The organism is Epibacterium sp. ABV4_022, from assembly GCF_056159345.1.
Genome location: NZ_JBSWVA010000001.1, coordinates 3,434,153 through 3,549,495 on the forward strand (window position 1 = coordinate 3,434,153; position 115,343 = coordinate 3,549,495).

At 63.9% G+C, this 115,343-nt stretch carries 88 protein-coding genes, 1 tRNA gene and 1 riboswitch (2 of these 90 running past the window's edge); of the genes, 51 read left to right on the forward strand and 38 right to left on the reverse strand.

What is annotated here, in order from left to right; genetic code table 11:
- A protein-coding gene (locus tag ACXAF5_RS16170; RefSeq protein WP_239323192.1) for an HlyD family type I secretion periplasmic adaptor subunit crosses the window boundary here: on the forward strand, positions 1-972 show its 3' portion. It extends 201 nt beyond the left edge of the window; only the last 972 of its 1,173 coding nucleotides appear in the window; its start codon lies off the left edge, out of view; it ends in the stop codon at positions 970-972.
- Between the two features lie 192 nt (positions 973-1,164).
- Here ACXAF5_RS16170 and ACXAF5_RS16175 read toward each other — a convergent pair whose 3' ends face one another.
- From ACXAF5_RS16175 to ACXAF5_RS16200, 6 genes are all read right to left on the reverse strand, one after another.
- Positions 1,165-1,872 carry a trypsin-like serine peptidase gene (locus ACXAF5_RS16175; RefSeq protein WP_474947382.1) on the reverse strand — a complete coding sequence of 236 codons (708 nt, stop codon included), beginning with the start codon at positions 1,870-1,872 and terminating at the stop codon, positions 1,165-1,167.
- 457 nt (positions 1,873-2,329) lie between these two features.
- Complete coding sequence (locus ACXAF5_RS16180) at positions 2,330-3,421, reverse strand: ABC transporter ATP-binding protein (RefSeq protein WP_239323194.1); 1,092 nt, start codon at positions 3,419-3,421, stop codon at positions 2,330-2,332.
- A gap of 22 nt (positions 3,422-3,443) precedes the next feature.
- Positions 3,444-5,102, reverse strand: a complete 1,659-nt coding sequence (gene bglA, locus ACXAF5_RS16185) for a beta-galactosidase BglA (protein ID WP_474947383.1) — start codon at positions 5,100-5,102, stop codon at positions 3,444-3,446.
- A 52-nt stretch (positions 5,103-5,154) separates the two neighbouring features.
- On the reverse strand, positions 5,155-6,303 hold the full coding sequence (locus ACXAF5_RS16190) for a carbohydrate ABC transporter permease (RefSeq protein ID WP_239323196.1): 1,149 nt from the start codon (positions 6,301-6,303) through the stop codon (positions 5,155-5,157).
- Positions 6,304-6,317: 14 nt separating this feature from the next.
- Entirely contained in the window at positions 6,318-7,325 is a 1,008-nt protein-coding gene (locus ACXAF5_RS16195; protein ID WP_474947384.1) for a carbohydrate ABC transporter permease, read from the reverse strand.
- Positions 7,326-7,437: 112 nt separating this feature from the next.
- On the reverse strand, positions 7,438-8,787 hold the full coding sequence (locus ACXAF5_RS16200; RefSeq protein WP_474947385.1) for an ABC transporter substrate-binding protein: 1,350 nt from the start codon (positions 8,785-8,787) through the stop codon (positions 7,438-7,440).
- 267 nt (positions 8,788-9,054) lie between these two features.
- Between ACXAF5_RS16200 and ACXAF5_RS16205 the strand changes: the two genes are divergently transcribed.
- From ACXAF5_RS16205 to ACXAF5_RS16215, 3 genes are all read left to right on the forward strand, one after another.
- Complete coding sequence (locus ACXAF5_RS16205; protein WP_474947386.1) at positions 9,055-10,086, forward strand: substrate-binding domain-containing protein; 1,032 nt, start codon at positions 9,055-9,057, stop codon at positions 10,084-10,086.
- Between the two features lie 4 nt (positions 10,087-10,090).
- The gene (locus ACXAF5_RS16210; protein WP_474947387.1) at positions 10,091-11,431 is read left to right on the forward strand and encodes a GH1 family beta-glucosidase; all 1,341 of its coding nucleotides are present in this window, start codon (positions 10,091-10,093) and stop codon (positions 11,429-11,431) included.
- Positions 11,432-11,791: 360 nt separating this feature from the next.
- A tRNA-Thr gene (locus tag ACXAF5_RS16215) sits at positions 11,792-11,867 on the forward strand.
- A gap of 252 nt (positions 11,868-12,119) precedes the next feature.
- On the opposite strand, the gene ileS is transcribed toward ACXAF5_RS16215, so the two are convergent.
- Complete coding sequence (gene ileS, locus ACXAF5_RS16220; RefSeq protein WP_474947846.1) at positions 12,120-15,044, reverse strand: isoleucine--tRNA ligase; 2,925 nt, start codon at positions 15,042-15,044, stop codon at positions 12,120-12,122.
- Positions 15,045-15,336: 292 nt separating this feature from the next.
- Between ileS and ACXAF5_RS16225 the strand changes: the two genes are divergently transcribed.
- Complete coding sequence (locus tag ACXAF5_RS16225) at positions 15,337-15,750, forward strand: group III truncated hemoglobin (protein WP_474947388.1); 414 nt, start codon at positions 15,337-15,339, stop codon at positions 15,748-15,750.
- A gap of 146 nt (positions 15,751-15,896) precedes the next feature.
- Here the strand turns inward: ACXAF5_RS16225 and ACXAF5_RS16230 are convergent, their stop codons facing one another.
- From ACXAF5_RS16230 to ACXAF5_RS16245, 4 genes are all read right to left on the reverse strand, one after another.
- Positions 15,897-16,088 (reverse strand): hypothetical protein, encoded by a 192-nt coding sequence (locus ACXAF5_RS16230; RefSeq protein ID WP_474947389.1) that lies wholly within the window; start codon positions 16,086-16,088, stop codon positions 15,897-15,899.
- A gap of 157 nt (positions 16,089-16,245) precedes the next feature.
- A complete protein-coding gene (locus tag ACXAF5_RS16235; RefSeq protein ID WP_474947390.1) occupies positions 16,246-17,226 on the reverse strand; it encodes a YcjF family protein in 981 nt (326 codons plus the stop codon).
- Positions 17,223-17,687 (reverse strand): N-acetyltransferase family protein, encoded by a 465-nt coding sequence (locus ACXAF5_RS16240; protein ID WP_474947391.1) that lies wholly within the window; start codon positions 17,685-17,687, stop codon positions 17,223-17,225. Before ACXAF5_RS16240 ends, ACXAF5_RS16235 begins: the two co-directional genes overlap by 4 nt.
- Positions 17,684-19,120, reverse strand: a complete 1,437-nt coding sequence (locus tag ACXAF5_RS16245; protein WP_474947392.1) for a YcjX family GTP-binding protein — start codon at positions 19,118-19,120, stop codon at positions 17,684-17,686. Before ACXAF5_RS16245 ends, ACXAF5_RS16240 begins: the two co-directional genes overlap by 4 nt.
- A gap of 195 nt (positions 19,121-19,315) precedes the next feature.
- On the opposite strand from ACXAF5_RS16245, the gene truA reads away from it, so the two are divergent.
- On the forward strand, positions 19,316-20,095 hold the full coding sequence (gene truA, locus ACXAF5_RS16250; RefSeq protein ID WP_474947393.1) for a tRNA pseudouridine(38-40) synthase TruA: 780 nt from the start codon (positions 19,316-19,318) through the stop codon (positions 20,093-20,095).
- Between the two features lie 43 nt (positions 20,096-20,138).
- Here truA and ACXAF5_RS16255 read toward each other — a convergent pair whose 3' ends face one another.
- Positions 20,139-20,933 (reverse strand): thioesterase family protein, encoded by a 795-nt coding sequence (locus ACXAF5_RS16255; RefSeq protein WP_239366320.1) that lies wholly within the window; start codon positions 20,931-20,933, stop codon positions 20,139-20,141.
- A 241-nt stretch (positions 20,934-21,174) separates the two neighbouring features.
- Between ACXAF5_RS16255 and ACXAF5_RS16260 the strand changes: the two genes are divergently transcribed.
- Positions 21,175-22,110 carry a 2-hydroxyacid dehydrogenase gene (locus ACXAF5_RS16260; protein WP_474947394.1) on the forward strand — a complete coding sequence of 312 codons (936 nt, stop codon included), beginning with the start codon at positions 21,175-21,177 and terminating at the stop codon, positions 22,108-22,110.
- Between the two features lie 189 nt (positions 22,111-22,299).
- On the opposite strand, the gene gcvP is transcribed toward ACXAF5_RS16260, so the two are convergent.
- The 3 genes from gcvP to gcvT form a co-directional block, all read right to left on the reverse strand.
- A complete protein-coding gene (gcvP, locus tag ACXAF5_RS16265) occupies positions 22,300-25,149 on the reverse strand; it encodes an aminomethyl-transferring glycine dehydrogenase (RefSeq protein ID WP_474947395.1) in 2,850 nt (949 codons plus the stop codon).
- Positions 25,150-25,317: 168 nt separating this feature from the next.
- Positions 25,318-25,677, reverse strand: coding sequence for a glycine cleavage system protein GcvH (gcvH, locus tag ACXAF5_RS16270; protein ID WP_110362483.1), 360 nt, complete (start codon positions 25,675-25,677; stop codon positions 25,318-25,320).
- Positions 25,678-25,720: 43 nt separating this feature from the next.
- On the reverse strand, positions 25,721-26,845 hold the full coding sequence (gene gcvT, locus ACXAF5_RS16275; RefSeq protein ID WP_474947396.1) for a glycine cleavage system aminomethyltransferase GcvT: 1,125 nt from the start codon (positions 26,843-26,845) through the stop codon (positions 25,721-25,723).
- A 185-nt stretch (positions 26,846-27,030) separates the two neighbouring features.
- Positions 27,031-27,135: riboswitch (glycine riboswitch) on the reverse strand.
- A gap of 171 nt (positions 27,136-27,306) precedes the next feature.
- On the opposite strand from gcvT, the gene ACXAF5_RS16280 reads away from it, so the two are divergent.
- The 4 genes from ACXAF5_RS16280 (at position 27,307) to ACXAF5_RS16295 (ending at position 35,379) form a co-directional block, all read left to right on the forward strand.
- A complete protein-coding gene (locus ACXAF5_RS16280; protein WP_474947397.1) occupies positions 27,307-28,296 on the forward strand; it encodes a type I glyceraldehyde-3-phosphate dehydrogenase in 990 nt (329 codons plus the stop codon).
- Positions 28,297-28,460: 164 nt separating this feature from the next.
- Positions 28,461-30,299, forward strand: a complete 1,839-nt coding sequence (locus ACXAF5_RS16285) for an autotransporter assembly complex protein TamA (RefSeq protein WP_474947398.1) — start codon at positions 28,461-28,463, stop codon at positions 30,297-30,299.
- A gap of 23 nt (positions 30,300-30,322) precedes the next feature.
- Positions 30,323-34,309, forward strand: a complete 3,987-nt coding sequence (locus ACXAF5_RS16290; protein WP_474947399.1) for a translocation/assembly module TamB domain-containing protein — start codon at positions 30,323-30,325, stop codon at positions 34,307-34,309.
- 80 nt (positions 34,310-34,389) lie between these two features.
- On the forward strand, positions 34,390-35,379 hold the full coding sequence (locus ACXAF5_RS16295; protein ID WP_474947400.1) for a glycosyltransferase family 2 protein: 990 nt from the start codon (positions 34,390-34,392) through the stop codon (positions 35,377-35,379).
- Between the two features lies 1 nt (position 35,380).
- Here ACXAF5_RS16295 and ACXAF5_RS16300 read toward each other — a convergent pair whose 3' ends face one another.
- Complete coding sequence (locus ACXAF5_RS16300) at positions 35,381-36,151, reverse strand: WecB/TagA/CpsF family glycosyltransferase (protein ID WP_474947401.1); 771 nt, start codon at positions 36,149-36,151, stop codon at positions 35,381-35,383.
- A 120-nt stretch (positions 36,152-36,271) separates the two neighbouring features.
- Between ACXAF5_RS16300 and ACXAF5_RS16305 the strand changes: the two genes are divergently transcribed.
- The 8 genes from ACXAF5_RS16305 to ACXAF5_RS16340 all read left to right on the forward strand — a co-directional run bounded on the left by ACXAF5_RS16305 (position 36,272) and on the right by ACXAF5_RS16340 (position 55,099).
- Entirely contained in the window at positions 36,272-37,738 is a 1,467-nt protein-coding gene (locus tag ACXAF5_RS16305) for a hypothetical protein (RefSeq protein ID WP_474947402.1), read from the forward strand.
- 236 nt (positions 37,739-37,974) lie between these two features.
- The gene (locus tag ACXAF5_RS16310; RefSeq protein WP_474947403.1) at positions 37,975-44,439 is read left to right on the forward strand and encodes a type I polyketide synthase; all 6,465 of its coding nucleotides are present in this window, start codon (positions 37,975-37,977) and stop codon (positions 44,437-44,439) included.
- A 3-nt stretch (positions 44,440-44,442) separates the two neighbouring features.
- Positions 44,443-45,465 (forward strand): glycosyltransferase family 2 protein, encoded by a 1,023-nt coding sequence (locus ACXAF5_RS16315; protein ID WP_474947404.1) that lies wholly within the window; start codon positions 44,443-44,445, stop codon positions 45,463-45,465.
- On the forward strand, positions 45,462-50,030 hold the full coding sequence (locus ACXAF5_RS16320; protein WP_474947405.1) for a MupA/Atu3671 family FMN-dependent luciferase-like monooxygenase: 4,569 nt from the start codon (positions 45,462-45,464) through the stop codon (positions 50,028-50,030). The genes ACXAF5_RS16315 and ACXAF5_RS16320 overlap by 4 nt, the downstream gene beginning before the upstream one ends.
- Positions 50,027-50,746, forward strand: coding sequence for a 4'-phosphopantetheinyl transferase family protein (locus ACXAF5_RS16325; RefSeq protein WP_474947406.1), 720 nt, complete (start codon positions 50,027-50,029; stop codon positions 50,744-50,746). Before ACXAF5_RS16320 ends, ACXAF5_RS16325 begins: the two co-directional genes overlap by 4 nt.
- Positions 50,743-51,729: a hypothetical protein gene (locus ACXAF5_RS16330; protein ID WP_474947407.1), complete on the forward strand. Its 987-nt coding sequence runs from the start codon at positions 50,743-50,745 to the stop codon at positions 51,727-51,729. Before ACXAF5_RS16325 ends, ACXAF5_RS16330 begins: the two co-directional genes overlap by 4 nt.
- Positions 51,726-54,263 (forward strand): hypothetical protein, encoded by a 2,538-nt coding sequence (locus ACXAF5_RS16335; protein ID WP_474947408.1) that lies wholly within the window; start codon positions 51,726-51,728, stop codon positions 54,261-54,263. Before ACXAF5_RS16330 ends, ACXAF5_RS16335 begins: the two co-directional genes overlap by 4 nt.
- Positions 54,260-55,099 carry a glycosyltransferase family 2 protein gene (locus ACXAF5_RS16340; RefSeq protein WP_474947409.1) on the forward strand — a complete coding sequence of 280 codons (840 nt, stop codon included), beginning with the start codon at positions 54,260-54,262 and terminating at the stop codon, positions 55,097-55,099. The genes ACXAF5_RS16335 and ACXAF5_RS16340 overlap by 4 nt, the downstream gene beginning before the upstream one ends.
- Before the next feature lie 42 nt (positions 55,100-55,141).
- On the opposite strand, the gene ACXAF5_RS16345 is transcribed toward ACXAF5_RS16340, so the two are convergent.
- On the reverse strand, positions 55,142-56,353 hold the full coding sequence (locus ACXAF5_RS16345) for a glycosyltransferase family 4 protein (protein WP_474947410.1): 1,212 nt from the start codon (positions 56,351-56,353) through the stop codon (positions 55,142-55,144).
- Positions 56,354-56,560: 207 nt separating this feature from the next.
- Between ACXAF5_RS16345 and ACXAF5_RS16350 the strand changes: the two genes are divergently transcribed.
- Positions 56,561-57,913 (forward strand): oligosaccharide flippase family protein, encoded by a 1,353-nt coding sequence (locus ACXAF5_RS16350; protein WP_474947411.1) that lies wholly within the window; start codon positions 56,561-56,563, stop codon positions 57,911-57,913.
- A 93-nt stretch (positions 57,914-58,006) separates the two neighbouring features.
- Here the strand turns inward: ACXAF5_RS16350 and ACXAF5_RS16355 are convergent, their stop codons facing one another.
- The 4 genes from ACXAF5_RS16355 to ACXAF5_RS16370 all read right to left on the reverse strand — a co-directional run bounded on the left by ACXAF5_RS16355 (position 58,007) and on the right by ACXAF5_RS16370 (position 62,697).
- A complete protein-coding gene (locus ACXAF5_RS16355) occupies positions 58,007-59,281 on the reverse strand; it encodes a GumC domain-containing protein (protein WP_239323225.1) in 1,275 nt (424 codons plus the stop codon).
- A gap of 69 nt (positions 59,282-59,350) precedes the next feature.
- A complete protein-coding gene (locus tag ACXAF5_RS16360; protein ID WP_474947412.1) occupies positions 59,351-60,451 on the reverse strand; it encodes a CpsD/CapB family tyrosine-protein kinase in 1,101 nt (366 codons plus the stop codon).
- Positions 60,452-60,593: 142 nt separating this feature from the next.
- Positions 60,594-61,307 (reverse strand): sugar transferase, encoded by a 714-nt coding sequence (locus ACXAF5_RS16365; RefSeq protein WP_239323227.1) that lies wholly within the window; start codon positions 61,305-61,307, stop codon positions 60,594-60,596.
- Between the two features lie 361 nt (positions 61,308-61,668).
- The gene (locus ACXAF5_RS16370) at positions 61,669-62,697 is read right to left on the reverse strand and encodes an AraC family transcriptional regulator (protein WP_474947413.1); all 1,029 of its coding nucleotides are present in this window, start codon (positions 62,695-62,697) and stop codon (positions 61,669-61,671) included.
- A gap of 456 nt (positions 62,698-63,153) precedes the next feature.
- Here ACXAF5_RS16370 and ACXAF5_RS16375 point away from each other — a divergent pair, with 456 nt between their 5' ends.
- On the forward strand, positions 63,154-63,972 hold the full coding sequence (locus ACXAF5_RS16375; RefSeq protein WP_474947414.1) for a 2-dehydro-3-deoxygalactonokinase: 819 nt from the start codon (positions 63,154-63,156) through the stop codon (positions 63,970-63,972).
- A gap of 96 nt (positions 63,973-64,068) precedes the next feature.
- Here ACXAF5_RS16375 and ACXAF5_RS16380 read toward each other — a convergent pair whose 3' ends face one another.
- A complete protein-coding gene (locus ACXAF5_RS16380) occupies positions 64,069-64,887 on the reverse strand; it encodes a TIGR03084 family metal-binding protein (protein ID WP_474947415.1) in 819 nt (272 codons plus the stop codon).
- A gap of 307 nt (positions 64,888-65,194) precedes the next feature.
- On the opposite strand from ACXAF5_RS16380, the gene ACXAF5_RS16385 reads away from it, so the two are divergent.
- Positions 65,195-66,334 (forward strand): hypothetical protein, encoded by a 1,140-nt coding sequence (locus tag ACXAF5_RS16385; protein WP_474947416.1) that lies wholly within the window; start codon positions 65,195-65,197, stop codon positions 66,332-66,334.
- Positions 66,335-66,436: 102 nt separating this feature from the next.
- Here the strand turns inward: ACXAF5_RS16385 and ACXAF5_RS16390 are convergent, their stop codons facing one another.
- Positions 66,437-67,570: a THUMP domain-containing class I SAM-dependent RNA methyltransferase gene (locus ACXAF5_RS16390; protein WP_474947417.1), complete on the reverse strand. Its 1,134-nt coding sequence runs from the start codon at positions 67,568-67,570 to the stop codon at positions 66,437-66,439.
- Between the two features lie 275 nt (positions 67,571-67,845).
- Between ACXAF5_RS16390 and ACXAF5_RS16395 the strand changes: the two genes are divergently transcribed.
- The 9 genes from ACXAF5_RS16395 to ACXAF5_RS16435 all read left to right on the forward strand — a co-directional run bounded on the left by ACXAF5_RS16395 (position 67,846) and on the right by ACXAF5_RS16435 (position 76,528).
- Positions 67,846-69,579, forward strand: a complete 1,734-nt coding sequence (locus ACXAF5_RS16395) for an ABC transporter substrate-binding protein (protein ID WP_474947418.1) — start codon at positions 67,846-67,848, stop codon at positions 69,577-69,579.
- Between the two features lie 187 nt (positions 69,580-69,766).
- Complete coding sequence (locus ACXAF5_RS16400) at positions 69,767-70,843, forward strand: ABC transporter ATP-binding protein (protein ID WP_474947419.1); 1,077 nt, start codon at positions 69,767-69,769, stop codon at positions 70,841-70,843.
- 9 nt (positions 70,844-70,852) lie between these two features.
- Positions 70,853-71,926, forward strand: a complete 1,074-nt coding sequence (locus ACXAF5_RS16405; protein ID WP_474947420.1) for an ABC transporter ATP-binding protein — start codon at positions 70,853-70,855, stop codon at positions 71,924-71,926.
- A gap of 6 nt (positions 71,927-71,932) precedes the next feature.
- Positions 71,933-72,796: a carbohydrate ABC transporter permease gene (locus ACXAF5_RS16410; RefSeq protein WP_239323236.1), complete on the forward strand. Its 864-nt coding sequence runs from the start codon at positions 71,933-71,935 to the stop codon at positions 72,794-72,796.
- Between the two features lie 14 nt (positions 72,797-72,810).
- Positions 72,811-73,608 carry a carbohydrate ABC transporter permease gene (locus ACXAF5_RS16415; RefSeq protein ID WP_239323237.1) on the forward strand — a complete coding sequence of 266 codons (798 nt, stop codon included), beginning with the start codon at positions 72,811-72,813 and terminating at the stop codon, positions 73,606-73,608.
- A gap of 1 nt (position 73,609) precedes the next feature.
- Positions 73,610-73,888, forward strand: coding sequence for a DUF2160 domain-containing protein (locus tag ACXAF5_RS16420; RefSeq protein WP_239323238.1), 279 nt, complete (start codon positions 73,610-73,612; stop codon positions 73,886-73,888).
- 357 nt (positions 73,889-74,245) lie between these two features.
- Entirely contained in the window at positions 74,246-74,641 is a 396-nt protein-coding gene (locus ACXAF5_RS16425) for a BlaI/MecI/CopY family transcriptional regulator (RefSeq protein WP_239323239.1), read from the forward strand.
- Complete coding sequence (locus ACXAF5_RS16430) at positions 74,631-75,770, forward strand: M56 family metallopeptidase (RefSeq protein WP_474947421.1); 1,140 nt, start codon at positions 74,631-74,633, stop codon at positions 75,768-75,770. Before ACXAF5_RS16425 ends, ACXAF5_RS16430 begins: the two co-directional genes overlap by 11 nt.
- A 95-nt stretch (positions 75,771-75,865) precedes the next feature.
- Positions 75,866-76,528, forward strand: a complete 663-nt coding sequence (locus ACXAF5_RS16435; RefSeq protein ID WP_474947422.1) for a GntR family transcriptional regulator — start codon at positions 75,866-75,868, stop codon at positions 76,526-76,528.
- A gap of 4 nt (positions 76,529-76,532) precedes the next feature.
- Here the strand turns inward: ACXAF5_RS16435 and ACXAF5_RS16440 are convergent, their stop codons facing one another.
- Entirely contained in the window at positions 76,533-77,459 is a 927-nt protein-coding gene (locus ACXAF5_RS16440; protein WP_474947423.1) for a carbohydrate kinase family protein, read from the reverse strand.
- 295 nt (positions 77,460-77,754) lie between these two features.
- On the opposite strand from ACXAF5_RS16440, the gene ACXAF5_RS16445 reads away from it, so the two are divergent.
- The 9 genes from ACXAF5_RS16445 to ACXAF5_RS16485 all read left to right on the forward strand — a co-directional run bounded on the left by ACXAF5_RS16445 (position 77,755) and on the right by ACXAF5_RS16485 (position 89,385).
- Positions 77,755-79,167: a cytochrome ubiquinol oxidase subunit I gene (locus ACXAF5_RS16445; protein WP_474947424.1), complete on the forward strand. Its 1,413-nt coding sequence runs from the start codon at positions 77,755-77,757 to the stop codon at positions 79,165-79,167.
- Between the two features lie 11 nt (positions 79,168-79,178).
- Positions 79,179-80,183, forward strand: coding sequence for a cytochrome d ubiquinol oxidase subunit II (cydB, locus tag ACXAF5_RS16450; RefSeq protein WP_474947425.1), 1,005 nt, complete (start codon positions 79,179-79,181; stop codon positions 80,181-80,183).
- On the forward strand, positions 80,183-80,278 hold the full coding sequence (locus ACXAF5_RS16455) for a DUF2474 domain-containing protein (protein ID WP_239323245.1): 96 nt from the start codon (positions 80,183-80,185) through the stop codon (positions 80,276-80,278). Before cydB ends, ACXAF5_RS16455 begins: the two co-directional genes overlap by 1 nt.
- A gap of 293 nt (positions 80,279-80,571) precedes the next feature.
- Positions 80,572-82,188: a peptide ABC transporter substrate-binding protein gene (locus ACXAF5_RS16460; protein WP_474947426.1), complete on the forward strand. Its 1,617-nt coding sequence runs from the start codon at positions 80,572-80,574 to the stop codon at positions 82,186-82,188.
- Between the two features lie 71 nt (positions 82,189-82,259).
- Positions 82,260-83,189, forward strand: a complete 930-nt coding sequence (locus ACXAF5_RS16465; RefSeq protein WP_239366204.1) for an ABC transporter permease subunit — start codon at positions 82,260-82,262, stop codon at positions 83,187-83,189.
- Positions 83,186-84,118, forward strand: coding sequence for an ABC transporter permease (locus ACXAF5_RS16470; protein ID WP_239323248.1), 933 nt, complete (start codon positions 83,186-83,188; stop codon positions 84,116-84,118). The genes ACXAF5_RS16465 and ACXAF5_RS16470 overlap by 4 nt, the downstream gene beginning before the upstream one ends.
- Positions 84,119-84,121: 3 nt before the next feature.
- Complete coding sequence (locus ACXAF5_RS16475; RefSeq protein ID WP_474947427.1) at positions 84,122-85,084, forward strand: ABC transporter ATP-binding protein; 963 nt, start codon at positions 84,122-84,124, stop codon at positions 85,082-85,084.
- Positions 85,081-86,061, forward strand: a complete 981-nt coding sequence (locus ACXAF5_RS16480; RefSeq protein ID WP_239323250.1) for an ABC transporter ATP-binding protein — start codon at positions 85,081-85,083, stop codon at positions 86,059-86,061. Before ACXAF5_RS16475 ends, ACXAF5_RS16480 begins: the two co-directional genes overlap by 4 nt.
- Positions 86,062-86,289: 228 nt before the next feature.
- On the forward strand, positions 86,290-89,385 hold the full coding sequence (locus ACXAF5_RS16485) for a Hint domain-containing protein (RefSeq protein ID WP_474947428.1): 3,096 nt from the start codon (positions 86,290-86,292) through the stop codon (positions 89,383-89,385).
- 11 nt (positions 89,386-89,396) lie between these two features.
- On the opposite strand, the gene ACXAF5_RS16490 is transcribed toward ACXAF5_RS16485, so the two are convergent.
- The 5 genes from ACXAF5_RS16490 to ttcA all read right to left on the reverse strand — a co-directional run bounded on the left by ACXAF5_RS16490 (position 89,397) and on the right by ttcA (position 96,218).
- Positions 89,397-89,588 carry a hypothetical protein gene (locus ACXAF5_RS16490; protein ID WP_474947429.1) on the reverse strand — a complete coding sequence of 64 codons (192 nt, stop codon included), beginning with the start codon at positions 89,586-89,588 and terminating at the stop codon, positions 89,397-89,399.
- Between the two features lie 82 nt (positions 89,589-89,670).
- Positions 89,671-92,991, reverse strand: coding sequence for an error-prone DNA polymerase (locus ACXAF5_RS16495; RefSeq protein ID WP_474947847.1), 3,321 nt, complete (start codon positions 92,989-92,991; stop codon positions 89,671-89,673).
- A gap of 92 nt (positions 92,992-93,083) precedes the next feature.
- Entirely contained in the window at positions 93,084-94,562 is a 1,479-nt protein-coding gene (locus ACXAF5_RS16500; protein ID WP_474947430.1) for a Y-family DNA polymerase, read from the reverse strand.
- Positions 94,504-95,058, reverse strand: coding sequence for an ImuA family protein (locus tag ACXAF5_RS16505; RefSeq protein ID WP_474947431.1), 555 nt, complete (start codon positions 95,056-95,058; stop codon positions 94,504-94,506). The genes ACXAF5_RS16500 and ACXAF5_RS16505 overlap by 59 nt, the downstream gene beginning before the upstream one ends.
- A gap of 245 nt (positions 95,059-95,303) precedes the next feature.
- Complete coding sequence (gene ttcA, locus ACXAF5_RS16510; protein ID WP_474947432.1) at positions 95,304-96,218, reverse strand: tRNA 2-thiocytidine(32) synthetase TtcA; 915 nt, start codon at positions 96,216-96,218, stop codon at positions 95,304-95,306.
- Between the two features lie 408 nt (positions 96,219-96,626).
- On the opposite strand from ttcA, the gene ACXAF5_RS16515 reads away from it, so the two are divergent.
- The 6 genes from ACXAF5_RS16515 to ACXAF5_RS16540 all read left to right on the forward strand — a co-directional run bounded on the left by ACXAF5_RS16515 (position 96,627) and on the right by ACXAF5_RS16540 (position 103,389).
- Positions 96,627-98,171, forward strand: coding sequence for a putative bifunctional diguanylate cyclase/phosphodiesterase (locus ACXAF5_RS16515; protein WP_474947433.1), 1,545 nt, complete (start codon positions 96,627-96,629; stop codon positions 98,169-98,171).
- A gap of 153 nt (positions 98,172-98,324) precedes the next feature.
- Positions 98,325-100,157, forward strand: coding sequence for a membrane protein insertase YidC (gene yidC / locus ACXAF5_RS16520; protein ID WP_474947434.1), 1,833 nt, complete (start codon positions 98,325-98,327; stop codon positions 100,155-100,157).
- Positions 100,154-100,891, forward strand: coding sequence for an MOSC domain-containing protein (locus tag ACXAF5_RS16525; protein ID WP_474947435.1), 738 nt, complete (start codon positions 100,154-100,156; stop codon positions 100,889-100,891). Before yidC ends, ACXAF5_RS16525 begins: the two co-directional genes overlap by 4 nt.
- Positions 100,891-101,541 (forward strand): ribosome biogenesis GTP-binding protein YihA/YsxC, encoded by a 651-nt coding sequence (gene yihA / locus ACXAF5_RS16530; RefSeq protein ID WP_474947436.1) that lies wholly within the window; start codon positions 100,891-100,893, stop codon positions 101,539-101,541. Before ACXAF5_RS16525 ends, yihA begins: the two co-directional genes overlap by 1 nt.
- A gap of 16 nt (positions 101,542-101,557) precedes the next feature.
- Positions 101,558-101,908 carry a DUF2946 family protein gene (locus ACXAF5_RS16535; RefSeq protein ID WP_474947437.1) on the forward strand — a complete coding sequence of 117 codons (351 nt, stop codon included), beginning with the start codon at positions 101,558-101,560 and terminating at the stop codon, positions 101,906-101,908.
- 68 nt (positions 101,909-101,976) lie between these two features.
- Positions 101,977-103,389 (forward strand): PepSY-associated TM helix domain-containing protein, encoded by a 1,413-nt coding sequence (locus ACXAF5_RS16540; RefSeq protein ID WP_474947438.1) that lies wholly within the window; start codon positions 101,977-101,979, stop codon positions 103,387-103,389.
- Between the two features lie 46 nt (positions 103,390-103,435).
- Here the strand turns inward: ACXAF5_RS16540 and ACXAF5_RS16545 are convergent, their stop codons facing one another.
- On the reverse strand, positions 103,436-104,167 hold the full coding sequence (locus tag ACXAF5_RS16545) for an SDR family NAD(P)-dependent oxidoreductase (RefSeq protein ID WP_239323261.1): 732 nt from the start codon (positions 104,165-104,167) through the stop codon (positions 103,436-103,438).
- A 175-nt stretch (positions 104,168-104,342) separates the two neighbouring features.
- Between ACXAF5_RS16545 and argB the strand changes: the two genes are divergently transcribed.
- From argB to ACXAF5_RS16565, 4 genes are all read left to right on the forward strand, one after another.
- Complete coding sequence (gene argB, locus ACXAF5_RS16550) at positions 104,343-105,203, forward strand: acetylglutamate kinase (protein ID WP_474947439.1); 861 nt, start codon at positions 104,343-104,345, stop codon at positions 105,201-105,203.
- Between the two features lie 82 nt (positions 105,204-105,285).
- Positions 105,286-105,993 (forward strand): ferredoxin, encoded by a 708-nt coding sequence (locus tag ACXAF5_RS16555; protein WP_474947440.1) that lies wholly within the window; start codon positions 105,286-105,288, stop codon positions 105,991-105,993.
- Positions 105,990-106,487 (forward strand): SixA phosphatase family protein, encoded by a 498-nt coding sequence (locus ACXAF5_RS16560; RefSeq protein ID WP_474947441.1) that lies wholly within the window; start codon positions 105,990-105,992, stop codon positions 106,485-106,487. Before ACXAF5_RS16555 ends, ACXAF5_RS16560 begins: the two co-directional genes overlap by 4 nt.
- 224 nt (positions 106,488-106,711) lie before the next feature.
- A complete protein-coding gene (locus ACXAF5_RS16565; RefSeq protein WP_474947442.1) occupies positions 106,712-107,137 on the forward strand; it encodes a GNAT family N-acetyltransferase in 426 nt (141 codons plus the stop codon).
- Positions 107,138-107,374: 237 nt separating this feature from the next.
- On the opposite strand, the gene ACXAF5_RS16570 is transcribed toward ACXAF5_RS16565, so the two are convergent.
- The 8 genes from ACXAF5_RS16570 to crcB form a co-directional block, all read right to left on the reverse strand.
- The gene (locus tag ACXAF5_RS16570) at positions 107,375-108,166 is read right to left on the reverse strand and encodes an amino acid ABC transporter ATP-binding protein (protein WP_305037631.1); all 792 of its coding nucleotides are present in this window, start codon (positions 108,164-108,166) and stop codon (positions 107,375-107,377) included.
- 12 nt (positions 108,167-108,178) lie between these two features.
- Positions 108,179-109,477 (reverse strand): amino acid ABC transporter permease, encoded by a 1,299-nt coding sequence (locus ACXAF5_RS16575; RefSeq protein ID WP_474947443.1) that lies wholly within the window; start codon positions 109,475-109,477, stop codon positions 108,179-108,181.
- A 3-nt stretch (positions 109,478-109,480) separates the two neighbouring features.
- Positions 109,481-110,713: an amino acid ABC transporter permease gene (locus tag ACXAF5_RS16580; protein WP_239366132.1), complete on the reverse strand. Its 1,233-nt coding sequence runs from the start codon at positions 110,711-110,713 to the stop codon at positions 109,481-109,483.
- A 135-nt stretch (positions 110,714-110,848) separates the two neighbouring features.
- Positions 110,849-111,865, reverse strand: coding sequence for an amino acid ABC transporter substrate-binding protein (locus tag ACXAF5_RS16585; protein WP_474947444.1), 1,017 nt, complete (start codon positions 111,863-111,865; stop codon positions 110,849-110,851).
- A 378-nt stretch (positions 111,866-112,243) separates the two neighbouring features.
- Complete coding sequence (locus ACXAF5_RS16590) at positions 112,244-112,948, reverse strand: ATP12 family chaperone protein (protein ID WP_474947445.1); 705 nt, start codon at positions 112,946-112,948, stop codon at positions 112,244-112,246.
- 42 nt (positions 112,949-112,990) lie between these two features.
- Complete coding sequence (locus ACXAF5_RS16595) at positions 112,991-113,659, reverse strand: HAD-IA family hydrolase (protein WP_474947446.1); 669 nt, start codon at positions 113,657-113,659, stop codon at positions 112,991-112,993.
- Positions 113,656-114,702 (reverse strand): RluA family pseudouridine synthase, encoded by a 1,047-nt coding sequence (locus tag ACXAF5_RS16600; RefSeq protein WP_239366120.1) that lies wholly within the window; start codon positions 114,700-114,702, stop codon positions 113,656-113,658. The genes ACXAF5_RS16595 and ACXAF5_RS16600 overlap by 4 nt, the downstream gene beginning before the upstream one ends.
- A complete protein-coding gene (gene crcB / locus ACXAF5_RS16605; protein ID WP_009176317.1) occupies positions 114,699-115,079 on the reverse strand; it encodes a fluoride efflux transporter CrcB in 381 nt (126 codons plus the stop codon). Before crcB ends, ACXAF5_RS16600 begins: the two co-directional genes overlap by 4 nt.
- A 201-nt stretch (positions 115,080-115,280) precedes the next feature.
- Between crcB and ACXAF5_RS16610 the strand changes: the two genes are divergently transcribed.
- Positions 115,281-115,343 carry the 5' portion of a multicopper oxidase family protein gene (locus ACXAF5_RS16610; protein ID WP_474947447.1) on the forward strand. The gene runs 1,317 nt beyond the window's last position, so 63 of the gene's 1,380 nt are visible here — the first part of the coding sequence; its start codon is at positions 115,281-115,283; its stop codon lies off the right edge, out of view.

Below are 115,343 nucleotides of genomic sequence, written 5' to 3' on the forward strand. Positions count from 1 at the left end.
GAGCTGCACGTGCGCCAAGGCGATACGGTGCAGGCCGGACAGGTTCTGGCCAAGCTCCAGGACACCAAGTTCCGCGCCGCGTCCGACGACCTGCAAGACCAGATCGACGCGCTTGAGATCAAGCAATACCGGCTGGAAGCCGAGATCGAGGGCGCCTATGAGTTCACGGTGCCCGGGGCGCTGGCAAGCCGTTCGCCTTCCATCCTCGCGTCGGAGCGGGCGCTGCTCAAGGCCCGTCAGAGCGATTTCGACAGCCGCCGCAACAGCGCCGAGGACATCCTGCGCCAGTTGAAGAACGAATTGTCGAACCTGCGCTCCCTGCACGAGCAAAAGATCGTGGCGTTGCTGGAGGTGAACGAAGCCAAGAAGAAGGTCAGCGACGCACAGGCAAAGTTCGACGAGATCGGCACCCAGTCGGAACTGGAACTGGCCGAGGAGTACTCTGACACCCTGCGCGAACTGACCTCGCTGCGGCAGGAACAGCGGCTCGCCCGCGATCAGCTGGAGCGCACCGTGATTACCTCGCCGATGGCCGGCATCGTCAACAGTCTCGCGGTCACCACGATCGGTGGCGTGATCCGGCCCGGTGACGAGATCCTCGAGATCATCCCGCTGGGCGAAGAGCTGTTTGTCGAGGCGCGGGTGAAGCCCGAGGATATCGCCAACGTGCAGCGCGGTCAGGATGTGACCATCAAGCTCACCGCCTATGATTACACCATCTACGGCTCGCTCCGGGGCAAAGTGGACATCGTCTCTGCCGATACCTTCGAGGATGAGCGCGATCCGGACGCGCCGCCCTACTACCGGGTAACGGTGCGGGTCGATCGCTCCAGCCTCACCGCGCGCCAGCAGCAGATCGAGATCCGCCCCGGCATGCGCGCCACCGCGGAACTTCAGACCGGCTCCAAGACCATTCTGAGCTACCTGCTGAAACCGCTCTACAAATCCCGCGAAGCCTTCCGCGAACCCTAGGACCGGCTCCGACCGGGAGCGCGACACGGGTGCAGAACAGCAAGAAACCGGCCCTGCCAGCCAGGGTCCGGATCACCGCTGACACATCCAGCGGGCCGTCATTGCACTGTCGCGAGGGGGACAGCCGTTCTGGCCTGTCACACCTGGCATCGTTGTCTTGAAGCTGGCCCCACCGCCAGCCTGGCTGCGTCGTCAGATCGCGCTTTGCATCATCATTCGCAGCGTACTGTCGAGAGCGGTGCCGATCGACACCCGGCGATGGCCCATCGCGGCCTTTGACGAAATCACCGAGACGATCTTGGGCGCCTGCCCCGGAGTGACGTCCAGCACCGGTGCACCGGAGGCTCCGAAATCGACACGGCAGGACATCACCAGCGTGCGGGTACGGCGGGACAGCACATGGCACCCCTGCTGACGGCTGGCCCGCGTTGCATTGTGATAGCTGTAGGACAGCACATCCACACTCGCCCCCCGGTCGGCGCGGGCCGACATCGTAAACGGACGGATCTCGGTCCGGCTGATCGGCGTCGACAGGCGCAGCACCGCGATGTCATGTCCCAGTTGCGCGTCGCCGCCTGCGCGGAACTGATAGGACGGGTGTATCACGGCCTTGCTGACCATACGCGCCGCCTTGAACCGGCGCCCGTCGAGCCCCGCCTCAAAGCGGATCCCGCGCGGGTTCACCCGCCGCCCGGTCTGCGCATCATAGACGCAATGCGCCGCGGTCAGAACGAGGTTGGACGCAATCAGCGTTCCCGTGCACATGTATTTTCCGGCTATATTGAGCCGCCCGACAGCTTCCCACCCCGGCAAGCTGCTGGCCCTGCGATCCTTGGCCATGGCAGACTCGGACATGCCGAAAGACAGGCATGCCGCGATGATCGCTAGCATCAGTCTCATGGTTCCACTCCATTTTCCCACGTTCACACCCTCGTTCAGGCGTGCGGCTGGAATATGGCTGGCCCCTGTTGGCCTTGGACCAATTCATGGATTGATTGTGACAGTGTTAACAAACCTTAACCCCCCCAGGTCAGATCAGGGTCAGGATCGCAGAAAACCCATGCACTATGGGCACAAAAGTTAACAATAAAGACAAATTGACCCTAAAGTCATGGAATTTAAAACAAATTGTAGCGAATGCAGGGCCAATTTCCCCGGATTGTTCCCGTTTCGGTGGATAATACCACCGCAAAATCAGCGATGTGACGCACCAAATCTGTCACAATTGCCACATTCGAACAGGTTTCAGATCCCTTAACTGAGGCAGCAATCGTTAAAGTTTTAGGAGTCGGTGCAAAAACGCGCGCCCCGAACGGGACGCGCGCAGCTGTGGACGACAGAATGGCGGCTTGCAGGATCAGCGGTACAGAAGCGACCGCCCGTTGTGGAACAGATGTACCTTGTCCGGTCTGGCAAAGAGACGCACGCGCTGCCCTCGCAGCCCGCCGTGGATGCCCGGAAGCTTGGCAATCAGCGGCTCCCGGCCCGGGGCTGCGGTGAAATACAGCACCGTGACCTCTCCCAGCGCCTCGACGATATTGACGGTGGTGTCGATCACCGCACCGCCCTCGCCCTCTTCGAACAGGTCCTCGGGGCGCACACCCACATTCACCTGCAACCCCATATCGCTGTCGCGTGTCGGCACGGTGGAGGTGATCTCCTCGCCGTGTTCCAGCCGCAGCCGCGTCTGTTCGCCCGTTGCGATCACCTCGCCCGGGATCAGGTTCATCGCCGGAGAGCCGATGAACTGCGCCACAAACTCGTTTTCGGGGCGCTCATAGAGCTCCAGCGGCGTGCCCACTTGGGCGATGCCCTTGTTGGCCAGCACCACGATGCGGCTGGCCAGGGTCATTGCTTCCACCTGATCGTGGGTCACGTAGATCATGGTGCTGTCGGGCATCGACTCTTTCAGCTGCGCGATCTCGATCCGTGTTGCCACCCGCAGGGCCGCATCGAGGTTCGAGAGCGGCTCGTCAAAGAGATAAACCTTGGGGTCGCGCACGATGGAGCGGCCGATCGCCACCCGCTGCCGCTGCCCGCCCGACAGCGCCTTGGGCAAGCGGTCGAGGTAATCCTCCAGCTGCAGGATCTTGGCCGCGCGCTCGATGGCGGCGTCGATCTCCTCTTTGCTTTTGCCCGCAATCTTGAGCGCAAAGGCCATGTTGTCGCGCACCGTCATATGCGGGTAGAGCGCGTAGGACTGGAACACCATGGCGATGCCACGCTGCGCCGGAGGGATGTCGTTCATCACCGCGCCGTCGATCTCCAGCGTGCCGCCGGTGATCCGCTCCAGCCCCGCGATCATCCGCAACAGCGTGGACTTGCCGCAGCCCGACGGCCCCACAAAGACGATCAACTCGCCCTGCTGGATATCGAGGTTGATGTCGTTCAGGACATTGACCGCGCCGGCATAGGTCTTTTCCACTCCGGTCAGTTTCAGGTTCGCCATGGTGTCCTCCTCCCAGAGTGTTTTATACGCGCCGTGCGAGGCAAGGTTGCCACGGAGCCAGTGTCAGTGTGCCCACCGTCGCCGCCACGTCCGCAGTGCCCAGATCCGCACCCAGCTGCTCCCACGCGCCCGCGGGCAGAGTGATTTCCGCCGGTGTGTCACCGAGGTTGAAGGCGCAGAAGATCTCCTCGCCCTCTGCCGAGCGGGTGAACTGCACCACATTGCCCGTGGCCTGCACCCGGTCATGACTGCCCCGCGACAGGGCGGCATGGGCGCGGCGCAGGGCAATGGCGCGGCGATAGTGGTGCAGCAGCGCGTCCGGGTCCGCTTCCTGCATGCTTACTGCGCGGTTTGCATGCTCCAGGCTCACCGGCAACCAGGGGCGTGCCTCGGAGAAGCCGCCATAGGTGTTGCCCTGATCCCAGACCATGGGCGTGCGGCAGCCGTCGCGGCCCTTGAATTCGGGCCAGAACTCGATGCCATAGGGGTCTTGCAGATCCTCGAACGCGATGTCGGCCTCGGGCAGGCCCAATTCCTCGCCCTGATAGATGCAGACCGACCCGCGCAGGCACATCATCATGGTGGTATAAAGCCGCAGCGCCGCGTCCGACAGGTTCCAGCGGCTGACATGGCGGACAACGTCGTGGTTGGAAAACGCCCAGCAAGCCCAGCCATCGGCGGCCACCTCATCGACGGTGTCGAACACCTCTGCCACCCGCGCTGCGTTCAGCGGATCCTTGGCGAGAAATTCGAACGCGTAGCACATATGCACGCCGGTATTGCCGGCGGTGTACTGCCCGAGGATCTCCAGCCCGCGCTGCGCATCGCCCACCTCGCCCACCGCGGTCTTTGCCGGGTATTCATCCAGCAGTGCCCGGAACCGGGCCAGGAATTCAAGGTTCTCCGGCTGGTTCTTGGAATAGAGGTGCTCCTGGTGGTTATAGGGGTTCACCGACGGCGCGATATTGGCATTGCGCTGGTCCTTGGGCAGCGCCGGGTTGGAGCGCAGCTCCTTGTCGTGGATATAGAAGTTGATAGTGTCCAGACGGAAGCCATCGACGCCGCGGTCGAGCCAGAACCGGGTGGCGTCCAGCAAGGCATCCTGCACCGCGTCGCAGTGGAAGTTCAAATCCGGCTGTGAGACGAGGAAGTTGTGCAGGTAGTATTGTTCGCGCCGCGCGTCCCAGTGCCAGGCGGGGCCGCCAAAGATCGACAGCCAGTTGTTCGGCGGCGTGCCATCGGGCTGCGGGTCGGCCCAGACGTACCAGTCGGCCTTGGGGTTGTCGCGGCTCTGGCGGCTCTCGGCGAACCACGGGTGCTGGTCGGAGGTATGCGACAGCACCAGATCGATCATCACCCGCAGGCCAAGGTCATGCGCCTTGGCCACCAGCGCGTCAAAATCGGCCAATGTGCCGAACATCGGATCGACGTCACAATAATCGCTGACGTCGTAGCCGTAGTCCTTCATCGGCGAGGTGAAGAAGGGCGAAATCCAGATTGCATCCACCCCGAGCGAGGCGATGTGCTCCAGCCGCGAGGTGATGCCCGGCAGATCGCCGATGCCGTCGCCGTTGCTGTCCTGATAGCTGCGCGGATAGATCTGGTAGATCACCGCCCCGCGCCACCAGTCAGGATCGTTGGCCAGAACGGAGGCGGGGTTGATGGAGGTCTGAGCGTTCATGTCGTGAAGTCCGTCATCGGAGGTTGAAAGTTGAACACGGTGCATGGGTCGGTCACTTGACCGAACCGGCCAGAAGCCCACGCACCAGGTATTTCTGCATGGCAAAGAACACCGCCAGCGGCACCGCGATGGAGACAAAGGCGGAGGTCGCGAGGATCTCCCAATTGCCGCCGCGGGTGCCCAGAAGCTCGACGATCTGCTTGGTCATCACCGTGGTCTCGCCCGTGGCGTCGATCAGGAACACCATGGCCACCAGAAGATCGTTCCAGGTCCACAGGAACTGGAAAATCGCAAAGGAGGCCAGCGCCGGGAACGACAGCGGCAGGATGATGCGTGTGAAGATCTGGAAATCGGTTGCGCCATCGACGCGGGCGTTCTCGATGATGTCGCGCGGGATGCCCACCATGTAGTTCCGGAGCAGATAGATCGCCAGCGGCAGGCCAAACCCGGTATGCGCCATCCAGACGCCGAGGTAGCCCTTGCCGATGCCGATCTCGTTGTGGAACTTCAGCAGCGGGATCAGCGCCAGCTGCAACGGCACCACCAGCAGGCCCACGATGGCGGCGATTAGCAGGGCACGGCCCGGGAACTCCATCCACGCCAGCGCATAAGCGGCAAAGGCGGCCACCAGGATCGGAATGATCGTCGCCGGGATGGTCACCGTCAGCGTGTTGAAAAACGCCCGCGCCATATTGTCGGTCGACCCACCCGAGATCAGGATGGTCTCATAGTTCTGCAGCGTGAATTCCGGCGGCACCACAGCGGTGACAAAGACCCGGGGCCCCCGGCGTCCGCCCATTTCCTCTTCGGCCTGAAGGCGATAGCTGCCGTCGGCCTGCACCGTCAGTTGACCGCCTCGGCGCAGCTCGGCGGTGTCACCCGGCCCATAGGCAGAGATGTCGCGCGCGTTGGTGCCCCAGGCGGAGATTTCCGCCTCGCTGTCATCTTCGAACAGGTTGCCCTCGATCACCCAGACATCACCGTCCTGCACCTGGGTATCGGGCGCGGCCGTGCGCAGGGTGAGGTTCTGCTCGGTCGGGAACAGTGCCTTCCACCAGCCCGAGGTGGCAATCTGGTCGCCGGTCCGGAAGGACGACACCAAAAGCCCCACGGTCGGGAACAGCCACAGCCCCACCAGCACGATGACCGAGATACGAAGCGCCCAGATCAGCCCGGGCTTCTGTCCTGCAATGGCATTCATGGCAAAGCCCTCCCTCAGCGCATTTCACGGCGTGCGTTGTAGACGTTCCAGACCAGGATCGGCGTCACCAGCAGCATGATGATCATCGCCGAGGCCGAGCCGACGCCCCAGTCATTGGCGCGGAACAGCTTGTCGTACATGTAGTTGGCCAGAACCTGCGTTTCCCACTGGCCGTTGGTCAGCGCAAACACGATGTCGAAGATCTTCAGCACCACGATGGTAATGGTGGTCCAGACCACCACGATCGTGCCCATGATCTGCGGCACCTTGATCTTGAAGAAGATCTGGAACGGACCGGCGCCATCGACGATGGCCGCCTCGATGGTTTCCTCGGGGATGCCGCGCAGGGCAGCCGACAGGATCACCATGGCAAAGCCGGTCTGAATCCAAACCAGCACCATCATCAGGAAAAAGTTGTTCCAGAACGGAATGGTCAGCCATTGCTGCGGCTCGACACCGCCAAGCCAGATGTAGATCGCATTCAGGATGCCGATCTGTTCGGTGCCCGGCGGGCGGGCGTCATAGACCAGTTTCCAGATCACCGCCGCGCCGACAAAGGAGATCGCCATCGGCATGAAGATCAGCGATTTTGCGATATTGCCCCAGGCCAGCCGGTCGGTGAGCTGCGCGGCCAGCAGGCCAAACGCGGTCGAGGCCGCAGGCACCACCAGAAGCCAGAGGAAATTGTTGCGCAGCGCCTCCCAGAATTTATCCTCGCCCAGCATCTGGCTGTAGTTGGCAAGGCCGACAAACTCCGACCCGCCGCCGGGCTGGCGTTCGGTCAGCGACAGGCGCAGGGTCTCCACCACCGGATAGGCCAGATACAGCCCCAGCGCCAGCAGGGCCGGAAACAGGAACAGCCACGGTCGCACCATATTGGCGCGTCGGATATTGCGGGCAATCTCCTTGCCCCGCGCCGGAAAGATCAGCGTGTCGAGGACAAGGTTCGAGAGGTAGAAATAGCCGACACAGCCCCCGACGCCAAAGGCGATGGTCAGCAGCCCTTGAATGGCTGGATGCATGACTGGCTCCTGAAGAAGAATTGGGGCCGACAAGGCAGATCGCGAGTTGGCGCGGCCTCACCGGCAAGGGAAGCGGGGCCGCCCCAGAGCGACCCCGCGACAGGACGTGCGGTTACTTCAGCGCGTCCCAGGAGGATTGGATGTCGGTGGCCACTTCTGCCGCAGGCTTGCCACCCGCGTAGTCCACCATACCGGTCCAGAAGCTGCCGGCACCGACGCCGCCCGGCATCAGGTCCGACGCATCAAAGCGGAAGGTGTCGGCGGACAGAAGGATCTCACCCATCTTCTTCAGCGTGTCGGTGGCGTAAAGCTCGGTATTGACGCCCTTGTGCGGTGTCAGGAAGCCCTGCTGCGCCATCCAGACCTCATGCGCGATCGGGGATTTCAGGAATTCCACCAGCGCCCGTGCGCCATCGCTGTCATTGGTGATCGACCAGATGGTGCCGGCCCCCAGAACCGGGTTGCCCAGTTCCTTGCCCTCATAGGCGGGGAAGTAGAAGAAATCCGCGTCCAGACCCATTTCGGTGCCTTCGGGGAAGAAGGCCGGAATGAAGGATGCCTGACGGTGCATCATGCACTGCGGCGGGCTGGCGAACAGGCCCTTGGGGCTGTCGCGGAAGTCGGTGGAGGCCACGGCCCCTGCCCCGCCGGAGACATAGTCGTCGTTACGGGCGAAATAGCCGAACTCCTCGATCGCCTCGACGACGCGCGGATCGTCGAACGGGATCTCGTTGCTGACCCACTGGTCATAGACCGCCGGGTCCTGCGTGCGCAGCATCATGTCCTCGACCCAGTCGGTGGCCGGCCACCCGGTCGCACCGCCGGAGCCCAGCCCGATGCACCACGGGGTGTTGCCATCCTCGACCATCTGATCTGTGAGGGTCTTCAGCTCCTCCATCGAGGTCGGGATCTCATAGCCGAAATCCTCGAAATTTTCCGGGTTGAACCAGACAAGGGATTTCACATCGACCTTGTAGAACAGGCCAAACAGGCCGTCATCGCCCTGCGGCCCCGAGAATGTTCCCAGATCCACCCAGGACTGACCCGCGGCGTAATTGTCCTTGACCCAGTTTGCGGTGTCGTCGCCCAGCGGTGCGATGAACCCGCGCGCGGCCATGTCGGACACGAGGCCGGGCTGCGGGAAGACCGCCACATTGGGCGCGGAGCCGGCTTCGGCATCGACGACGATCTGCTGTTCAAAGCTGTCGGAGCCTGCATAGCGGACGTCGGCCCCCGTTGCCGCTGCGAAATAGGCCAGTACGTTCTCGACCAGTTCCTGGTCCGGACCAAGCCAGGGACCAAAAACCGTCACCTGCTCGCCGCCGAGGTCCATCTTTTCCAGTTCGGCGTAGCTGTCCCAGTTGAAGTCGCCTTCTCCGACCGGAAAAATCAGCTCCTGCGCGCCAGCGGTACCGGCCACCAGTGCCATCACGCCCGCGGCCGTCATCAAACTCCGTTTCATCGTATCTCCTCCCGATGTTTTCTTGCGCCATCATCCCGTGTTGGTTGTTCTTCTGAGGCTAGTATTTTGAGCACTCGAACCAAACAACCAAAGCGCTTTGACTGTCATTAAACTTCTAGATTCGGAGACAACTGTCAATGACTCGATGTTAGCGCCCAAACATATATGCTTGAAATCAGCTCTTCCCCTTTGTCATAATCACAGGCAGACAGGGGTGCCTGAAACCGATTGCAGCCCAACTTTAAAGCGCTTTGGAGAACCGTAAGCATGAACCTCAAACAGCTGTCAGCGCATCTGGGACTGTCCCAGACAACCGTGAGCCGCGCGCTGAACGGCTACCCAGAGGTCAGCGAGGCCACCCGCAAACGGGTCATGGCCGCCGCACAACAGCACAATTATCGCCCCAACACCCGTGCCAAGGCGCTGGCGACCGGACGCGCCATGGCGATCGGTCATGTGATCCCGATGTCGACCCAGCACGAGATGATGAACCCGATCTTTGGCGACTTCATCGCCGGCGCCGGAGAGCGCTACAGCAAGGCCGGCTATGACATGGTGCTGTCGCTGGTGGCGGATGAGGATCAGTCGCGCGCCTATCACGAGATGGTGGCCAAGCGGAATGTCGACGGCATCGTGCTGCACGCCCCGAAAATGCGGGACGCGCGGATCACCATGTTGCAGGACATCGGCCTGCCCTTTGCCGTGCATGGGCGCGCCACCGACATCACCGCCCCCTACAGCTGGCTCGATGTGAACAACACCAGCGCGTTTCGCCGCGCCACCGATTTCCTGCTCGACCTCGGCCACCGCCGCATCTGCCTGGTCAACGGCCAGGAAAGCATGGATTTCGCCTTTCGCCGGCGCCGGGGCTACGAAGCCGCGTTGCAGGCGCGAGACATCGGGATCGACCCGGACCTGCTGTTTGCCGGTGAGATGACCGAGGTCTATGGCTATGACACAGTGCGGCGGACGCAGCAGCTGGACCAGCCGCCCACCGCCTATCTGGTGTCCTCGATCATCGCCGCCTTTGGGGTGCGCCGCGCCATCGAGGAGGCAGGCATGGTGATGGGCCGCGAAATCTCCGTCATCACCCATGACGATGATCTGTCCTATTTGCGCAATGGCGCCGATGTGCCGGTCTTTACCGCCACCCGCTCCTCGGTGCGGGATGCCGGGCGACGCCTGGCCACGCTCCTCATCACCCAGATCGAGACCCCCGGGGCCCCGCCCCTCACCGAATTGCTCGAAGCAGAGCTGACCGTCGGTCGCTCCACCGGACCGGCGCCCAACAGGATGTAGACATATGACAGACTTCAGTTTCACACGTCAGGATTTCCCCGTCGGATTCCTGTTTGGCAGCGCGACCTCCTCCTACCAGATCGAAGGGCACGGCTTCGGCGGCGCCGGCCCCACCCATTGGGACAGCTTCGCTGCCACCCCCGGCAATGTGGTCCGCAATGAAAACGGCGATACCGCCTGCGATCACTATCACCGCTATGCCGAGGATCTGGACCTTGCCGCCGCGGCCGGGCTGGACTGCTATCGCTTTTCCACCAGCTGGGCACGGGTCCTGCCCGAGGGCACCGGCACCCCCAACCCCGAAGGCCTTGATTTCTATGACCGGCTGACCGACGCGATGCTGGAGCGGGGCCTCAAGCCCTGCGCGACGCTCTACCACTGGGAACTGCCGCAACCGCTGGCCGACCGTGGCGGCTGGCGCAATCGCGACATCGGCAACTGGTTTGCAGACTTCACCGAGGTCATCATGTCCCGCATCGGCGACCGGATGTATTCGGTGGCCCCGATCAACGAACCCTGGTGCGTCGGCTGGCTGTCGCATTTCCTTGGCCACCATGCGCCGGGCCTGCGCGACATTCGCGCCACCGCCCGCGCCATGCATCACGTCCTGCTGGCGCATGGCCGCGCCATCGAGGTGATGCGCGGGCTCGGCATGGGCAATCTCGGCGCGGTGTTCAACTTCGAATGGGCCGAGCCAGTCGACCAGAGCCCCGCGGCACTGGCGGCGGCAGAGACCTATGACGCGATCTACAACCGCTTCTTCCTCGGCGGCGTCTTCAAGGGGGCCTACCCCGAGGCGGCGCTGAAAGGGCTGGAACCACATCTGCCCGCAGGCTGGCAGGATGATTTCGCTACCATCTCGCAGCCGGTGGACTGGTGTGGCCTCAATTACTACACCCGCAAGGTCATCGGTCCCGAGGCCGGCGCCTGGCCCCACTACGCGGAGCTGGACGGCCCCCTGCCCAAGACCCAGATGGGCTGGGAAATCTACCCTGACGGCCTCTACCAGTTCCTGACCCGCACAGCCGCAGAATATACCGGCGACCTGCCCCTGATCGTGACAGAGAACGGCATGGCCAACGCCGATTTGGTGTCCGACGGAACGGTCTCGGACCCGGAGCGCATCGCCTATGTCGACGCCCACCTGGAGCGCGTCCAGCGCGCCATCGCCGCCGGCGTCCCGGTGCAGGGGTATTTCCTGTGGTCCCTGCTCGACAACTACGAATGGGCGCTCGGGTATGAAAAGCGGTTTGGCATGGTGCATGTGGACTTTGACACCCTGAAACGCACCCCCAAGGCGTCGTATCATGCGCTGCAGAAAGCCCTGACAGGCGGCGCACGATAGGCACCACGCCCCGCAGATGCCTGACCCACGCGGAGTTGCTCGGAGGGTCAGGCAAGCCAATCCCGGTGCCGCCGGGCCACGACTGACCAAATCCGAATTACGCGTCCTGCCCACATCACGCCCGTTTGGCGCAGCTGTCGAACGCAAGGCTCATGTCCGGTCTGCGAGGCTGCAAACGCACAAAAAGGGCTTGCCTCCGCAACACCTGTCGCGTATCCGCTCCTGCATCCGAAGTCGGCGAAATAAGCACTTGCAGGCGCGAGCGCTTCTGAGTAAATGACGGCACCGGATGGAGTTGAGGATTCAATCGAGGGTTCGGCGTGCCCCGCGCGGCAGAGGCCCTTCTCGAAGACCACTCCCGCCCCTATAGCTCAGCTGGTAGAGCAACTGATTTGTAATCAGTAGGTCCGCGGTTCGAGTCCGTGTGGGGGCACCATTTTCTTTCCCAAGCCGCAGATCCCGTTCACGAAACAGGGCCGACAGGTCAGCGCCCGAGGGCGGCTCCTGGACCTTTGGCCCGCCCTATTCGCGATGAACCAATCAACGCGCGCGGGTCGCCGTGCTGACCGCGTGAGCCGCCAGAGCCGCCCGCTGACGCCGCGAAGCTCTTTCTGCACCAACACTCGACAAAAAAACGCCCGGAGATGTCTCTCCGGGCGTTCTTTTAATCGTTCAAGCTGCGTCGCCCTCAGGATCCGAGCGCAGCGCTGCAGCGCCCACAGGTTCCGGTGTGCGCATGGAGGCCAACATCCGGCAGGATTTTCCAGCACCGCTGGCATTTCTGCCCATCGGCCTTTTCAAACACGACGGAGACGCCATCGACCTCCGGCAGGCGATAGCCTTCGGCCGGGCTTGGATCATTGGTCAGCTGCACATCAGAGGTGATGCAGACATCCGCGAAATTCACCGACTTCAGGGCGTTCAGAACGTCCACGTCGCGCACATGCACCACCGGCGCCGCCTCCAGCGAGGCGCCGATCACCTTGTCGGTGCGCTGCACTTCCAGGGCTGCGGTCACCACACGACGCGCCTGACGGATCTTGGCCCATTTGGCCGCCAGCGGCTCATTGATCCAGTCGCGTGGCGTCTCGGGGATATCGACCAGATGCACCGAGCTGTCATCGCCGGGGAAACGCTCCAGCCAGACCTCTTCCATGGTGAAGACGAGGATCGGCGCAAGCCAGGTGGTCAGACGATGGAACAGGATGTCCAGCACCGTGCGCGCGGCGCGGGCGTTCAGCGTGTCGCCATCGCAATAGAGCGCATCCTTGCGGATGTCGAAGTAGAAGGCCGACAGGTCCAATGTCGCAAAGGTAAAGACCGCTTGCCAGACACCATTGAAATCAAACGCCTTATAGCGTTCGCGGACCTGGTGATCCAATTCCGCCAGGCGGTGCAGCACCCATTGCTCCAGTTCGGGCATATCCGCCGGGTCAACCCGCTGATCCTCGCTGAAATCGCCCAGGCTGCCGAGCATAAAGCGCATGGTGTTGCGCAGGCGGCGATAGCTGTCGGCAACCCCCTTGAGGATCTCCGGCCCGATCCGCTGGTCGGCGGTATAGTCGGTCTGCGCCACCCAGAGCCGCAGGATATCGGCGCCATACTGCTTGATGATATCCTCGGGCGGGATGATGTTGCCCAGCGATTTCGACTGTTTGAAGCCCTTTTCATCCAGCGTCATGCCATGGGTCACAACGTTGCGATAGGGCGCTCGGCCTTTGGTGCCACAGGCCTGCAGCATCGAGGAATGGAACCATCCCCGGTGCTGGTCAGTGCCTTCCATATAAACATCCGCGATCCCGTCCTCGGCACCGTCGTCGCGGTCGCGCAGGACAAAGGCGTGCGTCGAACCGGAATCGAACCACACGTCCAGCACGTCAACGACCTGATCATAGGCGTCCGGGTCGGCAATGCCTTCGAGCATCTGCGCCTTGAAACCGTCGCTGTACCAGATGTCGGCGCCATGCTCCTCAAATGCGGCCACGATGCGCGCATTCAGGGTTTCGTCCCGCAGCAGATAGTCCGAATCCGTCGGCAGTGCGCCCTTCTTGGTGAAACAGGTGAGCGGCACGCCCCAGGCACGCTGGCGCGAGAGCACCCAGTCGGGGCGGTTCTCGATCATCGAATGGAGCCGGTTGCGGCCCGATTGCGGGGTCCATTTCACCAGCTCGTCGATGGACCGCAGGGCGCGTTCGCGGATGGTCTCGCCGTATTGATCCTGCCCGTCGTTCAGCTTGCGGTCCACGCCCACGAACCACTGCGGCGTGTTGCGGTAGATGATCGGCGCCTTGGAGCGCCAGGAATGCGGGTAGCTGTGCTTGATCTTGCCGCGCGCCATCAGGCCGCCAACCTCGACCAGCTTGTCGATGATCGCCTTGTTGGCGTCGCCTTCGCCCCCCTTGCGATTGAGGATATATTTGCCGCCAAAGAACGGCAGATCCGCGCGGAAGCCGCCATCATCCATCACGTTGTAGGTGATGACCTGCTCCAGCATACCAAGATCACGGTAGAGTTCGAATTCCTCCATGCCGTGGCTCGGCGCGCAATGCACAAAGCCGGTGCCTTCGGTGTCGGTCACAAACTCGGCGGCGCGGAAGTCGCGGATGTCGTCCCATTCACCGTTGGCACCTTCAGCCCCGGCGAGTGGGTGGGCGAGGCCAATGCCCGCAAGATCGTCGGCAGAGACGTCGGCCACGCGGGTATATTGATCCTCAGACAAGCGGGCGCGTTTGAACACATCTGCCGCGAGGTTGTCGGCGAGCAAGTATTTGTCGCCTACGTTGACCCAGCATTCGTCCGGCGTACCGGTCACCTCATAAAGGCCATAGGCAATGTCGGCGCCGTAAACGACGGCCTTGTTCGACGGCATGGTCCAGGGCGTGGTGGTCCAGATCACCACATGCGCGCCTGCCAGCTTGTGATCCGCAGGTTCGGCCACCTTGAACTTCACCCAGATGGTGAAGCTTTCCTTGTCGTGATACTCGACCTCGGCCTCGGCCAGCGCGGTTTTCTCGATCGGCGACCACATCACGGGCTTGGAGCCCTGATAGAGCGTGCCGTTCATCAGGAACTTCATGAACTCCTCGGCGATCACCGCCTCGGCATGATAATCCATGGTGATATAGGGGTTCGGCCAATTGCCGGTGATGCCCAGACGCTTGAACTCGGCCCGCTGGACGTCGATCCAGCCCTCGGCGAACTTGCGGCACTCCTGACGGAACTCGATGACCGGCACCGCATCCTTGTTCTTGCCCTTCTTGCGGTACTGCTCTTCGATCTTCCATTCGATCGGCAGGCCGTGGCAGTCCCAGCCCGGGATATAGCGGCTGTCAAAGCCCATCATCTGATGCGAGCGGACGATGATATCCTTGATGGTCTTGTTCAGCGCGTGGCCAATGTGCAGGTGACCGTTTGCGTAGGGGGGGCCATCGTGCAGAACAAAGGGCGTGCGGCCTTCCTTCTCTCGCAGGCGGTCATAGACGCCGATCTTTTCCCAGCGCTCCAGCCATGCGGGCTCGCGCTTGGGCAGGCCAGCGCGCATGGGGAAATCGGTTTTGGGAAGGTTCAGCGTGTCTTTGTAGTCGGGCGTGACTTCGGTCTTGTCGGCGCACATATCGGTGGCGTCCTTTTGCATCAACGGGTCGGTTTGGGGATATTCGGTTCGGTGCGATCACTCAAGCACCTTTGCCCGGCGTCTCGTATACTCAGAGCGCCGGGTTCATAATTCGAATAATGATGGCCACACGTCGTGTTGCAGTCGGTGTCATGAGAGCGCTTATAGGGGCTTGTGGCGCAAGGGTAAAGTCTATCCACCACACAAGACGGATGCGACGCCATGCGCCCCTTTCTGCGGGGCGGCTTCGGGCTTAGGTTGGGCGTCGCAGACCAAGTGGAGCAGAGACACCATGCAAGACGCACATCCGTTGGCCCGTTTCGACATCACCCCGGACGACATCCGGCGCGTTGTGCGTGTCTTTTACAGCGCGGTGCGGCGTCACCCGGTGCTGGGTCCGGTGTTCGCCGCTCATGTCACCAACTGGCCGGAGCATGAGACCAAGATCGCCAACTTCTGGCGCAACGCGATCCTGCGCGAACGGGTCTATGACGGCTTCCCCATGCGTGAGCACCTGGCCCGCCCGGATGTGAAGCCGGAGCATTTCCCGATCTGGCTTGGGCTGTTTCACGAGGTGCTGCACCACGAACTCAGTGCCGAACAGGCGGTGCAATGGGGGCATCTGGCAGATCGCATCGGCGAAGGGTTTCGCACCGGAATCGAATCCATGCGTCAGCCAAAGGATGAACCACCCCGGCTGATCTGAAGCGCACGGGACGCGTGGCGTTCCTGACATGACAACACCGCCGGAGGGATCCCTCTGGCGGCGTGATGTCGCGCGCTGGCTGGCAGGCGTCGCACCTGCTGTCTGGCGAGGCTGGCGGGCACTCACATCCCCGGGGCGTACTGCACTCAGGCGGCGTCCCGTTCAAAATGACCGCACCAATCATCCTGTTTCACGACCGGCCAATAGCCGCGCTCGGCCGCCTCAGGCTGGAACACGGGCGGATTGAAACGGCACAGGCCGGCATCTTTCAGGGTCTGATCATTGTTGGCTTTGTGGTCTTCGAAAAACGCACAGATGCTGCATGCGGAATGGCTCATGAAAGTCTCCTTGCGTGAAGATCCCGAGTCGGGATCGGTTCTGGCCCTGTCAACTTAGATAGATTCTAAACTGGCAGGTCGCAAGATATTTTTCATTTATTTTCAAATAGTTGACATCATTTATCAGAAATCAGATCACGAGTTTTTTGCTCGGGAATCACTTTACAAAGCCCTTGAGTGCGCGCTGCAAGATCACGCTGAGGCGCGGCTTGTCCACGCTGGCAAAGTCCATCGGACGGCAGACCTCGATCGCCGCCAGCCCGACGCGCACGGTCAATGCGCCGTTGATCAGCCCCTCGCCAAAGCGCCGGGACAACTTCGACAGCACAGAGCCACCAAGCACCGGCTCCAACAGGTCGTCCCCGACCGCCACGGCGCCGGTCGCCACCAGATGCGACAGCACCGCGCGCGTTAAACGCCAGGAGCTGAACAATCCGGAGCGCCCGCCGTAGATCTCGGCAATCCGGCGGATCATGCGCAGACTCGACACCAGCGCGGTGATCACATCCGCCAGGGCCAGCGGCACCAATGCGGTGACCCCTGCCACCTGCCGTGCCGCGGCCTGGACCTCCGCGAGGGCCTGCGCATCGAGCGGTGACAACAGCTCTGCCTCCGCCAGGTCCATCAACCCATCCGCATCAAGGATCTCGGGTTCGCGCTCGTGCAGCCTGCGCCGCGCCCATTCCAGATCCGCGCGGGTCCCATAAAATCGCGACAGACGCGCGACCTGTGCCCGCGCCGCCGCCAGATCGCCGGACCGGGCGTCGCGGCATGCCTGTCGTAATGTGTCGACCTTGTGCAGGCGGCCCAGGGCGGCAAGCTCGCGCAGACAGAACACCAGTGCCGCCAGCAACAGGCCGATCATCGCCCCCGACACCACCAGCCCCAGCACCGGCACACGATCAATCAGGCTGGTGGCGTAATCCCAGGCCGCAACCGATATGATCGTGCCCAGCAGCCCCAGAACCAGCCCCCAGAGCCATCCGCCCCAGCCCCGGCGGCGCGCGGTGCCGACCGCCTCGACCGTGGCTTGCAGCGCCGTCGGCTCGTCAAGCTCGGGCACTGGCGGCGCATCACTGACGCTTTGCGCCGGTTGATCGTCCGGTTCGAGATCAAAAACGACAGGCTTGCGAGTCATGCGGCGGCCTCCCTCTTGGTTGCGCGCCAATGATATTCGATGTCCGGCAAACGCTCCGGATTGCGGTGGCCATCGGTGCGGTGAACCTCGACAAAGCCCTCGCGCACATAGAACCGCTGTGCGCCGGTATTGGCCTGAAACGTCCAGAGTCTAAGCTCGGCAGAGGCCCGTTTTGCATGATCCAGCAACATCCGCCCCATGCCCTGCCCGCACATGTTCGGCCGCAAATACAGCGCGCAGACCTCGGCGCCATCCTGCGCCAGAAACCCGACCACATCCCCCGGCGCGCCCAGTTCAAGCACCGTGACCCAGCCGCGCGCGATCATCCGGTCGCAAAAGGCGATCGCCTCCGCTGCCGAATGCTCCTTCGGCATCCAGGGTGTGTCGCGCTCAAAGCGATGCAGGATCTCGCCGATACAACTGGCATCCAGCGGCGCAGCCGGGCGCAGGACACAGCTCACAGCCGATCCCCGAACAGGAATTCCGCCGCCCGGTCCAGACGAATATGGGGAGGACCATCGCCCGGTTTCAGGGTCAAGGGCTGCGGGGCGAAGCGCATCGACGCATAGCTGCCGTCCAGCCATTTCTCTGCCCCCTGCCGGGCAGGTGTCAACAGGTGGCGCGGATCTTCGGGCAAGCGCCCGGGATAGAGCGCGGCGGGCTTGCCGTTTTCCGCCAGAATCCCGCGCACACAGGGCAGTTCCGCCCCGTCATGCGAGCGCATTTCCTCTGTCGTGGCCCGCAGGGCCGCCATGGACAGCGCCGCGGTCTCTGCGCCGGCAAAGCGGGCCCGATCCCGGGCATCCTGTGTCAGGGCCTCGATAATCGCCGTCAGCTGCGGATGCTGTTGATGGTGCAGGTGATCTGCCTTGGTGGCGGCAAAGAGGATCTTCTCCACCCGCTTGCCGCGCAGCAACTTACTGAGAAAGCCATTCGAACCGGGACGGAAACTGGCCAGGATATCGGTCATCGCACGCCGCAGGTCTTCCATCGCGGGCGGGCCGGAATGCAGCGCCCCCAGCGCGTCCACCAGCACCACCTGCCGATCAATCCGGGCAAAGTGATCGCGAAAGAACGGACGCACCACCTGCGCCTTGTAGGCCTCGAACCGGCGCGCCATCTCGCGGGCCAGACTGCCGCGCGGCGCAGCGCCTTCCGGCAGCGGCGCAAACGTCAGCACCGGAGAGCCGGCCAGATCCCCCGGCAGCAGGAAGCGCCCGGGTGTGCAATCGTAGTAGCCCGCGGCCCGCGCGGCCTGCAGATACGCAGCAAAGGACGCGGCCAGCCCCTGTGCCTGCGCCTCATCATGCGCCGCCGAAGGATCGGCGGCCTTGACGGCGGCGCGAAATGCGCTGGCCTCTGACCGGGTCTCGATCCGGCGCAGCACATCCGCCGACCAGGTGGCAAAATCCTTGTCCATCAGGGACAGGTCGAGCAGCCATTCGCCCGGGTAGTCGATGATGTCCAGATGCAGGACGCGCGGGCCGGTCACCGCCCCGAACAGGCCCGTAGGCCGCAATCGCAGGCTGAGGCGCAGCTCGGACACGGCCCGGGTGCTCTCCGGCCAATGCGGGTCCGGCCCCGTCAGCGCCGCCAGGTGGTTCTCAAAATCAAAGCGCGGGACGGTGTCATCCGGTTGCGGTTGCAGATAGGCAGCCTCGATCCTGCCCTGCTGCGCGGCGGTCAGCTGGGACATGCGCCCCCGGTTCAGCAGATTGGCCACCAACGAGGTGATGAACACCGTCTTGCCCGCACGTGCCAGACCGGTCACCCCGAGCCGCAATGCGGGGTCTGCAAACGGGCTTGCCACCACGCCACCGAGGGTCTCCGCCCCGCGCAGCACCCCGTCGGCCACATTCGCGGCCAGCCCCGTCACCCCTGTTCCTCGCGTCACCTGCCGCTCCTCATGCGCCCTGCCGCGATTGGCGGGCCGTTTCCCTGATCCCGCCGGGATGTGCCTCCCGCACGGCCTCCCCGCAACATAGGCATCACCGCCTGCGGTTGCCAGCCCGGGCCCGCGGGGCCCTGCCCGGCCCGCTGTACCAACTTTGGCTTGTCAGCTCCGCCCCGGCACGCTACGCCGCGCCCCATGCCGCGTATAGCTCTCAAAGTCGAATACCACGGGAAGCCCTTTGCCGGATGGCAGAGACAAAAAGATCAGCCCTCGGTACAGGGCGCGATCGAGGCTGCCCTGGCGAAACTGGAACCGGGGCCACACACCATCGCCGCCGCCGGGCGCACCGACACCGGCGTGCATGGATTGGGCCAGGTCGCCCATTGCGATCTGCGCAAGGACTGGGATCCCTTTCGCCTCAGCGAAGCGTTGAATTTCCACCTGAAGCCCGCCCCGGTTGCCATCGTCGATGCCGCACGTGTCGCCGATGACTGGCACGCCCGGTTCAGCGCCATCGAGCGGCAATACCTCTTTCGCATCCTGATGCGACGCGCACCGGCCACGCATGACGCGGGTCAGGTCTGGCAGATCAATCATGACCTCGACGTGGAGGCGATGCAGACCGCGGCCAACCATCTGCTGGGAAAACATGATTTCACCACCTTCCGCTCGTCCATCTGTCAGGCCGCAAGCCCGGTAAAGACGCTGGATGAGCTGCGGATCGAGCGCGTGACGGGCTTGTCGGGGCCAGAGGTTCATTTCCATGTCCGCGCCCGCAGCTTTCTGCACAATCAGGTGCGCAGCTTTGTCGGCACGCTGGAACGCGTCGGCGCAGGAAGCTGGTCACCGGACGATGTACGCGACGCGCTCGACGCCAGGGACCGCGCAGCCTGCGGGCCGGTCTGCCCCGGGCAGGGGCTGTATCTGGCGCGGGTGGGCTACCCGGAGCCGGTCTTTGCACGCGATCCCGACTGACTGATCGGCACATCGCCCCGCGTCCCGGGGCGATCGGACAGAGCTACCGCGCCGGGAACAGGACCAGAGTCTGCAAGGCCATCCCCACCGGCCCCTCGGTATCATACAGCACCGCCTGCGACATGCCGATCCCGTTGGGCTGCCAATGGGAAACCGCCTCGGACGCATGCCAGCCCGGCTCCGGCATCCGGTGGATCTGCAACGTCAGATCGGTGTTCATGAACCCCATCTCGCTGGTCGGCAGGTTCCAGGAAATCCCGTTGCCACAGTCCGCCAATGCGCAGATCCCCTGCACCGGCGAGGTTTCCTCCCCCTGCACCAGATCCGGCGTGCGCAACCACATGGTCTTTGGCCCCGGGCCAAATCCATGGCCGGGCGGGTAGCGCGCTTCCAGCAGGCGCGCAAAATTCGCGAGCTCATGTCGCCCCTCCCCGATCGCAAAAGGCCCCGGTTCAGCCTCTTCGAACCGTGGCGCGGGCAGTGCGGGGGTCGGCACCAGCCCGATGTCGCGCTCTGCGAGATGCATGGTCGTGGCCTGCACCAGCAGCGCATCCGACAGATCATGCACGGTCACGCGCGTCGTTGCCAAAGTGCGCGTATGCCGGGTGGTTTCTGCGGCGACGCGGATGCCGGCCAGCGGCACCGGGCGCAGCACATCCATGGTCAGGCGCGTCAGTTGCTTTTCCGGGCCGATCTCGACCTCTGCGGCGCGGGCCACCAGCCCGGCAACCGGTCCGGCATGGCAATAGTCCACGGCCCAGGGGCCCCGCGCAGGATCATTGCCGACAAAGACGCCATCGTCGCGCCGATCAAAAAAGGGAACCATTGTGTCTGTCACGTCCTGTCCTGCGTATCCGAGTTGCATTCCGCCCAAGCGCACCTGCGCAGCCCTCCCGGCGCCCGCGACAGGATTGCACCGCCCACGGCGTGCCCCTGCCCTGTGCCGCGCGCCCGTCCGGCCACTGCCTGCCCACTTTGCCCCTGCAGCATGACTTGGCAAACTGCGGCCTGTCCAGCACAGTGACGCCATGCCCGCCGCTTTACCTGCGGGTCACACGACAAACCGAAGGACCAAGGACATGGCACTGCTGATCGAAATCGGACATAACGGCTGGTACAGCGAAGAGGATCTGGTGGCGCAATTCCGCGCCTTGGACCCCGCGGCCGATATTCGCACCACCGCGGCGCCCGGCAATCTCGACGAGGTCACAGTGCTGGCGGTGTCGGCGCTGAAATCCGATCTTCCGACGCAGCTGCCGAACCTGCAACTGGTTCAGAAACTGGGCGCGGGCGTGGAGACCATCGTGAACCACCCGTCCCTGGCGCCGCATGTGCGCGTGGCCCGGCTGAAACCCGAAGAACCTGCCCGCGAAATCGCACAGTATTGCCTCGCCTATGTCCTGCGCGGCACCCGAAACATGGATTATCACGAAAAGGCCCAGGCCCGCGCGCTCTGGGACCCGGTCGCGCCGCGCCGCCCCGCCGACACCACCGTGGGGGTCTTGGGTCTCGGCCATATTGGCGGGCTTACGGCCGGTCTGATGCGCGACATGGGATTTCAGACCATGGGCTGGAGCCGCACCCCCAAGGAAATCGCCGGCGTGACCTGCCTCAGCGGCGATCACGGGCTCAATGGGCTGTTGTCCAGTTCCGACTATGTCTGCGCGATCCTCCCCTCCACGGCGGAGACCCGCAACCTGCTTGATGCAGAGCGCCTGGCTCATATGAAAGAAGGGGCAACCCTCATCAACGCCGGGCGCGGCGACCTCATCGACGAGCAGGCGCTGGCCTCCGCCCTCTACCAGCGCCGCCCCGGCCATGCGGTGCTCGACGTGCTGCGCCATGAACCCCTGCCCGAGGACAATCCGCTCTGGAAACACCCTTGTGTGACCATCACCCCCCATGTGTCCGGCTGGCACCTCGGCGATGCGCTGGGAGATGTGCTCGAAAACCTGCGCCGCCTGACCGCAGGCGCCGATCTGTTGCACGAGGTCGACCGCGCAAGAGGCTACTGACGTGCACGATCCGCGCATCGCCGCCGTGTCGACCAGGCCTCGCTTTGCGCCCAGCCCTGCCGCCGCCGGGCATATCGCCTTCACGCCTGGCCCATCACGCTGGCGCCAAACGGGCAGAGCCCGCCCCGCAAGGGACGGGCTCTGCTGTACCAGCCGCGCCCCTGCGGGGCGCGTCCTTTAACTTACAGTTTACTCTGCCGCTTCGGCATAGTCCTCCATCGGCGGGCAGGTGCACACCAGATGGCGGTCGCCATAGACGTTGTCGACGCGGTTGACCGGTGGCCAGTATTTGTCGACGCGGAACGCCCCCGGAGGGAAGCAGCCCTGTTCGCGCGAATAGGGGCGATCCCAGTCTTTCACCAGATCTTCCATCGTGTGCGGGGCGTTTTTCAGCGCGTTGTTTTCGCGCGGCATCTCGCCTGCTTCGACGGCCTTGATTTCATCCCGGATCGACAGCATCGCCTCGATGAAACGGTCCAGCTCGGCTTTGGTTTCCGATTCCGTCGGCTCGACCATCAACGTGCCCGCGACAGGCCAGCTCATAGTCGGCGCATGGAAACCGCTGTCCATCAGGCGTTTGGCCACATCGTCAACGGTCACATCCGCACTGTCGGCAAAGGGACGGGTGTCCAGAATGCACTCATGCGCAACCCGGCCGGTCGGCCCCTTATAGAGGACGTCATAGGCTCCTTCGAGCCGCTTCGCGAGGTAGTTCGCCGACAGGATCGCCACCTTGGTCGCCTGCGTCAGACCCGCGCCGCCCATCATCAGGCAATAGGCCCAGGAGATGGTCAGGATCGAGGCCGACCCCAGAGGTGCCGCCGACACCGGTCCCTCAACGCCGCCGGTTTCCGGATGCCCCGGCAGATGCTCGATCAGGTGCGATTTCACCCCGATCGGACCCATGCCGGGGCCGCCGCCACCGTGCGGGATGGCAAAGGTCTTGTGCAGGTTCAGGTGGCTCACGTCACCGCCCAGATCGCCCGGACGGCTGAGGCCCACCATGGCGTTCATGTTGGCACCATCGATATAGACCTGACCGCCGGAGTCATGGGTGATCTTGCAGACCTCGTGCACGGTTTCCTCGAACACCCCATGGGTCGAGGGATAGGTGATCATGCAGCCCGCAAGATGCTCGGCATGTTTTTCCGCCTTGGCGCGGAAGTCCTCAAGGTCGATATCGCCCTTCTCGTCGGACTTTACCGGAACCACTTTCCAGCCCACCATCTGCGCCGAGGCCGGGTTGGTGCCATGGGCGCTCATCGGGATCAGACAGATGTTGCGATGCCCCTCACCGCGCGCCTTGTGGTAGGCAGCGATGGTCAGCAGTCCCGCATATTCCCCCTGCGCGCCGGAGTTCGGCTGCATGGAGATCGCATCATAGCCGGTGATATCGCAGAGCTTGGAGGACAGATCCGTGACCAACTCGCCATAGCCTTCCTGCTGATCGGCAGGTGCGAAGGGATGGATGGTCGAAAACTCCGGCCAGCTCAGCGGCATCATTTCCGCCGCTGCGTTCAGCTTCATGGTGCAGGAGCCAAGCGGGATCATCGCCCGATCCAGCGCCAGATCGCGATCCGCGAGGCGACGCATGTAGCGCATCATCTCGGTCTCGGCCCGGTTCATGTGGAAGATCGGATGCGTCAGGTAGTCCGTCTTGCGGTGCATATTCTCAGGCACCCGGTACTGGGGGCTGAAATCATCATCCGCACGCACAATGCCAAAGGCACGCCAGACCGCCTCGATGGTCTCGGGGCGCGTGGTCTCATCGACAGAGATCCCCACGCGGGTTTCACCCACGCGACGCAGGTTGATGCCCTCATCAACAGCGGATTTCATCACCGCCGCCTGCAGCGGGCCGACATCCACGGTGATGGTGTCAAAGAACGCCTGTGGGTCGACTTTGAAGCCTGCTTCCTCCAGCCCTTTGGCCAGACGCACGGCCTTGCGGTGAATACGCTGCGCGATCGCCTGCAGACCTTTGGGGCCGTGGAAGACCGCATACATCGACGCCATCACCGCCAGCAGCGCCTGCGCGGTGCAGACGTTGGAGGTCGCCTTTTCGCGGCGGATGTGCTGCTCGCGGGTCTGAAGCGACAGGCGATAGGCTTTGTTGCCATGCGCGTCGACAGACACGCCGACGATGCGGCCCGGCATGTTACGTTTATAGGCGTCCTTGGTCGCCATATAGGCCGCATGCGGCCCCCCCGCGCCCACCGGCACGCCAAAACGCTGGGTGGAGCCAACTGCAATATCCGCCCCCATCGCGCCCGGCTCTTTCAACAGGGTCAGCGACATCGGGTCCGCCGAAACAACGGCGATGCCCTTGTGTTCATGCAGCTTGGCGATGTGATCGGTGAAGTCACGCACATGGCCATAGGTGCCCGGATACTGGAACAGCGCACCAAAGACCGCCTCGGGGTCCATCTTGTCGGGGTTACCGACAATGACCTCGATCCCCAGCGGCTCGGCGCGGGTTTTCACCACTGCGATGTTCTGCGGGTGGCAGTCGCGGTCCACAAAGAAGGCCTTTGCCTTCGACTTCGACACGCGCTCCGCCATGGTCATCGCTTCGGCGCAGGCGGTGGCCTCGTCCAGCAGCGATGCATTGGCGATCTCAAGACCGGTGAGATCCGAAATCATCGTCTGGAAGTTCAACAGTGCCTCAAGGCGACCCTGCGAGATCTCGGGTTGGTAGGGCGTATAGGCCGTGTACCACGCGGGATTTTCCAGAATGTTGCGCTGGATCGCGGGCGGCGTCACGGTGCCGTGGTAGCCCTGACCGATGAGCGAAGTCATCACCTTGTTCTTGCCTGCAACCTCACGCATGTGAAACAGCAACTCGCGCTCGGACATCGGGCGACCGAAGTCCAGCGCCGCTTTCTGGCGGATGGATTTCGGCACGGTTTCGTCGATCAGCGCATCAAGGCTGTCGGCACCAACCACCTTGAGCATCTCGGCCATTTCCTCGGGCGAGGGACCGATGTGACGCCGGTTGGCAAAGTCATAGGGAAGGTAATCTGTCGGTTCGAAAGGCATCAGCGCCTCCTTCAGGATCTTAACCTTGGTCAGTTTCGCCGGCACAATAAGACACTGCTTCCGCAAGACGCGGAGGGCAGCGCCCGGCCCAGGCGGGTGCGAAGCGCCCGCCTTGGGGGCGGGGCGGGCGCTGCCCGGCCTAGCGGCCGGGCAAAATCAGGGGTCAGCTCAGCCGATGAAGTCTTTGTAGCCGGCCTCATCCATGTAGTCGTCCATCGGCGACATGTCGGAAACCTTGAGCTTGAAGAACCACGCCTCACCTTCCGGGTCGTCGTTGACCTTGGAAGGCTCGTCCACGATGGCCTCGTTCACCTCGACAACTTCACCGTCCAGCGGCGCAAGAATGTCGGAGGCCGCCTTGACGGATTCGATCACCACGATCTCATCGTCTTTGGAGACTTCGCTGCCGACTTCGGGCAGTTCAACAAAGACCACATCGCCCAGTTGCTCTGCCGCGTGCGCGGTGATGCCAACGGTCACGATCTCGCCTTCGACCTGCAGCCATTCGTGTTCTTCGGTATATTTCATGGGTTCTCTTCCTGTGTTGGCCGTTCTTTTCGGGGACGGGTGTTCAGCGTTTAAAGTTGGCTGCCACAAAGGGCAGTTTTGCGACGGTGACCGGCACGCGCTTGCCGCGCAGCTCACCGAATATCTGGGTCTCAAGGGCTGCGTGCTCTGCCGTGACATAGCCCATGGCGACAGGGCCGCCCACGGTTGGACCAAAGCCACCGGAGGTGATGGTGCCGATCGGCGCGCCCCCTTCGGCAGCGGCATAAAGCACAACGCCTTCGCGCATCGGCGCGCGACCTTCGGGCTTCAGGCCCACACGCTTGCGCGGGGCCTTCCCGCCGAGATCCGCAAAGACCGCATCCGCACCGGGAAAGCCGCCCGCGCGGTCGCCATCCGGGCGACGCACCTTCTGGATGGCCCAGCCAAGCGCGGCCTCAAACGGGCGCGTTTCGGTGTCGATGTCGTGACCATAAAGGCAAAGACCGCCCTCAAGCCGCAGCGAGTCCCGCGCACCAAGGCCGATCGCCTCAACATCGGGCTGCTCCAGCAGCGAGCTGGCAAACTGCGCCGCCACCGCCTCGGGGACGGAGATTTCATAGCCGTCTTCGCCGGTGTAGCCGGACCGCGAGATCCACAGTTCGGCCCCCGCATAGTCAAATGTCGCCACATCCATGAATTTCATCGCCGCAACACCGGGCACCAGCGCCTCCAGCGCCGCCTCGGCAGCGGGGCCTTGCAGGGCCACAAGCGCGCGGTCAGTGACCGGCTCGACGCTGATTTCAGGTTCCAGCGCGGCTTTCATACGGGCAATGTCGGCGTCTTTGCAGGCGGCGTTCACGACGACAAACAGATGGTCGCCACGGTTGGCAAACATCAGGTCATCCTCGATGCCGCCCGCATCATTGGTGAACAGACCATAGCGCTGACGGCCCTCAGAAAGCCCCAGCACATCCATCGGCACCAGTTTTTCAAAGGCGTTTGCGACGGCCTCGTAGCTCTCGCCCCGCAGGATCACCTGGCCCATGTGGCTGACATCAAAAAGCCCGGCCTTTTCGCGCGTATGGGTGTGTTCCTTCATGATCCCCAGCGGATATTGCACGGGCATGGAATAGCCTGCAAAGGGCACCATCTTGGCCCCGAGGCTCTCGTGCAATTCAGTAAGGGGGGTGGTCTTCAGATCCGACATTTCGGCCTGCCTTCCGCGTCTGCGGCCGGTGCGGTCAAATCACAACATGTCAACGCGTCGTTTGGCATCCGGCATCCAAGGTTTTGCGCAGGCTCCGCCTGCACGCTTTGATGCCCCCTCTGTCCCTTCGCCTGAGATCGTTATCCCTTCGGCGTCCCGGTCTGGCCGGGCTCTCTCCAGAGTCGTTCATGCACACGGTCCTGGTGGCCTGAGAGTTTCCGGGGCGGTTGCTCCTTCGGCACCGAACCCGCGCACCAATGCGCTGGATCCGGTTCTCCCATGTGCTTGGGCGGACGCTATCAGCGCGCCGGGAGTGGCGCAAGACGGAATCAGGACCTAATCTGTCGCAAATCGTGTGGGGCGATATCGCACAAGCCAACCACGCCGCGATTGTATCAAGCTGTTGGCTTTATTGTGCGGGTGGATTGCCGGGACCCGGAACCGCTGCCATAGCTTTGACCATGAAGATCGCGATCAATGGATTCGGCCGCATCGGCCGTACAATCTTGCGCCAGATCCTGACCAGCCAGCGCGGCTCCGGGATCGAGGTTCAGTGCATCAACGACATCGCAGATCCGGAGATGTGCGCCTACCTGTTTCAATACGACAGCACCTTTGGCCCCTACCCGGGCAGCGTCTCGCTGGAGGATGGCGCGTTGTGCATCGAGGATCGCCGTATCCCGTTGCACCAGCAGGCAAATGTCACCACGCTTGATCTGTCGGACACCGATGTTCTGCTGGATTGCACCGGCATCGCCCGCACCACCGACCTGGCCCAGCGCGGCCTGAGCGCCGGCGCCAGCAAGGTGCTGATTTCCGGCCCCTCGCCTGCGGCAGAGGTCACCGTGGTCTATGGTGTCAACGATGGCGACCTTGGGGGCGCCAAGATCGTGTCCAACGCGTCCTGCACCACCAACGCCGTGGCCGGACTGGTTCAACTGGTGGATCAGGTGGCCGGTATCGAAACCGGCCATATGACCACGATCCATTGCTACACCAATTCGCAGCCTATGGTGGATGCGCCGCGTGGCGATTTTGCCCGTTCGCGCGGTGGCGCTCTATCGATGGTGCCCACCACCACCTCCGCCATGCATCTGATCGATGTGGTGCTGCCTCACCTCAAAGGCCGTATTTCCGGCGCTGCGGTGCGCGTCCCCACCGCCAGCGTGTCCGCGGTGGATCTGGTGGCCCAGCTCAACAGCGCCTGGGAGGAAAAGGACCTGCTCGCCGCGCTGCAAGCAGCGGCAGAACAATCGCCGATCCTGGGCTGGACCGACCAGCCGCTGGTGTCGTCGGACCTGCGCGCACGTCCCGAATCCCTGATCATTGCCGCGCCCGAAACCCGCATGGTTGCTGGCCAGCAGCTGCGGATCTTTGGCTGGTACGACAACGAATGGGGCTTTTCGGCCCGCATGCTGGATGTTGCCAGCGCCATGGCGCGCGAGACCTGATCGGCAGTTTTTTGCCATCCCTGCCCCACCAAAGACCCCAGGGCACAGGCTGCCGCTGCGCCGGAGGTTTTAAGAGCGCGGTCATGCGTGTAGCGTCGACAATGCTCGCATGGGGGCTAGTTCCCCCGCATACCTTATGTTGATTGCCCGCTGCCGGAGACCCAATGACTCGCATTCGCCCCACGCGCCCGCATGCGCGCCGCCTGCTCCGAGCCTTGCGACCCGTTCTGTTCACGTCCTCCCTGAGCCTGGGCCTGATCGGCGCTGGAACGGCAGCGCATGCGCTGGAGAGCCAGCTCTCCGCCCCCAAGGCGCCTGAAGACCTGACAGAACGGCTACAGGGCGCCAGCGCGTCATTGGCACTGGGCGACGGGGCGGAACTGCAGGAAGTCCTGGCGGCGGCGCTGTCCGATTACCGCACGCTGGTGCAGGTGCTCTATGATGCCGGATATTTCGCCCCGGTGGTCAACATCCGGCTCGACGGGCGCGAAGCTGCCAATATCAACCTGCTCAACCCGCCCCGCGAGATCAATCGGGTCGCCATCACCGTGGATCCGGGGCCGAGCTTCACCTTCGGACGCGCCGAGGTCACGCCTCTGCCAGCCACCGAACCCGCTCAGCTGCCAGACGATTTCGCCCCGGGGCGCCCTGCCAGCACCGGCGTCATCCAGGAGGCCGCCACCGCCGGGCTCAGCGCATGGGATCGGGCCGGGCATGCGAAGGCGGAGCTTGCCGCGCAATCCATCACCGCAAATGCTGTGCAAAAGCGGCTTGATGCCGAACTCCGGATCGCGCCGGGACCCCGGTTGCGCCTCGGCCAGTTGCGCATCGAGGGCGAGTCGGATGTGCGGCGCGAGGCCATTCAGCGCATCGCCGGCTTTGCCACCGGCCACACGTATCACCCTGACCTTGTTTCGAAATCCGCAACCCGGCTGCGCCGCACCGGTGCCTTTTCCGCGGTCACCCTGCGACAGGCAGAAACCCCGAACCCGGACGGAACGCTCGATTTCATTGCAAAGGTCGAGGACCTGCCCAAACGCCGGTTCACCTTCGGGGTCGAAGTTTCGTCCTCCGAGGCGGTGGAACTCAGCACCAGCTGGATGCATCGCAATCTCTTTGGCGCCGCAGAGCGGCTGAAGATTGACCTCTCGGTCAGCGGTCTGGGCGGTGACGACATCGACGGCAGCATTTCCGCCCGCCTTGATCGTCCGGCGGCGCTTGGAACCGATGAAACCCTGTTCTACGTCGCATCGCTGGAACAGCTGGAAGAAGAACATTATTCCGCCTCCAGCGCCACCGGTGCGATCGGGGTGCGGCGCACCGTTTCCGATACCACCTACGTCGAAGGCGCGCTTGGGCTGCGTTACGTGCATGCCGATGATGCCTATGGGGATGACCGGGAGTTCACCTACCTCGCCGCCCGGCTGCGCGGTGAAAAGGACAAGCGCAACATCAAGACCGATGCGACCGCGGGCTACTATCTCGATGGTGAGATCGTGCCCTTTGTCGGCATCGATGGCGGCGATCCCGGCGTGCAGATCAATATCGATGCGCGTGGCTACAGATCCATTGGTGCCTCCGGGCGCATCGTGCTGGCCGGCCGGCTGCAACTAGGGTCGCTGATCGGCCCGTCGCCGGGGGATGTGTCCCCGACACTGCTGTATTTCTCTGGCGGGGCCGGATCGGTGCGGGGGCAGGAATTCCAGTCTCTCGGCATCGATGTGGGTGGGGACACCGCGGGCGGTCGCGGCTATCTGGCCATGTCGGGCGAGATCCGGGGCCGGATCACCGATACGATTTCGCTGGTCGGGTTCTACGACATCGGGTTCGTGGATGAGAGCAGCTTTGTCAGTGGTGACAGCGAATACCACGCAGGTGCCGGGATCGGTTTGCGCTATAACGTGACGGGGATCGGCCCGATCCGGCTCGACCTCGCGATGCCTGTCTCGGGCGATACCGATGACGGGCTCCAGTTTTACATCGGGATAGGACAGGCGTTTTGAAACAGTCCCCTCGCAGTTCCCTCATGATCGTGACCCTGGCAGCGGGCGTCTCCCTGACGCCAGCGCCGGTCATGGCCCAGCAGGATGCTTCCGAATCCGGGGGGCTGCTGGTGTCCTTCCTGGAGGATACGCTTTCCAACGACTCGCGCGCGATCCGGGTGCAAGGGCTCGACGGCGCGTTCTCCTCTCAGGCCCGCATCGAGCGCCTCACGGTTTCGGATGAGGACGGCATCTGGCTGACCGTCGAAGGGGCCGAACTGGACTGGAACCGGCTGGCGCTGGTGCGGGGCCGGTTTTCGGTGAACCGGCTGAAGGCCGACCGCATCATCGTGGAGCGCAGCCCCAAACCGCTCCCGGCGGATCCGGAGCTGCCAACACCGGAGGCAACGCCGGTCTCGCTGCCCGATCTGCCGGTGTCGCTCGAAATCAGTGAAATCGCCGCTGGTGAGATCCAGCTGGGTGCCGCCCTTGTCGGCCAGCAGGCGTCCCTGTCGCTCGACGGTGGGCTGACCCTTGCCGATGGCGCGCTGGATACCCGGCTGCAGGTTGCGCGTCTGGATCGGCCCGGAGACACGCTCTCCCTGACCGCCTCCTTTGCCAATTCCAGCGAACAGCTGGCGCTCGACCTGCTCCTCGACGAAGCCGCCGGGGGCCTGGTCTCGACGGCGCTCGACCTGCCCGGTCGGCCCGACCTGAGCCTTGCGGTCCAGGGCGAAGGGCCGCTGTCGGATTTCACCGCCGACATCGGGCTGGCCACAAACGGCCATGACCGGATCAATGGATCCGTGAGCCTTACCGGGCTGGCCGATGTGGCAGCAGGCGCCGACGCCGGATTGGCCTTTTCCGCCGACCTCGGCGGCAATATCGACCCGTTGCTGAAGCCCGACTACCGGCCCTTCTTTGGCCCCGGCCTGCGCGCCACGGTCAAGGGGCAGACGCTGCCCGAAGGCGGCGTGGATCTGGAAAGCCTGGCGCTGCGCACCCAGGCCCTGCGGCTGACCGGAGCGCTCTCGCTCGTCGGTGGCACGCTGGAGACCGCAAACCTCAAAGCCGGCATCACCCCGCCGGACGGGCGGACCGCGGTCATTCTGCCGGTCTCTGGCGCTGATACCACGGTGGCACGGGTGGATCTGGCCCTGCAGAAACCGGCAGGCGAAAACTGGCAGATCACTGGCGAGATCGACAGCCTGCGCACCCCGGATCTGGCGCTCTCCCGCGCGGTGATCAGCGCAGCCGGATCGCTCGATCAGAGCAGCGGCTTTGCACTGGACGGCGCCCTCGACGCACGGCTCAGCGGTTTTGTCCTGTCCGACCCCGCTCTGGCAGCCGCCACCGGCAGTGAATTGACCCTGAGCAGCAGGCTCACCACGGAGGATGGCGCCGATTTCCTGATCCGGGACCTGGATCTGCAAGGTGAAGACTACGGCGCACGCGGCGAAATCCGGTTCAACGGTGTGGAAAACGATCTGAGGATCGCCACCAGCCTGGCGCTCACAAGCGAAGACCTGGGCCGCTTTTCCAGTCTCGCGCAACTGGAGCTTGCCGGCTCTGCCAGCGCGGATGTGACCGCGCATGTTCAGCCGCTGAGCGGCGCATTTGGTGTTGATCTCACACTCAATGGACGTGATCTGCAAACCGGGATCGCGGATGTCGATCCGCTGCTTGTCGGCACAAGCACGCTTGAGCTGGTCGCCGCCCGCGACACGTCAGGCCTGCGGATCGACAGCTTCGACCTTCAGACCGCAGAAGTCTCTGCCACCGGTCAAGGCACGCTCGACAGCGGTGCCGGCGCGATCAAGCTGGACGCACGGCTGGCCCGGCTGGAGCGATTTGTTCCCGATCTGCCGGGCCCGGTGACCCTGACGGCAAATTTTGACCGCGCCGGTGATCGGCTGGACGGGACCGCGAAATTGCGCGGACCGCAGGACACCCGACTGGATCTGAACGGCACCTTTACCCTGGATGGCAGCGCCCAGTTCGGATTTGACGCCCATGTCGACCAGCCCCAGGCCTTCGCTCCACAGCTTGCGGGCGCGCCGCTCACTCTGACAGGCGACGCAAACCGGCGCGATGGCACCTGGACCGGCCAGGCCGACGTCAGCGCCACCGGCGGCACCCAGGCCCGTGTGACCGCCCGGTTCGACGAGGCCCGCGGCGACATGGATCTGGAGCTGTCCGCGCTTGTCGCCCGCATTGCACAGTTCGTGCCGTCGATCCAGGGCCAGGCAACCACCAACCTGAATGCAACCCGCCGGGACGGCAGATGGGACGGCACCGGCGCTGTCACCGGCCCCGGCGATAGCACTGCAGAGTTTGACGCAACATTTGCAGAGGCCACCGGAGATGTGGACCTGAGCCTGACCGCCGACGTCGGCCGTGTCAGCGTCTTTGCTCCGACGCTCAGCGGTACCGCCTCCGCCGAGATCAGCGGCACCCGGCGCTCCGGCACCTGGGCGGGACGCGGCCGCCTCGCCGGACCGGCTGGCGCCCGCATCGACCTGTCCGGCGACTTCGACGAAAGTGACGGCGCCGTGCAACTCAGTTTCGATGCGGCCGTCGAACGATTGCAGCAGATCATACCGGGTCTCGACGGCGTGTTGACGGCGCAGGGGGAGGCCGCCCGCAGCGATGGCATCTGGCAGATTGACTCAACGGCCCGCGGCCCGCTCGGGATCGATTCCAAAATTGCCGGTTCCTGGGATGAGGCCCAAGCCCGGGCGGATATCTCTGCCAACGGCTCCTTGCGACTGGAAGGCGCCAATGCCTTTATCAAGCCCAACCTCCTGAAGGGGCTGGCGCAGTTCGATCTGACCCTGCGGGGACCGGCGCAGCTGAGTTCGCTGAGCGGAACCGTGACCACTTCGGACGCGCAATTGGTTCTGCCACAAGCAGCACAGGCGATCGACGGCATCCGCACACGCGTCAGCCTGAACAACGGCTCCGCTTCCCTGTCGCTCGACGCCCGCCCGCGCGATGGCGGCACCATCAACGTCAGCGGCCCGGTGTCCCTGACCGCCCCCTATTCGGGAAACCTGCAGATCCGGTTGTCGGAGGTGGTCCTGACGGACAACCTGTCCTATCGTAGCTCCCTGGGCGCAAACCTCCGCCTCTCCGGCCCCCTGGCGGGCAACAGCCGCCTGAGCGGGCGTGTCGATGTCGGCGAGACCAACATCAACCTCAACACCGCCGGTGGCGCGGTCTCTGCCGCGCCCATTCCGCCCATCCGCCATCGCGGCCAGTCGCGCGCCCAGACCGCCACACGCATCCGCGCCGGGCTGGTGGATACCGGCGGCGGCGGGAGCGCGGGCAGAAACTCGGATATTGCGCTCGATGTGCAGGTCAATGCCCCGAACCGCATCTTTGCCCGGGGGCGCGGCCTCAATGCGGAGCTGGGCGGCACGATCAACGTCCGCGGCACCACGTCGAATATCGCGCCCTCCGGCCAGATCGGGCTTATCCGCGGCACCTTCGATATTCTGGGGCGCCGGCTCAATCTGGATGAGGGCCGCATCACGCTGCTCGGGGACCTGAAACCCCATCTGGAGTTCATCTCGACCGCCAATACGGAACAGGGCACCGCCACCCTGTCGATCTCCGGCCGTATCGACGGCCCTGAAATCAAGGTGACCTCAGAGCCACCGCGCCCCAGCGAAGAAGCCCTGGCACTGCTGTTGTTCGGTGACAATATCCAGGACATCTCGCCGCTGGCGCTGGCGCGGCTGGCCGGGTCCGCGATCACGCTCAGCGGGCGTGGCGGCGGGGCGCAAAAGGCACTGCGGGACACCACCGGCGCGGACAATGTCGACATCAGCGCCAACAATCTCGGTGTCGGGCAGCTTGGGCTGGGCGGGTACCTTGCAGACAATATCTATACCGATCTGAACGTCACCGCCGAGGGGGACAGCGAACTCACCATCAACCTCGACCTGACCAAATCCCTGACCGTGACCGGCAAGGCCGACAGTGTAGGCGAAACCGGCCTCGGCCTCTATTTCAAACGGGACTACTGACCCTTTGAACCAGTTGCATTGCCGGGCAGGTCACGTAGGGTCAAACCATGGCTCGCCAGGAGCCGTAATGCGCGAGACCCATGACTGACGTTTCCTGTTCCGCCACTGCCGCCCGTTTTGCAGATGTCGATGCCGTGGTGATCGGCCGCAACGAGGGCATGCGGCTGGTCGCGTGCCTCCAGAGCCTGTCCGGGCAGGTCAATCGCATCATCTATGTGGACAGCGGTTCCACCGATGGATCGCTTGAGGCGGCAGAGGCGCTTGGGGCGGAGATCGTGTCGCTGGACATGTCCCTGCCCTTTACCGCCGCGCGCGCCCGCAATGCCGGATTGGAGCGCCTGAACGCGGGTCACGCGGGGGCCTTGGTCCAGTTTCTGGATGGCGATTGCAGCCTGGTGTCCGACTGGCTGCCTGCGGCGGTTGCGTTCCTTGCCGAACATCCGGATGTGGCGGTGGTCTGCGGGCGGCGACGCGAAGACGCGCCCGATGTCAGCATCTACAACCACCTGTGTGATCTGGAATGGGATACGCCCGTGGGCGAAGCGACGGCCTGTGGCGGCGACGCCCTGATGCGCCGCAGCGCCGTGGGTCAGGTCGGCGGCTACCGGGACAGCCTCATCGCAGGTGAGGAGCCGGAAATGTGCCTGCGCCTGCGCCGGGCGGGATGGAAGATCTGGCGTATCAACGCGGAAATGACCCGGCATGACGCCCGAATGACGCGGTTCGGGCAATGGTGGAACCGAAGCCGCCGCGCCGGCCATGCCTTTGCCGAAGGCGCGTATCTGCATGGCGCATCCCCCGAACGACACTGGGTTGCGGAAACCCGCCGCGCCCTCGTCTGGGGGGCATTGCTGCCGGTGATGACGCTCGCGCTGTTTGCGGTTGCGCCACCTGCGGCAGGGCTTGTCGCACTGGCCTATCCGGCGCAATTCCTGCGGCTGTCACTGCGGGACGGGCCAAAACGGGCGTGGTTTTCGATCCTCGGCAAGTTTGCCGAGGCCCTGGGCGTGTGCGAGTTTCACCTCAACCGGATACGCGGGCGGCATCGCGGGCTGATCGAATACAAATAGGCTAGTCCGGGGCGGGATCTGCCCGCAGCCGCAACCGCAGGGCCTGCAGGATCTGACGCGGCAGAATCGCAAAGCATTTCGCATAGCGGGGCAGCAGGCGCATCGGGTTGCTCAGCATGCGCCAGAGCCATTCCATCGCCAGCCCCCGCACCCAACGCGGGGCCCGCGTCTGCGCCCCTGCAACAAAATCCAGCCCCGCCCCGATGGACGCAAAGCCCACCGCCGGAGCCAGCTGCCGCCCGAGCTGCGCGAATTGTTCCTGCTTGGGCGCGCCGAGGGCAATGAAGCACAAGCCGATGTGGTGCTCGGCCAGCTCCGCCAGGATCTGCCGCGCCTCTTCCCCCCCGGGGTCGAAGTTTCGGCTGGGCGCATGTGTATAGGCCACCTCCAGCCCGCGCACACGCTGCATCAATTCCGCCCGCGCCTGCGACAGGACAGACGCGGTCGAGCCGACAAACGCGACTTTGACACCGGCCTCTGCCGCCAGCGCGCATAGGGGGACCACCAGATCCGACCCCGGCATCAGCTCCACCGGGCGCCCCGCCAGCCGCGACAGCCACACGATGGGCCGACCATCGGCGACGACAAAATCCTGCGCCCTGTAGGCGGTCAGGAAGGCCGTGTTTTCGGAGAGCTTCACCAGATGGTCCAGGTTCACCGTTGCCAGCGCAAAGCCCTCCGAACGCCCGAACCGGCGTTTCAGAGTTTTTGTGAGCGCAGTCCTGTCCGCCACATTGACCGCAACTGTCTGATTGTTGAACACAAAGTGCATGGCGATTCGGTTCACCTTTTGGGCTGATGATCCTGTTCTTTACGAAATTTCGTGAAGTCTGTGGCAGATCTTTCGGTTATCAATAGAACTGAATTCAGGTCGAAGTGGGGCGAAAAATAGGTGCCTAACGCAATTGCCTTTGCGATGTTGCTGGCCTGGCCGGTTGCGACGCTGGTGTTTTTCCAGCGGTTGCCGCTGCACCGGGCGATCCTGCTGTGCCTGGTGGGCGGCTATCTCATATTGCCCCCGACGGCGGCCTTCGACCTGCCCCTTGTTCCCGATCTCGACAAATTCTCGATCAGCTCAATCATGGCGCTGGTGGGCTGCCTGTTTGTCGCCAAGGAACCGGTTCCCCTCTTGCCCAAAGCGCTGTTCATGCGCCTGCTGGTGGCCATCTTCGTGCTCTGCGCCATTCCGACGGTGCTGACCAATTCGGACCGGATCATCTTTGAATCGGTGCCCAACTCCGCTCCGATCATCTTCTACAACTCCGAACTTCCGGGCTTGCGGCTGCGCGATCTGGGGTCGGTGATGATGGGGCAGATCATCGTGCTGATCCCCTTTTTCATAGCGCGCCGGCATCTGTCCACGCCCCAAGCGCATCGGGAGCTGCTGATCGCCTTCTGCGTTGCGGGACTGGCCTATTCCATCCCGGCGCTGATCGAAATCCGCCTCAGCCCGCAGATGAACGTCTGGATCTACGGATTCTTCCAGCATGACTTTGCGCAGATGATCCGCCAGGGCGGCTATCGCCCGATCGTGTTCCTACCGCATGCCCTGTGGTTGGCGCTGTTTGTGTTCAGCGCCCTGCTGGCGGCCACCTCGCTGGCCCGCGTCGCCCAGGGACGGGACCGGGTGCGCTTTGTCTGGGCGGCGATCTATCTGTTTGGCCTGCTTGTCCTGTGCAAAAGTATGGCGTCGCTCTCTTATGGGCTTGCCTTTACGCCCATCGTTGCGCTCGCGTCCTACCGCCTTCAGGTTAAGCTGGCTCTGGGCATTGCGCTGATCGGTTGCATTTATCCGATGCTGCGAAACGCCCATGTGATCCCGCTGGACAGTATTCTGGCGCAGGTCGAGGCAATCAGCGAGGACCGGGCGCAATCGCTCGGGTATCGCTTTGAAAACGAGGAGGCATTGCTGGCGCGCGCCGCCGAGAAACCGCTGTTCGGCTGGGGCGGCTGGGGGCGCAATCTGATGCGCGACGAGGAGACCGGGCGGATTCTGACCATCCCCGATGGCCACTGGATCATTGCCTTTGGCAGCTTTGGCTGGGTTGGCTATCTGGCGGAAATGGGGCTTCTGACCGGAACGCTGGGGCTGTTGTACTGGGCGTTGAGGGGCAGACGAAACAGGGAAATCTCGCCGCATGTGGCCTGCATTTCACTGATCCTTGGAGCGACCATGGTGGATATGCTGCTGAATGATACACTGGTACCGATCACCTGGATGTGCGCCGGCGCGCTGCTCGGCTATGCGGAACGTCTCCTTCATCCGGGCATTTTTGATCCCCGTCGCCCGTTGTTTCAGGGGCGGCAGGAAATTGACACACCAGCAGACGGAAAGCGTTTGAAACCCGTCATACACTAGTCGCAAAGCATGCGCGGGCATCCGAGAGATCGCAATTTGGCCACAATGGCTCCTCTTGCCTGCCCAAGATGTTTCGCAAAATTCGCTTATGTCGACTGGTGCAGCACAGGACCATGACCGGCCATAACGGGGCAGGACGGGGGCCGGCAGTCACAACGCTGTATGCCGCCCATGCGGCGACGGTATGAACAGAAGAGTAGCGGTGGGGGCGCCGCCTTGATTTTGGGGGCCATAGTTTGGGGCGAGAACACAACAGCGCAAATGCAGTCAGCGGAGGAGGCTTCTCCGCCGATGATATTGCCGTGGTCGGCATGTCGGTCACCCTGCCCGGCGCATCCTCCATCCGCGCATTCTGGGCCAATCTGCGTGACGGCATCGAGTCGATCGAGGTCGTCGACGAAGACAGCCTGCTTGCGGCCGGCGAACGCGCCGAGACCCTGCGCGATCCCAACTACGTGCCCGCCTCGGCCCGGCTGCAGGGCTTTGACGAGTTTGATGCGGAGTTCTTTGGGTTTTCGCCCAAAGAGGCCGCGATCCTCGACCCGCAACACCGCAAGTTCCTCGAGGTCGCATGGGGCGCGATGGAGGATGCCGGTCACACACCCGAAAGCCTTAAAGGCCAGGTCGGTGTCTATGCGGGCTGTGGCATGGGCAGCTATTTTTACTTCAACATCTGCTCGAACCCGGATCTGGTCGATGACGTGGGCATGTTCCTCTTGCGCCACACCGGCAACGACAAGGATTTCTTGACCACGCGCGTCAGCCATGTCTTTGATCTCAAGGGACCATCGGTGAACGTGCAGACCGCCTGCTCCACCTCGCTGGTGGCGATCCACTACGCCGCCGAGGCATTGCGCAAGGGCGAATGCGATATGGCGCTGGCCGGTGGCGTGACGATCGAGCTGCCGCAGGGGCGCGGCTACCTCTACAAGGAAAACGAGATCCTGTCGCCCGACGGCCATTGCCACGCCTTTGACCACCGTGCGCAAGGCACCGTGTTCGGCTCTGGCGCGGGGGCGGTGGCGCTCCGGCGTCTCGGCGATGCGGTGGCCGATGGCGACCACATCTGGGCGGTCATCAAAGGTTCGGCGATCAACAACGATGGTGCGGCCAAGGCGGGATATCTGGCCCCTTCGGTGGATGGGCAATCCGCAGCGGTGCGCAAGGCGTTGACGGCTGCGCGGGTGAACCCTGAAACCATCGACTACGTCGAATGCCACGGCACCGGCACCTATATCGGCGACCCGATCGAGGTTGCCGCCCTCACCGATGCCTACCGCGATGGCACCGATGCAAAGGGCTATTGCCGGATCGGATCGGTCAAAACCAACATCGGCCATCTGGACACGGCAGCCGGCGTGGCCGGGTTTGTGAAAACCGCACTCGCGCTGGAGAACAAATCGCTGCCGCCGTCGCTGGGGTATGAAAAACCCAATCCGACCATTGATTTTGAAACCTCGCCCTTCCGCGTGAACGACACGCTCTGCCCGTGGATTTCGCACAAGGGCCCCCGGCGTGCCGCTGTGAATGCCCTTGGCGTTGGCGGCACCAATGCCCATGCGATTCTCGAAGAGGCCCCGGTGCGGGCGCCCTCCGAGGAAAGCGATTTCCCGTTTCAGGTGCTTTGTATTTCCGGCCAGAACAAGGCGGCGCTGGAGGCGAACACGCAGAACCTCGCGACCTACCTACGCGCCAACCCCGATGTGGAGCTGGCGGATGTGGCCTACACCCTCAAGGAAGGTCGCCGCGGCTTTGCCAAACGTCGCGTGGTGGTGGCCGAAACCGCGACGGACGCCGCCGACATGCTGGAAGCCGCCAACCCGCGTGAGGTCTTCACCCACGACCATCTCGGCGCGCATCCCGAGGTCGTGTTTATGTTCCCCGGCGGGGGGGCACAATTTGCGGGCATGGCGCGCGACCTCTATGAGACGGAGCCCGTGTTTGCCGACTGGATGGATCAGGGGCTTGACCATCTGGAAAAGAGCCTCGATTTCGACCTCCGTGCCCTGTGGTTGCCGGACCCCGGCGCGGAGGCGGATGCCGATGCGGCGCTGCTGAAACCCTCGGTGCAATTGCCGCTCATCATGATCGTGGAATATGCGCTGGCGCAGCTCTGGATCAGCTGGGGCGTCCGGCCTGCCGCCATGGTGGGCCATTCCATGGGTGAAAACACTGCCGCCTGTCTGGCCGGTGTCATGAGTTTTGAGGACTGCATTGACCTGGTGCAACTGCGGGGACGGCTGTTTGACACGGTCGAGCCGGGCGGCATGTTGTCGATCTCGCTGCCGCTCTCTGAGGTCGAGACACTTGTGGGTGCGGATCTCGACATCGCCAGCGTCAACGCGCCGGAACTAACCGCTGTATCCGGCCCGAATGATCGCTTGGATGCGCTGGCCGAGGCGCTGCGCGCTCGCGATGTGGAGTTCCAGCGTATCCCCATCGACATCGCCGCCCATAGCCGCATGCTGGAGCCGATCCTCGCGGCCTATGGCGATTTCCTGCGCCGTCTCGATCTGCAACCGCCAAACCTGCCGGTGATGTCCAACCGCACCGGCCAGCCGCTGACGCCGGAACAGGCCACCAGCGCCGACTACTGGGTTGAGCAACTGCGCAATACCGTGCGTTTTGCCGATTGCATCGAAACGCTCGCAACCACCAAGGGCCGCGTCTACCTGGAGGTCGGCCCCGGCAAGGCCCTCAGCGCCCTGGCACAAATGTCGCCACAGGTTGCCTCCGGTCAGGTGCTCAGCTCTCTGCGTCACCCGGAGCAGGATATCGCGGATGATGCCTATTTCTTTGGCATCATCGGACGTCTCTGGGCCTGCGGGGTCGAGGCCGACTGGCCTCAGATCTGGGGCGATGCCCGCCGCAACCGTCTGAGCCTGCCCACCTACGCGTTCCAACGCAGCCGCTACTTCATCGAACCCGGAAAATCGGTGCAAGCGCCCGAGGTTGCCTTGCCCGCACGGCACGCGGACATTGCCGATTGGGGCTACCGACCGGTCTGGCGGCCTCGTCTGGCCGATTGCGCGCTGGATGTGGAAAACGAACTCACGCTGGCGCCGCAAACCTGGCTGATCTTTGAGGACACCGCCGGACAGGCTGCCGCCTGCGCCGAGACACTCCTTGCTGCTGGTCATCGGGTGGCCCGCGTGCGGGCTGGGGATACCTATGCGCAGCTTGCGCCCGATCTCTATCAACTGGCTCCGGAAGAAGGTCGGTTTGGCACCGAAGCCCTGCTGGCGGATCTGGCCGAGGCGGATCTTCTACCACAGCGGATCGCGCATTTCTGGCTGGTCACCGACACCGAGGATTTCCGCCCCGGCTCCTCCTTCTTTGATCGCAACATCGAAATGGGGCTCATGTCGCTCACCGCCCTGGGACAAGCGCTGGCGCAGGCAGAGCTGCCGCATCCGGTGCATCTCAGTGTGCTGACCACCGGTGCTGCGCAGGTACGCGGGGAGCCCCTGCCCTATCCGGAAAAAGCAATGGTCTCCGGCCCCGCGGGGGTGATCCCGCGCGAGATCCCCGGTGTCACCGTCGCGACCTGTGACATCGAGCTGCCGCAGCCTTCCACGGGCCTTTCTGCCCTCCTATCCGGCGCAAAACCCGCCCCAATCAAATCGCGCCTGCTCGAAGAGCTGCTGGCCACCCCCGGCAACCACGCCGCCGCCTGGCGCGGCGAAAAACGTCTGGAGCTTGACTATCGCCCGGTGCCCCTCGCGGCGCCGACCGCAAGCGACCTGCCGCTGCAAACAGGGGGGCACTACCTCATCACCGGCGGCTATGGCGGCATCGGGCTGACGATCGCCGAGCACCTGATGCAGTCGTATGAAGCGCGCATCACGCTCCTGTCCCGTGACGCCCTGCCACCGCGCGCCGAATGGGACCGCTACCTGCGTCGCCACAGCCCGGCTGACCGGATCGCAACCCGCATTCGTGCTGTCCAAAAACTTGAGGCAACAGGACGCGGCGAAGTGCTCACGCTCAGCGCCGATGTCTGCAACCTTCAGGACATGCGCAACGCGGCAGAGGCCGCCCGCGCCGCATTTGGCCCCATCACCGGGCTGTTCCACGGCGCAGGCCATATTGCCGACGCCCCCCTTCTGGCCAAGACAGATCGCCAAATCGCCGAGGTGCTCGCGCCCAAAGTGAACGGCCTGCGAGTGCTGGATCAGGTCTTCCCGGATGGCACGCTCGACCTGATGGTGCTGTTTTCCTCCTCCTCCACCGTAACGCGCCCTGCCGGGCAGGTGGATTACGTGGCCGCCAACGAATACCTCAACGCCTGGGCGAAATCCCGTCAGGGCGGGCAAACCCGCGTGATGGCCATCGACTGGGGGATCTGGGCGGATGCCGGCATGGCAGCGGACGCTATGGCCGCCCGGCGCGGCAGCGCTGCCCCCTCGGACCCGCGGCCGTCGGAGGCCGCGCTCTGGCAGACACAAGGCTTTGATCGCTCCGGTGCGCCGGTGTTCCGCAGTCGTTTTGACGCGCGCAGCGACTGGCTGCTGGACGATCACCGCACCCACGATGGCACCGCCCTGATCCCCGGCACCGGCAATATCGAGCTGATTGCCGAAGGGCTGGATGCGCTCGGCAGCACCGCGCCTTACGAAATCCGGGACCTCTATTTCCTGAAACCCTTTGTGGTCGAGGATCATATGCCGCGCGAGGCGGTGATGCATCTGACGCCCGGTGCCGCAGGCTATGAGGTGCAAATCCACGCCGAAACGACAGATGGATATGCACGCACGGCGCAGGCTGAGGTGGTCACGCTGGACCACAGTGCCGCCGCCCCCCTGGATCTGAATGCAATCTCCGCGCGCTGCACGCCGCAAGAGGCAGATGTCACGGGCGGACGCATCAGGTCCCCGCAAGAGGCCAACCTGCGGTTTGGTCCGCGCTGGCATGTGCTGCAATCAATGGCGCTTGGTCGGGCCGAAGGACTCGCCCAGCTGTCCTTGCCTGATGTTGCAGAAAATGACGGCGCGTTGTTGCATCCGGGGCTTATGGATCTTGCCACCGGCTGGGCCATCGAACTTGCGCCGGGCTACGAGCCCAGCACGCTCTGGGTGCCGGTCTCCTACGGCGCAATACGGGTGCTCGCCCCATTGACCAAGGACATCTACAGCCATGTGCGGCTTGCGGACGGGCAGGCCGAGCAAGGCGCCGTGTTGTTTGACATCACCCTGTCCGACCCGGCAGGGGCTGTACTGGTGGAAATATGGCATTTCCGCATGCAGCAGCTGAGCGGCGGCTTCAACCTTATGCCCACCCGCACCGACACCACAGCCGCCGCGCTTGGCCTGAGCTCGGACGCGGAGACGCAGCCCCTCTCGCCGGACGAGCGTCGCCTGCTCGCCAATCTGGAGAATGGCATCCACACCAGCGAGGGCGGCATCGCACTGGAACGCGCGCTCGCTGCGGGTCTGCCGCAGGTTGTTGTCTCCTCGCTGGACCTCGACGCCCTGCGCCAACAGGCGAACACCAGCGGCCAAACAGCTCCCGAAAGTGAAGGGCAGAGCTTTGACCGCCCCGATCTGGATACCGACTATGTCGCGCCCCGCACGGCAACCGAAGAGGCCCTCGCCGGTCATTTCGCCACCCTGCTGGGATTGTCGCAAATCGGGGTGGAGGACAGCTTCTTTGATCTGGGCGGTCATTCCCTGATCGCCGTGCGGCTCTTTGCGCAGATCAAACGCAGCTTCGGGGTCGAATTGCCGATGTCCGTGCTGTTTGATGCCCCGACCGTCGCCGCGCTGGCGGCCCGGATCGAGGCTGAAACCGGACCGATGCAGGCCCAGGGCGGCGACCCAGACGACCAAGAGGCGACACCGCAGAGCTTCAGCCACCTCGTGCGCCTTGCCCCCGGCACGGACAGCCAAGCCGCACCGATGTTCATCGTGGCGGGCATGTTTGGCAACGTGCTGAACCTGCGCCATCTGGCTCAGATCCTTGGCGAGGATCGTCCGGTCTATGGGTTCCAGGCGCGTGGCCTGATCGGCACGGATGAGCCGCACGAACGGATCGAGGACGCCGCCCGCGACTATATCGCCGAGATGCGACAGGTGCAGCCCGAAGGGCCCTATCTGATCGGTGGATTTTCTGGCGGCGGCATCACCGCATATGAGATCGCGCAGCAGCTCAAGGCCTCGGGCGAGGCGGTGGATGCGCTGGTGCTGCTCGATACGCCGCTGCCGGTGCGTCCCGACCTCAAACCCATTGACAAGGCGCTGATCAAGCTCGCTGAGATCCGCAGCAAAGGGCCGGGCTACCTCGGTGAATGGCTGCGCAACCGCATTGCCTGGGAAATTCGCAAGCGTCAGGACCGCCCGGCGGAAACCGGCGAGAGCACCGGTTTCAACAACCGCAAGATCGAACTTGCCTTCCTGCGCGCGGTGGCCGCGTATCAGGTTCAGCCCTGGACGGGTCCGGTGACACTCTATCGACCTGTGCTGGACCGGCATTGGAAAGTCTCTGGTGGGCAATGGGTCAGCCGAGACCGTGAATATGTCTACGCGGACAATGACTGGACCCGTTTTGCGCCGTCACTGGTCGTACGCGAGGTGCCGGGGGACCACGACGGTATGGTTCTGGTGCCCAACGTTAGCGTGCTCGGGAAAGAAATCCGCGATCTTCTCGGCAAAAGCGCGCGGCAAAGTACCGGGCCGCAGGACATCTCCAAGGCGGCAGAGTAACCCATGACCGCGCAGACCATCCTCACGATCATCCTGAACTTTCGCACGCCCGCCATGACGCTGCGCTCTGCCGAGGCGGCGCTGGAGGAGATGGAAGATCTGCCCGGCGAAGTGCTGATTATCGACAATGGGTCGGGCGATGGCTCTTTCGAGGCCCTGCGGGCCGGGGCAACGGCGCGCGGCTGGCTGGACAGTGGTCGCCTGCGCATCGAGGCCTCACCCGTCAACGGCGGCTTTGGCGCTGGCATGAACATCGGCTTTCGCGCGCGGCTTTCGGATGGGTCGCGCCCCGATTTCTATTATCTCCTGAACTCCGATGCCTTTCCCGAACAGGACTGCATTCGCAGATTGCGGGACTTTCTACTGAATGCACCGGGGGCGGGGCTGGCGGGGTCGTATGTGCATGGCGAAGACGGCACGCCCCATTGCACGCTGTTTCGCTTTCCGACCATCGCGAGCGAATTTGAAGGGGCCGCGCGCACCGGTGTGATCTCGCGCCTGTTGAAACACGCCATCGTGCCACTGGAGATCCCAAACGACGCACAACAAGTGGATTGGACCGCCGGGGCCAGCATGATGATCCGCCGCGAGGTCATCGAGGCCATCGGCGGCTTTGACGAGACGTTTTTTCTATACTTCGAGGAAACCGAACTCTGCCACCGCGCCGCACGTGCGGGCTGGCGGACGCATTACATCCCACACAGCACCGTTGCCCATGTGGGGTCAGCCTCAACCGGCATGAAGACATGGGCGCGCACGCCGGAGTTCTGGCTGGACTCGCGGTTGCATTATTTCACGCAAACCCACGGTCCGATCTATGCCATCGGGGCGACCCTTGCACGGCTGCTGGGCGGGGCACTCTATGGTCTGCGCCGGCTGACCTCTGGCAAGCCCCGCGCCGATGCACCCCATTTTCATCGCGACCTGCTGCGTCATCATTTCAAACGGCTGCTGCGCCCCCTGCCCGCGCCAAACCCGGCCCGGCCTTTTGCGTCCGACGCCGTTCTGGAGGAACATAAGTCATGACATTTTCAACCGTCGTCATTGGCAATGAATCCCTGCTGATCGGGTGTAGCGAGGCATTGCTGACACGTGGTCACGAGATCCGGGCTGTGGTCAGCGAGAGTGCCGAGATCACCTCCTGGGCCGCATCCAAAGGGCTGCAGGTTCTTGCTGCCCCGAGTGACATCGAGGGCGACTTTGATTGGCTGTTGTCGATTGCCAACCTGCGGGTCTTGCCCGAAGCAGTGATTGCCAAGGCCCGCCGGGGGGCGGTCAATTTCCACGATGGCCCGCTGCCCGAACGCGCAGGTCTGAACACTCCCAACTGGGCCATTCTCGAAGGGGCCGCGGAACACGGCATCACATGGCACATGATCGAGGGCGGTGTGGACGAAGGCGACATACTCGCCCAGCGCCGTTTTGCGATCGCCGAGGATGAAACCGCCTTTAGCCTCAACTCGAAGTGCTATGGCGCAGCGCTTGATAGCTTTGCCGAGGTGCTCGACCAATTGGAGAGCGGCACCCTTAATCGCCAACCACAGGATCTGAACCAGCGCCGCTATCACGCCCGCGCGGATCGCCCGGAGGCCGCCGGGACTTTGCGCTTTGACCGCTCGGTTGCGGAGCTGCTGCGCGTTGTCCGTGGCCTGGATATGGGCGGCTACTGGAACCCGCTCACCACTGCAAAGATCCGCTTGGCCGATCAGTTCGTTGCGGTGGGTCAGGCGCATGCCGCTGAGGGCGCTGGCGCAACGGGCGAGATCCTCGCCGTCACGGGTGACGACGTCACCATTGCCTGCGCCGATGGGGCTATTCGGCTCGGGACGCTGACAACCTTGTCTGGCACGCCCCTGAGCCTGCGTGATCTTCTGGGCGCAGGTGATGTGCTCCCTGCTCTTGCCGAGAGTGACATCAACGCGCTGGAAAATGTGGCGCGAACCAGCCAGACGCCCGAGACCTACTGGCGGCGCGCGCTGTCAGGCATGCGGCCCCTACCGGTCCCGTTGCAGACTGCTGAAAAAGGCGACGCGCAAACCGCCGACATCAAATTGCCTGCAGAGTGCCCGCCCGCAATATTGGCTGCGGCTGCGCTTGCATGGGTGTTGCGCAGTCTGGGCGAGACCGAGGGGTCGATCGCGCTCAGCCTGCCCACGCTACAGTCTGCGGCAAAGTCCGGGCTGATGGCCGATTGGGTGCCCCTCAATGCCCAAACGCAGGAGGCATTCTCGACCCTTGCGACCCGTGCTGAGGCGGTTCTCACCCGAGCGGAAGATCAGGGTGGTTTTGCAACGGATCTGATCCTGCGCGCGCCAGAGATTTCTGTGCAGGCCCCTCCGGCGGTGGTTTTGTGTCTTGATACGGACAGCGTGCCGGACCACGCCCAACTGGCCCTGATCCAGTCCGGGAACCGCGTGCAGCTACAGTCCCGGCATCTGTCCCAAGAGGCACTGTCCCTGCTGGCGGCACGCCTCGAATGCCTGTTGGCGGCACTGCCCTCACAGGCAGACACTGCACTTTCAGCCCTGCCCTTGCTGCCCGACACCGAGCGCGAGCAGATGCTGGAGCAATGGAATGCAACCGACGCGGACTATCCGGCAGATCAGACCATCCATGCCGCGTTCGAGGCTCAGGTGGCGCGAACACCGGATGCAACGGCCCTCGTTTTTGAAGATCAGCACCTGAGTTATGCTGCGCTGAACCAGCGCGCCAATGCGCTGGCTCGGCACCTGCAACAGCAGGGCGTGAAACCCGGCAGCCACGTCGGCGTCTACTTGCGCCGCTCCATGGATCTGGTGGTGGCAACGCTTGGTATTCTGAAGGCGGGCGCGGCCTATGTTCCGCTTGATCCGGCCTATCCGGGTGATCGTATCGCGCATTATATCACCGACAGTCAGGCCTCGGTCATTGTCACCCATGCAGCACTGGCACCGGACCTGCCCGACGGCAGCGCGCACGCCCTGCATGTCGACACGCTCGATCTCACGTCGTCTGCCGAACCCGTCAGCGAAGGCTCCGGCGAGGATCTGGCCTATCTGATTTATACCTCCGGGTCGACCGGCCTGCCCAAGGGCGTGATGGTCCGGCACCGCAATGTCGCCAATTTCTTCACCGCCATGGATGCGCGTATCCCGCATCAGGTCGGCGACACATGGCTCGCAGTCACCAGCCTGTCGTTCGATATTTCCGTGCTGGAGCTGTTCTGGACGCTGGCGCGCGGCTTCAAACTGGTGCTCTCCAGCGATGAAAGCCGTCTGCAACTCTCAAATGGCCCCATCGCGCTCAGCGATCGCAAGATGGACTTCAACCTCTATTATTGGGGCAATGACGACGGCGCGGGCGAAAAGAAATACGAGTTGCTCCTTGAGGGGGCGAAATTTGCCGACGCCCATGGCTTTAACGCGGTCTGGACGCCGGAGCGGCATTTCCACGCCTTTGGTGGCCCCTATCCGAACCCCTCGGTCACGGGCGCTGCTGTCGCCGCCGTGACCCGCAACATCGGTGTGCGCGCAGGCTCTTGTGTGGCCCCGCTCCACCACCCGGCCCGCATTGCCGAGGAATGGGCGGTGATCGACAACCTCACCGGCGGGCGCGCGGGCATCGGGTTTGCCTCGGGCTGGCAGCCGGACGACTTTATTCTGCGGCCAGAGAACACGCCGCCAGCCAACAAACCCGCGTTGTTCGAAGCGCTTGAGACCGTGCGCAAACTGTGGCGCGGCGAAGAGGTGGGTTTTCCGCGCAAGGATGGCGGCCTCCATTCGGTGGTAACACAGCCGCGCCCGGTTTCCGACGAGCTTGCCGTCTGGGTCACCACGGCGGGCAACCCGGAAACATGGCGCGAGGCGGGGCGCGTGGGGGCCAATGTGCTCACGCATCTGTTGGGCCAGAGCATTGATGAGGTGGGCGAAAAAATCGCGCTCTATCACGCGGCATTGCGCGAGGCGGGGCATGATCCGGCCGATTTCACCGTCACGCTCATGCTGCACACCTATCTGGCTGACACCCGCGAGGCCGCCCGTGAGGTGGCGCGCGAACCGATGAAAGATTACCTGCGCTCTGCTGCGGGGCTCATCAAGCAATACGCCTGGGCCTTCCCCGCGTTCAAGAAGCCCAAGGGCGTCGACAACCCGTTCGAGATGGATCTGGGCAGCCTCAGCACCGAGGAACTTGAAGCAATCCTCGATTTTGCCTTTGAGCGCTATTTCGAGGACTCCGGCCTGTTCGGCACCGTTGAGGACGCCGTGGCGCGGGTCGAGGACCTCAAACGCATTGGCGTGGATGAGGTAGCCTGCCTGATCGACTATGGCATCGCGCCGCATGTGGTGCTGGAGGGTCTGAAACCCCTCGCCGACGTGCTGCGCCGCGCCAATCGCGTACAGGAACTGGCAGCGGATGATTTCTCGCTTGCGGCCCAGATCGTGCGCCACGGCGTCACGCATATGCAATGCACCCCCTCGATGGCGCGGATGATCGCCACCGATGCGGATGCGGGCCCGGTGCTGGCGCGCTTGCAGCACCTGCTGGTGGGCGGTGAGGCCCTGCCCGGCGATCTGGTGAACGCGCTGCGCAATCAGACCCGCGCGACGCTTCACAACATGTACGGCCCGACCGAGACGACGATCTGGTCCACGGTCGAAACCCTTGACGGGACGCCGCAGGGGATCGCGCCCATCGGCACGCCTGTTGCCAATACCACCGTCTATGTCCTCGATGGCACGGATCAGCCGGTGCCGATCGGGGCGGCGGGTGAGTTGTGCATCGGCGGCGCGGGTGTGACCGCTGGCTACTGGCAGCGCGTGGACCTCACGGCGGAGCGTTTCCCGGCTGATCCCTTCAGAGCAGGTCAGCAGATGTATCGCACCGGTGATCTCGTGCGCTGGCGCGCGGATGGCACGCTCGAGTTCCTCGGCCGTACCGACCATCAGGTCAAGATCCGGGGCCAACGGATTGAACTTGGTGAAATCGAGGCCGCCCTGTCCGCGATGGATGGCGTGACAGCCGCCGTGGTCATCCCGCGCAAAATCGGCACGGACGAGCGTCTGGTCGGCTATGTGACCGCCTCTGCGCCGTTTTCCGAAGCGCAGGCCAAGGCCCATCTGGCGCGACATCTGTCAGAGGTCATGGTGCCTGCACATATCGTGACGCTTGAGGCGTTCCCGCTGACCCCCAACAAGAAGATCGACCGCAAGGCGCTGCCCGACCCGCAACCGGCCCGGTCCGGCCCCCGCCCGGTGGCGGCGGCGCTACACTCGCATACGCAGGCGCAAATCGCCGGGATCTGGCAAAAGCTCCTTGGCGTAGACGACGTGGCGCAGGGCGATAACTTCTTCGCGCTTGGCGGCCATTCCCTGCTCGCGGTTCAGGCGCACCGCGACATCCGCAGCGCGCTTGCCGTCGACCGGCTCTCCATCACCGACATCTTCCGCTTTCCCACTCTTGATGGGCTCGCGGATCACATCGAATATCTTGCAAACGGTGCCACAGCCGCACAAAATGATCCCCCAAGCTCCGTTGCCGCCCCCGCCGGGCGGGCAGAGACCATGTCAAAACGGCGCGCGATGCGTGCCAACCGCAAGGCCAAATCCGGATGACGCAGGCGCAACAGGATACCTCCGATCTCGGCTCCGACCGGCTGTCGCTGCTGCGGTCGGCGCTCTCGAAAGCGGTCGCCGTCGGCAGCGCCGACCCGCAGGGCCCGCTGCCGGCCCCCTTCCCCGAAGAGCGCGCCTGCCTGTCTGCCAACGCGGTGGACAAGCGCCGTCGGGAATTTGCCGCCGGTCGCGCCGCCGCCCATCAGGCGATGCGCGCGTTGAACCGGGAGCCCGCCCCCATCCTGATCGGCCCGAAACGCGCGCCCCTCTGGCCCGAGGGGGTGTCGGGCAGCATCACCCATTGCCGCAGCTGCGCGCTTGCGGCCATTGCCCGCCACAGCACCCATCCCGGTCTCGGCATCGATGTGGAGGAAGACACGCCGCTCTCCGCCGATCTCTGGCCTTCCATCGCCAATGCGACCGAACGCGACTGGCTCGCCCGGCATCCGAACCCGGGTCAAGCGGGCAAGCTGCTGTTCTCTGCCAAAGAAGCCGCCTACAAGGCGCAATACGCCATTTCGCAGCGGTTCTTCGGCTTTGACGGGCTGGACCTGTCGTTTGATGACGGGGCGAACGCCGCAGGCGGGTTCACCGCAACCTTTACAGGCGAACAGCCCCCCTTTCGCGCCGGCGCCCGGCTGCAGGGGCGATTTGCCATCGGATGCGGCGTCATCATCACCGCGGTCGAAATCCTGAACAACGAGCCCTGCACATGATGTCCGTGCTGAGGCGCCTTCCCCGCCGTGCCCTGCTGGCCGCCACGGCGCTTGTTCCGGTCGGTCTCCTGGGAATCTGGGGCTTCACCTCTGCACGGCCCGCGCCGCAGGACCTGCCTGTGCTGGAGGCGCCAGAGGCCCCCTTGCGGGTGTACCACCTGGGGCATTCCCTCGTCGGACAGAACATCCCGCATCTCCTGGCGCAGTTTGCGGGTGAGGGCCATCGCTACAACATGCAACGCGGATCCGGCACCTCCCTGCGGGCACATTGGGAAGACTCCGAACCCATTCTCGATTTCGATGCCGTCAACAAGGCTCCGGTCTGGCGCGATCCCAAAGAGGCGCTGGCCGCAGGCGAGTACGACGCCGTGATCCTGACCGAGATGGTCGAACTGCGCGATGCGCTTGATTACTTTGACGGCGCAAAATACCTGCATCGCTGGGCCAGCCTGGCCCGCTCCGCCAACCCGGACGTGCGGCTCTATCTCTACGAGACCTGGCATCGTCTGGATGACCCCGCGGGCTGGCTGGAGCGGATTGACAGCGATCTCGACAGGCTCTGGCTCGGCCGGCTGACCGCGACGGATACCCGCAGCCGCCCCGAGACAGCGCCGATCTATCTGATCCCGGGCGGGCAGGTCCTGGCCGCTGTGGTGCGCGCCGCCGAGGCGGGACAGATCCCCGGTCTGGACCAGCGCGCGCAGCTCTTTGCCCGCGCGGCCGATGGCAGCCTCGACCAGATCCACCTCAGCCCGCTTGGGGAATATATCATCGCGCTGACCCACTATGCCGTGCTGTACCACCGGTCGCCGGAGGGTCAGCCACATCAGGTCACGCTCGTTGATGGCACCGCCGTCTCTGCCCTCGACGCCGAGGGCGCGGCCAAGGTGCAGGCGCTGGTCTGGGAAGTCGTCACCCGCCTGCCCCGCACCGGCGTGCAGCCTGCGGTGGCGGTGCCGCCAACCGAGGACCCGGAGACATGAGCGCCACCGACCTGCTCAGTGCTGTCGTCATGATTGGCCATTCGCTGATCGGACCGGAAAATCCACGCATGCTGCAACAGCTGCTGGCGGCCGGGCAGGACGGCAGACCGGTTGTGGAATACCAGATCATCAATGGCGCGCCTCTGCGCTACAACTGGGAACACGCCGACAAGGCGCAGGGGATCAACGCGCGCGATCGCTTGGCCACGGCGCCCGTCGATGCGCTGATCGTGACCGAAGCGGTGCCGCTCGCCAATCATCTGCGCTGGAGCAATACCGAACAGGCGGTGGTGAATTTCTATTCCCTCGCCGCCGAGAGCAATCCCGGTGTCACCCTCTATGTCCAGGAGGGCTGGCACAGCCTGCTGAGCGGCAGCGGCGCGGAGGTGCCTTTTGACGATGGCGGGGATGTCCCCTGGCGAGACCGACTCGACAATGATTTGCCACGCTGGCAGGGCATCGTCGACAAGGTCGCAGCCCGCACCGGAGGCGATATTCGTCTGCTGCCGACGGGTCAGGCGCTTGGCCGTCTGGCGGATGCGATCGAGGCCGGGACCGTGCCCGGGCTGCGCAGCATTCAGGACGTGTTCTCCGACGACATCCATCCAAACGACATCGGGTTCTATTATCTCGCGCTGGTGCAATACGCGGTCCTGACCGGCGCAGCGCCGGACGGGTTGCCGCGTGTCTTGCAGACGGAATGGGGCACCTCCTATACGGCGCCCTCACCGGAGCTGGCGCAACGGTTGCAGGAACTCGCCGCAAATGCCGCGGTCGACGCGCCCCAGCGCACGGCCCTGCCGCCCGATCCGGTGGCATTGCCCAGCGATCCGATCCCGGTTGCGCTCAACGCCGCGCCCGACCGCTTTGACATGGCAGGGCCGCGCCCGGAGGTCCGCCAGCAGCCCGTTGCGATGAACCTGGCGGCCCTGCGGGACTGGAGCCCGCAGGCGCCCTTTCTGGATCATTTCAAAACCGCGCGCAGCTGGATCGGCCATCTGCCGGGGCGCTGGGGCGGCGTCACCGAACAAGAGCTGCGCGCGGCCGGCTATCTCGACCCACACGGCTGGCCGCTGGCCATTCCGCCCGAACTGGGGTCGATCGGCACGGTGCTGCTGACCGATCTGCCGCCAACGGCCACGGGCCTTGCCGGGCGCTATGTGCTGCGGTTTGACGGTGACGGCATCGTCGAAGTGGGCGGTCGTGCGACCCAGGTGCGCTATGGAAAGGGCGAGGTCTCCTTTGACTTCACCCCCGGCGAAGGCGCGGTCGACATCCGCATTCAGCGCAGCGACCGCGAAGGCACCGGCGATTATGTCCGCAATATCACCGTGGTGCGCGAAGAGGATCTGGACGCTTTTGCCCGGGGCGCCCTGTTCAACCCCGACTGGCTCGACAAGATCGAAGGCTTTGCGGCGCTGCGGTTCATGGACTGGATGGAGACCAACAACTCCGACCAGGTGGGCTGGGAAGACCGCCCGCGGGTTGCCGATTACACCTGGACCCGCAAGGGGGTTCCCGCCGAGGTGCTGGTGACGCTTGCCAACCGGATCGGCGCGGATGCCTGGTTTACCCTGCCGCACAAGGTCGATGACACCTATGCGCGCAACTTTGCCGAGCTTGTGCACGGGGGGCTGGACGAAGACCTCACCGCCTATGTGGAGTATTCCAACGAGGTGTGGAACTGGCAGTTCCAGCAGGCGCAATGGGCGGATGATCAGGCCCGCGACGCCTGGGGCAGCGATGGGCTCTGGCTGCAGTACTACGCCGGCCGGGCAAGCGACATCGCGGCGATCTGGACCGAGGTCTTTTCGGACGGGCGCGCCGATGCCGACTTGTCGCACCGGCTGGTGCGGGTGATTTCCACCCAGACCGGCTGGCTCGGCCTGGAGGAACAGATCCTGACCGCGCCCATCTGGACGGCCGAGGAACCCGCGCGTCAGGCGCCCTACCACAGTTTTGATGCCTATGCGGTCACCGGCTATTTCGGCGCGTTCCTGGGCACCCAGGACCATGCCCCGATGGTCCGCGCCTGGATCGCCGACAGTCTGGACCGCGCGCGTCAGGCGGCTGCGGAACAGGGGCTTCGGGGCGCGGCGGCCCGCGATTATGTCGCGGCGCATCGCTTTGACGTTGCCGTGTCACAGGCTGCGGCCGAATTGCAGGATGGGCTGAACGCGGCACAATCGAACGGAACGCTCGACGATCTGCTGACCCGCGTCCTGCCCTACCACGCGGAGGTTGCACGGGAACACGACCTCGACCTCATCATGTATGAGGGCGGCACCCATGTCGTCGGTCACGGGCCGCTGGTCGACGATGACATGCTGACCGAGTTTTTCGTCCACCTGAACTACACGGCGGAGATGGCCGAACTGTACCGCCGGCTCCTGAATGCCTGGCCGGATCTTGGCGGCACGCTGTTCGGGGCCTATTCGGATGTCTCCGTCGCGGGGCGTTGGGGCAGCTGGGGCGCCTTGCGCACGCTGTCAGACAGCAACCCGCGCTGGGACGTGCTGGAGGCGGCCAAGTGAACCACCTGCTGTCGGTCTTGATCCCGGCCCACAACGAGGCGGACTATATCGCAAGCTGCCTGGCGGCGCTCTTTGCCTCCGAACCGCTCCCTGCCGATGTCAATGTCGAGGTTCTGGTGCTGGCGAACGGCTGCACGGACGAGACCGCCAACCGCGCCCGCGCCTGCACACCGCCCCCCGGCTGGGCGCTGCATGTGCTGGAACTGGCCAAAGGCGACAAGCTGGCCGCCCTGAACCAGGGCGATGCCCAAGCGCAGGGCGATATGCTTGTCTATCTGGACGCCGATGTGACCGTCGACCCTGCCCTCCTGCCGCAGATCGCCCTGAGCCTGCACCGGGTGACCGGGCCCGCCTACAGGGGCGGATCCCCCCGGGTCGCGGCGGCCCAGAGCATCGTCACGCGCGCCTACGCCAGGGTCTGGCAAAACCTGCCCTTCGTGCAGGAAGGGGTGCCCGGTTTTGGGGTGTTTGCGATGAACCGCGCCGGGCGGCAACGCTGGGAACACTGGCCCGCGATCATCTCGGACGACACCTTCGCCCGGCTCCAGTTCACGCCGCAGGAACGTCAGCGCCTTTTGGCCGGCTACACCTGGCCCATGGTCGAGGGGTTTCGCAATCTGGTGCGCGTCCGGCGGCGGCAGGATCAGGGCGTCGCGGAAATCTCCCGCCGGTTCCCTGATCTCTTGCGCAACGATGACAAGATCCCGGTCACGCTGCCTCGGCTGCTTCGGATCGCGAGGCGCCACCCTGTTGGATTACTCGTCTATCTTGCGGTGGCCGTGGCCGTCCGCTCGCCGCTTTTTGCCAATCGCTCCAACTGGGAGCGGGGACGCTAGCGCGCTCTTCAGACGCTGCCCACCGGCATCGGGCACCACGCCTCAGGCGTCTGCCTTGATCGCCTCGGCAAAATGTGCGGCCAGCTTGCCTGCTTCATGATCGATGTCATGGCGTTGCAACACCCGCTCCCGTGCGGCACGGCCGAGGCGTTCCAACCCGCTGTGCGGTGTGTTGGCCAGATCCACCAGCGCCTGCGCCAGCGCATCGACATCCCCCGCAGGCACCAGCCAGCCGGTCTCTCCCGGCTGCACCAGCTCGGGCGTGCCGGCGACATAAGTGGCCAGCACCGGGCGCGCGGAGGCCATCGCCTCCATGATCACCATCGGCAGCCCCTCCGCAAACGAGGGCATGACCAGCGCATGCGCCGCCTCCAGCTGCGCCCGGACCTCCGCCTCGGTGAGCCAGCCGGTGAGTGTCACATGCGCAGACAGATCGAGACGCGCGATCTCGGCTTCCAGCGCCCCGCGCATGTCGCCGTCGCCCACCAGCGCCAGATGCAGGTCCGGGACCTGCCGCACGGCGCGCGCCAAGGCCTGCACCAGCAACATCTGCCCCTTTTGTTCGACGAAACGGCCAATGCAGATCAGCCTGACCGGCCCCTCAGGCAGCGGCTTGGGCGCGGCAAAACGGTCCGGTTCGATGCCACAATGGACCACCTTGATCCGCGACCAGGCGCCAAAGGACGCCCAGCGGCTCAACTGGCTGCGGCCAAAACTGGAGATCGCCACGGAGAACCGGGCACTGTCGACCTTTTGTCCCAGCGCAAGGCTGTGGGGGGCGTCGAATTCCTCCGGCCCATGGGTGGTGAAACTGTAACCCGGTGCCCCCAGCGCATGCGCCAGCACGGAAACCGTGGTGGCATTGGTGCCAAAATGGGCGTGTAGATGCGCGCACTGCTGCCGGTCGCAGATCCGGCGCACCATCGCCGCTTCCAGCAGATAGATGAGGGCACGCCACCGCGCCCCGCTGATGTGCCCCAGTCGCAACGCCAGCCGCACCGCGCGCCAGCAGCGCCGCGGCGCGCGCGGAACATATGCCAGAAACGCCCAGAGCAGACGCGCCGCCCCGAACCGCAGGATATACTGGCACCGCTCCGCCTCTGCGCGGTCCCCCGGGTCCGTCAGCTCTTGTGTCCCCGGGCGCATCGGCAGGCGCACCACCTCGATGCCGCGGCGCTCCAGCGCATGGATCTCACGCCGAATGAAGCTCTGGGAGGGCTGCGGATAGGTGTTCAGCACATATGCAATCTTCACGCGTCGGTCTTTCCTTGCCTGTCTTAGCGCCAAGACTAGGCGTTTCACCAGGTTTTGCCCAGCATCCCTGACCGCCTCTGGCAGCAAAAAAGGTCAGCCTCATCGCACTTTAGCACAGAACCCCGCCGGACAGCCGCATCGCAATTGACCTCGCCCGCCGCGCCGCCTAGCCTGCAGCCGATCCGCAACCACATGCTCTGGACCTCGATGAAAACCGCCTTGACTGGCCAAAGCCTGATGGCACGTGTCGTGAGATCGACCTCGTGGATCATCCTCGGTTTCGGCACCGGGCAGGTGTTACGCCTCGCCTCCAATCTTGCCCTGACCCGGCTGCTCTTTCCCGAAGCCTTCGGCCTGATGGCGCTGGTCACCGTGATCATCATCGGGCTGTCGCTGTTTTCCGACATGGGCGTGTCCAATGCGATCGCGCAGAACCCGCGCGGCGACGATCCTGATTTCCTCGACTCCGCCTGGACCGTGCAGATTTGCCGCGGCGGTCTCCTCTGGGTGCTGACCGGCGTGCTCGCCCTGCCGGCGGCGGCCTTCTACAACGCGGACGAACTGGCCTATTGCCTGCCCATCGCCGGTTTCAGCCTGGCCCTGCAGGGGTTCACCCCAACCCGGGTGGAAACCGCCTATCGCCACCTCATGGTCGGGCGGGTGACCGCAATAACCCTGGCGGCGCAGGTGTTCGGCATCGCCAGCATGGTCGCCCTGGCGATCCTGACCCAGTCGGTCGTCGCGCTGGCCATCGGCAGCGTCCTGCAGGAAGCGGCCCGTCTTGCCTTGGCCCATCTCGCCCTGCCCGGACGCAAGAACCAGTTTCGCTGGGAGCCCGCCGCCACCAAGGAACTGATCGGAATGGGCAAGTGGATCTTCCTGTCCACCGCCTGCTTTTTCCTGACCACCCAGGGCGACCGCGCCATTCTCGGCAAATATCTGACGCTCGAGGCGATGGGGATCTACAACATCGCCTTCTTCCTGGCCAGCTTTCCCGTGCAGCTCGGTCAGGACGTCAATCAGCGTCTGATGATCCCGGTCTATCGCGACAAACCCGCGCGCGAGAACCCGCACAACCGGCGCAAACAGCGACAGCTGCGGTTTGTCCTGACCGCGGGTATCCTGTCCATGCTGTGGCTGATGGCCTGGATCGGTCCCTGGCTTGTCGACCTGCTCTATGATGCGCGCTATGACGACGCCGGTGCGATCATCGTGCTTCTTGCCGCCAGCCTGGCGCCCTCGATCATCGTGCTGACCTATGACCGCGCCGCGCTGGCCGCCGGCAATACCAAAGGGTTCTTTTTCTACACCGCCACCCGGGCCATGCTGCAAACGGCGCTGTTTCTCCTCGGGATGACCCAGTTCGGCCTGATCGGCGGTATCGCAGCGCTCGGGCTTGCCGTGGTCTTCTCCTACCCGGTTCTGATGCGCCATACCCGCCCCTATGCCGCACAGGATCCGCTGCACGATATCGGCTTTCTGTCGGCAAGCCTGATCATCTGCGGCGGCGCATTGGCCTATCACTGGGATCAGATCAGTTCGGTTCTGCTTCAGATGTAGCCCTTGTTCAGGCGCTCGCCGCCACGCGCCACATGCCCCGTCAGCCCGGCAACCGCAGGCACCGTCGCATCAGGCCGGATCACTTGGCGGGTGTCAGGTCTTGGGTGCAGCCCGGGCCACTGTGGTGCGCGCCCGCAGCAACCGCGTCAGCAGCCCGCGACGGCGGGGCTCCAGCACGGGGATGGAGACCACAGGCGACAGGCCGGTTTCGCGCGTCATCTGCGCACTGGTCCGCAGCACCGGGTGACGCAGATCCAGCAGGAATGCGACCACAACCCCAAGGATGAGGCTCACCAGCCCCCCCTTCAGCGCTGTTGCCTTGCGCCCGCTCCCCACCGCGTAATCCGGCAGCGAGGCGGCCTCAATCACGGTCAGCCGTTCGCCCTGGCGCGACGCCTCAAGACGAAAGCCCACCTCGGCCTCGGCCCGCCGCTGCGTCATGATCTCCAGCTCGGATTGCATCTGCTCCATGCGACGGTCGTAATTGGCCAGTTGGCGATCCACTTCCGGCGTCAGTTCCAGTGACGCCTCAAGCACCTCGCGCCGCTCTTCCAGCAGCCGGCGTTGCGCCTCGAGCGCTTCCTGCTTGGCTTCGGTTTCGGCCTGGATCCGGCGGGCATACCCCTCGCGCTGCGTTGCGACCGCCTCTTCCGCGGCCTTGCGCATCTGGATCTCTTCGCGCGCCAGCTCCAGCAGGCTCTCGTTGATCGCGGCGATCTCGGCACCGCGCATCTCGATCGCGCCCGGCAGGGTCACGGCATTGGCATACCGGAAATCAGCCACTTCCTCTTCCAGCGCCGCGATCCGGTCGATCAGCGCTTTTTCCTTCTCGGTAAAGAAGGTCAGCGTTTCCTGCGCCTGCTCCAGCCGGGTGGATTGGCTCAGCGCGATCGTGCGCCGCGAAAACTCGCGCGCAACCGCCTGGGCCTGTTCCCGCGTCGGCATCACCGCGGTGATCGTCAGAACCGAGATCGCGCCGTCATCCGACATGCCTTCGCGCGCCGCCGCCGTGCCGGTCAGGGTCACCGACTGGCGCACCAGCGGTACGATTTCGGACGCCAGCAACCCCGGGCGATCCGCATAGAGGTTCAGCTGGTCAACGATTTCGAGAATGGTGCCCCGCGCCATCAGACGCTGCTCGATCAGCTGGATGCGCCTGGCGGAGGACCCGTCGACGGTAGAGCGCGCCAGTTCACCGGCGATCTTGGGCCGGGTGATCTGGATCACCTCGGTGCTGGAATAGACCTGTTCCTGCGACAGCGCGATCCAGAGCGATGCCACACACCCCAGGAACGTGACCAGCAGGATCACCCCCGCGCGGCGGCGCAGAAGGTCCAGAAAGTCCGAGAGTGAATAAATCGAAGCCATGGGTCCGTGTTTCTAATGTTCGCATTCAAAGCCGCCGCAAGCCCGGCTGCGGGAATGCCGTCCGTGTGTTCAGTCCGTACTGTTCAATCCGTCGCCGTTGCGCGCCCGGTTCAGGACCACGCCCAGCAGCTGGGTGTGACCCGCCAGCATTTTCTCGCAGGCGCGCAGATGGCGCGCTGTCGTCTGCTCTGCATCCGAGACCAGCAGCACCCCATCGACCTGCGGCAGAAAGGCCGCCACATCATCGTTCTGAAGCACCGGCGGCATGTCAAACAGCACGACATCGGCGCAGGTGCGGCGGATCATGTCGGTTATCGTGGCGGCGCAGGTCGCTTCGTGCAGCACTTCGGCGGCATTATAACAGGCGGAGGTGTTCAGCCCCAGTGCCAGACTGTCTCCGGCCGCAACCAGATGATCCTCCAGCCGCAATTCGCCGCGCAGAAACCCGGGCATATCCCCGCTGTAGAGCGCCGCGCGCTCCAGGCCCAGCGACTTGGCCACCCCCGGGTTGCGCAGGTTCATGTCCATCAGCACCGTGCGGCTGCCGGGCACGCGCGCCAGACTGAGAGCCAGGTTGGCCGCGGTGAAACTGGCACCACATTTGGCGGTCGGGGCACAGATCGCCACGCGTTTCCACCCGTGGTCGCGCAAGGTGTGCAACATCCGGGTCCGCAGCAGGTCAAAGGCGCGCGCGGTGGGCGAGGTGCGAAAATAATCCACCAGCGGCAAGCGGCTGCGGCGCCGTCCCAGCCCGGTGATCTCTACCTGACGCATGACCAGCCAGGGATCCGGCAATGGGGCCGGCAAGGCGGGCTCCTGCTCGATCTGAAAGATCGGGGGGATGCTGCGCTCCGGCGGCGGCATGACAGATGGCTGCGGCGTTGGTTTGGCTGCCGATTGTGGTCGTTTGGGAACCACTTTCGCCGGTGGGCTGTCGACGTCCTCGACCTTGACCGGCTCTGACAGCGCAGCCGCCTCCCGTGGCGGGGTCGCGGGCGCTGCGTCGCTCGGCGCCGCGACCGGGTCCTGTTGGATGTCCGGTGCGCCCGGATCGGCAGGCAGGTCCTGTGCAGGAGAAACCCGCGACGCGTCCGACCGCAAAGGATCGGCCGCAGGCGTGTCCTCACGCTTGCGGCGTCGCCGAAATTTCTTGAACCCCTGGTCCGTCATCTGCTCGCTACTATCCTGTTCTCCACCGAATGTGGGTACTGATCGTTGGCTATTGTGATCAAGACTATCTTTCACGCAACACCTTTACGATTTCACCTACATTTCACGACACTGCGCCAAAACGCCCCTGCGCGAGACCCGCTCAGCACCCGGTGCGGCGCAGGATGACGGGTAACGTCATGATCAGGATGTGCAGATCGCGGACCAGCGACACCTCACGGCAATAGGCTTCGTCGATCACGGCCCGCTGGCGGAAACTGGTGGCATTGCGGTCCCCCACCTGCCACGGGCCGGTGATCCCCGGACGCAGCGTGTAATAGCTGTCGGGCTTGCCATAGAGCGACAGCTGGTCGACCATCATCGGCCGCGCGCCGACCAGGCTCATGTCGCCGGTCAGCACGTTCCAAAGCTGTGGCAGCTCGTCCAGAGAGGTCGCGCGCAGGAAACGTCCGACACGGGTAATCCGCGGATCATCCTGCAGCTTCTGGGTTTCGTCCCATTCACGGCGCAGCGCAGGATCCTCGCGCAGCACCCGCTCCAGCATGCCTTCGGCGTCGCGCACCATGGTCCGGAGCTTCAGGATATGGAACACCCGCCCGCCCTGGCCGATCCGCTTCTGCCGATAGAACGGCAGCCCGCCCTCGACCCAGAGGGCCAAGGCGCAGATGATCACCAGCGGCAGGACAAATGGCAGCCCAAGCAGCACGATGGTGACGTCCAGCACGCGTTTGCCGAACTTCACGTAGACGCCATGGTCATAGTCATAGGATGCGTCCCGGAATGCCGAGGCCAGCGCCATATCCGGCAAGTCCCCGACCCCTGCAACTGCGACCGCCCCACGATCCAGCGTTTTCATAGTCTAACCCCCAATATAACTCGCACACGGTCGTGGCCTGGATCAGGCGACAAGCGATACTCTTTAAACCCCTTGAGCATCATCCTGTCTGGTCCATCTGCTCCCCATCCGATGGACCGCTGTGATCGACAGTGCGCCAGAAGCACATCCGTGCCTCCAAACTCTGTCTATAAACTTACTGTATTTGACAAAAAATCGATGTAAATCTGATCGAAGGGTTACCAACCCCTACCTTTTGGCGCTTCCTACGCCGTTCGGGGAAACAGTCCAACCCTTCCGCCGAAATTGTATACGAAAGAGCATCAGCGCGATCCTTTCTTGCCACACAGAATCAGGATCAGCGATGTGAACGGCACAGAAATCAAGGCGATTTTGTGGCAGCGCTGCGATAGCTTCCGGGACTCTGGTCGGTCCAGCGGCGGAACGCATCGTTAAAGCTGCTGAGGCTCGAATAGCCGAGCAGAAAGGAGATCTCGGACAGCGATTTCTCGTTCTGCCGCAGGTAGCGCAACGCCAGCGATTTGCGCACGCCCTCCAGAATGGCAAAGAAACTGGTGCCCTCGCTGGCGAGTTTGCGCGACAGCGTCCGCTGGCTCATGTCCAGCAGCTCCGCGACCTTGGCGAGGCTGGCCTCTCCGTCCGACATGCCATCCATGATCAGCCGTTCCACGGTAATCGACAGGGAATTCTGGGCCAGCGTGTCAACGCGTTCCAGCAGTTCCGCATGCTCCATGAGCAGGCGCAGCAAGCCAGGGTCCGCGCTTTGCAGGGGCTGATCCAGGTCGCGCTCGCGATAGCAGATCCGGTTCACCCGCGCCCGATACCCCGGCGCCACGCCAAGACCCGAACGGGCCACCTGGGCCGGGACATGTTCGGAATGCATGAAGTCCACCTGCACCGGCGACACTAGCCCACCGCTCAGCTCCTTGAGCGTGCGGATCAGGAACGCGGCGGTGAACTCGCTCCAGTGCCGCAAATTCAGTTGCCCCTGGGCGCCGTAGTCCCACTGCAGATCCGCATATCCCGCGGCGGGTCCAAATGGCGCGCCCGGAAGGATGATCCGGAATTGCCCGCTCAGGCGGGTGAGAGTCTGAAGCGCTTGTCGCAGCGTCGAGGAGGCTCCGATGGCATATCCGGTCAGCCCCGCTTCGCGCAGGGCGCAAGCCCGCGCCAACGTGTAGCCGATGTCCGGCGCGGCGAGCAGGTCTTCGGCCGCGTCCAGAACCATGGCGTGTTCATGGACGGGCAAGGCCTGCACCACAGCGGACCCGCGATCGGAAGACGTGGCCTCCTGCTGCAACGATGCAAGTACATTGTACCCTTTGCCCGCCGCGTATCGCGCAAGCAGCGCGATGAAGGCCCCCCCGTTTGGGGCAAAGACATCACTCATGACACGCCTCCCGCAGGCCGGGAGATCCCGCGTCGCGGATGAGGTGTACTCAGGCCGCCGATCTCGTTTCGACGCTTGTCCAATACGGCAGTTCTTCCCATTGCTGGACCTCACACAGACGCATCTCCTAGAAATTAAGATGCGTTAACACATTTCAAAAACTTACATAGTCCATAGAGCCGCAGAGAGGGAAAAGATCCCAACTGTTGCGCAGAAGGCAAAGTTTCGCGCTCTGATTGCGGGGCCTTCGGGCACCCATGCTACGCTTATTTCGTCCGGCAGCGGGATCTAGCCTCAGATTACCCAAAACTCTAAAATTTTTAGCAATGCATTGGTCTAATTCAGCGAACCAAAGGTATAGTCAGACTAAACCGAGGATTGTGACACCCTGCGATTGTGTTTTTTCAAAAAACACGGCATCTGTACCGGCAAAGTTCCAGATGCCCGGGGTCGCTCATGTCCGCCACACCGCCCACCTCACCTTGGATCGCCTTTGATCCCCACCACAGCCCGCCGCGCGCCTGGACGATCGACGGCGATCAGCTGAATGTGGCGGCAACGGAGGTGTCCGACCTCGACGCCGCGCTGGCGCTTGCCCCCGGCGCGCCGCTGATCACCTGCGGCGCAGAGGGCGCGCAGGCGGTGCCGGTCCCGGCCAAACCGGCTGATCTGCCCGCCCGTGCCACCGCGCATGCAAGCGGGCGAGTCCGGAGCATGTCACCGCTGTCGCAGGCGCAGCCGGATCTGCGCCTCACCGGATCGGTCTGCCGCATCGATGGTTTTCTCAGCCTGAACCCGTCTTGGGATGGTGTGATCTGCGTGCCGGGCCCCGTTGCCACCGATTGGGTCCTGATCAGCGCCTCGGAAATCGTGAGTTTCATCAGTTTCGCAAGCTGGCCGTTGATTGCCAGCATGTGCCCCGCGGCACAGCCAGGGGACGCGGCTGATGTTGCCGCGCAGACCGAGCCGCTGCAGGATGTGCTGTCCAAACCGGAAACCCTGGCCTTGCGCCTGGCGGAAATCCGGTCCCAGCAGGCTGCCGCGCGGCTCTCCGACGCCGCTGCGCTGGGACGGACCTGGGGCGCGGTACTCGGGGCCGAACTGGCCGCCGCAAGGTCCTATTGGCTGGGGCAGAACATGGCCCTGATCGCCCCCCCAGACTTTGCCGCGCCCTACCTCAAAGCCTTCGAAAGCCAGTATATCCCGGTGACGCAGGCTGATGAGGCGCGCATGACGCTGGCTGGCCTGGTGCGCGCCTATCACCGCAGCACCTGACGCGGGGCACGCCCATCTCGCCCTGATGCCCCCCCCTGTGTGCGGCGCGGCGTCCCTAGGCGCGACCGATACGGTGTCGGACGGAATGGCCCGCTCTCAGGCTCCGCGCTGGCCCTGCCCGGCCATGGCATAACGGGTGCCCGGTGCAGGTGGGGTCTCCGGCGGTCCGGCAAAACACTGCGCCTGCGCCATCCAGGCGCCTGCGGTGGCGCCGGTCACGCGCAATCCGGTATCCGCCAGATTGCGGACTTGCGTCACCACCTGCGCAAACTCCACCGCCTGCCCCTCGATTCGATTGGCCTCATCCGGCGCATTCCAGCTCCAGACCTCTCCCGATGGTGCCTCCAGACGCACCTGGGGCGGCACCGGCGGCACCGCCTGTCCCCGCACCTGAAAGCTCCAGCCGAAGGTGACAACACCCAGATGCACGATATTCCGGATCCGATCGCTTTCGGGTCGCGTCGCCCCCAGCAGGTCAAAGATCGCCTGCCCATGCGCCCAGGTTTCCATCTGGCGCGCAGTCACCGCGCTCAGGGCGCTCATGTCCGGACCAACCCAGCACACCCTGGATTTCGGATCCGCCTGCGCGAACGCATCGGCGAGCTGTTCGCTGCCCTGCATCCAGGCCTCAAACAGCGCCGCCCCGCCAAGCCCGTTCAACCAGGGCCGCTGCAAGCTCAGAATGCTCTGCCCCGCATCCAGCCCTTCCAGCGCCGGACCCATCATGGTGTGAAATGCCGACGGCCCCTCCAGCGCGGCGGCAGCAGCGGCGTTGAAGAAATGCAGATGACCAAGCACGTCCTCGACGGTCCAGCGCTTGAACTGGGTCTGCATGCCATAGATCTCTTGCGGCTGGCGAGCGATACAGGCCGCCAGCACACGGCTTTCTTCGCGAAAATCCTCGGCTTGCCTCATTGCCCCTCCCGGCAGGTGTCAGCCCCGTTGCCGCCCTACCCTCAACAGCGACGCGAATCCTTGCAAGCCACCGTGTGACTGGTGACGCAACGGAAACAATGAGCATGTCGCCGCCACACCGTCGAGGATGCGACCCCCGAAAAGGGCGATTTTGTATAAAAATTGAGAAAATTTGGAGGCACCCTCCCCCGCCTTTCTATTCTGGCGCCATGCGGTCAGCCAGTGCCACCCGTCCCGGTATGAGGGAGCGGTATGCTGGCCCCCGTGTGGTGGAAGTGAGTAAATCAGATTTGAGGGGATGGTGGCCATGACATGGTTCTCATTTGGCTGGGGGAAATCCTACAGCTTTGGCGGAAAGTCGCATTTCGGGGGCAAGTTCAGCAGCTGGAACAACCACGGCTGGAACTACGACGCGTGGTCCGGCTGCGGCGGACGCACGAAATCCTGGCGCGATCACGATGATGACGACCGGGATGACGACAAATTCGGCTGGCACTTCGGACGCGACAAGCATCAGCGCGACGACGATGATGACGACGGGCGCGACTGCGACGATGATGATCGCGGCGGACGCTGGGGGCGCCATCGTGACCGGGACGACGATGACGACCGCGGCGGGCGTGGTCACAAATGGTGGGACCGCGACGATGACGACGACCGCGGCGGACGTGGACACAAATGGTGGGACCGCGACGACGATGATGATCGCGGCGGACGCGGGCACAGATGGTGGGACCGCGACGACGATGACCGTGGCGGCTGCGGTCGGGATGACGACGACGATGATGATGACGGCGACACGGGCGGTGATACTGGCGGTGATACGGGGGGCGACACCGGTGGGGACACAGGTGGCAATGGCGGCAAGGTCACCATCGACTTCACCCTCGGCGACAGCCAGCAGCTGACGTTTGAGGTCAGCCAGACCGAGCAGGGTCAGCTGTTCTTCAAGGTGGTGCCGACCTCCTGGGACAGCGAAGAAACCGACATCGACGGCATCTTCATGAACCTGACAGACGACGAAACCGCCGAAGGGTTGAACATTCACCCCGATGACAACGCGATCCCGCTGACCAATACAGAGGTCGATCCCAACGCGGTGAACTCCCTGGCAGATGGCACCACCCTGTCGGAGACCTTCGACATCGGGCTTCAGTTCGGCCAGACGCCCGACAGCACCGATGGCTATGTCGACAACCTGTCCTTCACGCTGTGGTCCGACAATGGCCCGCTGTCGCTGGAAGACGTCGACCTGAGCCGCATCGCGCTTGTCACCGGTCTGGACAGCGACTCTCCCGAGGTCATCGTCGGCGGCTACGACGATCCGGATACGTCCGAAGACGAGACGGCCAACCTCGACGACGTCATGGCGCTCATGTCGCAGGAGGTCTCGGACGAGGACGACACCACCGCAGAAGAAGAAGACGAACTGCTCGAAATGGTCTGACCCGATCACGATCCGACACAGGCTTTGGGGCGCTCGCGGGCGCCCCATTTGCATTTGTGCGGCAGGCGCCGTGCCCCGTGCCCTCCGACATAAAACCTGCGCCTAGGGCAGCGGGTCGGTCCGGAATAGGCGCACTTTCAGCCCCCCATGGGCGATCGGCGCGCCCAGCGGCAGAAAGGGCAGTCCCGTCGCCCTCGCCAACTGGGTGTCGCTGGTCACCAGCCCGACACGCCAGCCGGAGAACCGGGTCTTCAGAACCTCGCCCAGCGCGCCATAGACCGCATAGAGCTGTTTCTTGTTGCCGATCCGCGCGCCGTAGGGCGGGTTGACGATGACCAGTCCCGCCGGCCCCTCCGGGCGCTCAAGGTCGCTCACCGCCGCATGGCCAAAGCGACACAGGTCCGACACGCCCGCGCGCTCCGCGTTTTGCGTTGCCATCTCCACCGCCCCTGCGTTGCGATCAGATCCATGGTGGCGCAGCTCGGAATTCCGCGGCGCCGGCAGCTGCGCCTTGAGCGCCTGCCAGACGTCAGCATCAAAATTGGCAAACCGCTCAAAGGCAAACGGCCGCCCCCGCCCTGGCGCCAGACCCCGCGTGATCTCTGCCGCCTCGATCACAAAGGTGCCGGAGCCGCACATCGGGTCCAGCACCGGCTCCTGGCCGTCATAGCCACAGGCCCGCAGCATCAGCGCCGCCAGGGTTTCCCGCATCGGCGCCTTGCCCACCGCGACCTTGTGGCCGCGCTTGTGCAGCCCCTCGCCAGAGGTATCGACGCTGAAGATGCAGGTATTGTCGTCGATGCGAACCTTCACCGTCACCGGCTCGGCCTGATCCCCCTCACCGGCGATCGGCGCGCCCAGCTCCTCGGTGATTGCGGTCTCGATCCGCTGGGTGGCAGCGCCGGCGTGATAGATCTTGGATTTCCGGTTTGTGACCACTTCGACCCGGACCGGCACATCCGGCCGCAGCACCTCGCCCCAGGGGAATTTGCGCGCGCGTTTGTCCAGCTGCGCCAGATGAAACGCCCGGAAGGACCCGATCCGGGCCAGCACTCGTGTCGCCCCCCGCAAATACAGGTTGGCACGATACACATCCTGCCAGGTCCCCTCAAAGGCAACCCCGCCGGGCACCTGCCGGGGATTGGCAAATCCGGCCGCGCGGGCCTCCTGGCACAGGGGTGTTTCCAACCCGGGCGGGGCGATGAGGAATATTTCAAATGGAGCATCTGCAGTCATGACGGCTCTCATAGCCGGAATCACGGCGCTTCAACATCCCCAAAAACCGGTCGCAACACGGAGTGGCAAAGCGGCGTCTGGTCCGCAAAACCCCGCGACCGGCGGATTACCGCAGTTCAACGGCGCGGCGCAGGTTGAAAAAAATCACATTTATTTTCAGAGCCCTACAAGATTACTAAAAAATTAGTTTGACAATTCCCCGCCATCAGTGAACCCTCTTTGCCAGTTGGATGCGCAAAAAACATCCGACCTTACAGACTTTAGGGAGGAGAAAGATGCGGAAGTATCTTTTGACCGCAGTTGCAGCTGGTGCTGTGATTGCGGCAACGGGTTCGTATGCCGATGAGGCAGCAGCCCAGAAATGGATTGACGAGGAGTTTCAACCCTCGGTCCTGACCAAGGACGAACAGCTTGCAGAGATGCAGTGGTTCATCAAAGCTGCCGAGCCCTATGCGGGCATGGAGATCAACGTGCTCTCCGAAGGCATCCCGACGCACAGCTACGAATCCGAAGTGCTGACCAAGGCGTTCGAGGAAATCACCGGCATCAAGGTGAACCACCAGATCCTCGGTGAGGGCGAAGTCGTTCAGGCGGTGCAGACCCAGATGCAGACCAAGCGGAACCTCTATGACGCCTATGTCAACGATTCCGACCTGATCGGCACCCACTCGCGCCTGCAGCTCGCCTACAACCTCAGCGACATGATGGAAGGCGAGTTCAAGGATGTGACCAACCCCGGTCTCGACCTTGACGACTTCATGGGCACCCAGTTCACCACCGGCCCAGATGGCGACCTCTACCAGCTGCCCGACCAGCAGTTCGCCAACCTCTACTGGTTCCGCAAGGACTGGTTCGACCGCGAAGACCTGAAGGCGGCCTTCAAGGAGAAATACGGCTACGAGCTGGGCGTTCCGGTCAACTGGTCCGCCTATGAGGACATCGCCGAGTTCTTCTCCGAGGATGTCAAGGAAATCGACGGCACCGCGATCTATGGCCATATGGACTACGGCAAACGTGCGCCGGACCTGGGCTGGCGGATGACCGATGCCTGGCTGTCGATGGCCGGTGCGGGCTCCAAGGGTGAACCCAACGGTGTTCCGATCGACGAATGGGGCATCCGCATGGAAGAAGGCACCTGCAACCCGGTGGGCGCAAGCGTCACCCGCGGTGGGGCTGCCAACGGTCCGGCGGCGGTCTATGCGATCCGCAAGTGGGACGAATGGCTGCGCAAATACGCGCCTCCGGGTGCCGCGTCTTATGACTTCTACCAGTCCCTGCCGGCACTCGCGCAAGGCAACGTCGCCCAGCAGATCTTCTGGTACACCGCCTTCACCGCCGACATGGTGAAGCCGAAGTCCGAAGGCAACAACACCGTCGACGACAACGGCACGCCGCTGTGGCGGATGGCGCCCAGCCCGCATGGCCCCTACTGGGAAGAAGGCCAGAAGGTCGGCTATCAGGACGTGGGCTCCTGGACCTTCCTCAACTCCACCCCGATCGACCGCGCACAGGCAGCCTGGCTCTATGCGCAGTTCGTGGTGTCGAAAACCGTCGACGTGAAGAAGTCCCATGTGGGTCTGACCTTCATCCGCGACAGCTCCGTCAACCACGAGAGCTTCACCGAACGGTCCGAAAAACTCGGCGGTCTGGTGGAATTCTACCGTTCGCCTGATCGCACCGCATGGTCCCCGACCGGCATCAACGTGCCGGACTATCCCAAGCTGGCGCAAATCTGGTGGCAGCAGATCGGTGACGTGAACTCCGGTGCCTTCACCCCGCAGGAAGCGATGGACCGGTTGGCCTCTGAAATGGACATCACCATGTCCCGCATGCAGCGCGCTGACGAACAGGCAAATGTCTATGGCGGCTGTGGCCCGCGTCTGAACGAAGAAAAAGACGCGGAGTGGTGGTACGCCAATGGCGGCGCCAAGCCGAAACTGGAGAACGAAAAGCCGCAAGGCCAGACCGTGAACTACGACGAGCTGGTCGCCCGCTGGGCCGCGAACTGATCTCCCTGGGGTCCTTCCCCTGACCTGCCGGGCCTGATCATCGGGCCCGGCCCCACCTGCCCCGGCTGTTCGGCCTTTCTGCAACAGCGGCCCGCCGGCCGGGGTTTTTCCTTCGAACCTCTCGAAACACAGATTGCCCCGCGCACGCCCTCGACGTGAGCGCAGGGCCGGAAAGTTCCAAACCACCATGGCACTCGAACTCAGATCCGTGACCAAGCGCGTGGGCGGTGATCTCCATATCAAGGAGACGTCCCTGACGCTCGAACCCGGTCACTTCAACGTCCTTCTGGGCGCCACCGGGTCGGGAAAGACCTCTCTTATCAAGATGATGGCCGGGCTTGACCCGATTGCCTCCGGTTCTGTCCTGATGGACGGGCAGGATGTGACCAGCCTCAGCACGCAAAAGCGCAACATCAGCCTCGTGCATCAGTTCTTCATCAACTATCCGCATATGACGGTCTACGACAACATCGCCTCGCCGCTGAAGGTTGCCGGCATGGCCAAGTCGGAACTGGACGACCGCGTGCAGGAAGCCGCAAAGATCCTGCAACTGACCCCGATGCTGCACCGCCGCCCGCATGAGCTTTCTGGTGGCCAGCAGCAGCGCACCGCGCTGGCGCGCGCCATCGCCAAGGAAAGCCGCGCCGTGTTCCTGGATGAGCCGCTGGCGAACCTCGACTACAAACTTCGCGAGGAGCTGCGCGACCAGCTGCCCGAACTCTTTGCAGGTCGTGGTGCCGTGGTGGTCTATGCCACCTCCGAACCCGAAGAGGCGCTGCTTCTGGGTGGCAAGACCGCCCTGATGCGGGACGGGCGCGTGACGCAATTCGGCCCCACCGCCGAGATCTATCGCAACCCCGAAAACGTCGAGGCCGCGCGGGTCTTCTCCGATCCGCCGATCAACACCGCCACCATCACCAAGCAGGGATCTGAGGCCCGTCTGGGCGCAGATGTCAGCTGGACACTCGACGGTGCGGCGGCCGGATTGCAGGACGGCACCTACACCATCGCCATTCGCCCCCACCACGTGGTGCCGGTGGCCGAGGCCGCCGGTCTGGTCAAGCTCAACGGCCGGGTGCAGGTGACCGAGCTTTCGGGCTCCGAAAGCTCCGCGCATTTCGACCTTGCCGCCTGCGGGCAGGAGACCTCCTGGGTGTCGCTCAGCCATGGCGTGCACCCCTACGAGGTCGGCGAACTGCATGATTTCTATATGGATCCCCGGGCGGCTTATGTCTTTGCCCCCGACGGCTCCCGCGTGGCGTGAGGCGATTAGATGGCCAAGATTACCCTGTCCAAACTGCGGCACAGCTACCTGTCCAACCCCAAATCCGACAGCGACTACGCGCTGAAGGAGATCGACCTCGACTGGAACGACGGCGGTGCCTATGCGCTACTCGGCCCCTCCGGTTGTGGCAAATCCACCCTCTTGAACATCATTTCCGGCCTGCTGGTGCCCTCCGAGGGCCAGATCCTGTTTGATGGCAAGGACGTCACCAAACTGCCCCCGGACCAGCGCAATATCGCGCAGGTGTTCCAGTTTCCGGTGATCTACGACACCATGACCGTCTACGACAACCTCGCCTTCCCGCTGCGCAATCGCGGTCGGGACGAGGCCACCGTCGAACAGCGCGTCATGGCGATCGCCGAGATGCTGGAGGTCACCGAAATGCTGGGCCAGAAGGCCGCCGGTCTCAGCCCAGACAACAAGCAGAAGATCTCGATGGGGCGCGGTCTCGTGCGCGAGGACGTCAATGTGGTGATGTTCGACGAACCGCTCACCGTGATCGACCCGCATCTGAAGTGGAAGCTGCGCTCCAAGCTCAAGGAGCTGCACCAGCGCGTCAAGGCGACGATGATCTACGTCACCCACGACCAGACCGAGGCGCTGACCTTTGCCGATCAGGTGGTGGTGATGCAGCTGGGCGAAGTGGTGCAGATCGGCACCCCGGTCGAGCTGTTCGAACGTCCCGCGCATACGTTTGTCGGCCATTTCATCGGCTCGCCGGGCATGAACATCATCCCCTGCTCCTACGATGGCAACGCCAGGATCGAGGGCCAGCCCGTCACCTTGGAAGGTCCCGTACGCGGCACGCCCACCGGCCAGACCGAAATCGGCATCCGCCCGGAGTTTGTCTCGCTGTCCGACAGCGGCCTGCCCGCCACGGTCACCAAGGTTTCCGATGTGGGCCGCCACACGGTCGTCGAATGCGACTGCCTCGGCCACAAGGTGAACGCCGTGATCGAGGAAGGCGCTGCACCGCAAAAGGGCGACAGCACCCACCTCGCCTTCCGCCAAGACCAGACCCGGCTTTATGTCGACGGCTGGCTCGCCACTGACCCGGAGTAACAGCAAATGAAAACCGAAAACCAAAAAGCATGGTTCTTTGTGCTGCCGGTCCTGCTGCTGGTGGCCTTCAACGCCCTGATCCCGATGATGACCGTCGTCAACTACTCCGTGCAGGAGACCTTTGGCGACAACGTCTTCTTCTGGCAGGGCCTGGACTGGTTCGAACAGATCCTGCGCTCGGACCGCTTTCACGCGGCCTTGGGACGGCAGTTCCTGTTCACCTTCCTGATCCTCATCATCGAGGTGCCCTTGGGCATCGCCATCGCCCTGTCGATGCCACGCAAAGGCTTCTGGGTGCCGGTCTGCCTTGTGCTGATGGCACTGCCGATGCTGATCCCATGGAACGTGGTCGGCGCGATGTGGAACATCTTCACCCTGCCCGACATCGGCCTTCTGGGGTACTTCCTGAATCACACGCTGGGCATCAACTACGACATGACGCAGGACCCGATCGCCGCCTGGGTGACCATCGTCACCATGGACGTCTGGCACTGGACCTCGCTTGTGGTGCTCCTGTCCTATGCCGGTCTCGTATCGATCCCCGATGCCTACTATCAGGCGGCCAAGATCGACGGCGCGTCCAATTGGTCGGTGTTCCGCTACATCCAGCTACCGAAGATGAAGACCGTCCTCACCATCGCGATCCTGTTGCGGTTTATGGACAGCTTCAACATCTACACCGAGCCCTTTGTGCTCACCGGCGGTGGCCCCGGCAACTCCACCACGCTCTTGTCGATTGATCTCGTGAAAATCGCCCTTGGTCAGTTCGACCTCGGCCCCGCCGCCGCGATGTCGCTCATCTACTTTGCAATCACGCTTCTGGTCAGCTGGCTGTTCTACACGCTGATGACCAAAGACGATCAGAACTAAGGGAGGGACCTGATATGCAGAAACGTTCCATCGTCCCCATCGTCTATATCCTGTTCCTCATGCTGCCGATCTACTGGCTGGTGGCGATGAGCTTCAAGACAACCAATGAAATCCTCTCCGGCTTCTCGCTGTTTCCGCAGACCTTCACGCTGGAGAACTACAAGGTGATCTTCACCGATCCCAGCTGGTACTGGGGCTACATCAACTCGATCCTCTACGTGTCGATCAACACGGTGATCTCGGTCTGCGTGGCGCTTCCGGCAGCCTATGCCTTCTCGCGCTACCGCTTTCTGGGCGACAAGCAGCTGTTCTTCTGGCTGCTCACCAACCGGATGGCGCCGGCGGCGGTCTTTGCCCTGCCCTTCTTCCAGCTCTATTCCGCCGTGGGTCTCTTTGACACCCATCTCGCGGTGGCGCTGGCGCATTGCTTGTTCAATATTCCGCTGGCGGTCTGGATCCTCGAAGGCTTCATGGGCGGCGTGCCCAAGGAACTGGACGAGACGGCCTATGTGGACGGCTATTCCTTCCCGCGATTCTTCGTGTCGATCTTCCTGCCCGCCATCAAGGCCGGCGTCGGCGTCGCGGCCTTCTTCTGCTTCATGTTCTCCTGGGTGGAACTCCTGCTGGCCAAGACCCTGACGGCAGTTGCGGCAAAACCCATCGCCGCCACCATGACCAAGACGGCCTCATCTGCGGGCTACGAATTGGGCCTGCTGGCGGCAGCGGGCACGTTGACCATCATTCCGGGCGCGATCGTGATCTATTTCGTCCGCAACTACATCGCGAAGGGCTTCGCGATGGGGAGAGTTTGATATGCTGAGCTGGATGGCCTGGACCTGGCCCACCGCCCTTGTGTTCATCGGGATCTTTTCCGCCATCGGCGTGCTGATCCTGCTGGAAATCCGCACCCCCGGCGGCGATGCCCGCAAGGGTGTCCTCGGCCTCACCACCACACGAGGGGACCGATTGTTCATCACGCTGCTGGGCACCTCCTACATCTTCCTGGCCTGGCTGGGCCTGATCGGAACGCCACTCTGGATTCCGCTTGGTCTGGCGATCGCCTGGGGCATCTTCTGCTTCTGGAAGGTCTAGAGGACCCGCGGGTCAAGGGGGCCGCAGGCCCCGCCCAACGGGCGGCTCGCCCTTGACGCGCCATTCCAAACACACTCAAGAACGGTCCTGAGGGCACACCTGCCCCTCAGGACCATCTCAGCAAACCCTCACTGCTTCGCCTCTCACGCGCCCTGCGCGGTCCGGCCATCCCCTCTCCTGAGACGTAGAATCGGCGTGCGGAAGCGCACAATTTTACACCCCGGCGCCGCTCCGCCACGCATCTTCTAAAAAAATAGTTTTCGCAGGCGTCGAAATCCCCTAACCTGATCCCGATCATAACGCGATCTCCGCGGCTTCTCCCCGGTTGCGGCACCGCAAAAGCAAAGCTTGGACATTATGCGCAAGAAACAAGACCACTCTCTGCTGACCGAGGTCGAACTTGAGTTCATGACCGTGGTTTGGGATCTGGGTCAGGGTTCCGTGCGCGACATCCTTGCCGAGCTGAACAAGGTCCAAGAGCGCGCCTATACATCCGTCGCCACTGTTCTCAAGATCATGGAACAGAAGGGCTTCCTGACCAGTGAACGGGTCGACCGATCACTGGTCTATCGCCCGGCGATCCCAAAGGCGGATTATCAAAAAACATCGCTCAAGAACCTGTCGAGCAAACTCTTCAACGGCGCACCCGCTGCCCTCGTGGCCCGGCTCGTCGATGACGAGGACATCACCGATGACATGCTCGTTGAAATGCGTGCCTTGCTGAACGAAAGGCTGGGGGACAATGAAAGCTGATGCGCTTCTGAACGCTTATATCGACCTCAATCTGCTGGTATGCGCCGGCGCGCTGCTGTGGCTCGTCGCGCGGGCCGGATTGCGGCGCACCTCCCTGGCGACTGTCTATGGCCCGCAATTGCGATTGCTGAACGGCATGACCGTGCTGCTGGCCGTCATGCCCGGCCTCGTGCTGGTGCTGAACGCCAGCGGGCTGGGGCATCCGCCCACCCTCTCCGATGTTCTGGTCTCGCAATACCTGCAAGGCAACGTGAGCATGTCCGCCTCCCGCTTTGAAACCCTGATCGGCCTGCGCGAGGATCTGATCCGCACGCTCAGCGCCGGCAGCGCGATCTGGAGCCAGATCGCGGTGGTTGCACTGGTCAGCGGCACCATGATCTCCGGCGCGCTGCTGGTCCGGGCCGTGATGCGCCTGCGCCGCGCCCTGGCCTCCGCCTACCACTGGAAACGCATCGGCCGGGTCGAGCTCTTGCTCAGCGACCACACCGCGGTGGCCTATTCCACCCGGGGCCTGCGCCGGCTCTATGTGGTGCTGCCCACCGCCCTGCTGAACGACCCGCTGGATCTGCGCCTGACCTTGGCGCATGAGCTGCAGCATTTCCGCCAACGCGATGTCGAGACCGCCTTTTTGATGGAATGCCTGCGGCCGCTGCTGTTCTGGAACCCGGCCTTTTACCTCTGGCGCCGCGACATGCGTGCGGTGCGCGAATTCGCCTGCGACCAGGCCCTCAGCGCCCGGTCCCGCTTTGATCTGCGCAGCTATTGCGAATGCCTGATCCGCTCCACCGAACGGGCGCGCAAGACCCCGATCTACCTGAGCCCCCGCAGCCCCTCGGTGGCGCTGCTGCAACGGCGCGAGATCCATAGCGCCCCGATCCTTGCCCGCCGCATCATCGCGGTCACCGAACAGCGCCCCGATGGGCCCCAGCATCTGGTCTGGACCGGCGTCGCCGCCGCCATCGCCTGCGCCGTGATCGCCACCGCCTTCCTGATCCAGCGCCCCGGGGACTGGAGCCACGACCGCATCATGCTGTCGACCATCGTGAACCTGGAACGCATGGCCCATCGCAGCGCCGCGCAAACCACGGTTTCGGCGCTCAATGGCGGCTTTGTCACCTCCTCGGACTGACCCGCAACAGCGCTCAGGATTTCTCAACCGCACGCGCCAAACGTTTTGCTCCGGACGGTCTTCCTCGCTATGAACCGGTCGAGGAGACCTGCGACATGAAGCTTCAGCCCATCGATATTTCGAAAACCGCCTCTGCCGCGTCGATCGTGTTCGACGCGCTGCGCAAGGCCATCATCGAAGGCGAGCTGGAAGAGGGCACCCCCCTGCGGCAGGATGAAATCGCGCGTTTGTTCAACACCAGCCGCATCCCTGTGCGTGAGGCGATTTCACGGCTGGAGGAAAAGGGTCTGGTGACCTCGCAGCGGTTCAAGGGCGCGGTGGTTGCCGGCCTGCATCTGGACGAGCTGCGCGAGATCTTCGAATACCGCGCCCTGATCGAACCCGAGGTGATCCGCCGCGCCGTGCCAAACATGGATGCAAGCACGCTCGAAGAGGCGAAGTCCTTCTTTCAGGGATTGAATACCACCCAGGACCCGCTGGCCTGGGGGGATCTGAACCGCAGCTTTCATGAACGGCTCTATCGCGCCTCGGGCCTGCCCTACCACGAGGACGCGATTGCCAAGGCGATGGACCGGGTGGATCGCTATCTGCGCGCCGCGCTGGTCCGGTCCGGCAATGTCGCCAGATCCAACGCGGAACATCTGGCGATCTGGCAGGCCTGCGCCGCCGGCGAGGCCGATCAGGCGGCCGAACTGACCCGCGACCACATCATGCAATCTTGCGCCGGACTGGTCCGCAACATGACGGGTCAGGGCTAGTGGTCTAAAGCTCGGTGGCCCAGGGCGGGTTGGCCCCGGCCCGCGCCACCGTGATGGCCGCCACCCGCGCCCCATGCGCCAGAGCCAGCTTCAGCGCGTCGGGCGCAAGCTGGCGCAGCGCCTCCTTGGTCATCAGCCCCTGTTCGTCCAGCCGCGCCATGACGCCGGCGTTGAACGTATCCCCGGCCCCGACCGTATCCACCACCTCTGCCGGCTCGGCGGCGACCTCGACGGTCTCGCCGCCCGGCAGCACGCCGATGGCTCCCTCGGCGCCTTTGGTGACCAGCACCACCGCCGGTCCAAGCGCTTGCAAGGCGCGGGCCTGCGACAGGAGGCCATCCTGCTCCGGCAGGATCCAGGCCAGGTCCTCGTCCGAGACCTTGACCATATCCGCTTGCGCCAGCATCGCCATCAGCCGCGCCCGGTAGCGCTGTTCATCCGGCGCAAACCCCGGCCGGATATTGGGATCCATCACCACCGCACGGCTGCTTCCGTCCCGCTCCAGGAGCGTTGCGTAGGTATCCGCACAGGGTTCGCAGGCCAGGCTGATGCCGCCAAAGAACAGGGCTCCCACATCCGACTGCACCACCGGCAGCGCCGCAGCTGCGATCATGCGCCCAGCCGTGTTTTCGTCATAGAAGGCGTATTTTGCATGGCCGTTTTCCAGCTTCACAAACGCCAGCGTTGTCGGCAGGTCAGAGCGGATCAGATACTGCGTTCCCACCCCGCTCTGCCCCAGAGCCGCATCAAGCTGCGCCCCAAACAGATCGGTCGACACCCCGCTGAGGAGCGCCGTTGACCGCCCCAGCCGCCCCAGCGCAACGGCGGTATTGAACACCGCCCCGCCCGAATGGGGCACAAAAGCCTCCTGGCCATCCAGAGTTTTGTTGGGGATCATGTCGATCAGCGCTTCACCGCAGCAAAGGATCATGGCGTCGTCCTGTCATTCCTGGTTCACGGTGCTGCCAAACGGCCAGCCACCCGGGCACGGTCGCTACCTTAGCGCGCCGCTGATGGGGGCGCTAACATTTTTCAACTTCTCTGACAAATTATTCCTGCATCCGCCCCGCCCCAGGACGACGCTGCCAGGACGGCGCGGACCAGTGACGCCCTGCCGCAGGTGACAGCATGACGCGCGACATGGGCGCGCAAAGCCACATCCGGGATATTGCTTTTCAGGAGGCATGGGATAGCTGTTGGCCCAAGCCCTAGCCGAGGAGGCTCCCATGCTGGATGGTATATCCGCAGAAACGCTCGCCCGTGTCCAATTTGCCTTTACGGTATCGTTCCACATCATCTTTCCGGCCTTCTCGATCGGTCTGGCCAGTTTCCTTGCGGTGCTGAATGCGCTCTGGCTCAGGACCCGGGACACCACCTATCTGACCCTGTTCAACTACTGGAAAAAGATCTTTGCCGTGGCCTTTGGCATGGGCGTGGTCTCCGGCATCGTGATGTCCTATCAGTTCGGCACCAACTGGTCGGTGTTTTCCGACAAGGCCGGCCCCGTCATCGGGCCGTTGATGGCCTATGAGGTGCTTTCGGCCTTCTTCCTGGAGGCGGGCTTTCTCGGGATCATGCTGTTTGGCCGTGATCGAGTGGGCGACAGGCTGCATATGTTTGCAACCGGGATGGTCGCCTTCGGGACGCTGATGTCGGCGACCTGGATCCTGTCGGTGAACAGCTGGATGCAGACCCCTGCGGGTTATTCCATCGCCGCCAACGGCCAGTTCATCCCGGAGGACTGGTGGCAGATCGTGTTCAACCCCTCCTTCCCCTACCGGCTGGTGCATATGGTGCTGGCGGCCTTCCTGACCACGGCCTTTGTGGTCGGCGCGGTCGGCGCGCTGCACCTGTTGCGGGATCGCGACGACCGCGAGGCGCGGCGGATGTTCTCCATGGCGATGTGGATGGCGCTGATCGTGACGCCGATCCAGATCTTCGCCGGCGATGCCCATGGCCTCAACACGCTGGAGCATCAACCGGTCAAGGTGATGGCGATGGAAGGCCATTATGACAGCCACCCCGAGGGCGCGCCCCTGATCCTGTTCGGCATTCCGAACCCGGCAGAAAAGCGCGTCGACTATGCCCTCGAAATCCCCAAGCTGTCGTCGCTGATCCTGAAACATGACCTGAACGCGCCGCTGGACGGGCTCGACACCTTGCCCGACACCGAAGAACCGCCGGTCCCGATCGTCTTTTTCAGCTTTCGGGTGATGGTCGGCCTCGGCTTTGCGATGCTGGCCGTGGGACTTTGGAGCGGCGTCGCGCGGCTGCGGGGGCGGCTCTATACGGCGCCCTGGCTGCACCGCGCCTGCCTGCTGATGGGGCCAACCGGGTTCATCGCCGTGCTGGCGGGCTGGGTCACCACCGAAGTCGGGCGTCAGCCCTACACGGTCTATGGGCTGCTGCGCACCTCCGACAGCCTTGCCCCGGTCGCAGCCCCCGCGGTGGCCACCTCGCTGGTCGCCTTTGTGGTGGTCTACTTCTTCGTCTTTGGCGCCGGCACCGCCTATATCCTGGCGATGATGAACAAACGCCCCGGCACTCTGCGCCTCGGGCTGCGGGATGCGCCGGTGCGCGCCGCCGGTCTGGTGCCCCCCGGCAAACTCGATGCCCTGTCCCCCAAGACCCCGAACTGAGGACGCATATCATGGAATTCGATCTCGCATTCATCTGGGCCGGCCTCATCGCCTTTGCCGTTCTCACCTATGTGATCCTCGACGGGTTTGACCTCGGGCTCGGCATCCTGTTCCCCTTTGCCAAGTCGCATGAGGAGCGCGATCTGATGATGAACTCCGTCGCGCCGGTCTGGGACGGCAATGAAACCTGGCTGGTGCTGGGCGGCGGCGGGCTGTTTGCGGTGTTTCCGCTGGCCTATGCCGTCGTCATGCCCGCCCTCTACATGCCGATCATGGTGATGCTGCTGGCGCTGGTGTTTCGCGGTGTCTCCTTCGAATACCGCTGGCGGGCGCAAAAGCTCAAATGGGTCTGGGACCTCGCCTTTTCCGGCGGCTCGCTGGTGGCCGCGCTCTGTCAGGGCATCGCCCTGGGCGCACTGGTGCAGGGGATCAAGATCGAAGACCGCGCCTATGCCGGGGGCTGGTTCGACTGGCTCAGCCCGTTCTCGCTCCTGTGCGGTCTGGCGGTGGCGGTCGGCTATGCGCTGCTGGGCGCCTGCTGGCTGATCATGAAGACCGAAGGCGGCATTTGTGACCACATGCGCCGCCTCGCCCGCCCCCTCGCCGTGGCCACGCTGGCCTTGATCGGCGTGGTGAGCCTGTGGACGCCGTTCCTCGACCCGGTCTATTTCTCGCGCTGGTTCAACCTGCCCGGCAGCCTCTGGAGTTTCTGCGTCCCGGCACTGATGGCGGCGCTTGTGTGGTTGCTGTTCTCCGGCCTGCGCGGCGGCGCCGACCGGCAGCCATTCTTTGCCGCGCTTGGCATATTCGTGACCTGCTTTATCGGCCTCGGCATCAGCTTCTATCCGATGATGGTGCCCCCGAGCCTCAGCATCTGGGCCGCAGCCGCCCCCGACAAGAGCCTGTCCTTCACGCTGGTCGGGGCGCTGGTCCTGCTGCCGCTGATCCTGAGCTATACCGCCTATGCCTATTGGGTGTTTCGCGGCAAAATGGATCCCAACGAAGGCTATCACTGATGCGACGTTGGCTCTGGTTCATCGGCCTGTGGTGTGCGAGCGTCCTGGTGCTGGGCATCGTGGCCATGATCATCCGCTGGGCGATCGTGCCCTAGCGCGCCGCAAGTCCCGTCAATCCAACACAATTTCTGCGACCGCATGTCCGCGTCACCTTGCATTGGCGCCGGGGATATGCGCCCTATGGTTGTGCGCCTCCCCACGCGACCGCAAAATCGCCAACGCGGGAGATTGACGCGACGGCAGGCCATCATGCCAGAGCGGCGCATCCATCAGCGAGAACCTGCGCACTGCAAGCCTGTCTCGCCATTTTATGCTTATTTAACGCTTCCCAGTCTTTCGGGCCTGATGCAGGGTATTGGATACAATAACCAAGCAAAGAGGGAGTCCCATGACCTACCGTTCGATTCTGATACCCGCCCTGTTGTCGGGAACCATGCTCACCAGCGCCCATGCCGCCGATGTGCCGGCGGATGCCAATCTCGCCGCGGACCAGACCTTCACCTATCGGGTGCTGGACGAGTTTTCATCCTTTGATCCACAGGTGGTCGAGGGCGTGGTCGGCTCCGAGGTGGTGCGCGATCTCTTTGAGGGGCTCTACAATCAGGATGCGGACGGCAACAACGTCCCCGGCGTCGCGCTGAGCCATGAGGTCAGCGAAGACAACATGACCTACACGTTCAAACTGCGCGACACTGCCAAATGGTCGGACGGCAAACCGGTGACCGCAGGTGATTTTGTCTACGCCTGGCAGCGCGCCGTCGATCCGGAGCTGGCCTCGCCCTATGCCTGGTACATGGAACTGATGTCGATCCAGAACGCATCTGCCATCATCGCCGGCGAAAAACCGATCACCGATCTGGGCGTGTCGGCCCCGGACGACCAGACGCTGGTTGTGCAGCTGAGCCAGCCGCTGCCGTATTTCGACAAGATGGTCACCCACGCCACCACCTTTCCGGCCCCGAAATGGGCGATCGACGAACATGGCAAATCCTGGACCCGGCCGGAAAACATGGTGTCCAACGGCGCTTACGTCCTGACGGAACATGTGCTTAAGGAACGCTCCGTGCGCGAGCGCAACCCGATGTACTGGGACAACGACAAGACCGTGATCGACAAGGTCGTGACCCTCAATATCGGCGACGAGGCGCAGGGTCTGACCCGCTACCGCGCCGGTGAGGTCGACAAGACCGAGATCCCCGCAGGTCAGTATCCGACCCTGAAGGAGGAGTTCCCGGACGAGGCCTATGCCCTGCCCCGCCTGTGCAACTACTACTTCACCTTCAACGTCGAAAGCGGCCCGGAGGCGTTCAAGGATGCCCGCGTCCGCCAAGCGCTGTCCTATGCGATCGACCGCAGCGTGATCACCGATGCGGTGCTGCAGGGCGGCCAGTTCCCGGCCTTCACCTTCACCCCCGGCGCGACCGCCGACTTCGAGGTGCCGGAAGTGCCCTATGCCACCATGACCCAGGCCGAGCGCGACGCCAAGGCCAAGGAGCTGCTGGCCGAAGCAGGCTATGGTCCGGACGGTGAGAAACTCGCCTTCAACTACCTCTACAACACGTCGGAATCGCACCAGCAGGTGGCCATCGTCGCCTCGCAGATGTGGAAGCAGAAACTCGGCATCGACGTGACCCTGGAAAACCAGGAATGGAAAGTGTTCCTGGAAACCCGCGGCAACCAGAACTTCGACATGGCGCGCGGTGCCTGGTGTGGCGACTACAACGAGGCCTCCACCTTCCTCGACCTGCTGACCACGCCCTCGGGCTACAACGACGGCAAATACTCCAACGAGAAGGTCGACGCCCTGATGACCGAGGCAAAATCCTCACAGGACACCACGCCGCTCTATGCCGAGGTCGAAAAGATCCTCGCCGACGAGATGCCGGTGGTGCCGGTCTATCACTACTCGACGAACATCATGCTCAGCAGCAACATCCAGGGCTGGCCGATCCACAACGTCGAGCAGAACTGGTACTCCAAGGACCTCTACAAGGTCGCCGAGTAACCCCTTCTGAAACATCAACAACCCATCGCCCCGGTCGCCTCCTTGCGGCCGGGGCGTGATGAGGCAGTCATATGTTGAACTACACCCTGCGCCGCCTGTTCACAGTGGTGCCGACGCTTCTGGTGCTGATCGTCTTTTCGTTCTACCTGATGCGCCTTGCCCCCGGCGGGCCCTTCACCTCTGAAAAGCCGCTGCCGCCAGCCGTCATGGCCAATGTTCTGGAGCGCTACGGCATGGACCAGCCGCTCTATGTGCAGCTCTGGACCTATATCAAGAACATCGTCCTCCATTTCGACTTCGGCCCCTCCTTCAGCCAGAAGGACCGCACGGTGAACGACGTGATCGCGGGCGGCTTCCCGGTCACGCTGACCTACGGGTTCTGGTCCGCGGTCTTTGTGCTGGTCTGCGGCATCCCGCTGGGGATCATCGCCGCCCTGCGTCACAACTCCTTCTGGGATTACGCGATGACCGGGCTGGCGATCTTTTCCCAGATCTTTCCCAACTTCGTGCTCGCGCCGCTGATGGTCCTGATGTTCACCCTGTGGTGGGGTCTGCTGCCCGGCGGTGGCTGGAACGGCGGCCAATGGGAATACATCATCATGCCTGCCGTGGCTTTGGGCACCTCCTACATGGCCGGGGTCGCGCGTTTGACCCGGGGCTCGTTTCTTGAGGTGATGAACTCCCCCTTCATCCGCACCGCCCGCGCCAAGGGCCTGCCGGAACGCACCATCATCATTCGCCACGCGCTGAAACCGGCGCTGCTGCCGACGCTGACCTACATGGGGCCGGTCTTTGTCTACATGATCACCGGATCGGTCTTCATCGACGTGTTCTTTTCCACCGGCGGCATCGGGCAGGACTTCATCGACGGCGCCTACAGCCGCGACTACTCGATGCTGCTGGGGCTCGCGATCCTCTATTCCGTGTTGACCTTCACCCTGAACCTGTTGCTCGACCTCGCCTACGCCTGGATCGACCCGAAAGTGCGGAGCAAGCTGTGACCACTGCCAAGAAACAGATGAACTCTGCCGCCTATGCCGAGGCCGCAGCCGAGGAGATGATCGTCTCCCGCTCGTTCTGGGCCGATGCCCGGCGCCGGTTCCTGAAGAACCGCATGGCGGTCGGCTCCGTGGTGATGCTGGTGTTGCTGGTGCTCTTTGCCATCTTCGGCCATACCATCGCGCAATGGAACTACGAGGAAATCGACTGGAACGTCCTCGGCAAGATCAAGACCGAAGGCGGCCCGGCCCTGGCCAACGGCCATTTCTTCGGCGTCGACGAGCTGGGCCGCGACCTCTATGCCCGCGTCGTGCAGGGCAGCCGGACCTCGCTGCTGGTGGGCTTTCTCGCGGGCACCGCTTCGGTGATCCTCGGCTCCATCCTCGGCGCCACGGCGGGCTATTTCGGCGGCCGCACCGACCAGATCATCATGGGTGCCTACACCATCTGGCTGTCGATCCCCTACATCATCTTCTTCGTGGTCTGGCAGGCCTTCTTTGGTCGCTCGCTGACGCAGATGATCCTGGTGATCATCCTGGTGAACTGGACCGCCGGCCTGCTGATCGTGCGCGGTCAGGTGATGATGCTGAAGAACCGCGAATTCGTGGATGCCGCCCGGATGCTCGGGATGAGCGATTTCACCATCATCTTCAAACACCTGATGCCCAATATCCTCTGGGTGATCGTGATCTACACCTCGATCGTCATCCCCGAAGTCATCATGATGGAAAGCCTCGTCTCCTTCCTCGGCGTCGGCATCCAGGAGCCCAATACCTCCTGGGGGGCGCTGATCTCCGAAGGGGCGCGCACCATGACCTTTGGCACGCTCTGGCAGCTCGCCTTCCCGGCGGCCTTCTTCGTGATCGCGCAGGTCTCTCTCTATTACATCGGCGACGGTCTCCGTGACGCCCTCGACCCGAAGGACCGCTGAGACATGAGCCTTCTGTCCGTAAACAATCTGAACATCCGCTTCCGCACCGGTGACGGTCACGTCCATGCCGTCAATGACGTCAGCTTCGACATCGCCAAAGGCCAGAAACTGGCCGTCGTGGGCGAGAGCGGCTCCGGCAAATCCCAGATCGCCATGTCGATCATGGGGCTGCTGGCCAACAACGCCGAGGCCACGGGCGAGATCCTCTACGAGGGTCAGAACCTGCTGACCCTGCCCAATGCGGCGCTGAACAGGATCCGCGCCAAGGACATCGGCATGATCTTCCAGGACCCGATGAGCTCGCTCAATCCCTACATGCGGATCGAGCGTCAGCTCGGCGAGGTGGTGGAACAGCACGAGGGCCTCTCCCGCCGCGATGCGCGCAAACGCGTGCTGGAGGTGATGGAGGCGGTGCAGATCCCCGATGCCAAGAACCGCCTGACCGCCTATCCGCACGAGTTTTCGGGCGGCATGCGGCAGCGGATCGTCATCGCCATGGCGCTGATCTGCAAACCCAGGCTGATCCTTGCGGATGAGCCGACAACCGCGCTCGATGTCACCGTGCAGGCGCAGATCATGGCGCTTCTGGACGAGATCCAGCGCGATCTGGGCACTGCGGTGATGCTGATCACCCATGACCTCGGCGTGGTGGCGGGGTTCTGCGAGGACACGCTGGTGCTCTATGGGGGCCGGGTGATGGAGGCGGCGCCGACGCTCGACCTGTTCGATGCGCCCGGGCATCCCTACACCCGTGGTCTGCTCAGGGCGGTGCCGAACATTCACGAGGCCACCGGCGCGCTGGCGGCCATTCCCGGCAGCCCGCCGAACCAGACCCGCCCGCCGACCGCCTGCCCCTTCGCCCCCCGCTGCGGCGATGCGGTGGACGCCTGTCACCAGACCCTGCCCCCGCTGGAGGGGCGCAGCCGGAAACGCGCCTGCATCCGCCCCGTGGAGGAGCTGACATGACCCAGACCCCGATCCTTTCTGTTGACGACCTGCGGGTCACCTTCGCCATCAACCAGGGCAAGAAATGGCCCTGGTCACCGGCAAACAGCCTGCATGCGGTCAATGGCGTCAGCTTCGATCTGCATCGCGGCCAGACGCTGGGCATCGTGGGCGAATCCGGCTGTGGCAAATCCACCCTGATCCGCGCCATCGCCGGGCTTGTCGCGCCCTCGGGCGGCACTGTCCGGCTGGACGGCACGGTGGTGGACTACCAGAACCGGGCCAGCCTTCAGGACCTGCGCAAGCGGATGCAGATGATCTTTCAGGACCCGATCGCCTCCCTGAACCCGCGCATGACCATCCGCGACATCGTCTCCGAACCGCTGGCCTATTTCCGCCCGGAATTCTCGGCCCAGGAGCGCAAGCAAGCGACCCGAGACATTCTGGATCGGGTTGGCATCCCGGAGCGTAACTTCAACCGCTTCCCGCATGAGTTCTCCGGCGGCCAGTGTCAGCGGATCGGCATCGCCCGGGCGCTGGTCTCGGCGCCGCAGATCCTGCTCTGTGACGAGCCGGTCTCGGCGCTGGATGTGTCGATCCAGGCGCAGGTCATCAACCTCCTGAAGGATCTGCAAGCCGAGATGGGCCTGACCCTGATCTTTGTGGCGCATGATCTGGGCGTGGTGCGGCATATCTCGGATGATGTGCTGGTGCTCTATCTCGGCGGCGTGATGGAAAAGGCCCCGGCTGGCGAGGTCGTGGACCATCCGCGCCACCCCTACAGCCAGGCGCTGCTGTCGGCAGTGCCGGTGCCCGATCCGCGTGTCAAAACCACGCCGCAGGTGCTGGATGGCGATCTGCCCAGCCCGCTGGCGCTGCCACAGGGCTGCCTGTTCCAGTCCCGCTGCCCCAAACGCATCGACGCCTGCCGCAGCACCCGCCCCGCCCTGAAGGGCACCGACAGCGCCCAGGTCGCCTGCCTGCTGGAAGAGGTCTGAGGCCACCGGCAAAATTCCCGGCCCAGCCCGCCGCACGATCCCCGACACTGTCAGCAGGTCCAGACCAATGGCCTCCGGTCCCGATCCGGAGGCCATTAAACTTTGCCCTATTTTGGTCTCGGTATTTAACGTTTCTTTTTTGATCCTCTTGGCAGGTTGCCAGCTGATCCGCTGCCCTCTTCGATCACATCCCTGTTGGGGGCGCATTCCGTTGAAAGTGCCACGTTCATGCCCGCGACAGACCATTCCGACGCCCCCCAGAGCAACGATCCGGAGACCTCGGACATCACGATTCCGCACGGGTTTGCCCCCGAAGATCTGGATCCCTGGGATCCCGACTTCATTCCCGAGGAGGAGGAAGAGGAAGACGAGGAGGATGAGGACGGCGGCGGCCTGATCGAAAACGTCCTTGTCGGCCTGGGCCTTGGCGCCCAGGGCAACGGCAATGCCTATGGCGTGGGCAACGGGAATGGAAACGGCAACGGGCTGTATAAACTGCTGCTTGGTGGCGACACCGACGACAATCTGACCGGCTCTGGTGACGCGGATGCCGTGATGGGCGGGCGCGGCCATGACAGCGTCGATGGCGGCGATGGCAACGATACGCTGATGGGGGACACGGACGGCAACACCGGCCAGGATGCCACCCCGCTGGTGCTGAACATCGACAACCTGGTCAGCCAGACCTATAGCGGCAACTATGCGGTGGCCGGGGATTCCGCGGTCTATCGCGATGTCGCCTTTCTCGACGACGGCACCTCGGTCTGGGGCCGCCTTGTGCTGGTCAGCTCCTCCGACCCCTATATGAGCATCGACCTCTCCGGGGAGCGGGGGGCCGAAATCACGATGGATGGATACGGCACCGGCGACACCGCCGAATTCCGGCTGGAGTTCTTTGACCCCACCACTGGCGAGGCGCTCGAACTGAACTCCACCGCCACTTTCAACGATCTGGACCAGAACTACAACGCCTGGGACGTCGAAGCGGTCACGCTGGACGCGGATGATTTCAACGCCTTTGGCACCTCCTCCGACAGCTCGCTGAACGTGACCCAGAATGGCAGCTCCGTGCGCGCCGCCGGCACCGAAGCCAACAATCCCGATGACGAGGACGCCTGGTTCTCGGCCGAATTCGACGGGCGCAGCTCGATCAATTTCACGCTGGAGGCCCGCAACACGCCCTCCGGCTTCACGCTCTCGGGCGATCTGATCGAAGATGCGGTCTACACGCCGATCGACGCGGGCAACGACACCCTGCTGGGCGGTCTCGGCTCCGATGTGATCTTTGGCGAAGGCGGCAACGACCTGCTGGACGGTGGCGAAGGCGACGACAGCATCGATGGCGGCGAGGGGGACGACATCCTGACCGGCGGCCTCGGCGCCGACACGCTGATCGGCGGGATGGGCGGCGACACCATGTCCGGCGGCGATGGGGATGACCTCATCGACGGCGGCGAAGGCGATGACAGCCTGTCGACCGGCCTCGGCAACGACACGCTTCTGGGCGGCGAAGGCAATGACACGCTGCACAACTCCGCCGGCGATGACAGCCTCGTGGGCGGTGTCGGCGACGACAGCATCGTGGCCACCGAAGGCAACGACACGCTGGAGGGCGACGAGGGCAACGACACCATGTATGCCGGTGTCGACGACGACAGCATGGACGGCGGCGACGGCGATGACAGCATGTTCGGCGAGGACGGACATGACGAGATGTATGGCGGCAGCGGTGCCGACTACATGGAAGGCGGCAGCGGCAATGACACCATCGACGGCGGCGATGATGCGGATACCATTTCCGGCGGCGACGGCGACGACCTCATCTATGGCGGCGGCGGCAATGACAGCCTGACCACCGGCATCGGCAATGATACCCTCTTTGGCGGCGATGGCGACGACACCCTGCGCAACTCGTCCGGCGATGACAGCCTTGTCGGCGGCACCGGCAACGACAGCATCGTCGCCACCGACGGCAATGACACGCTGGAGGGCGGCACCGGCAACGATACCATGTACGGCGGCAATGACGACGACCTCCTGGTCGGCGGCACCGGCGCGGACGAGATGTATGGTGAGGCGGATGCCGACACCTTCCGGATCGAGGACAACTTCGGCAATGACACCGTCGTGGGGGGCGAGGCCGGCAATGACCTCGACGTGGTCGATCTCTCCTACATGACCGGCCCGGTCACGGTGACCTATACCGGCGATGAATCCGGCTTTATCACCGACGGGACCGATACCATCCAGTTCTCCGAGATCGAGCAGCTGGTGCTGACGGATCAGGACGACGTCGTCGACGCCCGCAATGACAGCGTCGGGGTCGACATCGACGCGGGCGACGGCAATGACACGCTGCAAGGCGGCCAGGGCGATGACCGCTTTACCGGCGGGCTTGGCGATGACGAGATCGCCCTGACGGCGTCTGGCGGCACCGATACCATCACCGATTTCGACCTCAACGACGATGACACCGACGGCTTCTACAACGACCAGCTCGATGTGTCGGAGTTGACCGGCGGCTCCGGGGCCGATGGCGCGGTGCAGACCATCGACGTGACCACCTCTGATGACGGGTTCGGCAATGCGCTGCTGACCTTCCCCGACGGTGAACAACTGGTGCTGGAAGGGGTGGACCCGAGCCAGATGACCACCCATGCGCAGCTGTTTGCCGCCGGCATCCCCTGCTACACGCCGGGGGCGCTGATCCAGACCGCACATGGGGTCAAACCCGTGGAACAGATCCGCGTCGGGGACCTGATACAGACCGCGGACAACGGCCTTCAGCCGGTTGTCTGGACCGGGCGGCGCCTGTTGTCGCGCAGGGACCTGCTGCGCCAGCCGCATCTTCGCCCCGTCCTGCTGCGCCCGGGCGGGCTGGTCGGCATGCAACGCCCGCTGCGGGTCTCGCCCCAGCATCGCTTCGTGCTGCCCGCAGCCGCCCAAGCGGGTGGCGCGGAGGCCTTTGCCCGTGCCCGCCTGTTGCAGGACATGGATCCGGATCACGTGCAGGTCGACAACAGTTTGCGGCCCACCTGCTACATCCACCTGCTGACCGAAGATCACCAGGTCATCTTTGCCGACGGATGCGCCAGCGAAACCTTCTGGCCCGGCCCCGAAGCCCTGCGCAGCCTGTCTCCGCAGGATCGCCGAGAGCTCTTCGGCCTGTTTCCGGAGCTGCTGCCCGCCCTTGCCAGCCGCGGTGCCCCCGGGCGCAAGATCGTCGCGCAGGGATATGGTGACCTGGCCCGCACGGACCTGCGGCGCAAGGATGTGAAACATCGCTTCCCGCTGCCCGCGGATCAGGTCCGCCGCAGCGCCTGACCCGAGCGCCCTCAGAAGGGATGCGCCAAATCGTAGACCTCGCCATATCGCGCCAGATCCGCCGCGATCTCGGCGACATCCGGTGAGGTCCAGTTTGCGCCGTCAATCATCCCTTCGCGGACCAGATCCGCGCGCAGCCCCTCGAAGTCCAGTTCCGGCAGGGCCCAGGGGATCACGTTCGGCGCATCCAGGCGGCAATACATGCGCGTCACCTGCGACCTGCCGCGCAACCGCGCGCCGCTAAAGCTCCGGAGCTGGTTTTCAAACACCGGATGCATGGTCCCGCTAGTGGAAATCGCGGCTTGGAAAGAGCTTCTTGGCCTGATCGCGCGGATGCATGGCGCGGGCGGGATAGCGGGATTGCTTGGGCGTGTCATCGGCCCGGGGCCCCTCGGTGCTGAGAGCCTCCGGCATGGGATGCCCCAGATCATAGAGCTTGTGGGACAGGTCGCGAATATCCTGCGCGATCACATGCACGACAATGCCTTCGCGCTGCACCGTCCCGCGCACCTGCAACAGCCGCCCGCCCATGACAATACGCCGGAACTGCTCATAGACCTTGGGCCAGACCACCACATTGCTGACCCCTGTTTCATCCTCAAGCGTCAGAAAGATCACCCCCGATGCGGTGCCGGGGCGCTGGCGGGTGATGACCAGCCCGCACACCGTGCATTGTCCCAGAGGCCGATCCACAAGCGCATTATGCGGGGTGAGGCCGGTCATGCCGGGCCGCAACAGCTCCATCGGATGGGCGCGCAGCGACAGGCGGGTGGAGACATAATCCTCGACCACTTCCTCCCCCAGATGCATGCTGGGCAGGGCGACGGACGGTTCCCGGACCACCTCCCCGTCGATCGGGTCGTCAAACAGCGGCAAGGAGGTCTTGCTGCGGATCGCCTTGACCTGCCACAGCGCATCGCGGCGGGTCAGATCCATGCTGCAAAACGCATCCGCTTCGGCCAGCCGCGTCAGCACATCCGGGCGCAGCCCCGCCCGCAGCCACAGGGCCTCCGGCGTGGTATAGCCATTGCCGCGTGCCGCCACGATCCAATCCGCCTCTTCCTGCTTGAAGCCCTTGATCTGGCGAAATCCCAGCCGCAGGGCCAGGGCGCCATCGGGGCGGCGTTCCAGCGTGTTGTCCCATGCGGAGTGGTTCACGCAGATCGGGCGGATCTCCACGCCATGCTCGCGGGCGTCCCGCACGATCTGGGCCGGGGCATAAAACCCCATGGGCTGGGAGTTCAGCAGGGCACAGGCAAAGATGGCGGGATGATGACATTTCAGCCAGGCCGACACATAGGCCAGCATGGCAAAGGCCGCCGCATGGCTTTCAGGAAACCCGTAATCGGCGAACCCCTCGATCTGGCCGAAACAGCGTTCGGCCACCTCCTGGGGATAGCCGTTTGCCAGCATGCCCGCGATGAACTTGTCCCGATACAGACCGATGGTGCCCATGCGCCGGAACGACGCCAGCGACCGGCGCAGATAATCGGCCTCCTCGGCCGAGAACCCCGCGCCGACCACCGCGATCTGCAGCGCCTGCTCCTGAAAGAGCGGCACTCCCAGGGTGCGCCGTGTCACCTCCTCCAGCGCCGGCCCAAAGGGATCGGGCTGTTCCAGCCCGTTGCGCCGCCGGATGTAGGGCTGCACCATGTCGCCCTGAATGGGACCGGGGCGCACGATCGCCACCTCGATCACCAGATCGTAGAATTCGCGGGGCTGCATCCGGGGCAGGAAATTCATCTGCGCCCGGCTTTCCACCTGAAAGACCCCCACCGCATCCGCCCGGCACAACATCTCATACGTGGCCGGGTCCTCCTGCGGAACCGAGGCGATACTCTGTGTGACATGCTCGTGCTGCTGCATCAGGGCAAATGCCTTTTGAATGCAGCTGAGCATCCCCAGCCCCAGCACATCCACCTTGAGGATGCCCAGCGCGTCGATGTCATCCTTGTCCCAGCAGATTACCGTGCGATCTTCCATCGCCGCATTCTCGATGGGGGCAAGCTCGTCCAACCGCCCGCGCGTGATGACAAAGCCCCCCACATGCTGCGAGAGATGGCGGGGAAAGCCGATGATCTCGCCAATCAGCCGCAGGGTCTGCATCAGCCGGCGGTCCTGCGGATCAAGACCCAGCTCGCGGATGCGGTCCGGATCGACGCCGCCGTTGCTCATGCCCCAGATCTGACTGGACAGCCCGGCGGTGACATCCTGCGACAGGCCCATCACCTTGCCCACCTCGCGGATCGCCGCGCGGGTGCGGAAATGGATCACGGTGGCACACAGCCCCGCCCGCTCCCGGCCATATTTCTCGTAGATCCACTGGATCACCTCTTCGCGCCGCTCGTGCTCGAAATCGACATCGATATCCGGCGGCTCCCCGCGATGCTTGGACACGAACCGTTCAAAGACCATGGCGATCATGTCGGGGCTGACATCGGTGATGCCCAGCAGGTAGCACAGAATGGAATTGGCGGCCGAGCCGCGCCCCTGACACAGGATCCCGCGTGACCGGGCGAATTGCACGATGTCATGTACCGTCAGGAAATAGGCCGGAAAGTTCAGTTCCCGGACCACGGCCAGTTCCTTTTCCATCAACCGGATCGCCCGGTCCGGCGCGCCCCCGGGATAGCGCCGCACCAGCCCGTCGCGTACCAGCCGCTCCAGTCGGGCGTGCGGGGTTTCGCCACCGGCCTCTTCATGCGGATAGTCATAAGACAGCTCCCCCAGGTCAAAGCTGCACCGCGCCGCGATCTCCAGGCTGCGGCGCACCGCGCCCAGATGATTGCGAAACAGCCGCGCCATATCCGCCTCGCCCTTCAGGCGGCGTTCCCCGTTGGGCAGGGCGCGGGTGCCGATCTCGTCAATGGTGATATGTTCGCGCATGCAGGTCAGCACATCGGCCAATTGCCGGCGACTGGCCCTGTGCATCAGCACATCCCCCACCGCCACCATCGGCGCACAGGCCTTTTGCGCAACCGTGGAACAGGCAGCCAGATAGGCCTGGTCGCTGCCGTCATACCGGGGCGCGGCCCCCAGGAACACGTGATTGGGAAAATGCCGCCGCATGTGCTGAATATCCGGCACCGCGTCCTGCACCCGCTGCGGCGGCAAGGCGATCAGGATCATCCCCTTGCAGGCCGCATGCAGGTCCCTGGCATAAAGTTCGCAATCTCCCTTGTCCGCACGGCGCTTGCCCAGGGTCAGCAACCGGGTCAGGCGCTGGTAGGCCGCCCGGTCCCGGGGCAGCGCAACCCAGTCCACCGCGCTGTCGCGCAGAACCAGCCGGCACCCCACGATCAGCTTTGGCAGCGGCGTTGCGGCCACAGGCGCCGCCAGCAGGTCGGCCGGTCCCTTTTTCTGCCGGGAAGAGGGGTCGACACGGTGCTGGGAGCGGATTTCCACAGCGGTGCCGGCCTCCCGTTTCAGCTCTTTCAACGCGCTCCACGCCCGCACCACGCCGGCCAGGGAATTCCGGTCCGTGATGGCAATGGCCGAGAGGCCCAGTTCGGCGGCGCGCAGGACCAGCTCTTCCGGATGCGAGGCCCCGGTCAGAAAGGTGAAATTGCTGGTGGTGCACAATTCAGCATAGCCCTGCCCCGGCATCAGCGCCGGAGTCGGGGTCGTGGGAGGCGTGGGCGCAGCCGGACGATCCCCGTGCCGTGCTGCGGCGGGCGGAGGCGTGCGGTCGGTCTTGGTCATGCGAACTCTCCCTGTACAAACCATCCGGGGTTCTGCGGCGTGTAGAACAGCCAGAGCCGCCGCCCCTGCACGGTCTCCACCTGCCAGTAGTCGCGCAGGCCCGACCGCCAGTTGTCATCCTCCAGCCACCATTCCGGGGCGATGCGTTCGGGCCCCGTGGCACGCCCCGTGGTCAGCGACATCCGCCGCCAGCGAAAACGCGCGGGTGGCTCCGGCCCCTGCCCTGCGATGGGTTCGGGGGGAAACAGGCACAGCGGGCGCGGGGTGAGCCGGGACCAGCCCCCCGCCGGGTCCGAATAGGCGGCTGGCGCCACGATAAAGCTGCGCTCCGGGATATGGCTGTCGGCAGGCAGGAACCGTTGAATATTCTCCAACCCGATCCGGGTGCCGATGCGGGTGACAAGATCCTCCAGCTGCCCTGTCTGCCCGGAGCCGACATGGGTGACCTGCTCGGCCGGCAGCGCTTCGACCTGCGTCGCCTCCAGCCGCAGCTGATCGATGCCAAAGCCCGCATCCACCTCCGCCAGCCCGCGCTCGAACAGGGGCAGGATGCGCTGCGCGTCACGCAACGGGCGGGCCAGGCGCAGTTCCACCTGCTGGTGATCCTGATCGACCCGGCGCAACGTGACACAGAGCTTGCGCGCCCCCGCCTGCTGCGCCTTCAGCTTGGCACAAAGCTGGGTCAGCAGCCGCTGCACCCCGGCCCGCACATCATCGACAAGGCCGATGGGCTCGGGCAAGGTCAGGCGCACGCCGTAGTGGGGCGGATCCGCCTGCGGCGTGATCTCTTCGGGCTGCTGCCCCAGCGCCTGATCCAGCCGCATCAGCACCTCGGGCCCGAACCGCCGGGTCAGCGGCGCGCGCGGCGCATCGGCAAGATCGCCGATCGTGCGCAGCCCCAGCCGCGCCAGCGCCGTTGCGATGCCCGCATCCAGCCGCAGGGCCGCCACCGGCAGGGTCCGCAACGCCGGCAGCATCTCTCCGGGGGTGGCGATCCCCTCGTCGTGATGCGCCAGCGCCCAGGCCGCGCCGCGCGTATCCGCCACCCCCGCCCGCACCGTCAGCCCCGCCCGCAGCAACCGTGCGCGCATATCCCGCAGCATCTGCGCCTCGCCCCCCAAAAGATGCGCAGAACCGCTGACATCCAGCACCAGACCGTCCTGGCCCTCCAGCCCGACCCAGGGGCAATACCGCTTGGCCCAGCGGCACAGCGCATGCAGGAATCGCTGATCCTCCGGCGGGACCGCGGCGGCGGTTTTCAGATCCGGGCAAAAGGCCCGGGCATCGGAATGGGACATGCCCCGATGCAACCCCTGCGCCTCCGCAGCGGCATTCAGGCAATAGAGGCGATTGGCATTGCTTTGCTTGAGGGTGAGGGCAAAGGGGCCCTCAAACGAACAGCCCCGCAGAACCCGGTCACTCGCCAGCCGGGGAAACCATAATGAAACGACGCGACGCTGCATCCCATCGAACATGCCAGACACCCAATGTTCCCGATTTGTTCTTGATAATCTCCCATCGTTGCAGAGTCGAGTCCCCGGGATCAAACACCGGAGTGCAGCGCCAGCGGGTTTCGGCGGCATTGCTGCCCATCCCCTCCGGGATCAGGGCCAGCCCGGTGGCGCGCCCATCCCGCGCCGCAAGCTGCAACCGCCGCCCTTCGGTCAGCCCCAGGGGTTTGTTCAACGTCATCACAACCAGCGAGACCGCCCCTGCACGCAGCGCCTCTTCGGCGACGGCCAGGGTCTGCAACTGGTCCTTGGTGCGGCAGACCGTCAGGTCCTCGGGCGCGATGAAATCGGCAAAGCCATTGGGGTTGATCTCGGTCGAATCCCATCCGCCGCGCACCCACATGCAATGCCCGCCCAGCCGCGCCGCAAGCGCAAAGGCAAAGGTATAGGCCCCCGGACCGCAGACCTCATGGGTGCGGGTTCTGGCAGGCGGAAAGACACGGGGATCAAGATCACTCATACGCCAAATTTAGCATTCGAAGGCCGGTTTGAAAATCCTGCTATCACCGAACGGACCGTCACCCCCGACCTCGCGCGGGCCGCTGACAGGCACATCCCGGCGCAGCAACCAATCCGGAGCGCAAAGATGGCGCCCCGGAATATACCCTTATTTTTCAAGGGGCTGAGAGCGGCGCCCGTGACCGGATCAGCACTACGCCTCCGCGTGTCCGCCGGTATCGGTCCCGCGACCCAAGGCCGCGCGATCTACACGTCCACGCCGTGCGGCGGTGTCAGATCCGGGATCTCCTCCGGCTCTGCGGCGGCGGTGGCCGGCTGCGACAGCGCCGCCCCCTCCTGGAGCGCAAGCCCGGCAAAGTCCCAGAGCTTCGGGTCCATCATATGCGACGGGCGAATATTGGTCAGCGCCTTGAACATCACCTGGCGGCGACCGGGGCTGTTCTTTTCCCAGCCATCCAGGATCTGCTTGACCTGCTGGCGCTGCAACCCGTCCTGACTGCCGCAGAGATCACAGGGGATGATCGGGTAGTTCATGGCGCGGGCGAATTTCTCGCAATCGGCCTCGGCCACATGGGCCAGCGGGCGCAGGACAAACAGGTCGCCCTCCTCGTTGACCAGCTTGGGCGGCATGGTCGCCAGCCGGCCGCCGTGGAAGAGATTCATAAAGAAGGTTTCGAGGATGTCGTCGCGGTGATGACCCAGAACAACCGCCGAGCAGCCTTCCTCGCGGGCGATGCGATAGAGGTTGCCGCGCCGCAGCCGCGAGCAAAGCGCGCAATAGGTGCGGCCCTGCGGCACCTTGTCCATGACGATCGAATAGGTGTCCTGATACTCGATCCGATGCGGCACGCCCACTTTCTCCAGGAACTCCGGCAGCACCGTCGCCGGAAAGCCCGGCTGCCCCTGATCGAGGTTGCAGGCCAGCAGGTCCACCGGCAGCAGCCCGCGCCACTTCAGCTCGATGAGCACGGCCAGCAGCGTATAGGAATCCTTGCCGCCGGACAGGCACACCAGCCAGCGGGCATCGCTGCGGTCCACCATGCCGTATTGCTCAACCGCTTCGCGCACGGACCGTATGATCCGCTTGCGCAGTTTGCGGAATTCCGTCGTCTGTGGCGCACCCTGAAAGATCGGGTGGATGTCATCTAGGTCATTGGTCATGGCCGGGTGAATACGGCAAACGGCTGGCGGCGGGAAGCCTTTCTCGCACCTGCTGTTGCGGGAAACGGACCGTTGGCGCCCGTGGTGTCGGATCAGGGCCTCCGGATCGGCATTGAAAGCCACGCGCCCCGCGCGCGCCATGTCGAAAAACGCCAAAAGGCGCATCAGCGCGCCTGTCTCGCGGCCGGCCCGGGGGAATCAATCCGCCCCGCGGCCGGGCCGGCCACCCTGCTGCCCACCGGCTGACACATTCCGATCCGAATTCACGCCGCGCGCAGCGGATGGACCCGAAAAAACCGGTTGCCGGACGCGAAACCGGTGGAAACTCACATCCGCGTTAACTCTCCGGTCAGACCCAAGATCTAGTCTGAGCAGGCACCACCGGCGAAGTCGAAAGGTCTTACAGCTATGAAACTACCGAATTCACGTCTCCTACAGCGGGTCAGAGACGGGTTCTCGCAAGTGGTGTTTGGCCCGCCAATGCTCGCCTTTCTGCCTGCGCTGACGCTGGGGGCCTTCTGGTTCGGCGGCGAAACCGCGCTGCTGGTGGCCGCCCTCGGGTTGCCGCTGATGTTTGCCGTACTGGGCAGCCTCATGCGGGACAAGACCCCCGCCCCCGGACGGGACGCCCTGACCGGGATGATTCTGGCCGACGGGTTCCAGGCGCGGGTGAAATCCATCTATCACCGCACCGAGGACAGCGGCCTGAAATCGGCGCTGCTGGTGCTGGAGATCGACGACCACGACGACCTGATTGCCGCGCATGGCCAGGACGCCGGTGACATCGTGATGCAGCGGATCGGCGAACGCATCACCGCGACGCTGCGCCACCGCGATACCGTCGCGCGTTTGGGACGCAACCGCTTTGCCATTTGCCTGGCCCCGGTCATGCAACTGGATCTGGAGCTGTGCATCCAGCTTGCCGGCCGTCTCCAGGTCGCGGTGGAAGAGCCTGTGGCCGTGGATGGCACCTCGCTGTTCGTGTCCTGCTCGATCGGCATCTGCCAACGCCACCGCGCCCCCAAGGGTGCTGCCAACGGCTGGATCGAATGCGCCGTTGCAGCCCTGGACGAGGCGATCAGCGTCGGCCCCTCCAGCATCCGGGCCTTCTCCAACGACACCCATGTGCACCTGAACCGGACCGACAACCTGCTGGAAGACGCGGCCATGGCGCTTGAAAACGGCATGATCCAGGCCTGGTTCCAACCGCAGATCAGCACCGATACCGGCCGGGTCTCCGGGTTTGAAGCCCTGGCGCGCTGGTGCCACCCGGTCAAGGGCATGATCCCGCCCTCCTCCTTCCTGCCGGCCCTGGAACAGGCCGGGTTGCTGCAAAAACTCAGCCAGCAGATGGTTCAGCAGGCGCTGACCGCGATCAAGGCCTGGGACGCGGCGGGGCTCAATGTGCCGTCGGTGGGCGTCAACTTCGCCACCGATGAGCTGCGCGACCCGGCGCTGGTCAACCGGATCCGCTGGGAGCTGGATCGCTTTGGCCTGCGCCCCGAGCGGCTGACGATCGAGGTGCTGGAAACGGTGATGACCGACCAGCCCGACGAGGTTGTGGCCCGCAACATCAAGGCTCTGGGCGAACTGGGCTGCCATATCGATCTCGATGATTTTGGCACCGGTCACGCCTCGATCGCCTCGGTGCGCCGTTTCCGTGTCTCCCGGATCAAGATCGACCGCTCCTTCGTGACCAAATCGGATCACGACCCGGAACAGCAAAAGCTCATTGCCGCCATCCTCACCATGGCGGAACGGCTGGAGCTGCAAACCCTTGCCGAGGGGGTGGAGACCGTGGGCGAACATGCGCTGCTGGCGCAATTGGGCTGCGATCACGTGCAGGGGTTTGGCATTGGCCGCCCCATGCCCTTCGACCAGACCCTCGACTGGGTGGTCACCCACGAGGCCAAGCTGCAGGATGCGCCGCTGATCGGTCGTCAGCGCCATTGACCCCGGCCACAGCCGCTTCTGTTCTCTGATTCCCTGTGTTTTTTGGGATTTCCGCCGCCAGTGATGCGCTGGCTGCCCGGATTTCCCTTGACCTTCCGGACCGACCTCTGTTGAACCACACCCTGTCTTTGCATGCATGAGGTGGCTGTCCAGATGGACGATCAGAACAAGAATCTACTGCTCGCAACCGCTTTGAGTTTCCTGGTGATCCTCGGCTGGTATTTCTTCTTCCCGCCCCCGGAGGAGGCCCCGCAGCCCGCCACCCAAGTCACCGAGACCACGCCGACACCGGGTGACACCTCTGCCCCTGCGGCCGCGCCCAGTGCCGGTGCGGCCACCGGCGAGGTCGACGCGGCCGCCGCCGAACCCGAGACCGTCGAAGACACCCCGCGCCTGACGATCAACACCCCGCGGGTCGAGGGCTCCATCTCCCTCACCGGCGGGCGCATCGACGATCTGCGCCTCAAGGACTACCGCGAAACCCTGGACGACGATTCGCCCATCGTGACGCTCCTGTCCCCCGCCGGTCAGGCCAATGCCTATTACGCGCTTTATGGCTGGGCCCCCGGCACCGGCCTCGGCATCGAGGACGTCCCCACCGCCAACACCCGCTGGCAGGCCGAGGAGGGCGCGACGCTGACGCCCGAAACCCCGGTGACCCTCACCTGGGACAACGGCAACGGCCTCACCTTCTCGCGCGAGATCGCCATCGACGAGGACTACATGTTCTCGATCACCCAGTCGGTCACCAATACCTCCGGCGACACCGTCGCACTCGCGCCCTACGGCACCTTGGCCCGCCACGGCGAACCTTCGAACCTCGAGAACTTCTTTGTCCTGCACGAAGGCGTGGTTGGCATGGCCGACGGAGAGCTGGCCGAGATCGACTATGACGACATGACCGATTTCGACCCCGATCCGCGCGACGGCTCGCGTGCGCAAGTCACCCCGGTCACCGAAAATGGCTGGATCGGCTTCACCGGCCACTACTGGATGTCGACCCTGATCCCCGCGCCGGGCGACGCCTTCCGCGCGATCGCGAAATATGACGAACGCCGCGACATCTACCAGACCGACGTGGTGCTGCCGACCGTGACGCTTGCGGCAGGCGAGAGCACCGCCGCCAGCACCCAACTCTTTGCCGGTGCCAAGGAATGGGCCACCATCCGCGAATACGAACGTGGTGGCATCGAAGGCTTCCTCGACTCGATCGACTGGGGCTGGTTCTTCTTCTTCACCAAGCCGATCTTTGCCGTGCTGCACTGGCTCAATGCCGCGATCGGCAACATGGGTGTCGCGATCATCGCGCTAACCTTCCTGCTGAAGATCCTCGTCTTCCCGCTGGCCTATAAATCCTACGCCTCCATGGCGCGGATGAAGGAACTGCAGCCCGAGATGGAAAAACTGCGCGAACGCGCCGGTGATGACCGTCAGAAGATGCAAAAGGAGATGATGGAGCTTTACAAGCGCGAGAAGGTCAACCCGGCCGCGGGCTGTCTGCCGATCCTGATCCAGATCCCGATCTTCTTCTCGCTCTACAAGGTGATCTTCGTGACGCTGGAGCTGCGCCATTCGGCCTTCTTTGGCCCGTTCCAGGATCTCTCCGCACCCGATCCGACCTCGCTCTACAACCTCTTTGGCCTGCTGCCATGGGGCGCGCCGACACCGGATTCGATCCTGGCGCTGGTCTTCATCGGCATCCTGCCAATCCTGCTCGGGGTTTCCATGTGGGTACAGCAGAAACTGAACCCGGCACCCACGGATGAAACCCAGGCGATGATCTTTGCCTGGATGCCATGGGTATTCATGTTCATGCTGGGTGGTTTTGCCTCGGGCCTCGTGGTCTACTGGATCACCAACAACGTGATCACCTTTACCCAGCAATACCTCATCATGCGCTCGCACGGCTACACGCCGGACGTCTTCGGCAACATCAGGTCGAGCTTCAAGCGCAAGGACAAAGCCGAGAAGGCCGAAAAGAAATGACAGCAACTGTCAGGCAGATGTGGCGGCACCCGATCAAGGGGATCGGGGCCGAACCACTGACAGAGGTCCGCTTGGAAACAGGCGGGCCTATGCCTTTGGATCGGGCCTGGGCGGTGCTGACCGGCACCTCCGAGGATACCGGCGCGTGGCAGCCCTGCCGGAACTTTGCCCGTGGCTGTTTCGGCCCCGAGCTGATGGCGATCACCTCCGAGTGCAACGGCGATCAGATCACGCTGCGCCACCCCAAACAGGGCGAGATCACCCTTGATCCGGCCACCGATGGTGCGCGGCTTCTGGACTGGCTGTTGCCGATCTACCCGGCCGAACGCCCCCAGCCCCACAGCCTGATCAAGGCCCCTGCGGGCGGCATGGCGGATGCGGATTTCTCTGCCGTCTCGATCCTGTCGCTGACCTCGCTGAAGGCGCTGGGTGATGCCTTGGAACAAGACCTCGACCCGCGCCGTTTCCGTGGCAATCTCTGGATCGACGGCACCGCCCCCTTTGAAGAATTCGACTGGGTGGGACGGGAGCTGAAAATCGGCTCCACCCGGCTGGAAGTGGTGGATCGCATCACTCGCTGCCGCGCCACCGAGACCAACCCCGAAAGCGGCGAACGCGATGCCAACACGCTGAAGGCGCTGCGCGCGCATTGGGGCCACACCGATTTTGGCATCCGCGCCAAGGTCCTGAGCGGTGGCGACATCGCGCTCTCCGACAGCCTAGAGGTTCTGTGATGCAGCTTCCCTTCCCCCTCGCCGAAGCCCCCGACGAGATCGCCGCAGAAACCGGGCGCAAGCTCTTTGCCGGCCAGTCCGAGTTCCTGAAGGGTGTGGTCGCCATGTCCGGCCTGCCCCCCGCGGATCGGATCGAGGTCTGCTTTGCCGGGCGTTCGAACGTGGGGAAATCCTCGCTGATCAACGCGCTCACGGGCACCAAGGGGCTGGCGCGCGCCTCAAACACGCCGGGGCGCACGCAGGAGATCAACTTCTTCACCCAGGGGCCCGAGCTCTATCTCGTTGACCTGCCCGGCTATGGCTACGCAAATGCGCCGCTGGCGGTGGTGGAGAAATGGCAGCGCCTGCTGAAACAGTATCTCTCCGGTCGCCAGACCCTGCGCCGCGCCTTTGTGCTGATCGACACCCGCCACGGTGTCAAAAAGGTCGACGAGGAGATCATGAAGCTGCTGGATACCTCTGCCGTGACCTTTCAGGTGGTGATGACCAAGGCCGACAAGGTGAAGGAGAAAGACCGCGCCAAGATCCTCGATCAGGTGCGCGACGCGCTCTCCAAACATCCCGCCGCCTATCCCGAGATCGTGCTGACCTCGTCGGAAAAAGGTGACGGCATCGCCACCCTGCGCTCCATCATCGCGCATCTGGACTAAGACCCTGCGCCGCCTTGTGCCATATCTGGGCCTGCTGGCCATCCTGATCGCCGGGTTGATCCCGGCGGGCTGGATGCCTGTGACCGCCCAAGGGGGCAAGGTGCTGCTGGTGCTCTGTACCGGCGACGGGCCGCAAGAGATGTGGGTCGAGCTTGGCGATGACGCGCCCGCCCACGAGGAGGACGAAAGCGCCAGCCGCAATTGTCCCCTCGCCGCCCAGCCACAGCTGGCGGCCCATACGCCCACGCAATTGCCCCTGCCCCTGATGGGGCCGGAGCGGGACCTGTGGTTCCGCGCCCCCTTCACCCACCACAGCGCCGGGTTTCACTGGCGCTATGATGCCCGCGGCCCGCCCGCTCTCTCCTGATCCTTCGCAAAATCACCCTGATTTCACCGCGCTTTGTCGCGGCTTTACTGGTATGGAGAACTCCCACAATGGCACTCAGCCAAACCGCTGGCGCGGATAGCCGTCCCGCCACCCCGAACCTGTCGCAAAAATTCTATTTCGCCGCATGGCGCTGGCATTTCTATGCGGGCCTCTACGTCATTCCATTTCTCATCATGCTGGCGCTCACCGGACTCGGCATGATGTATATCTCGGTCTTCGATGGGCGTGACGGCGAGTATGTCGCCGTGCCTGTCGGCGAGACCGTGCAGCCCATCGAGGTCCAGACCCAAGCGGCCGTGGACGCCATTCCCGGCGCAACGCGTGTTGAATGGATCGGCCCCAAGGCCGCAGATCGCGCCGCCGTGGTGCGTGTCGCCACCGAGGGCGGCATGCGCATGGTCGCCGTTGATCCCTACACCGCCGAGGTTGTGGAGACATGGGACCGCCGCGCGGGCTGGTATGACTTCCTCTCTGACATTCACGGCACATTGCTGATCGGCGACACCGGTGATCGCCTCATCGAGATCGCCGCAGGTCTCGCCATCGTTCTGGTGCTCACCGGGCTTTATCTGTGGTGGCCCCGTGGCGACTGGACCTCTGCCTTCGTGCCGCGCCTGCGCGCCAAGGGCCGCGCCCTGTGGAAGAGCCTTCATGCGGTGATCGGCGTCTATATCTCGCTCATTTTGGTGGTGTTTCTGGTGTCCGGCCTGTCCTGGGCCGGGATCTGGGGCGAGCGTTTTGTGCAGGCCTGGTCCACCTTCCCGGCGCAGAAATGGGAGGCCGTGCCGCTCTCGGACAGCACCCACGCAGACCACATGAACCATGGCGCCATGAAGGACACGCCCTGGGCGCTGGAGCAGACCCCGATGCCCGAATCCGGCTCTGACGCCGGGATCACGGGCCTGCCCGAAGGCAATACTGTCAACGGTGACAGCATCTACGCGCTGGCGCGCACGCTGGGCTACGAGGGCCGTTTTCGCATTGTGTTTCCCGGCAATGACACTGGCGTCTACACGATCAACCAGGACAGCATGAGCAACGACAGCGCCTGCCCGACGTGCGACCGCACCGTCCATGTCGATCAGTTCACCGGCAAGATCCTCGCCGATGTGAAATTCTCCGACTACTCGCTGGCCGGGAAGTCTATGGCGGTGGGCATTGCCTTTCACGAGGGCGACATGGGGCTTTGGAACATCGTGCTGAACACGGTGTTCTGCCTCTCGGTGATCTTCGTCTGTGTGTCAGGCGTGGTGATGTGGCTCAAGCGGCGCCCCTCGCGCGCAGGACGTCTTGCCGCGCCGCCAGTGCCGCAGGATCTGCCGTTCTGGAAAGGCGCGGTGCTGATCGGGCTCTTTGCCTCATTGGCCTTCCCGCTGGTGGGTCTGACGCTGCTGGCAGTGCTGGCACTGGATGTGTTGATCCTGTCGAACCTGCCCCGCCTCAAACGCGTGGTCAGCTGACCCTCGGCCCGGCTTTGCGCGCAAGGCCGGGCCAATCCCGCCCCGTTCAGACGTGTTGCGCGCCGTTCACCTCGATCTCGGTGCCGGAAATATAGCTGCTCTGTTCGGAGCACAGGAAATAGATCGCATCCGCCACCTCAGAGGGCTGGCCCAATCTGCGCAGCGGCAGTTTTTCCACGATCTTGTCGGTACCGGGGCTGAGGATCGAGGTCTCCACCTCGCCCGGCGCAATCGCATTGACCCGCACGCCCATCGGCCCGAAGTCATGCGCCATCTCGCGCGTCAGCGCCGCCAGCGCCGCCTTGGAGGTCGCATAGGCCGCGCCCGCAAAAGGATGCACCCGGCTGCCCGCAATCGAGGTCACATTGACCACTGCCCCCTTGGCGGCCGCCAGTTCCTCCCGCAGGCCGCGCGCCAGCACAACGGAGGCAAAGAAGTTGACGTGAAACACCTTGGCCCAGTCCATCAAATCGGTGTTGAGCGTGCTCAGGCGTTCGCCATCGGGTCCCTTGGGCGAAATCCCGGCGTTGTTCACCAACGCATCCAGCTTGCCATCCTCCAGCCGTTCCTGAATGACGCCAACCGCGTTGATGGTGTCCGAAGGGTCCGACAGATCCAGCTGCACATGGTTTTCCTCGCCCCCACCCCAGGGGCATTCCTTGGGGAACGGCTGGCGCGAACAGGTGATCACCCGCCAGCCCTCGGCATTGAACCGGCGCACGGTGGCATGGCCAATGCCCCGGCTGGCGCCGGTCAGAAGCAGGGTTTTGCGACGCATGGAATGTCCTCTCGCGGGCTGATGCTGCACCCGCAACAGTAGCACCGGCAACGGCATCTGCAATGGGACGCGGAGCCCCCGGCCCAGATCCTCCCTTGGCAGCGGCAGCGGAAATGCGTAACACCCTTGTGACACCCCGCGCCCGCGCCCCGGGCCGCCTCAGGACCTGACAGCGATGAAGACCAGAGACATGAACCGCGACTGGATTGCCACTGCCGAAACCCTCTCGAGCGCCCTGCCCTATCTGCAGCGCTATGACGACGCCATCGTGGTCATCAAGCTCGGCGGTCACGCCATGGGCAGCGACGAGGGCATGGAAAGCTTTGCCCGCGATGTGGTGCTCTTGCGTCAGGTGGGGGTAAACCCGGTGATCGTGCATGGCGGCGGTCCGATGATCAACTCGCTGCTCGACAAATTGCAGATCCAATCCGAGTTCGTGAACGGCAAGCGTGTGACCGACACCGCCACCATGGAAGTGGTGGAGATGGTGCTGTCCGGCATGGTCAACAAACGCATCGTGCAGGCGATCAACGCCCAGGGCGGCAAGGGGATTGGCCTCTCGGGCAAGGACGCCAACCTCATCACCTGCGAGATGACCGACCCGGCCCTTGGCTTTGTTGGCACCCCGTCCGAGGTCAACGCCGACATGTTGCGGAACCTCTTTGAAAAGGAATTCATCCCCGTGATCGCCCCCATCGGTGCGGGCCGCGCGGGCGAGACGTTCAACATCAACGGCGACAACGCCGCCGGTGCCGTCGCCGCCGCGCTCAAGGCCGACCGGCTGTTGCTGCTGACCGATGTGGCGGGTGTCAAGAATGCCGAGGGCGTGGTGGTTACCGAACTCAAGGCCACCGATGTCGAGGCGATGACCGCCGCGGGCGTAATCGCCGGCGGCATGATCCCCAAGACCGAGACGGCGCTGGCCGCCGTGCGCGGCGGCGTCCGCGCCTGTACCATCGTCGATGGCCGCGTGCCCAACGCGGTGTTGCTGGAACTGTTCACCGACCACGGCGCGGGCTCGATGATCCGCGACTGATTCGCCTGGGAGCGTCCGCAGCGGCCTGTCGAATGTCGCCTGCGGGCTTGCCCGGCGCGCGGTTCGCCGCTTCTCTGGGGGCATGACGCTTCCCACCCCGCCCCCGACCCCGACCCCGATCGGTTCAAAGCGGATCTATGAGCAGCTTGCCAGCGACCTGCGCCCTCTGGGCCTGATGATCTATGGCGGCGTTCACCCGCACCGTGTGCCTGTGCCCCAGCTGGAGACGGGCACGCTGATCCTGATCGGTACCGCACCAGACTTCTGGACCTGCCTCACCGCCGCGCCAGAGGGCCAGAACCGCACGCCCGATCCGGTTGATCGCTATTCGTGTCGGACCATCGGGGCTCTGGCAGATTGCTATCACGCGGTGGCGTATTATCCCTTTGGCGGCCCGCCCTATACCCCGTTTGTGGCCTGGGCACTGGCCTCGGGGCGCGCTTTCACATCCCCGTCGCAGATGCTGGTGCATGATGAGGTCGGCATGCTGATTTCCTACCGCGGAGCACTGCATTTTGATAAGATACTCGACATCCCCGCGCCTGCGCGCACAACATCCCCCTGCGTGGACTGCGCGGATCGCCCCTGTCTTTCCGCCTGCCCGGTACACGCACTGGTTGACGGCGGCCCCTACAAACTGGCAGCCTGTCACGATCACCTGGACACACCGCAGGGAACGGAGTGCATGGCATCGGGCTGTATCGCGCGCCGGGCCTGCCCGCTCAGTGACGGTGCCGGGCGCCCGCCTGCGCAGACTGCCCACCACATGAGGTATTTTCACCACCCATGACCTGTACCCTGTTTCTCACCCGCCACGCCAAATCCGCCTGGAATACCGACGCCCCAAGCGATCACGCCCGCCCGCTCAACAAACGCGGCCGCCGCTCTGCGGGTGCCTTGGGGAACTGGCTGCGCGACCAGGCGCTGCAGCCGGCCCAGGTTCTGTCCTCCTCGGCGCAACGCACCCGCGAAACCTACGAGTTGATGGAGCTGACCGCCCCGGCGACCTTTACCGAACGCCTGTATCACGCCACGCCAGAGATCCTCTATGATGTGTTGCGCGAGGCGACGCAGCCGCAAGTGCTGCTGCTCGGGCACAACCCCGGGCTGATGGAGTTTGCCCATGAGATCGTGAAACACCCCCCGCCCCACTCGCGCTTTGACGACTACCCGACCGGCGCCACGCTGATGGTCGAGTTCGACATTGCGCATTGGGCCGAGATGCAGCCTGCCAGCGGCAAGGTGATCGACTTCGTGGTCCCGCGCGAACTGCTGGGGGAGTGAACCTCGGCAAAGGGAGGAGGGTCTACTTGCACATCGACAGACACTGCGCTACCCCCCTCCTACCGACACAGGAGATTTGATGTCCCGTTGATGCCGGCGCATGGGCGCCAGTGCCGCAAGATACAAAACGCAAAGGCGGCCGCCCGAGCCGCCGCTTTTGACTTGCGCAATCCATCCATCAAATCTGCCGCTGAAAGGCGGCCCTCTACGGGATATTCCTGACCATGATCAGACCCTATTCTCCGTCGGACAAGCCGACGGTCCTCCACATCTGGCGCGAGGCCAACGCCATCGCGCATCCCTTCCTGAGCGAAGCCCTGGTTGCTCAGGCCGAAGCCATGATCCGTGACCAGTTTCTGGATCTCGCCGAAACCTGGATGATTGACGTTGATGGCACGCCCGTGGGCTTTGTCGCCCTCCTCGGCAATGAGGTCGGCGGCCTTTTTGTGCTGCCCGCGCATCAGGGCAAGGGCTACGGCCGCGCGCTGCTGGATCACGCGCTGCACAGCCGCACGGAACTGGAACTCTGCGTGTTTACCGCTAACCACCAGGCACGCGGTTTCTACAAGACCTACGGTTTTCAGGCCGCAGAAGAACGGCTCAACGCCTTTTTCGATCAACCTGAAATCGTGATGCACCTGGGCCAATAAACCCACAACAGGCGGGCGGGGGCACTCCCGCCCGTCTCCATCGCATTGAAATGCGATATCGCCCGTTGGGCCGGGCGCGCCGCTGACGCGGCGCGATCCCGCTCTGCCTTCAGCTTTTTGAAAATATCTCGGGGGTCGGGCCCGCAGGGCTCGAAAGGGGGCAGCGCCCCCTCACACCCTATATAAAAGCGAAAAGGCCGGGCATTGCCCGGCCTTTTCTCAATTTGACAACAGGTCTCAGTGACCCAGGATCTGGCTGAGGAACAGTTTGGTGCGTTCGCTCTGCGGGTTGTTGAAGAACTCTTCCGGCTCGTTCTGCTCCACGATCTGACCGGCATCCATAAAGATCACCCGGTTCGCCACCTGACGGGCAAAGCCCATCTCGTGCGTCACGCAGAGCATGGTCATGCCTTCTTCGGCCAGCTCGATCATGGTGTCGAGCACCTCCTTGATCATCTCCGGATCCAGCGCCGAGGTCGGCTCGTCAAACAGCATGATCCGCGGCATCATGCACAAGCTTCGTGCGATCGCCACCCGCTGCTGCTGACCACCGGACAGCTGGCCGGGGTATTTGTCGGCCTGCTCGGGGATCTTCACCTTCTCCAGGAAATGCATCGCGCGCTCTTCGGCTTCTTTCTTGGGCGTCTTGCGCACCCAGATCGGGGCCAGCGTGCAGTTTTCCAGAATGGTCAGATGCGGGAACAGGTTGAAGTGCTGGAACACCATGCCAACCTCGGAGCGGATCTTGTCTATGTTCTTGAGATCATTCGACAATTCCGTGCCATCCACCAGAATCTTGCCCGCCTGATGCTCTTCGAGCGCATTGAGGCAGCGGATCAGGGTGGATTTGCCGGAGCCCGAAGGCCCCGCGATGACGATACGTTCGCCCTGGTTCACCGTCAGATTGATATCGCGCAGCACGTGGAAGGACCCGTACCACTTGTTCATATCGGTGATCTGGATGGCGACCTCATCCGAGACTTTCATCTTGGAGCGGTCGATTTCGCGGTCGAGTGCAAGTTCAGACATTGAGTGAACCCCTTAGCGGTGATCGGTGGCGAGACGACGCTCCAGCCACTGCGAGTATTGAGAAATGCCGTAACAGACGACGAAGAAAAGACAGGCGGCGGCGCCGAGAAGCTCCCAGTAGACCCCGTTCCATTCGGTGGATGCCAGGATCGGCCCCCGGATCATGCCCACGAGGTCGAACATCGAGATGACCGACACCAGGGTGGTATCCTTGAACAGTCCCACGGCCACGTTCACGATCCCCGGGATGGAGATCTTCAGCGCCTGCGGCAGGATGATCATGCGCATCGCCTGCGGATAATCCAATCCCAGACTGTCGGCCGCCTCATACTGCCCCTTTGGCAAGGCAGCGAGCCCGCCCCGGATCACCTCGGCGATATAGGCCGAGGAGAACATGGTGATCATGATCACCACCCGAAGGAACAGGTCCACCGTGCTCTCCGGCGGGAAGAAGTAGGACAGCATCACCGACGCCACGAACAGCAGGGTGATCAAGGGCACACCGCGGACGAATTCGATGAAGACCACGCAGATCCACTTGATCAGCGGCATGTCCGACTGCCGCCCCAGCGCCAGGGCAATCCCCAGCGGCAGCGACAGCGACACACAGGTGACCCCGAGCATCAGGTTCAGCATGAACCCGCCCAGATCCCGCGAGGGCACAGGCGACAGCAAGGCATTTTCCGACGCCCCTTCCGGGATCAGCAGACCGCCGACGAACCAGACCGCAAAGGCGGCCAGAATGGCGCCAAAGAACCCGGCAGCAAAACTGCCACGCCCCAGACGCTGGAACACATAGGCCGCAGCGCCAAAGCCCAGGAAGGCCACGATCGGTGCCAGGACCGTACCGCCCCAGATCAGCCAGAAGGCCAGAAAGGGATAGATGGCGGTAAAGGCCAGCATCTTGCGCGGCAGGTCAAAGAACAGCACCGGCGCCATCGCGATCAGCAGCAGCACAAGCGCCAGGTTCGGGCGCCAATAGGCATCCGTCGGATATTTGAACCCGTAGAGCAGCTGGTTCCAGCGCTCCGTCAGCACCGAGAAACAGGCCCCGACCTCGCCCTGCAGCACCTCGCGGCACTCGTTCAGAGAGGTCGTCGTCCAGACGCCGTTGAAGATCCACGGCAGGGTTGCGCTCAGGACGAGGTAGATCGCCCAGAGTGTCACCAATGTCAGAACCGAGTTGACGGCATTGGAGAATAGGTTCTCGCGCAGCCATTTCACGATCCCGGTTTCGCGCGCCGGCGGCGGCGACTCGGGGATCATTTCGGTTGCGACAAACGCGATACCAGTGTTGGTTTGATCACTCATATCTCAGCGCTCCTTCAACTTGACCGATGCGTTGTAGAGGTTCATCCCCATCGAAATCAGCAGGGATGCGGTGAGATAGAAGAGCATCAGCAGAAGCACACATTCGATCGCGCGGCCGGTCTGGTTCAGCGTGATGCCGCCCAGCGTGGCGGTGATATCCGCATAGCCCACGGCGATCGCCAGCGACGAGTTCTTGGTGATGTTGAGATATTGCGAAATCAACGGCGGGATGATGACCCGCAAGGCCTGCGGCAGGATCACGAGGTTCATGATCCGCCCCTGACGCAGACCCAGCGCAGCGGCCGCCTCGGTCTGGCCTTTGGAAATCGCCTGGATGCCCGCGCGGACGTTCTCCGCGATAAAGGCCCCGGTATAGATCGACAGCGCAAACCACAGCGCGATAAGCGGCCCGCCGATCTTGATCCCGCCCCCGAAATTGAACCCTTTCAGAACCGGGAATTCCCAGGTCAGCCCCATGATCAGCATCAGCAGGGCAAAGGGAACGATCCAGACCCCGAGGATCATCGGAAGGGTATTGGGACGCAGCCCGGTCGCTTCCTGTTTTGCAGTCGCCCAGGCATTGATCTTGCGCGCGGCAACAGCCGACCCCGCCAGCACGGCAATCACCAACAGCCAGTTCAGGCTGGTGCTGGCAAACAGGCCCCGTTCGAAGAAGGGCGCCGGAATATAGATCCCCCGGTTGGTGAAGGCGAAGGCGTCAAACAGCATGCTGTGCGTCGCATTATCGCCCCGGAAGGCCCGCGGCCCCGGCAACACGGCGGTCATGATCGTAAAGATGATGATGATCCAGATCAGCACCGGGATGTTGCGAAAGATCTCGACGTAAACGGCCATGACCTTCGACACGAGCCAGTTGTTCGACAGGCGCAGCACGCCGGCAATCACGCCGAACACAGTCGCGGTGACACAGGCCAGAAACGACACCAGCAGGGTGTTCAGCAGCCCGACCAGGGCCGCTTTGGCATGCGAGGACTGGCTGTCGTAGTCGACAAGCCGCTGGTTGATGTCATACCCGGCCGGGTCCCCGAGGAACCCATAAGAGATGTTCAATCCGGCTTCGCGCAGGTTTTGGATGAGGTTGTTGCCCAGATACCAGATGCAGAGGGCAAGCACGATCGCCGCAATCGCCTGAAACGTCAGTGATCGATAGCGGGTATCGTTGATAAGCATCGACGGCCGAAAACTCTCTTTCGGCGGGTCAGTCAAAATCGACATATGTAGGGATCCCCGAGGCCTGCGGTTCCAGTCATCCCGGCGAGGTTTGCCCCGCTCTGTGTCTGGCCGCAGAATTCGTTATAAACTTTGGAAAAGGGCGCGAGGTATCCCCCGCGCCCTTTCCGGTTGCCAAACTTAACGGAACGGCGGTGCGTAGAGCAGGCCACCATCGGTCCACTGGGCGTTCAGGCCACGTGCGAGACCGATCGGAGTGTCTTCACCGATGTTCTTGGCAAAGACTTCACCGTAGTTGCCGCCCACGGACAGGGCTTTTGCGGCCCAGTCGGCGTCCAGGCCGAGCATCTCGCCCAGGTTGCCTTCGGTGCCGAGCAGACGGTTGATTTCCGGGTTGTCGGTGCCGGACGCCATCTCGGAGAGGTTGGCGGAAGTCACGCCCAGTTCCTCTGCCGCGACCAGCGCGTTGAGGGTCCAGCGCACAACGTCACCCCACTCGTGGTCGCCGTGGCGGACCAGCGGGCCGAGCGGCTCTTTGGAGATGATCTCCGGCAGAATCGCATGCGCGGTCGGATCGTCAAAGGTCGCGCGGGTGGCCGCCAGGCCGGACGCGTCGGTGGTGTAGACGTCACAGGCGCCAGCCAGATACTGCTGCTGCGCTTCGGCGTTGGTTTCGATCGGAACCGGCTCGTAGCTGATGTTGTTGGAGCGGAAGAAGTCCGCCAGGTTCAGCTCGGTGGTGGTGCCGGTCTGGATGCAGACGGTGGCGCCGTCCAGTTCCTTCGCGGAGGACACGCCCAGCTCCTTGGGCACCATGAAGCCCTGACCGTCGTAGTAGTTCACGCCGACGAATTCGAACTTCAGGTCGACGTCGCGGCTGAAGGTCCAGGTGGTGTTGCGGGCCAGCATGTCGATTTCGCCCGACGCCAGCGCGGTGAAGCGGGTCTTGCCGGTGGTCGGAACGAATTCGATCTTGCTCGAATCGCCCAGCACGGCAGCGGCGACAGCGCGGCAGACCGCGACGTCGAAGCCTTCCCATTCGCCGTTTGCATTCGGCGCTGCGAACCCGACGAGACCGGTGGTGACGCCGCAGTTCAGCTTGTCACGTGCCTTGACGTCGTCCAGCGTGCCGGCAGCGGCTGCACCGGCTGCGAGACCGGCCACGGTCAGCGCGCCAAAGAATACGGATGTGTTCATGTTTACCTCTTCCTGACTATCCACCTGAGTTTGGTGGTTCTTTATAGCCCACCCGTCACGGTGCGGGCTGTTTGAAACAGGGTTCGCCCCCGTTTTCGTTGCCGAGTTTGGGCGGATTCATCAACGAACGTCAAGGGTAGGATCACCGGTTTCAATGGGGTTTTCACCCTGAGCCCCGGGGCGCTGCTTTATTTTGGGCGCTAACTTTGCGAATATTGCGGTGAGGAATGCGACAAACTTCGCCAGGGCCGGATTTATAGCAGGATTGTTGCGCGGCGATTTTCCGGCCTGACGCCCCGCCATGGCCACAAACCCGCTGCTTCGCGCCGCCTTGCGCCGGTTTGTGGCCGGGAATGGAGCCGGGACTGGCGCCGGGAATCAAACCCGCGCGTAGAAACCGGCGGCGTGCACAAAGGCTTGTTTCTTCTGCGCCTCGATCGCCTGCGCCTCGTCGTCCGGGCCCCAGAGCTCTTCCTGCCAGCGCTCGTCAATGCGCGAGATTTCCCAGATCTCATCCAACGACCGCCAGTTCGCAGCCGTTGCAAACCCAAGGATCAACGAACCGGTCAGCCCCACCAGATCGTGAAACGCCGCGAGCTGAAACGGCGTCATTTGATGCACCCGTTTACGCAGCACTTCCAGTGCAGCCCCGTCTTGCGGCGCATGCAGGATGCCCGCGCGCGGCAGCAGGCGTGCGCCCAGCGCAGCCTCGGCCCAATCCAGCGCCGCATCCCAGGATTCGCTCTGACGGGCGACCAGCCCCTCGGGGCTTTCGGCGCGATAACACAGCAGATCGCTGTCACCGTATTCCGCCAGCATATCGGCAACCTCGGCAAACTGTACCGCCACCTTGTCGATCGCCGCATTGGCCGACCGCGTGTTGGGCATCGACAGCGGGTCGATCTGGTCTTCCTGTGCGTCCCACTCGGCGGCAATCGCCTCAGCCAGCGCCCGCGTCGGCACCACCAGCGCGGTTTTTGCCGGTGTTTTTACGCGCCGCCCGTCCAGCGCCACGGCAAAGCCCGCGCCGTCTTCATCGACGCTCACCTCTTTCCAGAATCGCTTCTGTTTCCATTCACTCATCTTGGTCCGTCCTTCTTCGTCTCGGGCGTGGTCGCGGCAGGGTCAGTCCGGCCAGATCCGGCGCAACAGATCCGGCAGCGCGGCAAACTCCGCCAGCATGTGATCCGCCCCCAGATGCGCAGCCGGGTGATAGCCCCAGCCCACGCCGATGGTCGTCACCCCGGCGGCGCGGCCCATCTCCATGTCAAATGTGGTGTCGCCAATCATCACCGTGTCGGCGGGGGCAATGCCCGTCTCCGACATCGCGGTCAGGATCATCGACGGATGTGGTTTGGAGGGGTGGTGATCGGCCACCTGACGGGTGACGAACATGCCCAGATCATGCCCTTCGATCAGCGCATCCAACCCGCGCTGGGATTTGCCGGTGGCCACACCAAGGATGTAGTCCGGCACTGCATGCAGCGCGTCCAGCGCCGCCCGCGCCCCGGGATAGAGCGGCGAATGCGCCGCGCCCTCGCGCAGCCGCGCCGCCTGATAGGCCTGTTTGTAGCCCTCAACGAGCGCGTCCTGAACCTGCACGGACTGACCCGCCGCCAAACGCGTCATCACCTGCGGCAGCGACAGCCCCACGATGGACAGGATCGCCGCGCGTGAGGGGGGCACCAATCCCGCACCTGCGAAAGCCTCATTCATGCAAGACACAATCGTCCCCTGACTGTCCACCAGGGTCCCGTCCACATCAAACAGAATGAGCTTCAGCGCCGAGGTCAAAACAGCGTCTCAAAGGGATCGTCGGCAGCCAGATCCTCGGTCCAGCCAAAGGTGTCCCAGCTCTCTTTCATATGATCCGGCAGCGCGGCGGTTACCGTCACCACTTTGCCGGTGACGGGGTGTTCGAACTGCAAACGGCGCGCGTGCAGGTGCAGTTTCTTCGAGATCAGACCGCCAATTTGCGCGCCCCAGCCATCGCCGAGGTTCTCCTGACTGGAGCCGCCATATTTGCCATCGCCAATGATCGGATGCCCCATGCCCGCCATATGCGCCCGCAGCTGGTGGGTGCGGCCCGTCACAGGCTCCATCGCGACCCAGCTGGCGCGGCTCGCGACGCGGTAAAGCGTGGCATAAAAGGTATGCGCGCGCTTGGCCCCGGGCGTGGCATCCACATCGCGCGGATCAACCGGGATCATCTTTTCGCCCTCGCCGGATTTGCCGTGCCCCGGTGCCTTCACCAACCCGGTCTTGATCTCGCCAAGGTAGGGCGTCGGCACGCCTGCGACCAGGGCCCAGTAGATCTTGCGGGTGTTCTTGTGGCGGAAGGCTGCGGTCAGCCCCTGCGCCGCCTTGCGGTTGCGCGCCAGCACCAGCAGGCCGGAGGTGTCCTTGTCGAGACGATGCACCAGCCGCGGCTTGTCCTCGGCGTCAAAGCGCAGCGCTTCCGAGAGGCCATCCACATGTTTGGTGGTGCCAGAGCCGCCCTGCACCGCCAGCCCCGCCGGTTTGTTGATCACCAGAACATCGTCGTCCTTGTAGACCACGCAATCGCGAATCATCTTGGCGTCGGCATCCGAGATCTTCACCGGGCGCGCCTCGGCCGGTTTCATGTCGCTCTCGGCCAGCGGCGGCACCCGCACCACCTGTCCGGCCTCTACGCGGGTGTTGGCCTTCACGCGGCCCCCGTCCAGACGCAGCTCGCCCTTGCGGCACATCTTCTCGATGCGGCCCTGATTCACATGCGGGAAAAGCCGCCGCAACCAGCGGTCGATCCGCTGGCCGCCGTCGTCTTCGGTGACGGTGATCATCTGCACGCCGCTCATGTCAGCACTCCTCTGGCCGCCATCATGCCAAGGGCAAGGGCTGCAATAGACAGGCCTGCGGAGAGGCCAATATAAAGCGCGGCCTGCCCGTAGGCCCCGCGCTCGAACAAGGTAACCGCCTCCAGCGAGAAGGCCGAAAACGTGGTGAAACCGCCCAGAACACCGGTCATCACAAAGGGCGACAGATGCGTCAGCCCCTTATGCGCCGCCAGCACCACAAAAGCGCCCATCAGGGCCGAGCCAAGGATATTCACCCCCAGCACCCCCAGCGGAAACGAGGTCGGCCCGAGCATGCGCAGCACGCCCACCCCAACGAGGTAGCGGCAGCTTGCCCCGATCGCGCCGCCCAGCGCCACATTCAACACGGTTATCAACATGCCCGCTCCCTTCGCGCGGGCGGCTGGGGATGTCAAGTTTTCCGCGCGATTGGCCGCTCTGCACCGCATGCAGAGCGCGACGGCGGTCCTGCGGCGCGCCCGGGCCTTTTCACAAACGCGTCAGCTTCCAGTGGGTGGAAGTCTTTGCGCCCACGCCTGCGCCCTCTACCCTTTGCGGCAAAACCAGAGAAAGCCCCGCCGATGACACCAAGCCGCCGCCAGTTCCTCAGCACCCTTGCCACGCTGCCCCTGCTCCCCGCCCTG

Bases quoted from the DNA above. Each gene is read 5' to 3' on its own strand.
- gcvH (WP_110362483.1), bottom strand. From the start codon at position 25,677: ATGAAATATACCGAAGAACACGAATGGCTGCAGGTCGAAGGCGAGATC.
- ACXAF5_RS16355 (WP_239323225.1), bottom strand. From the start codon at position 59,281: ATGGCTTCGATTTATTCACTCTCGGACTTTCTGGACCTTCTGCGCCGC.
- argB (WP_474947439.1), top strand. From the start codon at position 104,343: ATGAAGACCAGAGACATGAACCGCGACTGGATTGCCACTGCCGAAACC.
- ACXAF5_RS16500 (WP_474947430.1), bottom strand. From the start codon at position 94,562: ATGTTCGATGGGATGCAGCGTCGCGTCGTTTCATTATGGTTTCCCCGG.
- ACXAF5_RS16395 (WP_474947418.1), top strand. From the start codon at position 67,846: ATGCGGAAGTATCTTTTGACCGCAGTTGCAGCTGGTGCTGTGATTGCG.
- ACXAF5_RS16230 (WP_474947389.1), bottom strand. From the start codon at position 16,088: ATGAGCCATTCCGCATGCAGCATCTGTGCGTTTTTCGAAGACCACAAA.
- ACXAF5_RS16390 (WP_474947417.1), bottom strand. From the start codon at position 67,570: ATGACTGCAGATGCTCCATTTGAAATATTCCTCATCGCCCCGCCCGGG.
- ACXAF5_RS16495 (WP_474947847.1), bottom strand. From the start codon at position 92,991: ATGCCGGGGCAGGGCTATGCTGAATTGTGCACCACCAGCAATTTCACC.
- gcvP (WP_474947395.1), bottom strand. From the start codon at position 25,149: ATGCCTTTCGAACCGACAGATTACCTTCCCTATGACTTTGCCAACCGG.
- gcvT (WP_474947396.1), bottom strand. From the start codon at position 26,845: ATGTCGGATCTGAAGACCACCCCCCTTACTGAATTGCACGAGAGCCTC.
- ACXAF5_RS16295 (WP_474947400.1), top strand. From the start codon at position 34,390: ATGACTGACGTTTCCTGTTCCGCCACTGCCGCCCGTTTTGCAGATGTC.
- ACXAF5_RS16280 (WP_474947397.1), top strand. From the start codon at position 27,307: ATGAAGATCGCGATCAATGGATTCGGCCGCATCGGCCGTACAATCTTG.
- ACXAF5_RS16600 (WP_239366120.1), bottom strand. From the start codon at position 114,702: ATGAGCGGCGTGCAGATGATCACCGTCACCGAAGACGACGGCGGCCAG.
- ACXAF5_RS16435 (WP_474947422.1), top strand. From the start codon at position 75,866: ATGAAGCTTCAGCCCATCGATATTTCGAAAACCGCCTCTGCCGCGTCG.
- ACXAF5_RS16290 (WP_474947399.1), top strand. From the start codon at position 30,323: ATGATCGTGACCCTGGCAGCGGGCGTCTCCCTGACGCCAGCGCCGGTC.
- ACXAF5_RS16320 (WP_474947405.1), top strand. From the start codon at position 45,462: ATGACATTTTCAACCGTCGTCATTGGCAATGAATCCCTGCTGATCGGG.
- ACXAF5_RS16350 (WP_474947411.1), top strand. From the start codon at position 56,561: ATGAAAACCGCCTTGACTGGCCAAAGCCTGATGGCACGTGTCGTGAGA.
- ACXAF5_RS16300 (WP_474947401.1), bottom strand. From the start codon at position 36,151: ATGCACTTTGTGTTCAACAATCAGACAGTTGCGGTCAATGTGGCGGAC.
- ACXAF5_RS16325 (WP_474947406.1), top strand. From the start codon at position 50,027: ATGACGCAGGCGCAACAGGATACCTCCGATCTCGGCTCCGACCGGCTG.
- ACXAF5_RS16315 (WP_474947404.1), top strand. From the start codon at position 44,443: ATGACCGCGCAGACCATCCTCACGATCATCCTGAACTTTCGCACGCCC.
- ACXAF5_RS16335 (WP_474947408.1), top strand. From the start codon at position 51,726: ATGAGCGCCACCGACCTGCTCAGTGCTGTCGTCATGATTGGCCATTCG.
- ACXAF5_RS16460 (WP_474947426.1), top strand. From the start codon at position 80,572: ATGACCTACCGTTCGATTCTGATACCCGCCCTGTTGTCGGGAACCATG.
- ACXAF5_RS16565 (WP_474947442.1), top strand. From the start codon at position 106,712: ATGATCAGACCCTATTCTCCGTCGGACAAGCCGACGGTCCTCCACATC.
- ACXAF5_RS16205 (WP_474947386.1), top strand. From the start codon at position 9,055: ATGAACCTCAAACAGCTGTCAGCGCATCTGGGACTGTCCCAGACAACC.
- ACXAF5_RS16175 (WP_474947382.1), bottom strand. From the start codon at position 1,872: ATGAGACTGATGCTAGCGATCATCGCGGCATGCCTGTCTTTCGGCATG.
- ACXAF5_RS16570 (WP_305037631.1), bottom strand. From the start codon at position 108,166: ATGTCTGAACTTGCACTCGACCGCGAAATCGACCGCTCCAAGATGAAA.
- ACXAF5_RS16235 (WP_474947390.1), bottom strand. From the start codon at position 17,226: ATGACTCGCAAGCCTGTCGTTTTTGATCTCGAACCGGACGATCAACCG.
- ACXAF5_RS16475 (WP_474947427.1), top strand. From the start codon at position 84,122: ATGAGCCTTCTGTCCGTAAACAATCTGAACATCCGCTTCCGCACCGGT.
- yidC (WP_474947434.1), top strand. From the start codon at position 98,325: ATGGACGATCAGAACAAGAATCTACTGCTCGCAACCGCTTTGAGTTTC.
- ACXAF5_RS16285 (WP_474947398.1), top strand. From the start codon at position 28,461: ATGACTCGCATTCGCCCCACGCGCCCGCATGCGCGCCGCCTGCTCCGA.
- ACXAF5_RS16545 (WP_239323261.1), bottom strand. From the start codon at position 104,167: ATGCGTCGCAAAACCCTGCTTCTGACCGGCGCCAGCCGGGGCATTGGC.
- ACXAF5_RS16195 (WP_474947384.1), bottom strand. From the start codon at position 7,325: ATGCATCCAGCCATTCAAGGGCTGCTGACCATCGCCTTTGGCGTCGGG.
- ACXAF5_RS16590 (WP_474947445.1), bottom strand. From the start codon at position 112,948: ATGAGTGAATGGAAACAGAAGCGATTCTGGAAAGAGGTGAGCGTCGAT.
- ACXAF5_RS16585 (WP_474947444.1), bottom strand. From the start codon at position 111,865: ATGAACACATCCGTATTCTTTGGCGCGCTGACCGTGGCCGGTCTCGCA.
- ACXAF5_RS16415 (WP_239323237.1), top strand. From the start codon at position 72,811: ATGCAGAAACGTTCCATCGTCCCCATCGTCTATATCCTGTTCCTCATG.
- ACXAF5_RS16410 (WP_239323236.1), top strand. From the start codon at position 71,933: ATGAAAACCGAAAACCAAAAAGCATGGTTCTTTGTGCTGCCGGTCCTG.
- cydB (WP_474947425.1), top strand. From the start codon at position 79,179: ATGGAATTCGATCTCGCATTCATCTGGGCCGGCCTCATCGCCTTTGCC.
- ACXAF5_RS16465 (WP_239366204.1), top strand. From the start codon at position 82,260: ATGTTGAACTACACCCTGCGCCGCCTGTTCACAGTGGTGCCGACGCTT.
- ACXAF5_RS16365 (WP_239323227.1), bottom strand. From the start codon at position 61,307: ATGAAAACGCTGGATCGTGGGGCGGTCGCAGTTGCAGGGGTCGGGGAC.
- ACXAF5_RS16455 (WP_239323245.1), top strand. From the start codon at position 80,183: ATGCGACGTTGGCTCTGGTTCATCGGCCTGTGGTGTGCGAGCGTCCTG.
- ACXAF5_RS16400 (WP_474947419.1), top strand. From the start codon at position 69,767: ATGGCACTCGAACTCAGATCCGTGACCAAGCGCGTGGGCGGTGATCTC.
- ACXAF5_RS16405 (WP_474947420.1), top strand. From the start codon at position 70,853: ATGGCCAAGATTACCCTGTCCAAACTGCGGCACAGCTACCTGTCCAAC.
- ACXAF5_RS16200 (WP_474947385.1), bottom strand. From the start codon at position 8,787: ATGAAACGGAGTTTGATGACGGCCGCGGGCGTGATGGCACTGGTGGCC.
- ACXAF5_RS16525 (WP_474947435.1), top strand. From the start codon at position 100,154: ATGACAGCAACTGTCAGGCAGATGTGGCGGCACCCGATCAAGGGGATC.
- ACXAF5_RS16210 (WP_474947387.1), top strand. From the start codon at position 10,091: ATGACAGACTTCAGTTTCACACGTCAGGATTTCCCCGTCGGATTCCTG.
- ACXAF5_RS16425 (WP_239323239.1), top strand. From the start codon at position 74,246: ATGCGCAAGAAACAAGACCACTCTCTGCTGACCGAGGTCGAACTTGAG.
- ACXAF5_RS16430 (WP_474947421.1), top strand. From the start codon at position 74,631: ATGAAAGCTGATGCGCTTCTGAACGCTTATATCGACCTCAATCTGCTG.
- ACXAF5_RS16360 (WP_474947412.1), bottom strand. From the start codon at position 60,451: ATGACGGACCAGGGGTTCAAGAAATTTCGGCGACGCCGCAAGCGTGAG.
- ACXAF5_RS16370 (WP_474947413.1), bottom strand. From the start codon at position 62,697: ATGAGTGATGTCTTTGCCCCAAACGGGGGGGCCTTCATCGCGCTGCTT.
- bglA (WP_474947383.1), bottom strand. From the start codon at position 5,102: ATGAACGCTCAGACCTCCATCAACCCCGCCTCCGTTCTGGCCAACGAT.
- ACXAF5_RS16385 (WP_474947416.1), top strand. From the start codon at position 65,195: ATGACATGGTTCTCATTTGGCTGGGGGAAATCCTACAGCTTTGGCGGA.
- ACXAF5_RS16375 (WP_474947414.1), top strand. From the start codon at position 63,154: ATGTCCGCCACACCGCCCACCTCACCTTGGATCGCCTTTGATCCCCAC.
- ACXAF5_RS16575 (WP_474947443.1), bottom strand. From the start codon at position 109,477: ATGAGTGATCAAACCAACACTGGTATCGCGTTTGTCGCAACCGAAATG.
- ACXAF5_RS16225 (WP_474947388.1), top strand. From the start codon at position 15,337: ATGCAAGACGCACATCCGTTGGCCCGTTTCGACATCACCCCGGACGAC.
- ACXAF5_RS16180 (WP_239323194.1), bottom strand. From the start codon at position 3,421: ATGGCGAACCTGAAACTGACCGGAGTGGAAAAGACCTATGCCGGCGCG.
- ACXAF5_RS16485 (WP_474947428.1), top strand. From the start codon at position 86,290: ATGCCCGCGACAGACCATTCCGACGCCCCCCAGAGCAACGATCCGGAG.
- ACXAF5_RS16515 (WP_474947433.1), top strand. From the start codon at position 96,627: ATGAAACTACCGAATTCACGTCTCCTACAGCGGGTCAGAGACGGGTTC.
- ACXAF5_RS16580 (WP_239366132.1), bottom strand. From the start codon at position 110,713: ATGTCGATTTTGACTGACCCGCCGAAAGAGAGTTTTCGGCCGTCGATG.
- ACXAF5_RS16540 (WP_474947438.1), top strand. From the start codon at position 101,977: ATGGCACTCAGCCAAACCGCTGGCGCGGATAGCCGTCCCGCCACCCCG.
- ACXAF5_RS16260 (WP_474947394.1), top strand. From the start codon at position 21,175: ATGGCACTGCTGATCGAAATCGGACATAACGGCTGGTACAGCGAAGAG.
- ACXAF5_RS16480 (WP_239323250.1), top strand. From the start codon at position 85,081: ATGACCCAGACCCCGATCCTTTCTGTTGACGACCTGCGGGTCACCTTC.
- truA (WP_474947393.1), top strand. From the start codon at position 19,316: ATGCCGCGTATAGCTCTCAAAGTCGAATACCACGGGAAGCCCTTTGCC.
- ileS (WP_474947846.1), bottom strand. From the start codon at position 15,044: ATGTGCGCCGACAAGACCGAAGTCACGCCCGACTACAAAGACACGCTG.
- ACXAF5_RS16420 (WP_239323238.1), top strand. From the start codon at position 73,610: ATGCTGAGCTGGATGGCCTGGACCTGGCCCACCGCCCTTGTGTTCATC.
- ACXAF5_RS16190 (WP_239323196.1), bottom strand. From the start codon at position 6,303: ATGAATGCCATTGCAGGACAGAAGCCCGGGCTGATCTGGGCGCTTCGT.
- ACXAF5_RS16330 (WP_474947407.1), top strand. From the start codon at position 50,743: ATGATGTCCGTGCTGAGGCGCCTTCCCCGCCGTGCCCTGCTGGCCGCC.
- ACXAF5_RS16560 (WP_474947441.1), top strand. From the start codon at position 105,990: ATGACCTGTACCCTGTTTCTCACCCGCCACGCCAAATCCGCCTGGAAT.
- crcB (WP_009176317.1), bottom strand. From the start codon at position 115,079: ATGTTGATAACCGTGTTGAATGTGGCGCTGGGCGGCGCGATCGGGGCA.
- ACXAF5_RS16490 (WP_474947429.1), bottom strand. From the start codon at position 89,588: ATGTATTGCCGCCTGGATGCGCCGAACGTGATCCCCTGGGCCCTGCCG.
- ttcA (WP_474947432.1), bottom strand. From the start codon at position 96,218: ATGACCAATGACCTAGATGACATCCACCCGATCTTTCAGGGTGCGCCA.
- ACXAF5_RS16440 (WP_474947423.1), bottom strand. From the start codon at position 77,459: ATGATCCTTTGCTGCGGTGAAGCGCTGATCGACATGATCCCCAACAAA.
- yihA (WP_474947436.1), top strand. From the start codon at position 100,891: ATGCAGCTTCCCTTCCCCCTCGCCGAAGCCCCCGACGAGATCGCCGCA.
- ACXAF5_RS16505 (WP_474947431.1), bottom strand. From the start codon at position 95,058: ATGAGTGATCTTGATCCCCGTGTCTTTCCGCCTGCCAGAACCCGCACC.
- ACXAF5_RS16380 (WP_474947415.1), bottom strand. From the start codon at position 64,887: ATGAGGCAAGCCGAGGATTTTCGCGAAGAAAGCCGTGTGCTGGCGGCC.
- ACXAF5_RS16445 (WP_474947424.1), top strand. From the start codon at position 77,755: ATGCTGGATGGTATATCCGCAGAAACGCTCGCCCGTGTCCAATTTGCC.
- ACXAF5_RS16555 (WP_474947440.1), top strand. From the start codon at position 105,286: ATGACGCTTCCCACCCCGCCCCCGACCCCGACCCCGATCGGTTCAAAG.